Source organism: Streptomyces sp. SN-593, from assembly GCF_016756395.1.
Lineage (GTDB): Bacteria > Actinomycetota > Actinomycetes > Streptomycetales > Streptomycetaceae > Actinacidiphila > Actinacidiphila reveromycinica.
The window spans coordinates 8,451,913-8,567,255 of record NZ_AP018365.1; the positions used below are offsets into that span (position 1 = coordinate 8,451,913).

The 115,343-nt window shown below is 74.9% G+C and carries 15 protein-coding genes and 2 pseudogenes (2 of these 17 only partly in view); 13 read left to right on the forward strand and 4 right to left on the reverse strand.

The window, feature by feature from the left end; translation table 11 throughout:
- Nucleotides 1–381, reverse strand: a pseudogene (locus tag RVR_RS38275) (ABC transporter permease); its annotated part reaches 621 nt to the left of the window's first position; the annotation flags it as partial.
- Between the two features lie 23 nt (nt 382–404).
- Nucleotides 405–1,379: an ABC transporter permease gene (locus tag RVR_RS35635; protein ID WP_202238175.1), complete on the reverse strand. Its 975-nt coding sequence runs from the start codon at nt 1,377–1,379 to the stop codon at nt 405–407.
- 421 nt (nt 1,380–1,800) lie between these two features.
- Between RVR_RS35635 and RVR_RS35640 the strand changes: the two genes are divergently transcribed.
- On the forward strand, nt 1,801–2,745 hold the full coding sequence (locus tag RVR_RS35640) for a zinc-dependent alcohol dehydrogenase (protein ID WP_202238176.1): 945 nt from the start codon (nt 1,801–1,803) through the stop codon (nt 2,743–2,745).
- A gap of 174 nt (nt 2,746–2,919) precedes the next feature.
- On the opposite strand, the gene RVR_RS35645 is transcribed toward RVR_RS35640, so the two are convergent.
- Together RVR_RS35645 and RVR_RS35650 are read right to left on the reverse strand one after the other, a co-directional pair.
- Nucleotides 2,920–3,675, reverse strand: a complete 756-nt coding sequence (locus tag RVR_RS35645; protein WP_202238177.1) for a GntR family transcriptional regulator — start codon at nt 3,673–3,675, stop codon at nt 2,920–2,922.
- A gap of 291 nt (nt 3,676–3,966) precedes the next feature.
- On the reverse strand, nt 3,967–6,120 hold the full coding sequence (locus RVR_RS35650; protein ID WP_202238178.1) for an MMPL family transporter: 2,154 nt from the start codon (nt 6,118–6,120) through the stop codon (nt 3,967–3,969).
- Nucleotides 6,121–6,808: 688 nt separating this feature from the next.
- Here RVR_RS35650 and RVR_RS35655 point away from each other — a divergent pair.
- The 12 genes and pseudogenes from RVR_RS35655 to RVR_RS38800 all read left to right on the forward strand — a co-directional run.
- On the forward strand, nt 6,809–7,186 hold the full coding sequence (locus RVR_RS35655; RefSeq protein WP_202238179.1) for a hypothetical protein: 378 nt from the start codon (nt 6,809–6,811) through the stop codon (nt 7,184–7,186).
- Nucleotides 7,187–7,315: 129 nt separating this feature from the next.
- The gene (locus RVR_RS35660) at nt 7,316–21,592 is read left to right on the forward strand and encodes a type I polyketide synthase (RefSeq protein WP_202238180.1); all 14,277 of its coding nucleotides are present in this window, start codon (nt 7,316–7,318) and stop codon (nt 21,590–21,592) included.
- A gap of 20 nt (nt 21,593–21,612) precedes the next feature.
- A complete protein-coding gene (locus RVR_RS38280; RefSeq protein ID WP_346731512.1) occupies nt 21,613–31,551 on the forward strand; it encodes a type I polyketide synthase in 9,939 nt (3,312 codons plus the stop codon).
- Nucleotides 31,552–31,587: 36 nt separating this feature from the next.
- Entirely contained in the window at nt 31,588–50,538 is an 18,951-nt protein-coding gene (locus RVR_RS35695; protein WP_202238181.1) for a type I polyketide synthase, read from the forward strand.
- Between the two features lie 40 nt (nt 50,539–50,578).
- Nucleotides 50,579–66,589 carry a type I polyketide synthase gene (locus RVR_RS38790; RefSeq protein WP_272933128.1) on the forward strand — a complete coding sequence of 5,337 codons (16,011 nt, stop codon included), beginning with the start codon at nt 50,579–50,581 and terminating at the stop codon, nt 66,587–66,589.
- Nucleotides 66,589–79,386 (forward strand): type I polyketide synthase, encoded by a 12,798-nt coding sequence (locus RVR_RS35765; RefSeq protein ID WP_202238182.1) that lies wholly within the window; start codon nt 66,589–66,591, stop codon nt 79,384–79,386. Before RVR_RS38790 ends, RVR_RS35765 begins: the two co-directional genes overlap by 1 nt.
- 37 nt (nt 79,387–79,423) lie before the next feature.
- Nucleotides 79,424–99,154, forward strand: a complete 19,731-nt coding sequence (locus RVR_RS38795) for an SDR family NAD(P)-dependent oxidoreductase (protein ID WP_430393259.1) — start codon at nt 79,424–79,426, stop codon at nt 99,152–99,154.
- Between the two features lie 8 nt (nt 99,155–99,162).
- The gene (locus RVR_RS35845; protein WP_202238183.1) at nt 99,163–100,026 is read left to right on the forward strand and encodes a 3-hydroxyacyl-CoA dehydrogenase family protein; all 864 of its coding nucleotides are present in this window, start codon (nt 99,163–99,165) and stop codon (nt 100,024–100,026) included.
- Nucleotides 100,023–100,310 carry an acyl carrier protein gene (locus tag RVR_RS35850; protein ID WP_202238184.1) on the forward strand — a complete coding sequence of 96 codons (288 nt, stop codon included), beginning with the start codon at nt 100,023–100,025 and terminating at the stop codon, nt 100,308–100,310. The genes RVR_RS35845 and RVR_RS35850 overlap by 4 nt, the downstream gene beginning before the upstream one ends.
- A complete protein-coding gene (locus RVR_RS35855; protein ID WP_202238185.1) occupies nt 100,303–101,421 on the forward strand; it encodes an acyl-CoA dehydrogenase family protein in 1,119 nt (372 codons plus the stop codon). The genes RVR_RS35850 and RVR_RS35855 overlap by 8 nt, the downstream gene beginning before the upstream one ends.
- A 33-nt stretch (nt 101,422–101,454) precedes the next feature.
- Nucleotides 101,455–102,567, forward strand: a complete 1,113-nt coding sequence (locus RVR_RS35860; protein WP_202238186.1) for an HAD-IIIC family phosphatase — start codon at nt 101,455–101,457, stop codon at nt 102,565–102,567.
- A gap of 14 nt (nt 102,568–102,581) precedes the next feature.
- A pseudogene (locus tag RVR_RS38800) lies at nt 102,582–115,343 on the forward strand (SDR family NAD(P)-dependent oxidoreductase) (its annotated part continues 9,231 nt past the right edge of the window); the annotation flags it as partial.

The window sequence follows — 115,343 nt, forward strand, 5'->3', positions numbered from 1 at the left end:
GCCGGCCGTCACGCCGACGGCCACCGACAGGACCGTGGTGAGCACCGCGGCGCCGATCCCGACCAGCATCGAGGCGCGGGCGCCGTAGAGCATCTGCGACAGGACGTCCTGGCCGTTCTGCGTGGTGCCCAGCCAGTGCGAGGCGGAGGGCCCGACGAGGGTGCTGTCGCTGACGGCGGAGGGGTCGTACGGCGAGATCCACGGCGCGATCACGGCCAGCACCACGAAGGCCAGCACGATCACCAGGCCGCTGAGCGTCAGCGGTGAGCGCAGCAGGCGCAGCCAGACGCGGTGCGGTGCGGCGCCGGAGCCGGCGGTGTCGGGCGCGGCGCCCGCTCCGGCGGGGTCGCCCTCGGGCCCGGCGGCGTCGGACCCGGCCAGGGCGGCGGGTTGCAGGGCCATGATCAGCTCTCCCTTGTCCTCGGGTCGAGGAAGACGTACGCGATGTCCGCGACGAGGTTGGCGACGAGTACCAGCACGGTGATCAGCAGGAAGATCGCCGACATCAGCGGGTAGTCGGCGGCCTGGGCGGCCTTGAAGAGCACCGACCCGATGCCCGGGTAGTTGAAGACGACCTCGGTGACGATCGAGCCGCCGATGACGAAGCCCAGGGACATCGCGAAGCCGGACAGCGACGGCAGCATCGCGTTGCGCGCCGCGTAGGTGTACATCACCCGGCGCCTGGACAGCCCCTTGGCCTCGGCGAGCCGGACGTAGTCCTCGCTGAGCGTGGTGACCATCATGTTGCGCATGCCGATCAGCCAGCCGCCGACCGACGCGACGGTGATGGTCACGGCCGGCAGCACCGCGTAGTTGATCGCGCTGGCGATGAAGCCGCCGTTCAGCCCGATGTGCTGGTCGAGCGCGTAGCCGCCGGACAGCGGGAACCATCGGAAGGTGATCGCGAAGAGGTAGACCATGATGATCGCGAACCAGAAGTACGGGATCGACGACAGGAACGTCGTGATCGGCACCAGGGAGTCCAGCCAGCTCCCGCGCTTCCAGCCGGCCAGCATGCCCAGCACGGTGCCGATGACGAAGCCGAGCACCGTGCACAGGGTGATCAGGATCAGCGTCCAGTACATGCTCTGCCCGAGCACCGTGCTGACCTTCGAGGGGTAGTAGGCGTAGGAGATCCCGAAGTTGCCGGTGAACACGCTGTGCCAGTAACTGACGTACTGCTGCCAGAGGTTCTGGTCCGACTGGCCGAACAGCACCCGCAGCGCGTGTACCGCGGACGGGCTGAGCCTGCCGTGGAACTGGTTGATCAGGTTGTCCGCCGGGTTGCCCGGCATGACGCGCGGGATCAGGAAGTTGAGGCTGATCGCCGCCCAGGCGGTCAGCAGGTAGAACGCGGTCTTCCGTAGCAGCGTGCGCACCGGTCACTCGCCTCCGCGGCCGGGGCGGGGGCGGTCGTCGCCGGCCCCGGCGGGGGCGGTGTGCTCCGCGGTGCGGCCGACCCGGACATGGCGGGGCGGGGATATCTGCATGCGCAGGCTCGATTCAGTAGGTGGAGCGCATTTCACCGGTCGGGCCTCGGGGCCCGCTGCGCGCCCGCCGGACAGGGCGGTGATGGTGTGCCAAACGCATACCACTTGCCGACATCTTAATCCGCGGCGTGGTCCTGTCTAGAGGTCGAACGAGAGGTAACGCGGCGGGATTGCGACGGTCGAACGGCATTGTTCGCCGTATAACGGGACAAATGGTCCGCCCGATCCGGCCAAAGCCGCCGTGCACCAGGGCTTACCACTTAGAACCAGATGGCTACACTGACCCGGACCACCCAGACAGGAGACCCGGATGAAGTTCAGTCAACTGGTCGGCCCCCGCCGCTCCGAGGTCGTCACCGCCGACGATCCGATCCCCGGCGACCACGAGGTCCTGGTGGAGGTGGTGGCCTGCGGCGTGTGCACCTCGGACATCGGGCCCTGGCTCGACCACGACCCGGCCGGGCCGCCGGTCCGGCTCGGCCACGAGATGGTCGGCCGGGTGCTCGCCGCCGGCCGCGACGCGGACCGCTGGCGCGCCGGCGACCTGGTGACGGGCCTGGGCGGCGACGGGTTCGCCACCCACGCGGTGATGGACGCGAACGCGGTGCTGCCGGTCCCGCCCGGCGTCGAACCGGCGCACGCGATCGGTGAACCCGTCGCCGACCTCGAGGAGGCGCTGTCCCGCACGCCGATCGCCCCCGGCGCCCACGTCGCCGTGGTCGGCCTGGGCTTCATGGGGCTCGGCCTGGTACAGCTCGCCCGGCGGCACGCCCCGGGACTGCTCGTCGGCGTGGACCCCGACCCGGCCCGCCGCCGGCGTGCCCTCGCCCTCGGCGCCGACCTCGCCTTCGCACCCGACGAGCTGCCCGAGGAGTACCGCGCCGCGACCACCCGCGCCACCGACGCCCGCCCGGGGATCGTGCTGGAAGCCACCGGCGCCACCGGCGGGTTGCGGACGGCGGGCAGCATGGTCCGGCCGTTCGGCACGCTGTGCGTGGTCGGCTACCACCACACCGGCGACGCGATGATGGACATGGACCTCTGGTACAAGGCCGTCACGGTCGTCAACGGCTTCTGCCCCGACCGCACCCGGCTGGTCGCCGCGATGCGCCGCGCCCTCGACCTGGTCGCCGACCGGCGGTTCAGCTACGCGCCGCTGATCACCCACCGGTTCGGCCTCGACGACGTGGACGAGGCGTTCCGCACCATGCGGGAGGCCGGCCCCGACTTCGTCAAGGGCGTCGTGCTCCTGTGAGACGGCGCCGCGCGGCTGCGCGCGGGTGCGCGGCGACCGCGGGCACCGCCGGTGCCGCGGGCACGGGCGTGCCGACCGCCGGTGCCGCGGGCGCGAACGCCACGGCGACGGACGGCACGGCCAGTGGCGTTACGGCGATCGGTGTCACGGCGACGGGCGTCGAGGCGACCGGTGTCACGACCGCGCGAACGACGTCCGCAGCCGGTACCGGTCGCCCGCGTACTGGATGGTCGAGACGAACAACGGCTCCTGCCGTGCGCTCAGCGCGAGCTGACGCATCACGAGCACCGGATCGCCGGGCGCCAGATCCAGGTGCTCGGCGGCCCGCTCGTCGGCCTTCGTCGCCTCGATGGTGCTGTCCGCGCGCACCGGCTCCACCCCCGCCGCCGACAGCGTCGAGTACAGCGAACGTTCCGTGAAGTCCACGTCCCCGATGTCCGGCACCAGCGCCCGCCGCAGCCAGGTCAGGTCCAGCGCTATCGGCACGCCCTCCAGCAGCCGCACCCGCTCCAGCCGGAACAGCGGCGTGCCCGGCGCGATCCCCAGTTGCTCCGCCTCGTCGATGCTCGCCGGGGTCGTCTCGGCGCGCAGCACCGTCGAGTGCGGAGTCAGGCCCATCCGGCTCGCGGTCTCGCTGAAGGACTCCAGGTTGTTGGGCCACTCCTTCTTCTGCGCGGCCTGGGCGACGTACCAGCCCCGGCCGTGCGACGGGCTCAGCACCCCGGCCTCGACCAGGTCCGCCAGCGCCTTGCGCAGCGTCACCCGGCTGATCCCCAACTGCCGGCACAGCTCCCGCTCGGGCGGCAGCCGGCCCCCGGGCCGCAGCACCCCGCGGTCGATCTCGCCGCGGATCACGTGGACCGCCTGGATCCACAGCGGCTCGGGATACCCGGGCAGCACCGCGCCGGAGACCTCGGGCGAGTCAGTCATACGGTGAAGCCCCCAGCGTGATCTGCTCCGGTGAACAAGCGCGGATTACCTTAGCTTGACCAGCGACTCTCTGGCCAGGAGCCACCACGGGCGGTGGCGAGATCCCAGCGCGTCCACGCGGGCGCCGCCCCCGCACCGGGAACGGCGCCGCCCCCGCACCGGGAACGGCGCGGCCCCCTCCGCCCGGTGTCAGGGCCGGGCGAAGGGGGCGCGCGGATCAGGGGACGCCGCAGGTCGGATGGGTGCGCCCGCGCACGGGCGCGGCACGCGGACCTGCCGCGCAGGGACGTTTCAGCCCGCGCCCTGCCCGAGGTCGGCCGCAGAGGAGGGCGCCGTCCGGTCGGCACCGCGCGCCCGGCCCGCCGAGGTGGACGGCCACCACGAGCGCTCGCCGAGCGCGAGCAGACCCGCGGGCACCAGCACCGTGCGCACCAGCAGGGTGTCGAGCAGCACGCCCACCGCGATGGCACTGCCCACCTGGGCCACCGGCACGTACGGCAGCCGGGACAGCGCCCCGAAGGTGGAGGCCAGGACCACGCCGGCCGCGGTGATCACGCCACCGGTCACGCTCAACCCGCGCAGCATCCCCTCGTGGATGCCCAGCGTCCGCGCCTCCTCGCGCACCCGACCGATCAGGAAGATGTTGTAGTCCACCCCGAGCGCGATGAGGAACACGAAGATGTACAGCGGCAGTTGCGCCTCGATGCCCGGGTAGCCCAGCGCGTGCCACAGCAGGCTCGCGAGCCCGAAGGCCGCCGCGAAGCTCAGCGCCGTGGTGAGCACCAGCACGACCGGCGCGACCAGCGCCCGCACCAGGATCGAGATGATGATCAGCACCACCACCAGGACCAGCGGGATCAGCACCTTCGCGTCCCGGTCGGCCGCCTGCGCGGTGTCGTACTGCACCGCGGGGCCGCCGCCGACCAGCGCGCCGGGCGCCTGGGCGTCCAGCCGGCCGCGCAGGTCCTTCAGCACGTCGTAGCCCTGCGAGCCGTACGGCGGGACCGACAGCGTCACGTCGGTCGCGGAGTAGCGGCCGACCGGGTCGGCGGCCTGGACGGCCGCGACCTGCGGCGTGCCGCTCGCCACCGAGGCCACCTTCGCCGCCTCGTCCGGCGGGCTGAGCACGGTCAGCGGATCGGTGGCGCCGGCCGGGAAGTGCGCGACGACCAGGTGCCGTCCCACCACACTGTCCTTCTGCCCCTTGACGATCGCGACCGGGTCGTTGCTCGTGTGCAGCGAGGCCAGCCCGGTGCAGGCGGCGCCCAGCAGCACCACCGCGCCGATCGCGACCGGCACCGGCCGCCTGGCGACCCACTGCCCGATCGAACGCCACGCCCGCGAGCCCTCCTCGTGGCCCTCCGTCGGTCGCGGGACCAGCGGCCAGAAACCGGGCCGCCCGACCAGGAGCAGCAGCGCGGGCAGCAGGGTGACCTGGCCGACCAGCACCGCCGCGATCGCCACCGCCGCCACCGGGCCCAGCCCCCGCAGCGCCGCGGACTGCGCCGCCAGCAGGCACAGCATCCCGCACACCACCGTCGCCGCGGACGCCGCCACCGACGGCAGCGTCCTCCGCAGCGCGACCGCCATCGCCTCCACGGGCGTCGGCCGCGCTCGCAGTTCCTCCCGGTAGCGGTGCACCAGCAGCAGCGCGTAGTCGGTGGAGGTGCCGAGCACCAGCACCGTCAGGATCGCGGTCGAGATGGAGGTGACCGTGAAGCCCGCCGACGCCAGACCGGAGGTCATCGCCTTCGCCGCGATCAGCGAGGCGATCGTGCCGATCAGCGGGAAGATCCACAGGACCGGACTGCGGTAGACCAGCAGCAGCACCACCACGACGATCGACAGCGAGATCAGCAGCAGCGTGTTCTGGTCGCCGATGCCGCCGTCCGCGCTCAGTGCGGCCGCGCCGGTGACCTTCACCTCCAGGCCGTCGCCCGCCTCCTTCACCGGACCCGCGACCGCCTTGCGGATCGCCTTCACCGCGTCACCGTCGGCGTCCGACTGATCCTTGGTCAGCGCGTTGACGTCCACGCTGAACAGCGCGGCCTTCCCGTCCTTCGACGCGACCACGCCGTCGGGCTTCGCCAGGTGCGGCACCTTGCCGACGAGGTCCGCCACGGCCGCGCGCGCCCGCGTCACCGCGGCGGAGTCGGCGGCGGACAACCCCGCGGCACGCACCAGCACCACGTCCGCCTGGTCCGTCTTCGGTCTGCCCTTGGTGGCCGCGTCCTGGATCTCGGCCACCTTCGTGGAGGCCGCCTTCGCCGGCAGGTTCGCCTGCGCGGTGTCGTTGGTCTTGCCGCCGAGACTGTCGGACAGCGGGTTGAGCACGACGACGAGGGCCAGCCAGATGGCGAGCACCAGCCAGCGCGCCCAGCGCAGGGTGCGCGCCAGACGGTCGGCCGGGCCCGTTGGGGGGGCATCGACGGACGGGGTTTGCAACACGACTCCTAGAACAGCGGGTAGGGCGCCCTGGACCGAGGTCTGCTCGGCAACGGTCGGCGGCCGGCGGAGGCTGAGGACGGGGCGTGTACCCGTCGCCGGGCCGGGCGAAAACGACTCGTGCCGTGGACGGAAGGGGGTCCACGGCACGAGCGGCCGAGCGGGCGGTGGAAGAGGAGGAGCCGGGCAGCACCGAGGTGACACGCCGTCGCCATCGGTGGCATCCTCATCGCCTTGTGTGACCTTGCCGGGGGGTTCGTGGGCCTGCGCGGCGGCCCCGCCCCGCCGCGCCGAACCAGGCGAAGGCGCGATGATGCTGCGGAATCGGGCGACTACCAGTTATTCACCGTAGCAGCGCGGCCCGTCGAATTACCAGCGTTCAACTGGAACAGGCGCGCAGTCGAACAGTCGGCGACGCCCCCGTACAACTGCCCACGGCACTCGGCGCGTTGCGGCGAGCGGCTCCGGACGCCGCCGGAATTCGCGTTCCGGCGTTCTCCCCGTTGTGCGCAACTGCCACCCCGCAGTTGAACGGCGAACGCAGTCGAACATGTGCCTGGACAGCTCTGGGGCCGCCGGTTAGTCTCCTCGACGGCGGATGATCAGACAGCGGCGCTGTATATGTGCGTCCTCGCAAGTGATGAAGACATCGGCTCGGATGGACATTGCAACCTGAGAGGTGCTGACTGTGGGATTCAAGTTCACGCTCATTCTCAACAGAGAGATAACGGAGCAGGAAACGGCCGACCTTCGTGACGCCGGTTGCGCGCAGGCCGAATTCAGCACCGACACGCTGCCCACCGACGCCTCCGTCACCGTGGCGCGGCTCGACTTCGACGACACCGAGTCCACCAGCCTCGCCGAAGCCATCGAGGCCGGCCTCGAAGCCGTCAAGAAGGTCCCGGAACTCAGCGTTCCCGGCCTCAATGTCCCTGCTCAGCCTGCCCACTTGGAGTCGGACGAGGAGCAGGCCGCACAATCCGGCCAGGCCGCCGACACCGACCAGGCCGCGACCGCCGACCAGGCCAGGGACGCCGACCTGGTCGAGGCCGCCGCCTCGGAGTAGCCGGCACCCGGAACGCGAGGGAAGCGCCGGCACCCGCCGGCGAGCTGGTGCGCGGCGCTGCGCCCCCCTGGTTCGACCACCCGACTGCCTCTTGTGCCTTCAGCCGAATTCAGGGAACTGCGTCGACACATGGCTACCGAAGCAAAACTCCGTGATTACCTCAGACTCGTCACGGCAAATCTCCAGAAGGCGCGCCAGCGGATCCGCGAGATGGAGCAGCGGAACCAGGAACCCATAGCCATCGTGGGAATGGGCTGCCGGTATCCCGGCGGCGTCCGCGGGCCGGAGGACCTCTGGCGGCTGGTCGAACAGGAAACCGACGCCGTCGGGGGATTTCCCACCGACCGCGGCTGGGACGCCGAATCGCTCTACCACCCCGATCCGGACCATCCCGGCACCACCTACAGCCGCCACGGCGGATTCATCGAGGGCGCCGCCGATTTCGATTCCGGCTTCTTCGGGATCAGCCCGCGCGAGGCGCTGGCTATGGACCCGCAGCAGCGGCTGCTGCTCGAAGTCGCCTGGGAAGCACTCGAACGGGCCGGGATCGAGCCGACCTCGCTGCGCGGCACGCGCGCCGGGGTCTTCGCCGGCGCCTTCTCCTCCGGCTACGGCTCCGGCCTCCCCGAGCAGGACGCGAGCACCGAGGGCCACCTCATCACCGGCACCGCGACCAGCGTGCTGTCCGGCCGGGTGGCCTTCACCCTCGGCTTCGAGGGCCCCGCCGTCACCGTGGACACCGCCTGCTCGTCCGCGCTGGTCTCGCTCCACCTCGCCTGCCGGTCGCTGCGCGCCGGCGAGTGCTCACTCGCGCTGGCCGGCGGCGTGTCGATCATGGTCAAGCCCACGGTGTTCGTCGGCTTCTCCCGCCAGCGCGGCATGTCCGTGGACGGCCGCTGCAAGTCCTTCGGCGCGGACGCCGACGGCTCCGGCTGGGCCGAGGGCGCCGGCATGATCGTCCTCGAACGCCTGTCGGACGCACGGCACAACGGCCACCGGGTGCTGGCCGTGGTCGAGGGCAGCGCGGTCAACCAGGACGGCGCGTCCAACGGTCTGACGGCGCCGAACGGCCCCTCCCAGCAGCGTGTCATCCGGGCGGCGCTGCGGAACGCGGGAATCGGTCCGGCCGATGTGGACGTGGTGGAGGCGCACGGTTCGGGGACGTCGCTGGGCGACCCCATCGAGGCGCAGGCACTCCTGGAGACCTACGGTCAGCAGCGCACCGGGGACCGGCCGTTGTGGCTCGGCTCGGTGAAGTCGAACATCGGACACGCCCAAGCGGCGTCCGGCGCCGCGGGCATCATCAAGATGGTGCAGGCGCTGCGGCACGGCATGCTGCCGAAGACGCTGCACGCCGGGACACCCACTCCGCACGTCGACTGGTCCATCGGCGACGTGCGCCTGCTGAACGAGGCGGTCGCCTGGCCCGCGGACGTCGAACGCCCGCGCCGGGCCGGCGTGTCGGGGTTCGGGATCAGCGGGACGAACGCGCACGTCATCCTCTCGGATCCGCCCGCCGAGGCACCCGCGGAAGTCGAGCAGGAGGTGGAGGAGGGCGACGCGCCCCAGGCGGAGACGCGGCCGGCGGTGCTCGACCCGGCCCCGGTGCCGTGGGTGGTGTCGGGTCGTTCGGCCGCGGGGTTGCGGGGGCAGGCGGGGCGGTTGCGGGAGGCGTTGGTCGCGCGGCCGGAGTTGGGTGGGTCGGATGGTGCGCGGGATGTGGGGTGGTCGTTGGCGGTGTCGCGTGCGGTGTTCGAGCATCGTGCGGTGGTCTTGGACGGTGGTGTGGACGGTTTTGCGGGGTTGGGTGCGTTGGCTGGGGGTGGCGAACTGATCCCGGCCGCGGGTGTGGTGTCGGGTGTGGTGTCTGCGGTGGGTACCGGTCGTTCGGTGTTTGTGTTTCCGGGTCAGGGTGCGCAGTGGGTGGGGATGGGGCGGGAGTTGTTGGGGTCGTCGCCGGTGTTTGCGGCGCGGTTGGCGGAGTGTGGGGCGGTGTTGGAGCCGTTGGTGGGGTGGTCGTTGGTGGATGTGGTGGCGGGTTCTGGTTCGGGTTCGGGTGGTGGTGTGGAGGGGTTGTCGTTGGGGTCGGCTGAGGTGTTTCAGCCGGTGTTGTGGGGGGTGTTGGTGGCGTTGGCTGCGGTGTGGGAGGCGGTGGGGGTGGTGCCGGATGCGGTGGTGGGTCATTCGCAGGGGGAGGTTGCGGCGGCGGTGGTGGCGGGTGTGTTGTCTCTTGGGGATGCGGCGCGGGTGGTGGTGGCGCGGTCGCGTGCGTTGTCGGGTCTTGGTGTGTCGGGGTCGATGGTGTCGGTGGTGATGCCGGAGTCTCGTGTGCGGGAGTTGATGGTGCCGTGGGGTGAGCGGTTGTCGGTGGCGGCGGTGAATGGTCCGGCGGCGGTGGTGGTGTCGGGTGAGCCGGGGGCGGTGGAGGAGTTTGAGGGGGTGTTGGCGAGGGCGCGGGTGTTGCGGTGGCGGTTGCCGGTGGTGGATTACGTGGCGCATGCGGCGGGTGCGGATGGTTTGGAGGGTGTGCTGCGGGCGGAGTTGGGGGGGATCGTGCCGGCTCCGGCGCGGGTGCCGATGTATTCGTCGACGTTGTCGCGGTGGGTCTCCGGTGAGGAGTTGGATGCGGGTTACTGGTTTGCGAATGTGCGGGAGACGGTGCGGTTCGCGGACGCGGTGGGGGTGTTGCTGGGTGAGGGTTTCCGGTCGTTCGTGGAGGTGTCGGCGCAGCCGGTGTTGACGGGGGCGGTGGCGGAGTGTGCGGACGAGGCCGGCGTGGAACTCGCCCTCGTCACGGGGACGGTGGAGCGTGAGGACGCGGGTGCGCGTCGTTTGGTGGAGTCGTTCGCGCGGGCGTTCGTGGCGGGTCTTCCGGTGGACTGGGCGGCCGTGGTCGGTGGTGGCGAGCTGGTGGAGTTGCCGACGTATGCGTTCCAGCGGCAGCGCTTCTGGCCCGAGGGCACCATCCGCGGCAGCCGTGACGTCACCGGTACCCGGGACGCCGAAGGCTGGCGGTACACCACCACGTGGACCGACCTCCCCGACCTCGCTGCCGGCCCCGCCACCCTCACCGGCACCTGGCTCGTCGTGGCCCCGGCGGCGGGCGGCGACCGTGACCGTACCGACGCGTGCGTGCGTGCGCTGGCCGACGGCGGCGCCGAGGTCCTGACGCTCCGCGTCGAGCACGCGGACCTCGACCGGGCCGCCTTCGCCGCGAGGATCGCGGCGGCCACGGACGGCCCCGGGATCGCAGGCGTCGTCTCGACGCTCGCCTGGGACGACGCGCCGCTGACGGCGCTCCCCGCCGTACCGGCCGGAGTGGCGGCCACGCAGACGCTGGTCCAGGCCCTCGGCGACGCGGAGGTCGACGCGCCGCTGTGGCTGCTGACCTCCGGTGCGGTCGCCACCGGTCCCGACGACGTGCTCGGCAGCCCGCTCCAGGCGCAGGTGTGGGGCATGGGCCGGGTCGTGGCGCTGGAGCACCCGGACCGCTGGGGCGGCCTGGTCGACCTGCCCCCCACCCTCGACGCACCCGCCGCCGGCCGGCTCCGCGCGGTCCTCAACGGAGCCGGCGAGGAGGACCAGCTCGCCGTCCGCGCCGACTCCGTCCTCGCCCGCCGCCTGGCACACGCCGGCCCCCGCGACGCCTCGGCGGCCCCCTGGACCCCGCGCGACACGGTCCTGGTCACCGGCGGCACCGGCGCGATCGCCGGACACGTCGCCGACTGGCTGGCCGAGCACGGTGCCGCCCGCCTCGTCCTGACCAGCCGCTCCGGCCCGTCGGCCACCGACGCCGCCGCCCTTGCCGCCCGCCTCGCCGACGGCGGCGCCGACGTCGAGGTCCTCGCCTGCGACGTCGCGCACCGCGCCGGCCTGGCCGCCGTCCTGGACCGGGTGGACGGTACCGGCCCGCGGCTGAGTGCCGTCCTGCACACCGCCGGCCTCGTGCAAGAGACCGCCGTCGCCGACACCACGCTGGACGAACTGTCCCGCGTCCTGGACGCCAAGGCCCGCGGCGCCGCGCTGCTCGACGAGCTGACCGCCGACCGCGACCTCGACGCGTTCGTGCTCTTCTCCTCCATCGCCGCGACCTGGGGCTCCGGCACCCAGCCCGCCTACGCCGCGGCCAACGCCTACCTGGACGCGCTCGCCGAGAACCGCCGCTCCCGCGGCCTGCCCGCGACCTCCGTGGCCTGGGGCCTGTGGGGCGTCGGCGGCATGGGCTCCGGCGACGGTGAGGACTACGTGCTGCGGCGCGGTGTGCGGAGGATGCCCCCCGGGCCGCTGGTCCGCACCCTCGGGAAGTCCGTCGGCGCCGACGACGTGCAGCTCACCGTCGCCGACGTGGACTGGGCGACCTTCGCGCCCGTGTTCACCCTGCGCCGCCCCAGCCGGCTGCTCGCGGGACTGCCCGAGGTCGTACGGGCGCTCGACGACGGGACCGCCGGACAGGAGGCCGACGGCGGCGCCACGGCGCCCGGCGCCGGGACCGCCCTCGCCCGCCGGCTCGCCGGCCTCCAGCGCGCCGAGCAGGACCTGGCCCTGCTGGACGTGGTGCGCGTCGAGACCGCGGGCGTGCTGCGGATGACCGAGCCGTCCGACGTGGACACCCGCCGCGCCTTCAGCGAGATGGGCTTCGACTCGCTGATGGCGCTGGAGCTGCGCAATCGCGTCGCCGCCGCCACCGGCCTGGCGCTGCCCGCCACGCTGCTCTTCGACCATCCGACGGTGGCGGACGTCGCCGCCCTCCTGCGCGAGAACCTGCTCGGCGCCCTCACGGACCCGGAGGCGCCGGCGCCCGGTACGTCCGCCGCGGGACGGCACGCGGGCGGACCCGGGCCGTACGCCGACGAGCCGATCGCCATCGTCGCGATGGGCTGCCGCCTGCCCGGCGGGGTGCGCGCCCCCGAGGACCTGTGGGACCTGGTGGCGGGCGGCACCGACGCCACCTCCGCGTTCCCCACCGACCGCGGCTGGGACGCGACCGCGCTGTTCGACCCCGACCCGGACCGGATCGGCACGCACTACACGCGCGGTGGCGGATTCGTCCAGCGGGCTGGGGAGTTCGACGCCGACTTCTTCGGGATCAGCCCGCGTGAGGCGCTGGCCATGGACCCCCAGCAGCGGCTGCTGCTGGAGACCTCGTGGGAGGCGTTCGAGCGCGCCGGCATCGACCAGTCCGCGCTGCGCGGCAGCAGGACCGGCGTGTTCGTCGGCGGCACGACGACCAGTTACGGCGCCGCGCTGCCCGACGAGTTGGAGGGGCACCGCTCCACCGGCACCGCGGCGAGCATCCTCACCGGGCGGCTGTCCTACCTGCTCGGCCTCGAAGGCCCCGCGATGACCGTGGACACCGCCTGCTCCTCCTCGCTGGTCGCGCTGCACCTGGCCGCGCAGGCCCTGCGCAGCGGTGAGTGCGACCTCGCCCTGGCCGGCGGCGTGACCGTGATGCCGACGCCGGAGTGGTTCGTCTGGTTCTCCCGGCAGCGCGGCCTCGCCCCTGACGGCCGCAGCAAGGCGTTCTCGGCCGCGGCCGACGGCATGGGCATGGCCGAGGGCGTCGGCGTCCTCCTCGTGGAGCGGCTGTCGGACGCGCGGCGCAACGGGCACCGGGTCCTCGCGCTGGTGCGGGGCAGCGCGGTGAACCAGGACGGTGCGTCGAACGGCCTGACCGCGCCGAACGGTCCGTCCCAACAGCGGGTCATCCGCGCCGCGCTGGCCAGCGCCGAGCTGACGTCCGCCGACGTGGACGCGGTCGAGGCGCACGGCACCGGCACGCCTCTCGGCGACCCGATCGAGGCGCAGGCGCTCATGGCGACCTACGGCCAGGGCCGGCCGGAGGACCGGCCGCTGTGGCTGGGATCGGTCAAGTCGAACATCGGGCACGCGCAGTGGGCGGCGGGCGTGGCCGGCGTGATCAAGATGGTGCTGGCGATGGAGCGGCAGGAGCTGCCGCGGACGCTGCACGCCGACGAGCCGTCGCCGCACATCGACTGGACGGCGGGGAACGTCCGCCTGCTCCAGGAGGCACGGGCATGGCCCGCGACCGGTGGGCGGGTGCGGCGCGCGGGTGTGTCCTCGTTCGGGATCAGCGGGACGAACGCGCACGTGATCCTGGAGGAGGCGCCGGTCGAGGAGGAGGCTTCTCCGGTTGGTGTGACGGTGCCCGGGGTCGTCGGGGGCGTGGTGCCGTGGGTGGTGTCGGGGCGTTCGGAGGGGGCGCTGCGCGGGCAGGCGGCGCGGTTGCGTGAACTGGTGCTGGCGCGCCCGGACATGGACCCGGTGGATGTGGGGTGGTCGTTGGCGTCGTCGCGGTCGGTGTTCGAGCACCGCGCGGTGGTGACGGGCGACCACGTGGAGGGGTTGTCCGCGGTCGCGGAGGGTGCGGCGGTTCCGGGTGTGGTGAGCGGTGTCGCGCGGGGTGGGGCGCGGGTGGGGTTCGTGTTCGCGGGTCAGGGGTCGCAGCGGGCGGGGATGGCGGCGGGGTTGTATGCGGCGTCTCCGGTGTTCGCGGCGGTGTTCGACCGGGTGTGCGGGCTGCTTGGGTCCCACCTTGATGTGCCGTTGCGTGAGGTTGTCCTTGACGGTGTCGAGGGTGATGCCCGGGCGGATTTGACGGTGTTCGCGCAGGCGGGGTTGTTCGCGCTTCAGGTCGGTCTGGTGGAGGTTTTGGCGGCGTGTGGGGTGCGGCCGGCTGTGGTGGCGGGGCATTCCGTGGGTGAGGTGGCGGCTGCGTATGTGGCGGGTGTGCTGTCGCTGGAGGATGCGTGTGCGCTCGTGGCGGGGCGTGGTCGGGTGATGCAGGCGCTGCCGGAGGGCGGCGCGATGGCGTCGATCGCCGTGTCCGAGGCGGACGCGATCGAGGTGATCGGTGAGCGTGCGGATGTCGGGATCGCTGCGGTCAACGGCCCGGCCGCGGTGGTGGTGTCGGGTGAGCAGGACGCCGTGGACGCGGTGGCTGCGGTGTTCGCCGAGCGCGGGGTGCGGGTGCGTTCGTTGCGGGTGAGCCATGCGTTCCATTCGCATCGGATGGACCCGGTGCTGGACGAACTGGCTCGGATCGCGGGCGGGCTGGCGTATGCGCCGGCTGAGGTGCCGTGGGTGAGTACGTCCACGGGTGCGGTCGTGGAGTCCTGTGACGGCTCGTACTGGGCCGAGCAGGCGCGGGGGGCTGTGCGGTACGCCGACGCCGTGACGGCCATGGCCGGCCTCGACGTGGGCGTCTTCCTGGAGATCGGACCCGACGGCACTCTCTCGCTCCTCGGGGCGCCCAACGCGCCCGAGGCCGAGTTCGTGTCGTTGCAGCGGCCGGGGCATGACGCCGCGGGGGCGTTCGTGGACGGGCTGGCGCAGGCGTGGGTGCGGGGGGTGTCCGTGGACTGGGCGGCGCTGATCGGTTCGGGCGAGCGGGTGGACCTGCCGACGTACGCCTTCCAGCACGCGTGGTTCTGGCCGACCGTCGTGACGGGTGTGGCCGGGGGCGATGACGACGGCGCCGCGACGAGTGCGGAGCGCAGGTTCTGGGCGGCGGTCGAGGGCGGCGACCTTTCCACGGTCGCCGAGACGCTCGCCCTGGACGGCGAGGCGGAGGGGTTGAGCGGCCTCGTTCCCGCGCTGGCGGCGTGGCACGGGCGGGAGCGGAACCGCGCGGTCACGGACCGGTGGCGCTACCGGGAGACCTGGACCGGCGTGGCGGAGCCGGCGGCCGGCGCGCGGCCCACGGGATCGTGGCTGCTCGTCACGCCGTCCGGGCCGGACGGCGCGCACGGGCAGGCCGACGCGGTGGCGGCGGTGCTCGGTGCGGGCGGCGGCCGTGTCGTCGTGGTCGAGGGCGGGTGCGACCGCGGGGCGATGGCGACGCGGCTCGGTGAACTGGTCGCGACGCACGGCGGGTTCGCGGGCGTCGTGTCCCTGCTGGCGCTCGACGGTGCCGAGGTGCCCGGCCGGCCCGGCGTGTCGGCGGGGCTGGCCGGCACCTTGAGCCTCCTCCAGGCCCTCGGGGACGCCGGTCTGGACGAGGCCCCGCTGTGGCTCGTCACGCAGGGCGCGGTCGCGACCGGCATCGGCGAGGAGGTGGGCAACCCGGCACAGGCGCAGGTGTGGGGCCTCGGCCGGGTCGCGGCACTGGAGTTCCAGGAGCGCTGGGGCGGCCTGGTCGACCTGCCGCCCGTGCTCGACGAGCGTGCGGGCGTACGGCTCGCCGGGGTGCTGGCGGGCAACGGTGAGAACGAGGTGGCGATCCGCGGTGCGGGCGCCTTCGCCCGGCGGCTTTCGCGGGCGGGGTTGGCTGGTTCGGTGGGGGAGGGGTGGTCGCCGCGGGGTGCGGTGTTGGTGACGGGTGGGAGTGGGGCGATTGCGGGTCGTCTGGCGGGGTGGTTGGTGGGGCGGGGTGCGTCGCGGGTGGTGTTGGCGAGTCGTTCGGGTGCGTCGGCTGCGGGTGTGGCGGGGTTGGCGGCGCGGGTGGCTGGTGGGGGTGCTGCGGTGGATGTGGTGGTGTGTGATGTGGCGGTGCGGGAGCAGGTGGCGGGGTTGGTGGAGTGGGTGGATGGGGGTGGTGTGGGGCTGTCGGCGGTGATGCATACGGCGGGTGTGGTGGATGACGGTCTGCTGGCGGGGATGGGTGTGGGGAGTCTGTCGTCGGTGTTGGGGGCGAAGGCGACGGGTGCGGCGGTGTTGGACGAGGTGACGGCGGGTCGGGAGCTGGACGCGTTCGTGTTGTTCTCGTCGGCCGCGGCGACCCTCGGCGGCGCCGGACAGGGCAACTACGGTGCAGCCAACGCCTACTTGGACGCGCTGGCCCAGGCGCGGCGGGCCCGCGGCCTGGCCGGGCTGTCCGTCGCGTGGGGCCCGTGGGCGGCGGGCGGCATGGCGCAGGCGAGCGAGGCGGTCCGCCGGCGGCTGAGCCGCGGCCCGCTGCCGGAGATGGACCCGGCACTGGCCCTCCAGGCGCTCGGCCAGGCCCTGGTGGAGAACGCGCCCACGCTCGCCGTGATGGACGTCGACTGGTCGCAGTTCGACGCGACGGCCGTGCGCGCGGTGGCCGACCTGCCGGAGGTCGCGGCGTCGGCGCGTACGGCCGCCGCCACCGCCGGTGTCGCGGGCGGACAGTTGGCGCGTACGGTGGCCGGCCTGGGACGGGCCGACCAACTGCGTACGCTCACCGACCTCGTACGGGCGGAGGCGGCCGCGGTCCTCGGCCATCCCACGGCCGACACCGTCGCCGGGGACCGCGCGTTCGGCGATCTCGGCATCGACTCGCTGACCGGTCTCGAACTGCGGCGCCGGCTCGACCGGTTGACCGCGCTGAAGCTCCCGGCCACGCTCGTGTTCGACTACCCGACCCCGGCGGCGATCGGCGCCTTCCTGCGCGCCCGCCTGGTCGGCGACGACACCCCTGCGGGGTCGGACACGGCCCCCGCGGGCCCCGTGCCGCCGCCCGGTCAGGGGGCCGATCAGGACCCGATCGTCATCGTCGGGATGGGCTGCCGCTTCCCCGGCGGCGTCCGCGACCCCGAAGGGCTGTGGAACCTGCTCGCGTCCGGGACGGACGCGATCGCCGGGCTGCCCCAGGACCGCGGCTGGGACCTGGCCAAGCTCGACGGGCCCGAGCCGGAGGCCGGCTACGTCCGCGAGGGCGGGTTCCTCTACGAAGCCACCGACTTCGACCCCGGCTTCTTCGGGATCAGCCCGCGTGAGGCGCTGGCCATGGACCCGCAGCAGCGGGTGCTCCTCGAAGTGGCCTGGGAGAGCCTGGAACGCGCCGGCATCGACCCGCGTTCGCTGCGCGGCTCGCGCACGGGCGTCTTCGTCGGCGGCTACTTCTCCGGCTACGGCACCGGCCTCCAGGACGCGCTCGACGCCGGTGTCGAGGGGCTGGCCGACAAGGGGCTCCAGGGCAACATGGTGAGCGGCAACGCCACCAGCGTGTTGTCCGGTCGGCTTTCCTTCACCTTCGGATTCGAGGGGCCCTCGCTCACCGTCGACACGGCCTGCTCCTCGACGCTGGTCGCGCTGCACACGGCCGGCAAGGCGCTGCGGGACGGCGAGTGCTCGATGGCCCTGGTCGCCGGGGTCTCGGTGTTCGCCAGCCCTGTCTGGTTCGGCTTCACCCGGGAGCGGCAGCAGGGCGAGTCCCCGGACGGCCGCTGCAAGTCCTTCGGCGCGGGCGCCGACGGCATGGGCATGTCCGAGGGCGCAGGTGTGGTCGTGGTCGAGCGGCTCTCGGACGCGCGGCGCAACGGCCACCGGGTGCTGGCCGTGGTCGAGGGCAGCGCGTTGAACCAGGACGGCGCGTCGAACGGTCTGACGGCGCCGAACGGTCCTTCCCAGCAGCGTGTCATCCGGGCGGCGTTGCGGAACGCGGGGATCGGTCCGGCCGATGTGGACGTGGTGGAGGCGCACGGTTCGGGGACGTCGCTGGGCGACCCGATCGAGGCGCAGGCGGTGATCGCGGCCTACGGCCAGGAGCGGCCGGAGGAGCGGCCGTTGTGGCTGGGGTCGGTGAAGTCGAACATCGGCCACCCGCAGGCGGCGGCCGGTGCGGCGGGCCTGATCAAGATGGTGCTGGCGTTGCGGCACGGGGTGTTGCCGAAGACGTTGCACGCGGAGGAGCCGACGCCGCACGTGGACTGGTCGGCGGGGAACGTGCGGGTGCTGAACGAGGCCGTGGCGTGGCCTTCGGGTGACGGGCGGCCGCGCCGGGCGGGTGTGTCGGGGTTCGGGATCAGTGGGACGAACGCGCATGTCATCTTGAGGGAGCCGCCGGTCGAGGAGTTGGCGGGAGAGGCGGCTGGGGAGTCGGGTCTTCCGGGTCTTCCGGTGGTTCCGGTGGTGTCGGGTGTGGTGCCGTGGGTGGTGTCGGGTCGTTCGGACGCTGGGTTGCGGGCGCAGGCGGGGCGGTTGCGTGAACTGGTCCGTGCTAGCTCGGCGTTGGGTGGGCCCGATGGTGTGCGGGGTGTGGGGTGGTCGTTGGCGGTGTCGCGTGCGGTGTTCGAGCATCGTGCGGTGGTGTTGGACGGTGGTGTGGATGGTTTTGCGGGGTTGGGTGCGTTGGCTGGGGGTGGCGAACTGATCCCGGCCGCGGGTGTGGTGTCGGGTGTGGTGTCGGCGTCGGGCACGGGTCGTTCGGTGTTTGTGTTTCCGGGTCAGGGTGCGCAGTGGGTGGGGATGGGGCGGGAGTTGTTGGGGTCGTCGCCGGTGTTTGCGGCGCGGTTGGCGGAGTGTGGTGCGGTGTTGGAGCCGTTGGTGGGGTGGTCGTTGGTGGAGGTGGTGGCGGGTTCGGGTGGTGGTGTGGAGGGGTTGTCGTTGGGGTCGGCTGAGGTGTTTCAGCCGGTGTTGTGGGGGGTGTTGGTGGCGTTGGCTGCGGTGTGGGAGGCGGTGGGGGTGGTGCCGGATGCGGTGGTGGGTCATTCGCAGGGGGAGGTTGCGGCGGCGGTGGTGGCGGGGGTGTTGTCGTTGGGGGATGCGGCGCGGGTGGTGGTGGCGCGGTCGCGTGCGTTGTCAGGGTTGGGTGTTTCGGGGTCGATGGTGTCGGTGGTGATGCCGGAGTCTCGTGTGCGGGAGTTGATGGTGCCGTGGGGTGATCGGCTTGCGGTGGCGGCGGTGAATGGTCCGGCGGCGGTGGTGGTGTCGGGTGAGCCGGGGGCGGTGGAGGAGTTCGAGGGGGCTTTGGCGAAGGCGCGGGTGTTGCGGTGGCGGTTGCCGGTGGTGGATTACGTGGCGCATGCGGCGGGTGCGGATGGTCTGGAGGGTGTGCTGCGGGCGGAGTTGGGCGGGATCGTGCCGGCTCCGGCGCGGGTGCCGATGTATTCGACGGTGCGGGGTGGGTGGGTTGAGGGGCCGGAGTTGGATGCCGGGTATTGGTTTGCGAATGTGCGGGAGACGGTGCGGTTCGCGGATGCGGTCGGGGCTTTGGTGGGTGAGGGGTTCCGGTCGTTTGTGGAGGTGTCGGCGCAGCCGGTGTTGACCGGGCCGGTGGCGGAGTGTGCGGAAGAAGCCGGTGTGGAACTCGCCCTCGTCACGGGGACGGTGGAGCGTGAGGACGCGGGTGCGCGTCGTCTGGTGGAGTCGTTCGCGCGGGCGTTCGTGGCGGGTCTTCCGGTCGACTGGGCGGCCGTCGTCGGCTGGGGCGAGCTGGTGGAGTTGCCGACGTATCCCTTCCAGCGGCAGCGCTTCTGGCCTGACGCCATCGCGACGTCGGGTGCGAAGCCGGCGGGCGGCGGGTCCAGAGCCGCGGCCGCGGACGCGGTCGAGGAGCGGTTCTGGGCGTCGGTGGAGCGCGGGGATGTCGCTGCGTTGGCGCAGTCGCTGTCGATTGAGGACGCGGAGAGTCTGGCGGAGTTGGTGCCGGCTCTGGCGGCGTGGCGCAAGGGTGAGCGGGAGCGTTCGGCGACCGAGAACTGGCGCTACCGGGTGACGTGGGCTCCCGTGGCCGAGCCCGCCGCCGGTTCGTTGACCGGGCGTTGGCTGCTGGTGGCGCCGGAGGGCTGTGACCTCGCCGGTTCGGTGGAGGGTGCGCTGTCCGCCCGCGGTGCCGAGGCGGTCACCGTGGAGGTCGTACCCGGCGAGCTGGAGCGTACGGGCCTGGCGGAACGGCTCATCGTGACGGCGAACGGTGACGTGGCCGGAGTCGTGTCGCTGCTGGCGTGCGACGAGGTGCCGTTGGCGTCGTACCCGGAGGTGGCGTCCGGCCTGGCGGGGACCCAGCTACTGGTGCAGGCGCTGGGCGACGCCGGGGTCGACCGGGCGCCGTTGTGGGTGCTGACGCGGGGCGCGGTGGCCGCGGTGCCCGGTGAGGTGCTGGCGAGCCCGGTGCAGGCGCAGGTGTGGGGGATGGGCCGGGTGGTCGGTCTGGAGCATCCGGAGCGGTGGGGTGGTCTGGTCGATCTGCCGGAGGTGTTCGACGAGCGGGCCGGGGTCCGGCTGTGCGCGGTGTTGTCGGGTGCCACGGGTGACGAGGACCAGCTCGCCATCCGCAGTACGGGGATCGTGGGTCGGCGTCTGACCCGGGCTCCGCGCCCCCGGATGGCGGCGGAAGTGTGGTCGCCGCGGGGTTCGGTGCTGGTGACCGGTGGTACGGGGGCGATCGGCGGGCACGTGGCCGGTTGGCTGGCGGAGCGCGGTGCGCCCCGGGTCGTCCTGACCAGCCGCAGCGGCCCGGCCGCCGTCGGACTGCCGCGACTCGCCGCGGATCTGGCCGCGTGCGGCAGCCAGGTCACCGTGATCTCCGCCGACATCGCCGACCGGGACCAGGCCGCCGGCCTCGTCGCCCGGATCCCCGCCGACGGGCCCGCCCTGACCGCCGTCCTGCACACCGCGGGCATCACCCAGACCACCGCGACCGCGGACACCACCGTGGAGGAGTTGGCCGCGGTCATGCGCGCCAAGACCGCGGGTGCGGCGCTGCTCGACGAGCTGACGGCGGACGCCGGTCTGGACGCGTTCGTGCTGTTCTCCTCGATCGCGGCGACCTGGGGCAGCGGCTGGCAGCCCGCCTACTCCGCGGCCAACACGTATCTCGACGCGCTCGCCGAGGACCGCCGCTCGCGCGGCTTGCCCGCCACCTCCGTGGCCTGGGGCCCCTGGGACGGGGGCGGCATGACGAACGCGGACGCCGCCGAGCAGTTGGAGCGCCGCGGCCTGCGGATGATGGACCCGGCCCTCCTGGTCCGCGCGCTGGCCGAGGTGGTGGAGGGCGACGAGGGCCCGGTCACCGTCGCGGACGTGGACTGGGCGGGGTTCGCCCCCGCGTTCACCGTACGGCGGGACAGCCCGCTGCTGTCGCTGCTGCCGGAGGCCGCCCGTGCCGTCGCGGCAGCCCGGGCCGAGGCCGCGCGCGACGCGCGGGACGCGGCGGCCGGCGGGGCGGGCGAGGACCTGGCCCGGCAGCTCGCGGGCAAGTCCCGCGCCGACCAGGAGCGCTTCCTGACCGGCCTGGTCCGCGGCGAGGCGGCGCCGATCCTCGGCCACGACACGTCCGGGGGTATCGAGGCGGGCCGGGCGTTCAGCGACCTCGGCTTCGACTCGATCGCCGCCGTGAAACTGCGCAACCGGCTGAGCGCGGTCACCGGTCTCAGCCTGCCGACCACGGTCCTCTTCGAACACCCGACCCCCGCCGCCCTCGGGGCGCACCTGCGGGCGGAACTGGAGCGGGAGGCGGCCGCCGCCGCCCCGCCGCACTCCGCGGAGAGCGCCGACGAGGCCATCGACCGTCTGGAGGCCCTGCTCGCGGCATCGGCCGCCGGCACGGAGGACGCCGAGTCCGCCCGGATCGCGGCCCGCCTGGAGTCCGTGACGGCGAAGTGGCAGCAGGCGCGCGGCGCCGCGGACGCGGTCGCCGACCAGCTCGCCGCCTCGACGGATGACGAGGTCTTCCACTTCATCGGCAAGGAGTTCGGCATCTCGTGAAGAACGAAGGAGAGACCTCCGTGAGCGACGAGAAGCTCCGCTACTTCCTGCGGAAGGTGACGGCGACCCTTCACGAGACGCGCCGGCGGCTGCACGACGCCGAGTCCGCGAGCCGGGAGCCGATCGCCATCGTGGCGATGGGCTGCCGCTTCCCGGGCGGGGTGCGCAGCCCCGAGGACCTGTGGCAGCTCGTGAGCGGCGGGGTCGACGCGATCTCGGACTTCCCCGCCGACCGGCAGTGGGACGAGGACCTCTACCACCCCGACCCCGACCACTTCGGCACGTCCTACACCCGTTCGGCGGGCTTCGTGCACGACGTCGGCGACTTCGACCCGGGGTTCTTCGGGATCAGCCCGCGTGAGGCGCTGGCGATGGACCCGCAGCAGCGGCTGCTGCTGGAGACCGCCTGGGAGACCTTCGAGCGGGCCGGGATCGACCCCACCACGCTGCACGGCAGCAGGACGGGCGTCTTCGTGGGCGCCACCCTCACCGGCTACGGCACCGGGCCCGGACTCCCGCTGCTGCCCGACGAGTTCGAGGGGTACCTGTCGACCGGTACGGCCGCGAGCGTCATGTCGGGCCGGATCTCCTACGTGCTGGGCCTCCAGGGGCCCGCGGTCACCGTGGACACCGCGTGCTCGTCCTCGATGGTGGCGCTGCACCAGGCCGTGCAGGCCCTGCGCAACGGGGACTGCTCGCTGGCGCTGGCCGGCGGCACGACGGTGATGACGACGCCGGCGGTGTTCGTCTGGTCCAGCCGGCAGCGCGGGCTGTCCGAGGACGGCCGGTGCAAGGCGTTCGGCGCGGGCGCGGACGGCATGGGCATGGGCGAGGGCGCCGGGGTGCTGCTGCTGGAGCGGTTGTCGGACGCGCGCCGCAACGGCCACGACGTGCTCGCGGTGGTGCGGGCCAGCGCGGTCAACCAGGACGGCGCGTCCAACGGCCTGACCGCCCCGAGCGGCGCCGCCCAGCAGCGGGTGATCCGCGCGGCCCTGTCCGCGGCCGAGCTGACCGGCGACGACGTGGACGTGGTGGAGGCGCACGGCTCCGGCACGAAGCTCGGCGACCCGATCGAGGCCAGGGCGCTGCTGGCGACCTACGGCCAGGAGCGGTCCGAGGACCACCCGCTGTGGCTGGGCTCGGTGAAGTCGAACATCGGCCACACGCAGGCGGCCGCGGGCGTGGCCGGTGTGATCAAGATGGTGATGGCGCTGCGGCACGGGGTGCTGCCGCGCACGCTGCACGCCGAGGAGCCGTCGCCGCACGTGGACTGGTCGGCCGGGAACGTCCGGCTGCTGACGGAGCCGGTGCCCTGGACGGCGGACGCGCGGCCGCGGCGGGCGGGGGTGTCCTCGTTCGGGATGAGCGGCACCAATGTCCACGCGATCCTTGAGGAGGCGCCGGCCGAGACGCCCGAGGAGGTCCCCGCCCGGACGCTTGCCGGTGCGCCCGCCGACGCGCCCGCAGAGTCGCCCGTCGACGCACCTGCCGAGGTCCCGCAGGGAGGGCGGGACGGCGCGTCGGAGGCCGGGTCGGCCGCCGAGCCCGCCGAGCGCGCCGCCCCGCTGGTGACCGGGGTCGTGCCGTGGGTGCTGTCGTCGCGCGCCGCGGACGGACTGGCCGCGCAGGCGGGCCGGCTGCGGGAGTTCGCGGCGGTCCGGCCCGGTCCCGACGTGCGGGACGTGGCGTGGTCGCTGGCGGCGACGCGCGCGGTGTTCGAGTACCGCGCCGTGGTCCTGGGCGGCACGGACGTCGACGCCGTGCTTGACGGGGGCGGCCCCGCCGCCTCGCTGGGCGCGGGTGTCAGTGCCCTGGCGGACGGCGAAGCGGTGCCTTCGGTGCTCACCGGTGTGGTCGGCGACGCGGGCAAGCGGGTGTTCGTCTTCCCCGGTCAGGGTGCGCAGTGGGTGGGCATGGGACGCGAGCTGCTGGGCTGCTCGCCGGTGTTCGCGGCGCGGTTGGCGGAGTGTGCGGCGGCTCTCGCGCCGTTGGTGGAGTGGTCGTTGGTCGATGTGCTCTTGGGCGTGGAGGGCGCGCCGGGGCTGGAGACCGCGGAGGTCGTCCAGCCGGCGCTGTGGGCGGTGATGGTGTCGCTGGCCGCGCTGTGGGAGGCGGCCGGCGTCGCCCCGGACGCGGTGGTGGGCCACTCGCAGGGCGAGGTGGCTGCCGCGACCGTCGCCGGCATCCTGACGCTGGAGCAGGGCGCGCGCGTGGTGGTGGTGCGCTCGCGCGGGTTGTCCGGGCTGGGCGCCCAGGGCGGCATGGTGTCGGTGGTTATGCCGGAGGCGCGGGTGAGGGCGCTGATGGAGCCGTGGGGCGACCGGCTCGCGGTGGCCGCGGTGAATGGTCCGGCGGCGGTGGTGGTGTCGGGTGAGCCGGAGGCGTTGGAGCAGTTCGAGGCGGAACTCGCCAAGGCCCGCGTGATGCGCTGGCGGGTGCCCGGGACGGACTTCGTCGCGCACTCCGCGGGAGTGCAGTCGCTGGGCGCGGTGCTGGCGGCCGAACTGGGCGGGACGACCGGCACGTCCGGGCGGGTGCCGATGTACTCGACGGCCCTGTCGCGCTGGGTGTCCGGCGGGGAGGTGGACGCGGGCTACTGGTTCGCGAACGTGCGGGAGACCGTACGGTTCGCCGACGCGGTGCGGGCGCTCGCGCGGGAGGAGTTCCACACCTTCATCGAGGTCTCCCCGCACCCGACGCTGGAGGCCGCGGTCGCGGACACCTTCGAGGAAACCGGCATCGCGGTGGTGCCGGTGATCAGCGGCACCACCCACCAGGACTCCAGCGGCGCCGTGCAGGTGCTGTCGGTGATGTCCCGGGCCTGGGCCCGCGGCGTGCCCGTGGACTGGGCGAAGGTGGTCGGCGGCGGGACCCGCGTCGACCTTCCCACGTACGCCTTCCAGCGCCGGCGCTTCTGGCCCGCCGCCGGGACGGCGGCCACGGCGGGCCCGGCCCCGGTCGTCGGCGGTGGCGAGGTGGACGCGGAGTTCTGGGCCGCGGTCGACAGCGGAGACCTCAGCGGTCTGGGCGAGGAGGTCGCCGGCGGCGGTTCGCTCGACGAGGTCGTGCCCGCGCTGGCGGCCTGGCGCCGCCGGGAGGTGGAACGCGCGACCACCGACGGATGGCGCTACCGCCTGACATGGGCCGCCGTGGCCGATCCGGAGCCGGCGGCGCTGACGGGCCGGTGGCTGCTCGTCGTCCCGGAGCACGGCACCGGCGCCGGGTACGCCGCGGCGGTCTCGGACGCGCTGGTGTCCGCCGGGGCCCAGGTGGTCCGGGTCGAGGGCACACCGGACCGGGAGCCGACGGCCGTACGGATCGCCGAGGCGGTCGCGGGCGAGGCCGTCGTCGGCGTCGTCTCCCTGCTGGCGCTCGACGAGGACGCCCGGGCGGACCTGCCGAGCGTTCCCACGGGGCTTGCCGCCACGCTGGCCCTGGTCCAGGCGCTGGGCGACACCGCCGTGACCGGGCCGCTGTGGCTGCTGACCCGCGGCGCGGTCGCTGCGGGCGCCGGCGAGGTGCTCGCCCACCCCGCGCAGGCGGCCGTATGGGGCCTGGGCCGGGTGGTGGCGCTCGAACACGGTGAGCGCTGGGGCGGGCTGGCGGACCTGCCGCAGGAGTTGGACGAGCGCTCCGCGCGGCGCCTGTGCGGCGTGCTGGCCGGCGGCCGCGAGGACCAGGTCGCGATCCGCGGCGCCGGCGTGACGGCCCGGCGGCTCGTGCGGGTCGCACGGTCCAAGGGCGCCGCCGAGCGCTGGCAGGCGCGCGGCACCACGCTGGTGACCGGCGGAACCGGCGCGCTGGCGGCCCGTGTCGCGGGATGGCTGGCCGAACGCGGCGCGCCGCGTGTGGTGCTGGCGAGCCGGTCCGGCGCGACGGCCGACGGCGCCGCCCGGTTGGCGGCGCGGCTCGCGGAGCGCGGCACCGAGGTCGACGTCGTCGCCTGCGACGTCGCACGGCGGGAGCAGACCGCGGGGCTCGTCGCGCGGATCGGTGCGGACGGCCCCGGGCTGGCCGCGGTGGTGCACACCGCCGGCATCCTGGACGACGGACTGCTGGAAAGCCTGGACGCGACCCGCCTGGAGTCGGTGCTGTCGGCGAAGGCGGCCGGCGCGCGGCACCTGCACGAGTTGACGGCCGATGCCGCACTGGACGCGTTCGTGCTGTTCTCCTCCTCGGCGGCCGTCTTCGGCGGCGCCGGACAGGGCAACTACGCCGCCGCCAACGCCTACCTGGACGCACTGGCCGAGCACCGCGCCGGACACGGCCTCGCGGCGCTGTCCGTGGCGTGGGGGCCGTGGGCCGGCGGCGGTGTCGCCGAGGCCAACGAAGCGGTCCGCCAGCGGATGCGCCGCGGGCTGCTCCCGGAGATGGACGCGGAACTCGCGACCGGCACGCTCGATCGCGCGCTCGCCGCAACCCGCGCCGGCACGGGCGGTGGCACAGGCATCGGCACGGGCGGTGGCACGAGCGGCGGGAGCGGTGCCGACCCGCTCACCCCACCCCTCGCCGAACCCCTCGGCGGCAGCCTCACCGGCGCCCGGAGCGCCGATGCCGCGGTCGCCGTGATGGACATCGACTGGCCGCGGTTCGTCGCCAACCCCGGGGCCGACCAGCTCTCCATCGTCCGCGACCTGCCCGAGATCACCGAGCACCGGGCCGCGGCCACCGACCCGGCCCCCGCCGGTCCCGTCGTCGCCGAGGGTGAACTCACCGGCAGGCTCGCCGGGTTGTCCGCCGCCGACCAGGACCGGATGATGACCGACCTGGTCCGGGCCGAGACCGCGGCCGTCCTCGGCCACGCCACGCCCGACCTGCTCGACGCCGGACGCGCCTTCAGCGACCTCGGCCTCGACTCGCTGACCACCCTGGAGACCCGCCAGCGCCTCAGCGCGCTCACCGGCCTGAAACTGCCGGCGACGCTGCTGTTCGACTACCCGACACCCGCGGTGCTCGCCGCCCACCTGCGCAGGGAACTGGTCGGCGACACCGCCGCGACCGACGCGGCCCCCGGCCAGGGCACCGCGGCCGCAAGTGGCCTGCCGCAGACGGCCGTCGGGCCGGTCGACACCGCCGAGCCGCTGGCGATCGTGGCGATGAGCTGCCGCTACCCCGGCGACGTCCGGAGCCCTGACGACCTGTGGCACCTGATCGCCTCCGGCGGTGAGGGCATCTCCTCGCTCCCCGCCGACCGCGGCTGGAACGCCGAGGACCTGTACGACCCGGACCCGGACCGCGAGGGCACCTCCTACGTGCGCGAGGGCGGATTCCTCTACGAGGCGGGCGAGTTCGACGCCGGCTTCTTCGGGATCAGCCCGCGCGAGGCGCTGGCCATGGACCCGCAGCAGCGGCTCGTGCTGGAGACCTCCTGGGAGGCCCTGGAGCGCGCCGGCCTCGACCCGGAGTCACTGCGCGGCAGCCGCACCGGCGTGTTCATCGGCGGCTACTCCTCCGGCTACGGCGTACAACTGGCCCTGAACGGCGCGGGTGAGCTGGAAGGCCACCTGATGACGGGCAACGCGACCAGCGTGCTGTCCGGTCGGCTCTCCTACGTCCTCGGGCTGGAGGGCCCCGCCGCCACCGTGGACACCGCGTGCTCGTCCTCGCTGGTCGCCCTCCACTTCGCCGGCCAGGCACTGCGCTCCGGCGAGTGCTCGCTCGCCTTGGTCGGCGGCATCACCATCATGGCCACGCCCGGCGACTTCGTCTCCTTCTCCCGGCAGCGCGGGCTCGCGCCCGACGGCCGCAGCAAGGCGTTCTCGGCCTCCGCCGACGGCATGGGCATGGCCGAGGGCGTCGGCATGCTGGTGGTGGAGCGGCTGTCGGACGCGCGCCGCAACGGTCACCCGGTGCTCGCCGTCGTGCGCGGCAGCGCCATGAACCAGGACGGCGCGTCCAACGGCCTGACCGCTCCCAACGGCCCGTCCCAACAGCGGGTCATCCGCGCCGCGTTGGCTAGCGCGGGACTGACCGCCGCCGACGTGGACGCGGTCGAGGCCCACGGCACCGGCACCGAACTCGGTGACCCGATCGAGGCGCAGGCGCTGATGGCGGCCTACGGCCAGGGGCGTCCCGAGGGCCGTCCGTTGTGGCTGGGCTCGGTGAAGTCGAACATCGGCCACACGCAGGCCGCCGCGGGCGTCGCGGGCGTGATCAAGATGGTGATGGCCCTGCGGCACGGCGAGTTGCCGCGGTCGCTGTACGCGGACGAACCGTCGCCGCACATCGACTGGTCGGCGGGGAGCGTCCGCCTGCTCAGCGAGCCGCGGGAATGGTCCGCGAACGACGGCCGGCTCCGGCGGGCGGGTGTGTCGTCGTTCGGGATCAGTGGCACGAACGCGCATGTGATCATCGAGGAGGCGCCGTCGGAGGCCGGGGTAGAGGTGGCCGAAACCGCTCCCGGGGTGGTGTCGGGTGTGGTGCCGTGGGTGGTGTCGGGGCGTTCCGAGGGGGCGTTGCGCGCGCAGGCGGGGCGGTTGCGTGAACTGATGGTGGCGAAGGCGGAGTTGGCGGCGCGGGATGTGGCGTGGTCGTTGGCGGTGTCGCGGTCGGTGTTCGCGCATCGTGCGGTGGTGGTGGGAGACGGTGGTCTGGCCGGGTTGGGTGCTGTGGTGGCGGGACAGCCGGCGGCGGGAACCGCTGTGGGTGTGGTGCCGGCGGTGGGTGTGGGTCGTTCGGTGTTCGTGTTTCCGGGTCAGGGTGCGCAGTGGGTGGGGATGGGGCGTGAACTGCTCATGTCCTCAGCGGTGTTCGCGGCGCGGTTCGCGGAGTGTGGTGGGGCGTTGGCGCCTTATGTGGAGTGGTCGTTGGAGGAGGTGCTGGGTGATGCGGTGGCGTTGGAGCGGGTGGATGTGGTGCAGCCGGTGTTGTGGGCGGTGATGGTGTCGTTGGCTGCGGTGTGGGAGGCGGCCGGGGTACGGCCGGATGCGGTGGTGGGGCATTCGCAGGGGGAGATTGCTGCGGCGGTGGTGGCGGGGTTGTTGTCGGTGGAGGACGGTGCGCGGGTGGTGGCGTTGCGTTCGTTGGCGTTGCGGGCGCTGGCGGGCAAGGGCGGCATGGTGTCCGTCGCCCGGTCCGCAGGGGAGGTGAAGGAGCGGATCGCGGAGTTCGGAGATCGGTTGTCGGTGGCGGTGGTGAACAGTGCCGAGGCGACCGTGGTGAGCGGTGATCTGGAGGCGCTGGGGGAGCTGGTCGCCGGGTGTGAGGGCGAGGGGGTGCGGGTGCGGCGGCTTCCGGTGGACTACGCCTCGCACAGCGCGCAGGTGGACGGCCTGCGGCAGGAGATCGTCCGGGCACTCGATGAGGTGGCGCCTTTGGTCGACGGGTCGGGGGTGCCGATGTTGTCGGCGATGTCGGGGGAGTGGCTGGGTGCCGCGGATCTGGGTGCGGGCTACTGGTTCGAGAGTCTGCGGGCGCCGGTGGAGTTCGACCGTGCGGTGCGCACGCTCGCCGAGGCGGGCCACGGGGTGTTCGTGGAGATGTCGGCGCACCCGGTGTTGACCGGTGCGGTGACGGCGACGTTGGAGGACGCCGGTGTGGCTGCTCCGGTCGTGGTGGGGTCGTTGCGGCGTGACGAGGGTGGGCCGGAGCGTCTGTTGACGTCGATGGCCGAGGCGTGGGTGCGGGGTGTCGCGGTGGACTGGGCGGCGGTGATCGGCTCGGGCGAGCGGGTGGACCTGCCGACGTACGCCTTCCAGCACCAGCGCTACTGGCCGGAGGGCACCTCGCCCTTCGTGCCCGCCGGCCCGGCGCGCGAGGGTGCGGGCACGGGCGGCGACGGCACCGGCTCGGCCGCCGAGGCGCGGTTCTGGGCCGCCGTCGAAGGCGGCGACGTCGACACGCTCGCGGACACCCTGGCCGTCGAGGACCGGCACGTGCTCGGGGACATGCTGCCCGCCCTCGCCTCCTGGCGGCGGCGCGAGCAGGAGGGCGCCGTCACCGACTCCTGGCGCTACCGCGTCACCTGGAACCCGATGGCCGACCCCGCCGACCCCGGTGTCCCCGGCCGCTCCGGTACCCTCGCCGGCACCTGGCTCGCGGTACTGCCCGCCCAGGGCGGCGCCCCGGTGGAGGCGGTACTCGGCGCGCTGATCGCGCACGGCGCGCAGGTCGTCACGGTGGAGGCCGGCCCGGGCGACCCGGGCCGCGCCGCCCTTGCCGGGCGCATCGGCGAGCTGTCCCGTGACCGGGACGAACCGTTCGCCGGCGTGCTGTCCCTGCTCGCCTACGACGAGACCCCGCTGCCCGGCTACCCCGCGACCGCGGCCGGCCTGGTCGGCACGCAGACCCTCGTCCAGGCACTCGGCGACGCCGCCGTCCCCGCACCGCTGTGGGTGCTGACCGGAGGAGCGGTCGCCGTCACCGGCGAGACCCTCACCAGCCCGGTCCAGGCGCAGGTCTGGGGCATGGGCCGGGCCGTCGCACTGGAGCACCCGGACCGCTGGGGCGGCCTGGTCGACCTGCCCGCGACGCTCGACGCTCGCGCCGCGCACCGGCTGTGCCTGGTGCTGGCCGGCTGCGGCGAGGACCAGGTCGCCGTGCGGCCCGCCGCGATCCACAACCGGCGGCTGCTGCGCGCGTCCCGTCCGCACCCCCGCGGCCAGGCGTGGACGCCGCGCGGCACCGTGCTGATCACCGGCGGCACCGGCGCCATCGGCGGGCACCTGGCCCGCTGGGCGGCGCAGCGGGAAGCGCCGCGGGTCGCCCTGGCCAGCCGTACCGGCGCCGGCGCGGCGGGCGTGGCCCGGCTCGCCGCGGAACTCGCCGGCTCCGGCGCGACGGCCACCGTCGTGGCCTGGGACGCCGCCGACCGCGCCGACACCGAGGAACTCGTCTCGTGGATCGGGCGCAGCGGCCCGCCGCTGAGCGCCGTCCTGCACACCGCGGGAGCCTCGCAGTCCACGGCCGTCGACGCCACCACCACGGCCGAACTCGCCGAGGTGCTGGCCGCCAAGGCGTCCGGCGCCGCGCACCTCGACGCCGTCACCGCGGACCTCGACCTCGACGCGTTCGTGCTGTTCTCCTCGGCCTCGGCGACCTGGGGCAGCGGCTGGCAGCCCGGCTACGCGGCCGCCAACGCCTACCTCGACGCCCTCGCCGAGCACCGCAGGGCCCGCGGACTCGCCGCGACCTCCGTGGCCTGGGGCCTGTGGGGCGGCGGCCAGGGCATGAGCGCCGGCGAGAGCGGCGAGCAGGTCGAGCGCCGCGGTCTGCGCTTCATGGACCCGCGGCTGGCCGTGCACGCCCTGGGCCAGGCGCTCGACGGCGACGAGGGCACGGTGACGGTCGCCGACCTGGACTGGGCGCGCTTCGCCCAGACCTTCACCGTGTGGCGGCCGAGCCCGCTCATCGCCGATCTCCCCGAGGTGCGGCGGGCACTCGCCGCGCAGGAGGCCGGCCCCGTCGCGGCCGGCGAGCAGGGCGCCGCCTCCGTGCTGGCCGGCCGGCTCGCCGGGCTGCCCCGCGCCGAACAGGACCACGCTCTGGTCACCCTCGTCCGCGCGGAGGCCGCCGCGGCACTCGGCTTCCCGATGCCCGACGCCGTCGAGGCCGACCGGCCGTTCCGGGACCTCGGATTCGATTCGCTCATCGCGGTCGAACTGCGGAACCGGCTGAACACGGCGACCGGAATGCGCCTGCCCGCGACCCTCGTGTTCGACTACCCCACCCCCGCGGAACTCGCCGCGTACATATGGGAAGAGGAATTCGCGGGCGCGGACGGGCAACCGCGGCTGCTGGAGGAGATCGACCGGCTCGAGTCGATGCTCACCGGCGGCACCGCGGTCGAGGCCACCACCCGCGACCTGGTCGCCAAGCGGCTCCAGGACCTGCTGGCACGGTGGAACCACGTCGACGACGAACAGCCGGCCGCCGCGGACGAACCCGCGCAGGAACGGCTCCAGCACGCAACGGACGACGAGCTCATCCGATTCATCCACAAAGAACTCGGGCGATCCTGAGTCGGCGGCGAGATTTCCGAAAGGATTGAGGTTCTGGTGGCAACCGAGGACGAGCTCCGCGATTACCTGAAGTGGGCGACGGCCAGCCTGCACGACGCGCGGCAGCAGATGCGCGAGATGGAGGAGCGCAGCCGTGAGCCCATCGCGGTGGTGGCGATGGGCTGCCGGCTGCCGGGCGGAGTACGCACCCCGGACGACCTGTGGGAGCTGGTCGCGTCCGGCACCGACGCGATGGCCGGGTTCCCCACCGACCGCGGCTGGGACGTCGAAGGTCTCGTCGACCCCGAGGCCGGCCGCGCCGGCACCTCCTACGTCGGCGTCGGCGGATTCGTCTACGACGCCGGCGACTTCGACCCGGCGTTCTTCGGGATCAGCCCGCGTGAGGCGCTGGCCATGGACCCGCAGCAGCGGCTCCTGCTCGAAGTCGCCTGGGAAGCGGTCGAGCGCGCCGGCATCGACCCGAAGGCGCTGCGCGGCAGCCGCACCGGCGTGTTCGCCGGCGCCTCGCTCTCCGGCTACGGCGTCGGCCTCGTCGGCCGGGCCGAGGCGGCCGGCGACGTCGCCGGCTACCTGCTGACCGGCATCTCCGGCAGCGTCATCTCCGGCCGGCTCTCCTACGTCCTCGGGCTGGAGGGCCCCGCGGTCACCGTGGACACCGCCTGCTCCTCCGCCCTCGTCGCGCTCCACCTGGCCGCCCAGTCCCTTCGCAGCGGCGAGTGCGACATGGCGCTCGCCGGCGGCGTGATGGTGATGGCCGACCCCTCCGTCTTCACCGAGTTCTCCAAGCAGCAGGGCCTGGCCGCGGACGGCCGCTGCAAGTCCTTCGCCAGCGCCGCCGACGGCACAGGCTGGGCCGAGGGCGCCGGCGTCCTCCTCGTGGAACGCCTCTCGGACGCCCGCCGCAACGGCCACCCCGTGCTCGCGGTCATCCGCGGCAGCGGCGTCAACCAGGACGGCGCCTCCAACGGCCTGACCGCCCCCAACGGCCCCTCGCAGCGCCGCGTGATCCGCGCCGCGCTCGCCAACGCGGGGCTGACCGTCGCCGACGTGGACGCCGTCGAGGGCCACGGCACCGGCACCCGGCTCGGTGACCCGATCGAGGCGCAGGCGCTGTTGGCGACCTACGGCCAGGGCCGTCCTGAGGACCGGCCGCTGTGGCTCGGCTCGCTGAAGTCCAACATCGGGCACGCCCAGGCCGCGGCCGGCGTCGCGGGCGTGATCAAGATGGTCATGGCGCTTCGGCACGGCGAACTTCCGCGCACGCTCCACGTGGACGAGCCGTCGGACCAGGTGAACTGGAGCACCGGCGACGTCCGCCTGCTGACGGAGGCGCGGGCGTGGCCGGCCGACGCGGACCGGCCGCGCCGGGCGGGCGTGTCGGCCTTCGGCGTCGGAGGCACGAACGCGCACGTGATCGTGGAGGAGGCGCCGGCCGAGGAGGAGGTCTCCGCGGCTGGTGCGGCGGTGCCCGGGGTGGTGTCGGGCGCGGGGGTGGTGCCGTGGGTGGTGTCGGGGCGCTCGGAGGGGGCGCTGCGCGGGCAGGCGGCGCGGCTGCGTGAACTGGTCGCATTGCGACCGGAGTTGGCTGCGGGCGAGGCGCTGCGGCACGTGGGGTGGTCGTTGGCGTCGTCGCGGTCGGTGTTCGAGCATCGCGCGGTGGTGTCGGGGACGGATGTGGTGGAGGGGCTGTCCGGCCTTGCGGAGGGTGCGGCGGTTCCGGGTGTGGTGCGTGGGGTCGCGCGGGGTGGGGCGCGGGTGGGGTTCGTGTTCGCGGGTCAGGGGTCGCAGCGGGCGGGGATGGCGGCGGGGTTGTATGCGGCGTCTTCGGTGTTCGCGGCGGCGTTCGACCGGGTGTGCGGGCTGCTTGGGTCCCACCTTGATGTGCCGTTGCGTGAGGTGGTGTTGGAGGGCGCGGAGGGTGATGCCCGGGCGGATTTGACGGTGTTCGCGCAGGCCGGTCTGTTCGCGTTGCAGGTCGGTCTGGTGGAGGTCCTCAAGGCGGCGGGGGTGGCGCCGACGGCTGTCGCTGGCCACTCGGTGGGTGAGGTGGCGGCGGCTTATGTGGCGGGTGTGTTGTCGCTGGAGGATGCGTGTGCGCTCGTGGCGGGGCGTGGTCGGGTGATGCAGGCGCTGCCGGAGGGCGGCGCGATGGCGTCGATCGCCGTGTCCGAGGCGGACGCGATCGAGGTGATCGGTGAGCGTGCGGATGTCGGGATCGCTGCGGTCAACGGTCCGGCCGCGGTGGTGGTGTCGGGTGAGCGGGACGCCGTGGACGCGGTGGCGGGGGTGTTCGCCGGGCGTGGGGTGCGGGTGCGTTCGTTGCGGGTGAGTCATGCGTTCCATTCGCACCGGATGGACCCGGCGCTGGACGAACTGGCGGGGATCGCGGATGGGTTGGCGTATGCGCCGGCTGAGGTTCCGTGGGTGAGTACGTCGACAGGTGCGGTCGTGGAGTCCTGCGACGGCTCGTACTGGGCGGGCCAGGCGCGGGGTGCTGTGCGGTACGCCGACGCCGTGACGGCCATGGCCGGCCTCGACGTGGACGTCTTCCTGGAGATCGGTCCCGACGGCACCCTCTCGCTCCTCGGGGCGCCCAACGCGCCCGAGGCCTCGTTCGTGTCGTTGCAGCGCCCGGGCCACGACGCCGCGGGGGCGTTCGTGGACGGGTTGGCGCAGGCGTGGGTGCGCGGCGTGTCCGTGGACTGGGCGGCGCTGATCGGCTCGGGCGAGCGGGTGGACCTGCCGACGTACGCCTTCCAGCACGAGCACTACTGGCTCCAGCCCTCCCTGCCCGTCGCGGAGTTGGAGGCGACCGACCTCATCGGCTCGCAGGCCGAGGCCCGTTTCTGGGCGGCGGTGGAGAACGGCGACCTCGACGTGCTGACCGGCACGCTGGCGGTCGGTGGAGACGCGCCGTTCGGCGACGTGGTGCCCGAGATGGCGGCCTGGCGGCGACGCGAGCGGGACCGTACGGTGACCGACGGCTGGCGCTACCGGCCGGCCTGGTCCGCGGTCGCGGAGCCGGAGGCCGCCGGACTGTCCGGAACCTGGCTGGTGGTGGCCCCCGCCGGAGGCGTGGCGGACGGGCTCGCCCAGGACGTGGCCGGTGCGCTCGCCGCGCGCGGCGCCCGGACCGAGGTGGTCGAGGGCTCCTCGGACCGTGAGGTGCTGGCCGAGCGGCTCGACCGGGTCGGCGGCGATGTCACCGGAGTGGTGTCGCTGCTCGCGCTGGACGAGTCGACGGTGGCGGGCGTGCCCGCGGGACTGGCCGCGACCCTCGCGCTGGTCCAGGCGCTGGGCGACGTCGACGGCGCCCCGCTGTGGGTCGCGACGCGCGGCGCGGTCGCGACCACGTCCGGTGAGGCGCTCGGCCACCCGGTGCAGGCACACGTGTGGGGTCTCGGCCGGGTCGCGGCGCTGGAGCACCCCGACCGCTGGGGCGGCCTGATCGACCTCCCCGAGGTGTTCGACGAGCGCGCCGCCCGGCGGCTGTGCGGGGTCCTGGCGGGCCTCGGCGAGAACGAGGTCGCCATCCGCAGCGCCGGGACCACCGCCCGCCGCCTGGTGCGCGCACCGCGTTCCGCGGGCGCCCCCGAGTCGTGGACGCCCGGCGGCACCGCCCTCGTCACCGGCGGCACCGGGGCGGTCGCGCGGCACGTGGCGCGGTGGCTGGCCGGGAACGGCGCGCCACGGCTGGTGCTCACCAGCCGCTCCGGCCCCGGCGCGGCGGGTGCCGCCCGGCTGGCGGCGCACCTCGCGGAGACCGGCGCGGAGGTGGACGTGGTCGCCGGCGACGTCGCCGACCGCACCGCGATGGCCGCACTGCTGGAGCGGGTCGGTCCGTTGTCCGCGGTCCTGCACACCGCCGGCGTCGTGGACGACGGCCTGCTCGACGGGATGGACCACGCGCACCTCGCCGCCGCCCTCACCGCGAAGGCGGTCGGCGCGGCCGTGCTCGACGAGCTGACCGCGGACACCGACCTCGACGCGTTCGTGCTCTTCTCCTCCACCGCCGCCGTGTTCGGCGGCCCCGGCCAGGGCAACTACGCCGCCGCGAACGCCTACCTGGACGCCCTGGCCCAGGCACGGCGGGCCCGCGGCCTGGCCGGGCTCTCCGTCGCGTGGGGTCCCTGGGCCGGCGACGGCCTGGCCCGGTCCAGCGACGCCGTACGCCAGCGGGTCCGGCGCAGTGGCATGCCCGCGATGGACCCCCGGCTCGCGGTCAAGGCGCTCGGCCAGGCGCTCGCCGGGCCCGACGCGCTGCTCGCCGTCGCGGACGTCGACTGGACCCGCTTCGGCGCCGGTACCCGCGCCGACCGGGCCCCGCTGCTGCGCGAACTCCCCGAGCTCGACCGCGCCACCACCCCCCGGCACGGCGTCGTCACCTCCGTCGAGGAGCCCGAGGGCGAGCTGGCCCGCCAACTGGCCCGCCTCGCCCCCGCCGACCAGGTCCGCGAGCTGACCGAACTGGTGCGGGCCGCCGCCGCGGAAGTCCTCGGCCACTCCTCCCCGGAAGGGGTCGAACCCGGCCGTGCCTTCAAGGACCTCGGATTCGACTCCCTCACCTCGCTCGAACTGCGCAACCGGCTCGCCGCCGTCAGCGGGCTGAAGCTGCCCGCCACGATCGTCTTCGACTACCCGACGCCCGTGCTGCTCGCCCAGCACCTGCGCACCGCCCTGGTGGCGGGCGCGGCAGCCGAGGCCGCCGCCGAACCGCCGGCCCGCGACACGACGGGCACCGTCGCCGACGACGACCCGATCGTGATCGTCGGCATGGGCTGCCGGTTCCCCGGCGACGTCCGCGACCCGCAGGGCATGTGGGACCTGCTGACCGGCGGCGGGGACGCCATCGGCGACTTCCCGCAGGACCGGGGCTGGAACATCGAGGACATCTACGACCCCGACCCCGACCGCCCCGGCACCTCCTACGTGCGGGCCGGCGGATTCGTCTACGGCGCAACGGAGTTCGACCCGGCGTTCTTCGGGATCAGCCCGCGTGAGGCGCTGGCGATGGACCCGCAGCAGCGGCTGCTGCTGGAGGTCTCCTGGGAGGCGCTGGAGCGCTCGGGCATCGACCCCTCCGCCCTCAAGGGCTCGCAGACCGGCGTCTTCGCCGGCGCCGCCTTCTCCGGCTACGGCATGGACCTTGCCGGCGGCTCCACCGAGGGCTACCTGCTCACCGGCATCTCCACCAGCGTGCTGTCCGGGCGCGTCGCCTACACGCTCGGCCTGGAGGGCCCTGCGGTCACGATCGACACGGCCTGCTCGTCGTCCCTGGTCGCCCTGCACCTCGCCTGCCAGGCGCTGCGCAGCGGCGAGTGCGACCTCGCCCTCGCCGGCGGCGTGTCCGTCACCGTCACGCCCGCGGTCTTCGTCGGCTTCTCCCGCCAGCGCGGCGTCTCGGAGGACGGCCGCTGCAAGTCCTTCGGCGCGGACGCCGACGGCTCCGGCTGGGCCGAGGGCGCCGGCATGCTCGTGGTCGAACGGCTCTCCGACGCGCGGCGCAACGGCCACCGGGTGCTGGCCGTCGTCGAAAGCAGCGCGCTGAACCAGGACGGCGCCTCCAACGGCCTCACCGCGCCCAACGGCCCCTCCCAGCAGCGCGTCATCCGCGCCGCCCTGCGGCGCGCCGGACTGCGCCCCGCCGACGTGGACGTGGTGGAGGCACACGGTTCGGGGACGTCGCTGGGCGACCCGATCGAGGCGCAGGCGGTGATCGCTGCCTACGGCCAGGAGCGGCCGGAGGAGCGGCCGTTGTGGCTGGGCTCGGTGAAGTCCAACATCGGCCACGCCCAGGCCGCCGCCGGTGTCGCCGGGCTCATCAAGATGGTGCTGGCGTTGCGGCACGGGGTGTTGCCGAAGACGTTGCACGCGGAGGAGCCGACGCCGCACGTGGACTGGTCGGCGGGGAACGTGCGGGTGCTGAACGAGGCGGTCGCCTGGCCCGCGGACGCCGAACGCCCGCGGCGGGCGGGTGTGTCGGGGTTCGGGATCAGTGGGACGAACGCGCATGTCATCTTGAGAGAGCCGCCGGTCGAGGAGTTGGCGGGAGAGGCGGCTGGGGAGCCGGGTCTTCCGGTGGTTCCGGTGGTGTCGGCCCCGGTGCCGTGGGTGGTGTCGGGTCGTTCGGACGCGGCGTTGCGGGCGCAGGCGGGGCGGCTGCGTGAACTGGTCCGTGCTCGCCCGGAGTTGGGTGGGCCCGATGGTGCGCGGGATGTGGCGTGGTCGTTGGCGGTGTCGCGTGCGGTGTTCGAGCATCGTGCGGTGGTGTTGGACGGTGGTGTGGACGGTTGTGCGGGGTTGGGTGCGTTGGTTGCGGGGGGTGAGTCGGCGGCCGCTGGTGTGGTGTCGGGTGTGGTGTCGGCGTCGGGTACTGGTCGTTCGGTGTTTGTGTTTCCGGGTCAGGGTGCGCAGTGGGTGGGGATGGGGCGGGAGTTGTTGGGGTCGTCGCCGGTGTTTGCGGCGCGGTTGGCGGAGTGTGGTGCGGTGTTGGAGCCGTTGGTGGGGTGGTCGTTGGTGGATGTGGTGGCGGGTTCTGGTTCGGGGTTGTCGTTGGGGTCGGCTGAGGTGTTTCAGCCGGTGTTGTGGGGGGTGTTGGTGGCGTTGGCTGCGGTGTGGGAGGCGGTGGGGGTGGTGCCGGATGCGGTGGTGGGTCATTCGCAGGGGGAGGTTGCGGCGGCGGTGGTGGCGGGGGTGTTGTCGTTGGGGGATGCGGCGCGGGTGGTGGTGGCGCGGTCGCGTGCGTTGTCGGGTCTTGGTGTGTCGGGGTCGATGGTGTCGGTGGTGATGCCGGAGTCTCGTGTGCGGGAGTTGATGGTGCCGTGGGGTGATCGGCTTGCGGTGGCGGCGGTGAATGGTCCGGCGGCGGTGGTGGTGTCGGGTGAGCCGGGGGCGGTGGAGGAGTTCGAGGGGGCTTTGGCGAAGGCGCGGGTGTTGCGGTGGCGTTTGCCGGTGGTGGATTACGTGGCGCATGCGGCGGGTGCGGATGGTCTGGAGGGTGTGCTGCGGGCGGAGTTGAGGGGGATCGTGCCGGCTCCGGCGCGGGTGCCGATGTTTTCGACGGTGCGGGGTGGGTGGGTTGAGGGGCCGGAGTTGGATGCGGGTTATTGGTTTGCGAATGTGCGGGAGACGGTGCGGTTCGCGGATGCGGTGGGGGCGTTGCTGGTTGAGGGGTTCCGGTCGTTTGTGGAGGTGTCGGCGCAGCCGGTGTTGACGGGGCCGGTGGCGGAGTGTGCGGACGAGGCGGGTGTGGAACTCGCCCTCGTCACGGGGACGGTGGAGCGGGAGGCGGCGGGTGCGCGTCGTCTGGTGGAGTCGTTCGCGCGGGCGTTCGTGGCGGGTCTGCCCGTGGATTGGGCGGCCGTGGTGGGTGGTGGCGAGCTGGTGGAGTTGCCGACGTATGCCTTCCAGCGGCAGCGCTTCTGGCCGGACGCGGCTGTTGCCGTGTCTGCCGCCACGTCGGTCGGTGGTGTGGAGGAGCGGTTCTGGGCGTCGGTGGAGCGCGGGGATGTTGCCGCGTTGGCGCAGTCGCTGTCGATTGAGGATGCGGAGGGTCTGGCGGAGTTGGTGCCGGCTCTGGCGGCGTGGCGTCAGGGTGAGCGGGAGCGTTCGGCGACCGAGAGCTGGCGCTACCGGGTGACGTGGGCTCCGGTGGCCGAGCCGGCCACGGGCACGTTGACCGGGCGTTGGCTGCTGGTGGTGCCGGAGGGCTGTGACCTCGCCGGTTCGGTGGAGGGTGCGCTGTCCGCCCGTGGTGTCGAGGTCGTCACCGTGGAGATCGCCACCGGGGAGCCGGATCGTACGGGCCTGGCGGAACGGCTCGCCGCTGTGACGGACGGCGACGTGGCCGGAGTCGTCTCGCTGCTCGCGCTCGACGAGGCGCCGCTGACCGGCCGACCGGACGTCCCGACCGGGCTGGCCGCGACGCTGGCCCTGCTCCAAGCGCTCGGCGACGCCGGTGTCGACCGGGCGCCGCTGTGGGTGCTGACGTCCGGAGCCGTCGCTGCGGGCGGTGCCGGCGAGACCGTCGCACGCCCGGTGCAGAGCCAGGTGTGGGGCCTCGGCCTGGCCGCCGCGCCCGAACACCCCGACCGCTGGGGCGGCCTGCTCGACCTGCCGCCCGTGCTCGACGAGCGGGGCGCGGCCCGGCTGTGCGCGGTGCTGTCCGGCGCCACCGGTGAGGACCAGGTGGCGATCCGCGACACCGGACTCATGGGTCGGCGGCTTTCGCGGGCGGGGGTGGCTGGTTCGGTGGGGGAGGGGTGGTCGCCGCGGGGTGCGGTGTTGGTGACGGGTGGGAGTGGGGCGATTGCCGGGCGTCTGGCGGGGTGGTTGGTGGGGCGTGGTGCGTCGCGGGTGGTGCTGGCGAGTCGTTCGGGTGTGTCGGCTGCGGGTGTGGCGGGGTTGGCGGCGCGGGTGGCTGGTGGGGGTGCTGCGGTGGATGTGGTGGTGTGTGATGTGGCGGTGCGGGAGCAGGTGGCGGGGTTGGTGGAGTGGGTGGATGGGGGTGGTGTGGGGCTGTCGGCGGTGATGCACACGGCGGGTGTGCTGGATGACGGTCTGCTGGCGGGGATGGATGTGGGGAGTCTGTCGTCGGTGTTGGCGGCGAAGGCGACGGGTGCGGCGGTGTTGGACGAGGTGACGGCGGGTCGGGATCTGGACGCGTTCGTGTTGTTCTCGTCGGCCGCGGCGACCCTCGGCGGCGCCGGACAGGGCAACTACGGTGCAGCCAACGCCTACTTGGACGCGCTGGCCCAGCGGCGCGCGGCGCGTGGGCAGCACGCCCTCGCCGTGGGCTGGGGCCCGTGGGCGGCGGGCGGCATGGCCCAGGCGAGCGAGGCGGTACGGCGCCGCATGAGCCGGGGGCCGCTGCCGCCCATGGACCCCGCCCTCGCGCTCCAGGCGCTCGGCCAGGCACTCGACGCTCGGGACGACGTGCTCGCCGTGATGGACGTCGACTGGTCGCAGGTGGTCGCGGCGCCCGGTGCCGCCCGGCACCCGTTCGTCCGCGACATCCCCGACGTGCGCGCGCTCGCCGAGACCGCGGCCACGAGCGCCGCTCCGGCTGCCCCCGAGCTGCCCGAAGGCGAGCTCGCCCGTCGGCTGGTCGTGCTCTCCCGACCGGAACAGGACCGCGCGCTGGCGGAGTTGGTGCTCGCCGAGGCCCGTGCCGTGCTCGGCCACGACGACGCCACGACGCTCGACCCCGGCCGCCCCTTCAGCGAACTCGGCTTCGACTCGCTGACCTCGCTGGAGATGCGCCAGCAACTGGCCACCGCCACCGGGCTGCGGCTGACCGCCACACTCCTGTTCGACTTCCCCACCCCGTCACTGCTCGCCGAGCACCTGCGCGCCGAACTCCTCGGCGGGATCGACGCGGACGCGGCGGCCCCGGCGGTGACGGTGGTGCAGGCGCCCGCCGACGAGCCGATCGCGATCGTCGGCATGAGCTGCCGTTACCCCGGCGGGGCCGGCAGCCCCGAGAGCATGTGGGAGCTGTTCGCCCAAGGACGCGACGCCATCTCGGAGTTCCCGGCCGACCGCGGCTGGGACCTGGAGTCGCTCTACGACCCGGACCCCGACCACGCGGGCACCTCGTACACCAAGCGCGGCGGATTCGTCTTCGGCGCGGCCGAGTTCGACCCGGCGTTCTTCGGGATCAGCCCGCGTGAGGCGCTGGCGATGGACCCGCAGCAGCGGCTGCTGCTGGAGGTCTCCTGGGAGGCGTTCGAGCACGCCGGCGTCGACCCCGCGTCGGTGCGCGGCACCCGCACCGGTGTCTTCGCCGGCGCGACCACCTCCGGGTACGGCGGCCCGCTCGTCGGCGGCTCCTCCGAGGGATACCTGCTGACCGGCACCGCGACGAGCGTGCTGTCCGGCCGTATCGCCTACACGCTCGGGCTGGAGGGCCCGGCGGTCACGATCGACACGGCCTGCTCGTCGTCGCTGGTCGCGCTGCACCAGGCGTGCCAGGCGCTGCGCAGCGGCGAGTGCGGGATGGCGCTGGCCGGCGGCGTGTCGATCATGGTCACGCCCGCGGTGTTCGTCGGCTTCTCCCGCCAGCGCGGCATGTCCGAGGACGGCCGCTGCAAGTCCTTCGGCGCCGGTGCGGACGGCTCCGGCTGGGCCGAGGGCGCGGGCATGGTCGTCCTGGAACGCCTGTCGGACGCGCGGCGCAACGGGCACCAGGTGCTGGCCGTGGTCGAGGGCAGCGCGCTGAACCAGGACGGTGCGTCCAACGGCCTCACCGCGCCCAACGGGCCCTCCCAGCAGCGCGTCATGCGTGCCGCGTTGCAGAACGCGGGGATCGGTCCGTCGGACGTGGACGTGGTGGAGGCGCACGGTTCGGGGACGTCGCTGGGCGACCCGATCGAGGCGCAGGCGGTGATCGCGACCTACGGCCAGGAGCGGCCGGAGGAGCGGCCGTTGTGGCTGGGCTCGGTGAAGTCGAACATCGGCCACCCGCAGGCGGCGGCCGGTGTCGCGGGGATCATCAAGATGGTGCTCGCCCTGCAACACGGCGAGCTGCCGCGGACGTTGCACGTCGATGAGCCGTCGCCGCTGGTCAACTGGTCGGCGGGGAACGTCAAGCTGCTCAAGGACCCGGTGGCCTGGCCCGCGAACGGCGCGCGGCCGCGGCGGGCGGGCGTCTCCGCCTTCGGCATGAGTGGGACGAACGCGCACATCATCCTGGCGGAACCGCCGGTCGAGGAGCGGGCGGAGGAGGCGGCCGGAGAGCCGCTTCCCGCGGCGCCCTCGGTCGTCTCGGGTGTGGTGCCGTGGGTGGTGTCGGGCCGGACGGACGGCGCGTTGCGGGGCCAGGCGGGGCGGTTGCGGGAGGCGTTGGTTGCGCGGCCGGGGCTGGACGCGCGGGGTGTGGGGTGGTCGTTGGCGGTGTCGCGTGCGGTGTTCGAGCATCGTGCGGTGGTGTTGGACGGTGGTGTGGACGGTTTTGTGGGGTTGGGGGCGTTGGCTGGGGGTGGTGGGCTGATTCCGGCCGCGGGTGTGGTGTCGGGTGTGGTGTCGGCGTCGGGTGTGGGTCGTTCGGTGTTTGTGTTTCCGGGTCAGGGTGCGCAGTGGGTGGGGATGGGGCGGGAGTTGTTGGGGTCGTCGCCGGTGTTTGCGGCGCGGTTGGCGGAGTGTGGGGCGGTGTTGGAGCCGTTGGTGGGGTGGTCGTTGGTGGAGATGTTGGGTGATGAGGGTGGGTTGGGGTCGGCTGAGGTGTTTCAGCCGGTGTTGTGGGGGGTGTTGGTGGCGTTGGCTGCGGTGTGGGAGGCGGTGGGGGTGGTGCCGGATGCGGTGGTGGGTCATTCGCAGGGGGAGGTTGCGGCGGCGACGGTGGCGGGGGTGTTGTCGTTGGGGGATGCGGCGCGGGTGGTGGTGGCGCGGTCGCGTGGGTTGTCGGGTCTTGGTGTGTCGGGGTCGATGGTGTCGGTGGTGATGCCGGAGTCTCGTGTGCGGGAGTTGATGGTGCCGTGGGGTGAGCGGTTGTCGGTGGCGGCGGTGAATGGTCCGGCGGCGGTGGTGGTGTCGGGTGAGCCGGGGGCGGTGGAGGAGTTTGAGGGGGTGTTGGCGCGGGCGCGGGTGTTGCGGTGGCGGTTGCCGGTGGTGGATTACGTGGCGCATGCGGCGGGTGCGGATGGTTTGGAGGGTGTGCTGCGGGCGGAGTTGGGCGGGATCGTGCCGGCTCCGGCGCGGGTGCCGATGTATTCGTCGACGTTGTCGCGGTGGGTCTCCGGTGAGGAGTTGGATGCGGGGTATTGGTTTGCGAATGTGCGGGAGACGGTGCGGTTCGCGGATGCGGTGGGGGTGCTGCTGGGTGAGGGGTTCCGGTCGTTCGTGGAGGTGTCGGCGCAGCCGGTGTTGACGGGGCCGGTGGCGGAGTGCGCGGAGGAGGCCGGTGTGGAACTCGCTCTCGTCACGGGGACGGTGGAGCGTGAGGCGGCGGGTGCGCGTCGTCTGGTGGAGTCGTTCGCGCGGGCGTTCGTGGCGGGTCTGCCGGTGGACTGGGCGGCGGTGGTCGGTGGTGGCGAGCTGGTGGAGTTGCCGACGTATGCGTTCCAGCGTCAGCGCTTCTGGCCGGACGCGGCTGTTGCCGTGTCCGCCGCCACGTCGGTCGGTGGTGTGGAGGAGCGGTTCTGGGCGTCGGTGGAGTCCGGGGATGTTGCCGCGTTGGCGCAGTCGCTGTCGATTGAGGATGCGGAGGGTCTGGCGGAGTTGGTGCCGGCTCTGGCGGCGTGGCGTCAGGGTGAGCGGGAGCGTTCGGCGACCGAGAGCTGGCGCTACCGGGTGACGTGGGCTCCCGTGGCCGAGCCCGCCGCCGGTTCGCTGGCCGGGCGTTGGCTGCTGGTGGTGCCGGAGGGCTGCGACCTCGCCGGTTCGGTGGAGGGCGCGCTGTCCGCCCGCGGTGCCGAGGTCGTCACCGTTGAGGTTGCTCCCGGGGAGCCGGATCGTACGACCCTGGCGGAACGGCTCGCCGCCGTGACGGACACGGACACGGCGGGAGTCGTCTCCCTGTTGGCCTTCGACGAGGTCCCCCTGCCGTCGTACCCGGAGGTCGCGTCCGGCCTGGCGGGGACGCAACTGCTGGTGCAGGCACTCGGCGACGCCGGGGCGGAGTGGGCCCCCTTGTGGGTGCTGACCAGCGGCGCGGTGGCCGCGGTGCCCGGTGAGGTGCTGACGAGCCCGGTGCAGGCGCAGGTGTGGGGGATGGGCCGGGTGGTCGGTCTGGAGCATCCGGAGCGGTGGGGTGGTCTGGTCGATCTGCCGGAGGTGTTCGACGAGCGGGCCGGGGCCCGGCTGTGCGCGGTGCTGTCGGGTGCCACGGGTGACGAGGACCAGCTCGCCATCCGCAGTACGGGGATCATGGGCCGGCGTCTGACGCGGGCTGCTCGTCCTCGTCGGAACGGTGAGGCGTGGTCGCCGCGGGGTGCGGTGCTGGTGACCGGCGGTACGGGGGCGATCAGCGGGCACGTGGCCCGTTGGCTGGCGGAGCGTGGCGCGCCCCGGATTGTCCTGACCAGCCGCAGCGGCCCGGCCGCGTCCGGGGTCGCGGCGACGGCGGCCCGGTTGTCGCAGGCCGGCAGCGGTGTGGGTGTGGTGGCGTGCGACATCGCCGACCGGGACCAGGCCACCGGGCTGGTCGCCCGGATCGCGGCCGACGGTCCCGCGCTGACCGCCGTCCTGCACACGGCGGGCATCGGACAGGGCACCGCCACCGCGGACACCACGGTCGCCGAACTCGCCGCGACGCTGTCGGCGAAGGCGGCCGGCGCGGCGCTGCTCGACGAGCTGACGGCTGACGCCGGCCTGGACGCGTTCGTGCTGTTCTCGTCGATCGCGGCGACCTGGGGCAGCGGCTGGCAGCCGGGTTACTCGGCGGCCAACACGTATCTCGACGCGCTCGCGGAGTCGCGGCGCTCGCGCGGCCTGCCCGCCACCTCCGTGGCCTGGGGCCCGTGGGGCGGGGGCGGCATGACGAACGCGGACGCGGCCGAGCAGTTGGAGCGCCGCGGCCTGCGGATGATGGACCCGGCCCTCCTCGTCGGCGCGCTCGCCGAGGCGCTGGAGGGCGACGAGGGTCCGGTCACCGTGGCCGACATCGACTGGGAGCTGTTCGCCCCGCCGTTCACGCTGCGGCGCCCCAGCCCGCTGATCGCCGACCTCCCCGAGGCACGGCAGGCGCTCTCCGGCGACGGCGCCGGGGCGGCCACGGGCGGCCAGGGCGGCGCGGCCGGGACGGAGGCGACCGCCGCCCTCGAAGACCGGCTGGCCGGGCTGCCCGACGCCGAGCAGGAGCGCTATCTCGTCGACCTCGTCCGCGGCGAGGTCTCGGAGGTGCTCGGCCACGACTCCGCGGAGGCGGTCGAGGCCGGCCGGGCGTTCAGCGAACTCGGCTTCGACTCGCTGACCTCGGTCGAACTGCGGAACCGGGTGAGCTCCGCGACCGGGCTCCGGCTGCCGGCGACGCTGCTGTTCGACTACCCGACGCCGCTCGCGGTCGTGGACTTCGTCCGCGCGCAGCTCCGGGGCGCCCGGCTCGCGGACGCGCCGGCGGCTCCCGCGGCACCCGTCGCGGCCGTCGCGGCCGTCGCCGAGGACCCGGTCGTGATCGTGGCCATGGGCTGCCGCTTCCCCGGCGGGGTGCGCAGCCCGGAGGACCTGTGGGAACTGGTCGCCTCCCGTAGGGACGCGGTCGCCGAGATCCCCGCCGACCGCGGCTGGGACCTGGACAGCCTGTTCGATCCCGACCCGGACCAGCCGCTGACCATGAACGTCCGGCAGGGCTCGTTCGTGGACGCGGCCGGCGACTTCGACCCGGCGTTCTTCGGCATCAACCCGCGTGAGGCGCTGGCCATGGACCCGCAGCAGCGGCTCCTGCTCGAAGTCACCTGGGAGGCGATCGAGCGCGCCGGCATCGACCCGGCCGCGCTGCGCGGCACGCAGACCGGCGTGTTCGTCGGCGCGTCGCCGTCCGGCTACGGCTACGGCCTCCAGGGCGGCCCCGCCGAGGGCTACCTGATGACCGGCACGGCGACCAGCGTCATGTCCGGCCGCGTCGCCTACACCCTGGGCCTGGAGGGCCCCGCGGTGACCGTGGACACCGCGTGCTCCTCGTCGCTGGTCGCGCTGCACCAGGCCGCGCAGGCGCTGCGCAACGGCGAGTGCTCGCTCGCCCTGGTCGGCGGCGCGTGGGTGACGGCCACCCCCGGCGTGTTCCTGGGCTTCGGCCGCCAGCACGGTCTGGCGCTCGACGGACGCTGCAAGGCGTTCGGCGACTCGGCCGACGGCATGGGGGTCGGCGAGGGCGCCGGGATGGTCGTCGTCGAGCGGCTGTCGGACGCGCGGCGCAACGGACACCGGGTACTGGCCGTGGTGCGCGGCAGCGCGGTGAACCAGGACGGCGCGTCGAACGGCCTGACGGCTCCGAACGGACCGTCCCAACAGCGCGTCATCCGGGCCGCGTTGGCGAATGCCGGGCTCACGACGGCGGACGTGGACGTGGTCGAGGCACACGGCACCGGCACCCGGCTGGGCGACCCGATCGAGGCGCAGGCGCTGCTCGCGACCTACGGCCAGGGCCGTCCTGAGGACCGGCCGCTGTGGCTCGGCTCGCTGAAGTCCAACATCGGGCACAGCCAGGCAGCCGCCGGCGTCGCCGGGATCATCAAGATGACGATGGCGCTCCAGCACGACGACCTGCCGCCGACACTGCACGCGGACGTGCCCTCGTCGCACGTGGACTGGTCGGCCGGGAACGTCCGGCTGCTGACGGAGCCGGTCCCGTGGCCGAACGGCGACCGTCCGCGCCGTGCGGGCGTGTCCTCCTTCGGGATGAGCGGGACCAACGTGCACACCATCCTGGAACAGGCACCGGCATTCGTGCCGGAGCCCGCCTCCGGGAGCGGACCGGCGTCGGAACCTGGCGCGGAGGCGGCTTCCGCCCCGACCCGGCAGCCGACGGCACCGGTGGTGTCGGGTGCGGTGCCGTGGGTGGTGTCGGGCCGTACGGACGCGGCGCTGCGGGAGCAGGCGGGACGGCTGCGCGAACTGATCACCGAACGACCTGAGTTGGGCGCCGCCGACGCGGCGCGGGACGTGGCGTGGTCGCTCGCGTCGTCGCGGTCGGTGTTCGAGCACCGCGCGGTGGTGCCCGGGGCGGTCGGGGCGGAGGGGCTGACCTCGGTGGCCGAGGGCCGCTTGGACACGGGTGTGGTGCGTGGGGTCGCGCGGGGTGGGGCGCGGGTGGGGTTCGTGTTTGCGGGTCAGGGGTCGCAGCGGGCGGGGATGGCGGCGGGGTTGTATGCGGCGTCTTCGGTGTTCGCGGTGGCGTTCGACCGGGTGTGTGAGGTGGTGGAGGGGGATCTCGGTCTGCCGGTGCGTGAGGTGGTGTTGGAGGGCGCGGAGGGTGATGCCCGGGCGGATTTGACGGTGTTCGCGCAGGCGGGGTTGTTCGCGTTGCAGGTGGGGTTGGTGGAGGTGTTGGCGGCGTGTGGGGTGCGGCCGGCTGTGGTGGCGGGGCATTCGGTGGGTGAGGTGGCGGCGGCTTATGTGGCGGGTGTGTTGTCGCTGGAGGATGCGTGTGCGCTCGTGGCGGGGCGTGGTCGGGTGATGCAGGCGCTGCCGGAGGGTGGTGCGATGGTGTCGATCGCGGCTGCGGAGGCGGAGGTTCGGGCGGAGATCGGTGAGCGTGCGGATGTCGGGATCGCTGCGGTCAACGGTCCGGCTGCGGTGGTGGTGTCGGGTGAGCGGGATGCGGTGGACGCGGTGGCGGGGGTGTTTGCCGGGCGTGGGGTGCGGGTGCGTTCGTTGCGGGTGAGCCACGCGTTCCACTCGCACCGGATGGACCCGGCGTTGGACGAACTCGCCGGTGTCGCCGACGGGTTGGCCTTCGGAGCGGCGCGCGTCCCGTGGGTGAGTACGTCCACGGGTGCCGTGGTCGAGTCCTGTGACGGCTCGTACTGGGCCGAGCAGGCGCGGGGTGCTGTGCGGTACGCCGATGCCGTGGCGGCCATGGCCGGTCTGGATGTGGACGTCTTCCTGGAGATCGGTCCCGACGGGACGCTGTCCGCGCTGGGCACGGAGACCGCTCCTGACGCGGAGTTCGTGTCGTTGCAACGCCCGGGTCACGACCCGGCTCAGGCGTTCGTCACCGGGCTCGGTCGCGCGTGGGTGCGGGGCGTGTCCGTGGACTGGGCGGCGCTGATCGGTTCGGGCGAGCGGGTGGACCTGCCGACGTACGCCTTCCAGCACCAGCACTACTGGCCCTCCGTCACGCTGAGCCGTGACCTGCTGCTCGGCACCGCCGGTCCCGCGGCCGGCGCGGGCGGGGCGGACGCGGAGATCGACGCCCGCTTCTGGGCCGCGGTCGAGCGCGGGGACCTCGGTTCCGTCGCCGGGCCGCTCGGGGTGGACGGTGAGCGGCCGTTCGGGGACGTACTGGGCGACCTGGCCGCCTGGCGGCGGCGCGAGCGCGACAACGCGCTGACCGACGGCTGGCGCTACCGGCTCGCCTGGTCCCGGCTGGCCACCCCCACGCCGGACGCCGCGCCGAGCGGCACCTGGCTGCTCGTGGCCCCGGCGCGTGCCGGACGCGAGCTGGCCGACGCGACCGCGCGGGCCCTCACCGGCAGCGGCGCCACCGTGCGGACCGTCGACGTCGGGCCGGAGGACACCGGCCGGGACGCCCTCGCCCGCCTGATCGGCGCGGCCGCGGACGGCGGGGGCACGCCGTTCGCCGGCGTCGTCTCGCTGCTCGCGCTCGACGAGGAGCCGCTGCCCGGCCACCCGGGCGTGCCGGCCGGCCTCGCCGGCACCCTGGGCCTGATCCAGGCGCTCGGCGACGCCCGGGTCACGGCACCGATCTGGAGCCTGACCCGGGGCGCGATCGGCGTCGAGGGCGACGGCGGGCAGCCCGCGTCCCCGACCCGCCCGCTCCAGGCGCAGGTCTGGGGCCTCGGCCGGGTCGCGGCGCTGGAGCACCCCGACCGCTGGGGCGGCCTGATCGACCTTCCCGAGGTGTTCGACGCGCGCACGGGTGAGCGCCTGTGCGCGGTGCTGGCGGGCCTCGGCGAGAACGAGGTCGCGATCGGCGCCGACGGCGGCCTGCGCGCCCGCCGGCTGGAGCGGGCCGGCCGCGTCCACGGCGGCGAGCCGTGGAGCACCGGCGGGACCGTCCTCATCACCGGCGGCACCGGGGCGATCGCGGAGCACGTGGCGCGGTGGCTTGCCGAACGCGACGCCCCGCGCCTGGTGTTGACCAGCCGGTCCGGCCCCGACGCCTCGGGCGTCGCCGACCTGGCGGCCCGACTCGCCGAGACCGGTGCGGAGGTGGACGTCGTCGCCGGCGACGTCGCCGACCGCGCCGCGATGGCCGGCCTGCTGGAGCGCGTCGGTCCGCTGTCCGCCGTCATGCACACCGCGGGCGTGCTCGACGACGGCGTCCTGGACGGCCTGGACGGCGCGCGGTTGCGCACCGCCCTCACCGCGAAGGCGGTCGGCGCGGCCGTGCTCGACGAGCTGACCGTGGACGCGGACCTGGACGCGTTCGTGCTGTTCTCGTCCGCCGCGGCGACGTTCGGCGGCCCGGGACAGGGCAACTACGCCGCCGCGAACGCCTACCTGGACGCGCTGGCCCAGGCGCGGCGCGCCCGCGGGCAGGCGGGACTCTCGGTGGCGTGGGGCCCGTGGGCGGGGGAGGGCCTGGCGCGCGCCAACGACGCGGTACGCCAGCGGGTCCGCCGCGGCGGCCTCCCCGCGATGGACCCCCGGCTCGCCGTCAAGGTCCTCGGCCAGGCGCTGGCCGGACCGGACGCGCTGCTCGCCGTCATGGACGTCGACTGGTCGCACTTCGCGCCCTCGCCCGCCGCGTTCCTGCGCGACATGGCCGAGATCCGCGAACACGCCCAGGAGGCCGAGGCGGGCGGCGACGCGGCGGAGGAGGAGAGGCTCGAAGGTGCGCTGGCCCGCCGGCTGGCCGGTGTGCCCGCGCCGATGCGGCTCCAGGCGCTCGTGGACCTGATCCGCACCGCGTCCGCCGCGGTCCTCGGCCACGACTCCGCCGACGCCATCGGCGCCGAACAGGCGTTCAGCGACCTCGGGTTCGACTCGCTGACCTCGCTGGAACTGCGCAACCACCTCGCGACCGCCTCCGGGCTGCCCCTGCCGGCCACGCTGGTCTTCGACTACCCGACGCCGACCGTGCTCGCCGAGTACCTGAAGGCCGAGACCTTCACCGAGGAAGCGGACCACCGGCCGGTGCTGGAGGAACTCGACCGGCTCGAAGCGGTGATGGCGTCCACGGGCCTGCACGACCCGGCGGCGCGCGGCGAGATCCTCGCCCGACTCGACGCGCTCTCCCGGGAGTTGCGCGACGCGGACGGTGAGGGCGGGCAACCGGCGCCGCTCGACCGCGACCTGGAGACCGCGACGAACGACGAGATGTTCGACCTCCTCGAACAAGAGCTCCAGGACCCCGACTTTGACTAACCGACGGCCCACCCGGTCACCACAGGACGGCGAGACGAACATGACGGATGAGGAAAAGCTTCGCGATTACCTGAAGCAGGTGACCGCCAAGCTGCGCCAGACTCGTCAGCGGCTGCGTGAGGAGAAGGAGCGCAGCCGCGAGCCGATCGCGATCGTCGCGATGGGCTGCCGTTACCCGGGCGGGGTGCGCAGCCCCGAGGAGCTGTGGAACCTCCTGGAGTCGGGCGGGGACGCCATCGGCGGCTTCCCGCAGGACCGCGGCTGGGACGTCGAGGGGCTCTTCGACCCCGACCCGGACCACCCGGGCACCTCCTACGCGGTGGCGGGCGGGTTCCTCCAGGGCGTCGGCGAGTTCGACCCGGCGTTCTTCGGGATCAGCCCGCGTGAGGCGCTGGCGATGGACCCGCAGCAGCGGCTGCTGCTGGAGGTCTCCTGGGAGGCGCTGGAGCGCGCGGGCATCGACCCGTCCTCGCTCAAGGGCTCGGCGACCGGCGTCTTCGCGGGCGCCTTCGCCTCCGGCTACGGCGCCGACCTCGCGGGCACCGCCTCCGAGGGCTACCTGATGACCGGCGTGTCCACCAGCGTGCTGTCCGGCCGCGTCTCCTACACCCTGGGTCTGGAGGGCCCGGCGGTCACGATCGACACGGCCTGCTCGTCCTCCCTGGTCGCCCTGCACCTCGCCTGCCAGGCGCTGCGCACGGGCGAGTGCAACCTGGCGCTCGCCGGCGGGACGACGGTGCTGTCCACGCCCGCGGTCTTCATCGGCTTCTCCCGCCAGCGCGGCGTGTCCGCCGACGGCCGCTGCAAGTCATTCGGCGCCGGTGCGGACGGCTCCGGCTGGGCCGAGGGCGCGGGCATGGTCGTCCTGGAACGCCTGTCGGACGCGCGGCGCAACGGCCACCAGGTGCTCGCGATCGTCGCGGGCAGCGCGTTGAACCAGGACGGCGCGTCCAACGGTCTGACGGCGCCGAACGGTCCTTCCCAGCAGCGTGTCATCCGGGCGGCGTTGCAGAACGCGGGGATCGGTCCGTCGGACGTGGACGTGGTGGAGGCGCACGGTTCGGGGACGTCGCTGGGCGACCCGATCGAGGCGCAGGCGGTGATCGCGGCCTACGGCCAAGGGCGCGCCGAGGACCGGCCGTTGTGGCTGGGCTCGGTGAAGTCCAACATCGGGCACTCGCAGTGCGCCGCCGGCGCGGCGGGCATCATCAAGACCGTCATGTCGCTGCGGAACCAGCAGTTGCCGCGGACGTTGCACGTCGACGAGCCGTCGCCGCTGGTCAACTGGTCGGCGGGGAACGTCAAGCTGCTCAAGGACCCGGTGGCCTGGCCCTCGGACGGCGAGCGGGTGCGGCGCGCCGGTGTCTCGGCGTTCGGGATCAGCGGGACGAACGTCCACATCATCCTGGCGGAGCCGCCGGCCGAGGAGCCCGCGACGGGTGGGGAGGACGACGGGACCGACCTCCCGAAGACCGCGGACGGTACGGGCTCGGCGGGCGGGCGTCCGGTGGTTCCGGTGGTGTCGGGTGCGGTGCCGTGGGTGGTGTCGGGTCGTTCGGACGCTGGGTTGCGGGCGCAGGCGGGGCGGTTGCGGGAGGCGTTGGTCGCGCGGCCGGGGCTGGACGCGCGGGATGTGGGGTGGTCGTTGGCGGTGTCGCGTGCGGTGTTCGAGCATCGTGCGGTGGTGTTGGACGGTGGTGCGGACGGTTTTGCGGGGTTGGGGGCGTTGGCTGGGGGTGGCGAACTGATCCCGGCCGCGGGTGTGGTGTCGGGTGTGGTGTCGGCGTCGGGTACCGGTCGTTCGGTGTTTGTGTTTCCGGGTCAGGGTGCGCAGTGGGTGGGGATGGGGCGGGAGTTGTTGGGGTCGTCGCCGGTGTTTGCGGCGCGGTTGGCGGAGTGTGGGGCGGTGTTGGAGCCGTTGGTGGGGTGGTCGTTGGTGGAGGTGGTGGCGGGTTCGGGTTCGGGTGTGGAGGGGTTGGGTTCGGGGTTGTCGTTGGGGTCGGCTGAGGTGTTTCAGCCGGTGTTGTGGGGGGTGTTGGTGGCGTTGGCTGCGGTGTGGGAGTCGGTGGGGGTGGTGCCGGATGCGGTGGTGGGTCATTCGCAGGGGGAGGTTGCGGCGGCGACGGTGGCGGGGGTGTTGTCGTTGGGGGATGCGGCGCGGGTGGTGGTGGCGCGGTCGCGTGCGTTGTCGGGGTTGGGTGTGTCGGGGTCGATGGTGTCGGTGGTGATGCCGGAGTCTCGTGTGCGGGAGTTGATGGCGCCGTGGGGTGAGCGGTTGTCGGTGGCGGCGGTGAATGGTCCGGCGGCGGTGGTGGTGTCGGGTGAGCCGGGGGCGGTGGAGGAGTTCGAGGGGGCTTTGGCGAGGGCGCGGGTGTTGCGGTGGCGGTTGCCGGTGGTGGATTACGTGGCGCATGCGGCGGGTGCGGATGGTCTGGAGGGTGTGCTGCGGGCGGAGTTGGGGGGGATCGTGCCGGGTCCGGCGCGGGTGCCGATGTTTTCGACGGTGCGGGGTGGGTGGGTTGAGGGGCCGGAGTTGGATGCGGGGTATTGGTTTGCGAATGTGCGGGAGACGGTGCGGTTCGCGGATGCGGTGGGGGCGTTGCTGGGTGAGGGGTTCCGGTCGTTCGTGGAGGTGTCGGCGCAACCGGTGTTGACCGGGCCCGTGGCGGAGTGCGCGGAAGAGGCGGGTGTGGAACTCGCTCTCGTCACGGGGACGGTGGAGCGTGAGGACGCGGGTGCGCGTCGTCTGGTGGAGTCGTTCGCGCGGGCGTTCGTGGCGGGTCTGCCTGTGGACTGGGCGGCCGTCGTCGGCGGTGGCGAGCTGGTGGAGCTGCCGACCTATCCCTTCCAGCGGCAGCGCTTCTGGCCCGAGGCGAGCACCGTCGCACCCGCGGCGGTCATGATCGGTGGGGTCGAGGAGCGGTTCTGGGCGTCGGTGGAGTCCGGGGATGTCGCCGCGTTGGCGCAGTCGCTGTCGATTGAGGATGCGGAGGGTCTGGCGGAGTTGGTGCCGGCTCTGGCGGCGTGGCGCAAGGGTGAGCGGGAGCGTTCGGCGACCGAGAACTGGCGCTACCGGGTGACGTGGGCTCCCGTGGCCGAGCCCGCCGCCGGTTCGTTGACCGGGCGTTGGCTGCTGGTGGTGCCGGAGGGCTGTGACCTCGCCGGTTCGGTGGAGGGTGCGCTGTCCGCCCGCGGTGCCGAGGTCGTCACCGTGGAGATCGCCGCCGGCGAGCCGAATCGTACGGGCCTGGCGGAACGGCTCGCCGCCGTGACGGACGGCGACGTGGCCGGAGTCGTCTCGCTGCTCGCGCTCGACGAGGCCGAGGCGACCGGAGTGTCGCAGGTGGCCGCGGGACCGACCGCGACGCTGGCTCTCGTCCAGGCACTGGGCGACGCCGGGGTCGACCGGGCGCCGTTGTGGGTGGTGACGCGGGGCGCGGTGGCGGCGCTGCCCGGTGAAGCCCCCGGGAGCCTGGTGCAGGCGCAGGTGTGGGGGATGGGTCGGGTGGTCGGTCTGGAGCATCCGGAGCGGTGGGGTGGTCTGGTCGATCTGCCGGAGGTGTTCGACGAGCGGGCCGGGGCCCGGCTGTGCGCGGTGCTGTCGGGTGCCACGGGTGACGAGGACCAGCTCGCCATCCGCAGTACGGGGATCGTGGGTCGGCGTCTGACCCGGGCTCCGCGCCCCCGGATGGCGGGGGAGGCGTGGGCGCCGCGGGGTTCGGTGCTGGTGACCGGTGGTACGGGGGCGATCGGCGGGCACGTGGCTGGTTGGCTGGCGGAGCGTGGCGCGCCGCGGATCGTCCTGACCAGCCGCAGCGGCCCGGCCGCGTCCGGGGTCGCGGCGACGGCGGCCCGGTTGGCGCAGGCCGGCAGCGGTGTGGGTGTGGTGGCGTGCGACATCGCCGACCGGGACCAGGCCACCGGGCTCGTGGCCCGGATCGCGGCCGACGGTCCCGCGCTGACCGCCGTCCTGCACACCGCCGGTGTCGTGGCGAACACCGCGGTCGCCGAGACCACGCCGGACGGCCTGCGGACCGTACTCGCCGCGAAGGCGGCCGGCGCGGCGCTGCTCGACGAGCTGACGGCGGACGCCGATCTGGACGCGTTCGTGCTGTTCTCCTCGATCGCGGCGACCTGGGGCTCCGGCCTCCAGCCCGCCTACGCGGCGGCCAACGCCTCCCTCGACGCGCTCGCCGAGGACCGCCGCTCGCGCGGCCTGCCCGCCACCTCCGTGGCCTGGGGCCCCTGGGACGGCGGCGGCATGACCGACGCCGAGGGCGCCCGCTACCTGGAGCGGCGCGGCCTGAAGCTGATGGACCCCGCGGCGCTGCTGCGGGTGCTGGGCGAGGCGCTGGACACCGGCGAGGCGCGGCTGACGGTCGCTGACGTCGACTGGGCGCGCTTCGCCCCGGCGTTCACGATGCGCCGGCCCAGTTCGCTGATCGCCGACCTGCCCGAGGTCGCCGGCGCGGCGGACCCGGACGAGGAGGAGGACGCCTCCGGGCCGGCGGGCGCCGGCGAGCGGACCGAACTCGGCCACCGGCTCGCCGGACTGGCTCCCACGGACCAGGAGCGGCTGCTCGTCGGCCTGGTCCGGGCCGACGCCGCGGCGGTGCTCGGCCACGCGACGGGCGACGAGGTGGAGCCCGGCCGGGCGTTCAGCGACCTCGGCTTCGACTCCGTGATGGCCGTCGAACTGCGTAACCGGCTCGGTGCGGTCTCCGGCCTGCGGCTGCCCGCGACGCTGCTGTTCGACTACCCGACGCCGCTGGCGGTGGGCGCGTACCTGCGCGAACAGCTCGGCGGCGTGCCCGCCGGCGTGTCCGCCGCCGAACTGCCCGCGACCGTGGCGCCCGACGGCGACCCGGTCGCGGTCGTGGCGATGGGCTGCCGCTTCCCCGGCGGGGTGCGCACCCCCGAGGACCTGTGGGAGCTGGTCGCCTCCGGCACCGACGCGGTCTCCGCCTTCCCCACCGACCGCGGCTGGGACATCGACGCGATCTACCACCCGGACCCGGAACACCCCGGCACCTCCTACGTGCGCGCGGGCGGCTTCGGCCAGGCCTTCGGCGACTTCGACCCGGGGTTCTTCGGGATCAGCCCGCGTGAGGCGCTGGCGATGGACCCCCAGCAGCGGCTGCTGCTGGAGACCTCGTGGGAGGCGTTCGAGCGGGCCGGTATCGACCCGACGGCGCTGCGCGGCAGCCAGACCGGTGTGTTCGTCGGAGCCTCGCCCTCCGGCTACAGCGCGAGCCTCGGCGACCTCGACGGCCACATGATCACCGGCAACGCGGCGAGCGTGATGTCGGGCCGCATCTCCTACGTCCTGGGCCTGCAGGGGCCCGCAGTCACCGTGGACACGGCCTGCTCGTCCGCGCTCGTGGCACTGCACCAGGCTGCCCAGGCGCTGCGCAACGGCGAGTGCTCGCTGGCGCTGGCCGGCGGCGCCTGGGTGACGGCGAACCCCGCGGTGTTCGTCGGCTTCAGCCAGACCCAGGGCCTGGCGCCCGACGGCCGCTGCAAGGCGTTCGGCGCCGGCGCGGACGGCATGGGCATCGGCGAGGGCGTGGGCGTCCTGCTGCTGGAGCGGCTGTCGGACGCGCGCCGCAACGGCCACGACGTGCTCGCGGTGGTGCGGGCCAGCGCGGTCAACCAGGACGGCGCGTCCAACGGCCTGACCGCCCCCAACGGCCCCTCCCAGCAGCGGGTCATCCGCGCCGCCCTGGCCGCCGCCGGGCTCACCGGCGACGAGGTGGACGCCGTCGAGGCGCACGGCACCGGCACCGTCCTCGGCGACCCCATCGAGGCCCAGGCCCTGCTGGCCACCTACGGCCAGGAGCGGTCCGAGGACCACCCGCTGTGGCTGGGCTCGGTGAAGTCGAACATCGGCCACACGCAGGCGGCCGCGGGCGTGGCCGGTGTGATCAAGATGGTGATGGCGCTGCGGCACGGCGTGCTGCCGCGCACGCTGCACGCCGAGGAGCCGTCGCCGCACGTGGACTGGTCGGCCGGGAACGTCCGACTGCTGACCGAACCGCTGCCGTGGACGCCCGAGGGACGGCCGCGCCGCGCCGGCGTGTCCGCGTTCGGCATGAGCGGCACCAATGTGCACACCATCCTGGAGCAGGCGCCGGAGCCGCCGGCCGCCGAGCCCGACGGGCCGGCCACCCCGCTGGTCACCGGCGTCGTGCCGTGGCCGCTGACCTCCCGCACCGCCGACGGGCTCGCCGCACAGGCCGGCCGGCTCGCCCGCCTCACCGGTGCGCAGGCGCCGGCCGACGGGGACGTGGCGTGGTCGCTGGCCACCACGCGCTCGGTCTTCGAGCACCGAGCGGTCGTGCTGGGCGGCGAGGGCGTCGACATCTCGGCAGCCGAGGGCGTCCGCGTCCTCGCCGAGGGCGGCGCGGCGCCGTCCGTGATCACGAACGCGGCGGGCGACGTCGGCAAGGCGGTGTTCGTCTTCCCCGGTCAGGGTGCCCAGTGGGTCGGCATGGGACGCGAGCTGTACGCCTCCTCGCCGGTGTTCGCGGCGCGGTTGGCGGAGTGCGCGGCGGCTCTCGCGCCGTTGGTGGAGTGGTCGTTGGTCGATGTGCTCTTGGGCGTGGAGGGCGCGCCGGGGCTGGAGACCGCGGAGGTCGTCCAGCCGGCGCTGTGGGCGGTGATGGTGTCGCTGGCCGCGCTGTGGGAGGCGGCCGGCGTCACCCCGGACGCGGTGGTGGGCCACTCGCAGGGCGAGGTGGCGGCCGCGACCGTCGCCGGAGTGCTGTCCCTGGAGGACGGCGCCCGCGTGGTCGTCGTGCGCTCCCGGGCCCTGTCGGGCCTCGGCGACGGCGGCGGCATGGTGTCGGTGGTCATGCCGGAGGAACGGGTCCTGCCGCTGATGGAGCCGTGGGGCGACCGCCTGTCGGTCGCCGCCGTCAACGCCCCGGCCGCCACGGTGGTGTCCGGCGAGGCGCGGGCACTGGAGGAGTTCGAGGCGGAACTCGCCAAGGCCCGCATCATGCGCTGGCGGGTGCCCGAGACCGACTTCGTGGCGCACTCGGCGCGCGTGGAGGCCCTGGAACCGCTGCTGGCGGCCGAGTTGGCCGGGGTGACGGCCCGCGCGGGCCGCGTCCCGATGTTCTCCACGGCCCTGTCCCGCTGGCTGGCCGGCGAGGAGGCCGACGCGGGCTACTGGTACGCGAACGTCCGTCGGACCGTCCGATTCGCCGACGCCGTACGGGCGTTGGCCGGCGAGGGCTTCCACACCTTCATCGAGGTCTCCCCGCACCCCACTCTTGAAGCCGCGGTCGCCGACACCTTCGACGACACCGGCACCGCCGTCGTCCCGGTGGTCAGCGGAACCACCCACCAGGACTCCAGCGGCGCCGTGCAACTGCTGTCGGTCATGGCCCGGGCCTGGGCGAAGGGCGTGCCCGTGGACTGGGCGAAGGTGGTCGGCGGCGGGACCCGCGTCGACCTGCCCACCTACGCCTTCCAGCGTCGCCGCTACTGGCCGGAGCCCGCCGCCGTCCGCGGTCCCGGCGCGGCGTCCCCCGCGGGAGAGGGCTCTTCCCCCGCGGCCGAGGCGGAGTTCTGGTCCGCCGTCGAGAACGGGGACCTGCGCGCGCTGGGCGACACCCTCGCCCTGGACGGGCGGCGCTCGTTCGACGAGGTCGTCCCGGCGCTCGCCGCCTGGCGCCGCCGCGCACGCGAACGCGCGGTGACCGACAGTTGGCGCTACCGCGTGTCCTGGACGGCCGTCGCCGACCCGGACACGGACCGGCTCACCGGGACCTGGCTGGTCGTCACGCCCCCGCGGGCCGACAGCCCCGCCGAGCCGATCGCCGCGGCCCTGCGCGGCCGCGGCGCCCACGTCGTGGAGATCGAGGGCGACACCGGGCGCGAGGTGCTCGCGCGGCGCCTGGCCGCCGCCGCGGACGACGGCACCGGCCTGTCCGGTGTGGTGTCGCTGCTCGCCCTGGAGGAGGCGGCGCTGCCCGGCCTGCCCGAGGTGCCGGCCGGCCTGGCCGGCACGCTCGCCCTGGTCCAGGCCCTCGGCGACCTCGGCTTCGACGCCCCGCTGTGGGCCCTGACCCGTGGCGCCGTCGCCACCGGCGCCGGCGAGGCCCTGACCAACCCGCTCCAGGCCCAGGTCTGGGGCCTGGGCCGGGTCGTCGCGCTGGAGAGCCGCGACCGCTGGGGCGGCCTGATCGACCTGCCGCCCGTCCTCGACGACCGCGCCGCCGCCAGGCTGTGCGGCGTGCTGGCCGGCTGCGGCGAGGACCAGGTCGCCCTCCGCGGCGCCGGGATCACGGCCCGCCGCCTCGTGCACGCCCCGCGCGCCGAGACCGCCCCGCGCGCCGAGGACACCGCCGACGCCTGGACCGGGCGCGGCACCGCGCTGCTCACCGGCGGGACCGGCGCGCTCGCCGCGCAGGTCGCCGACTGGCTGGCCGCGCGCGGCACCGAACGGGTGGTGCTGACCAGCCGCTCGGGCGCCGGCGCCGCGGGCGCCGCGACCCTCGCCGCCGACCTGGCCGCCCGCGGCACCCGCGTCGAGATCGTCGCCTGCGACGCGGCCGTACGCGGGCAGGTCGCCGGCGTGCTCGCGCGCATCGGCGCCGGCGGCCCGCCGCTGACCGCCGTGGTGCACACCGCCGGCACCCTCGACGACGGGCTGCTCGACGGCCTCGACGCGCACCGCCTGGCGTCCGTCCTCGCGGCCAAGGCGCTCGGCGCCACCCACCTGCACGAGCTGACCGCGGACCTCGACCTCGACGCGTTCGTGCTGTTCTCGTCCGCCGCGGCCACCCTCGGCGGCGCCGGACAGGGCAACTACGCGGCCGCCAACGCCTACCTGGACGCGCTCGCCGAGCACCGCGCCGGGCACGGCCTGACCGGCGTGTCCCTGGCCTGGGGACCGTGGGCCGGCGGCGGCGTCGCCGAGGCCAACGACGCCGTCCGCCAGCGCATGCGCCGCGGCGCGCTGCCCCCCATGGAACCCGACCTCGCCCTCAAGGTCTTCGGGCACGCGCTCACCGGCCCCGACAGCCTGCTCGCCGTCATGGACGTCGACTGGCCGCAGTTCGCCACCGCGCCGGCCCCCTTCATCGCCGACCTGCCCGAAGTCGCCGCGGCCGTGGCGGAGTCGGCCGCCACACCGGCCGACGGCAACGCGCCGGCCGCGCTGGACAAGGCCGAACTCGCCGAGCAGCTCGGCGGCATGCCCCCCGCCGAGCAGGAGCGGGCCCTGATCGAACTGGTCCGCACCGGTGCCTCCGCGGTCCTCGGCCACGGCAGCACCGACACCATCGACGCCGACCGCGCCTTCAGCGACCTCGGCTTCGACTCGCTCACCTCCCTGGAGATGCGCCAGCAGGTCAGCCGCGTCACCGGGCTGCGCCTGCCCGCGACCCTGCTCTTCGACCACCCGACCCCGGCGGTGCTCGCCCGCCACCTGCGCGTCGAGCTCTTCGGCGACGCGGAGGCCGTCCCCGAGGCCCCCGCGGCCCCTGCCGCGCCCACCCCGGCCGCCGCCACCGGCGACGACCCGGTCGTGATCGTGGCGATGGGCTGCCGCTACCCCGGTGACGTGCGCGACCCCGACGGCTTCTGGCGGATGCTCGCCACCGGCACCGACGCCATCGGCGACTTCCCGCGCGACCGCGAGTGGCCGCTCGACCAGCTCTACGACGCCGACTCCAGCCGCGAGGGCACCTCCTACGTGCGCGGCGGCGGCTTCGTCCACGAGGCGCCCGACTTCGACGCGGCGTTCTTCGGGATCAGCCCGCGCGAGGCGCTGGCGATGGACCCGCAGCAGCGGGTGCTCCTGGAGGTGTCCTGGGAGGCGCTGGAGCGGGCCGGGTTCGACCCGCGCGCCCTGCGCGGCACCCGCACCGGCGTCTTCGTCGGCGGCGCCACCTCCAACTACGGCGCCGGACTCCAGACCGCCCTCCAGGGCTCCGGCGGCCTGGAAGGCCACCTGATGACGGGCAACGCGACCAGCGTGCTGTCCGGCCGCGTCTCCTACGCCCTCGGCCTGGAGGGCCCCGCGGTCACCGTGGACACCGCCTGCTCCTCGTCGCTGGTCACCCTGCACCTGGCCGCGCAGGCCCTGCGCAACGGCGAGTGCGACCTCGCGCTCGCCGGCGGCGTCACCATCATGGCCACCCCCGGCGACCTCGTGTCCTTCTCCCGGCAGCGGGGGTTGGCGGCGGACGGGCGGTCGAAGGCGTTCTCGGCGTCGGCCGACGGCATGGGCATGGCCGAGGGGGTCGGCATGCTGGTGGTGGAGCGGCTGTCGGACGCGCGCCGCAACGGGCACCGGGTGCTGGCCGTGGTGCGCGGCAGCGCGGTGAACCAGGACGGCGCGTCGAACGGCCTGACGGCTCCGAACGGCCCGTCCCAACAGCGGGTCATCCGCGCCGCGTTGGCCAGCGCGGGACTGACCGCCGCCGACGTGGACGCGGTCGAGGCCCACGGCACCGGCACCGAACTCGGTGACCCGATCGAGGCACAGGCGCTCATGGCGACCTACGGCCAAGGCCGGGGCGAGCAGCGGCCCTTGTGGCTCGGTTCGGTGAAGTCCAACATCGGCCACACCCAGGCGGCGGCAGGAGCCGCCGGCCTGATGAAGATGGTGCTGGCGCTCCAGCACGCCGAGTTGCCGCGCACGCTGCACGCCGACGAGCCGTCCCCGCACATCGACTGGACGGCGGGCAACGTCCGCCTGCTCACCGAGCCGCGGGAATGGCCGGCGGACGGGGACCGGCCGCGTCGCGCGGGCGTGTCGTCCTTCGGCATCAGCGGGACGAACGCGCACGTGCTGCTGGAGGAGGCGCCCGCGCAGGACGCTTCCGAGCCGGCGCGCGAGCCCGTGCCCGGCGTCCTCCCGGGGACGACGGCGGTGCCCTGGGTGGTGTCGGGCCGTACGGACGCGGCACTGCGGGACCAGGCCGGTCGGCTGCGGGAACTCGTGGTGGCGCGGCCGGAGACCGGCGCGCGGGAGGTCGGGTGGTCCTTGGCGTCGTCGCGGTCGGTGCTGGAGTACCGGGCGGTGGTGGTGGAGGGCCGCGCGGAGGGCCTCGCGGCGGTGGCGACGGGTCAGCCGGCGTCGGGTGTGGTGACGTCGGGTGGTGTGGCCGCCGGTCGTGGCCGGGTGGGGTTCGTGTTCGCGGGTCAGGGGTCGCAGCGGGCGGGGATGGCGGCGGGGTTGTATGCGGCGTCTCCGGTGTTCGCGGTGGCGTTCGACCGGGTGTGCGGGCTGCTTGGGTCCCATCTTGATGTGCCGTTGCGTGAGGTTGTCCTTGACGGTGTCGAGGGTGATGGGCGTGCGGATTTGACGGTGTTCGCGCAGGCGGGGCTGTTCGCGTTGCAGGTCGGTCTGGTGGAGGTCCTCAAGGCGGCGGGGGTGCGGCCGGCCGCGGTGGCGGGGCATTCCGTGGGTGAGGTGGCGGCGGCTTATGTGGCGGGTGTGCTGTCGCTGGAGGATGCGTGTGCGCTCGTGGCGGGGCGTGGTCGGGTGATGCAGGCGCTGCCGGAGGGTGGTGCGATGGCGTCGATCGCCGTGTCCGAGGCGGAGGTTCGGGCGGAGATCGGTGAGCGTGCGGATGTCGGGATCGCTGCGGTCAACGGCCCGGCCGCGGTGGTGGTGTCGGGTGAGCGGGACGCCGTGGACGCGGTGGCGGGGGTGTTCGCCGGGCGCGGGGTGCGGGTGCGTTCGTTGCGGGTGAGCCATGCGTTCCATTCGCACCGGATGGACCCGGCGCTGGACGAACTGGCTCGGATCGCGGGCGGGTTGACGTATGGGCAGGCTGGGGTGCCGTGGGTGAGTACGTCCACGGGTGCCGTGGTCGAGTCCTGTGACGGCTCGTACTGGGCCGAGCAGGCGCGGGGGGCTGTGCGGTACGCCGACGCCGTGACGGCCATGGCCGGCCTCGACGTGGACGTCTTCCTGGAGATCGGACCCGACGGCACCCTGTCCACGCTGGGCACGGAGACCGCTCCTGACGCGGAGTTCGTGTCCCTGCAACGCCCGGGACACGACGCCGCGCAGGCGTTCGTCACCGGGCTCGGCCGCGCGTGGGTGCGGGGGGCGGAGGTCGACTGGGCCGCGCTGATCGGCACCGCGGACCGCGTCGAGCTGCCGACGTACGCCTTCCAGAGCCGGCGGTTCTGGCCGGTGCCGGTGCCGCGGCGGCAGGACGCGGCGTCCGTCGGGCTCGACACCACCGGGCACCCGCTGCTCGCCGCGGCCGTCGGGCTCGCCGCGGGCGGCGGGCTGATCCTGACCGGCGCGCTCTCCCCGGCCGCGCAGCCGTGGCTTCCCGACCACGCGGTCGGCGGGAGCGTGCTGCTGCCCGGGACCGCGTTCGTCGAGATGGCGGTCCGCGCCGGCGACCTCGCCGGCTGCGGCCGCCTGGACGAGCTGACCCTGGAGTCGCCGCTGCCGTTGCCCGGCGGGAGCCGCTCCGTACAGGTCCAGGTGGTGGTGGGCGAACCGGATCGGGACGGCTGTCGCGGGATGGAGATCCACTCGCGGCCCGCTGACGCGGACGGCGCCGCGGAGTGGACCCGGCACGCGACCGGGCGGCTCGCCCCGTCCGGCGCCGCGGACCGCCCGGAGGAACTGGCCGTCTGGCCGCCGCAGGGCGCGACACCGGTGCCCATGGACGGCTTCTACGACCGGCTGGTCGGCGACGGCTACGCGTACGGCCCCACGTTCCGCGGCCTGACCGCGGTCTGGCGCCGCGGCGAGGAGGTGTTCGCCGAGATCGCGCTGCCCGAGCAGGCCGCGGCCGACGCGGCGGCGTACGGGCTGCACCCGGCGCTGCTGGACGCGGCGCTGCACGCCTCGATGCTCGCCGGCCCCGTCGTCAAGGAGGCCGGTCCCGGCGAGATCCTGCTCCCGTTCGCCTGGCAGGGGGTATCCCTGCACGCCTCCGGCGCGGCCGCGCTGCGCGTGCGCCTCACCCGGGACGCCCACGGCGACGGCCTCGCGTTGGACGTCGCCGACGCCGCCGGGGCGCCGGTGCTCACCGTCGCGTCGATGGTGTCCCTGCCGGTGCCCGCGACCCGCCTCGGAGCGGCCGCCGGCCCGGCCACCCCCGAGGGATTGTTCGCCGTGGACTGGACGCCGATCGGCGGCGACGCCCCGGCCGGCCGCGTCGTCCTGGTCGGCCCCGACCCGTACGGCCTCGCCGCCGCGGGCACGGGAGGCACGGGCGGCCTCCCGGGTTCCGGTTCCGGCGCGGAGGCCCCCGCCCCGGGGATCGCCGGCACCCACCCGGACCTGGACGCGCTCGCCGCCGCGGTCGCCGCCGGCGAACCGGTGCCCGACGTCGTGCTCGCCTGCGCCGGCATGCCGCCGGCGGGCGGCGGCGACGTCGCCGCCTCGGCCCGGGCGGCCGCCGGCCAGGCGCTCTCCCTCGTGCAGCGCTGGCTGGCCGCCGACGACCTCGCCGCCGCCCGCCTGGTGCTGGTGACCCGCGGCGCGGTGGCCACCGGCCCCGGCGAGGACGTCACCGACATGGGCGGCGCCGCCCTGTGGGGCCTGGTCCGCTCCGCGCAGTCCGAGAACCCCGAGCGGCTGGTGCTCGCCGACCTGCCCGCCGACGGCACCGGCGGCGCGGACACCCTGCTGGCGGCGCTCGGCGCCGCGGAACCCGAACTCGCCGTCCGCGCCGGCGTGGTGCACGCCCGCCGTCTCGCCCGGCCGGCAGCGGGACTGATCCCGCCGTCCACCGGCGCATGGCGGCTGGAGGCGGTCGCCCGCGGCACCCTCGACGGCCTCGCGCTGGTCGAGCACCCGCCGGCCGAACGGCCGCTCGATCCCGGTGAGATCAGGGTCGCGGTGCGCGCCGCCGGCGTGAACTTCCGCGACGTGATGGCCACCCTCGACCTGCTGCCGCTGGACCGCGACCCCGACGGCGGCCTGCTCGGCAGCGAGGTCGCCGGCGTGGTCACCGAAGTCGGCTCGGACGCGGGCGACGTCGCGGTCGGCGACCGCGTCATGGGCATGCTCACCGGCGGCGCCGGACCCGTCGCCGTACTCGACGCCCGGCTCGCCGCACCCGTCCCCGCCGGCCTGACCTTCGCCCAGGGGGCCGCGATACCCGTCGCGTTCGCCACCGCCTGGTACGGCCTGGTGGACCTCGCCCGGGCCCGGCGCGGCCAGAAGGTGCTGATCCACGCCGCCGCCGGCGGCGTCGGCATGGCCGCCGTGGCCATCGCCCGCCACCTCGGCCTGGAGGTCTACGCCACGGCCAGCCCGGCCAAGTGGGGCGCGCTGACCGCCGCCGGCCTCGACGAGGCACACCTCGCCTCGTCGCGTGACGCGCGCTTCGAGGAGCGCTTCCTCGCCGCGACCGGCGGCGCCGGCGTCGACCTCGTCCTCAACGCCCTGGCCGGAGAGCTGACCGACGCGTCGCTGCGCCTGCTGCGCGCGGGCGGCGAGTTCGTCGAGATGGGCAAGACCGACATCCGCGACGCCGAACAGATCGCCTCCGCGCACCCCGGCGTGCGCTACCGGGCGTTCTCCACCGGCGAGGCGGGCCCGGACCGGCTCGCGGAGATCCTGGCCGAGGTCACGGCGCTGCTTGCCACCGGGCAGCTCGCCGCGCCGCCGGTGCGCTGCTGGGACATCCGACGCGCCCCCGACGCGCTGCGGTTCATGAGCCAGGCCCGGCACGTCGGCAAGATCGTGCTCACCGTGCCGGCCGCGCCGCGCCCGGCCGGCACGGTCCTGCTCACCGGCGGCACCGGCACCCTCGCCGGCCTGGTCGCCCAGCACCTGGCCGACTCCGGCCGGGCCGGCCGGCTGGTGCTGGCCAGCCGGTCCGGACCGGCCGCCGCGGGCGTGCCCGCCCTGGCCGCGCGACTGGCCGGCTCCGGCGCCGGCACCAGCGTGGTGTCGTGCGACTCCGTCGACCGCGCCACGCTCTCCGGTCTGCTGGACGGCCTGCCGTCCGACCGGCCGCTGACCTCCGTCGTGCACCTCGCCGGCGTCCTCGACGACGCCGTGGTCACCTCCCTCACCGGCGACCGGCTGGACGCGGTCATGCGGCCGAAGGCCGACGCGGCCTGGAACCTGCACGAACTCACCGCGGACCTCGACCTGGACGCGTTCGTGCTGTTCTCCTCCGCGGCCGCCACCTTCGGCGGCTCCGGCCAGGGCAACTACGCCGCCGCCAACGCCTTCCTGGACGGCCTCGCCGCGCACCGCAGCGCCGCCGGCCTGGCGGCGACCTCGCTCGACTGGGGCCTGTGGGCCGAGGCCAGCAGCATGACCGGCGAGCTGACCGAGGGCCAGAAGGGCCGGATCGCCCGCAGCGGCATGGCCCCGCTGCCCGCCGACACCGGCCTGGCCCTGCTCGACACCGCGGTTCGCCGGGACGAACCGCACCTGGTGACCGCCCTGCTCGACGTGCCCGCCATGCGGGCGAAGGCCGCCCGCGGCGAGCAGGTGCCCGCCCTGTGGCGCGGCCTGGCCGGCGGCGCGGCCCGCCCGACCGCCGGCGCCGCGCCCGTCGCGGAGGATGTCTCGCTGGTCCGGCAGCTCGGCGGGATGGCCCCCGAGGAGCGCGACCGGATGCTCACCGAACTCGTCCGCGCGCACGCCGCCGACGTCCTGGGCCACTCCTCGCGCGACGCCGTCGAACCCGGACGGGCCTTCAAGGACCTCGGGTTCGACTCGCTCACCTCGGTCGAGCTGCGCAACCGCCTCAACCTCGCGACCGGACTGCGGCTCGCGCCCACCCTCGTCTTCGACCGGCCGACCTCCGCCGCGATCGCCGAACACCTGCGGGACCTGCTCTTCGCCGACGAGCCGGACACCGCGCGGCCGACGGTCTTCGACGAGCTGAGCCGGCTCGAGGCCACCCTCGACGACCTCTCGGCCGACCACGAGACCCGCGCCGACGTCACCCGGCGCATGCGGGCGATCCTGTCGCGCTGGATCGACGGCAAGGGCGCGCCGCAGACCGGTGACGAAGAAGCACCGGTCGACCTCGATCAGGCCACACCCACCGAAGTGTTCGACTTCCTGGACCGAGAGCTTGGTTCCAACTGATGAGAGAACAAGACATGGAGAGCCAGGAGAAGCTCTTCGCCTACCTCAAGCGGACCGCCTCCGAACTCCAGGAAACCCGCAAGCGGCTGCGCCGCATGGAAGCCGCGGAACACGAGCCGATGGCGATCGTCGGCATGGGCTGCCGCTTCCCCGGCGGCGTGCACGGCCCCGACGACCTGTGGCGGCTGCTCGCCGCCGGCGGCGACGCGATCGGTCCCTTCCCGACCGACCGCGGCTGGGACCTCGGCCAGCTCTACGACCCCGACCCCGACCGCGTCGGCACCTCCTACGTGCGCGAGGGCGGCTTCCTCGAAACGGCCGCCGGGTTCGACCCGGCCTTCTTCGGCATCTCCCCGCGCGAGGCGCTGTCCATGGACCCGCAGCAGCGGGTCCTGCTCGAAACCTCGTGGGAGGCGATCGAGCACGCCGGCATCGACCCCGCCACCCTGCGCGGCAGCCGCACCGGCGTCTTCGTGGGCGCCGGCGCCTCCGCCTACGAGGTGCTCGGCGACGAGGGCGCGGGCTACCAGATCACCGGCAACGCCAGCAGCGTCATCTCCGGCCGCGTCGGCTACGCCCTCGCCTTCGAGGGCCCCTCGCTCACGGTGGACACCGCCTGCTCCTCGTCGCTCGTCGCGCTGCACCTGGCGTGCATGGCGCTGCGCAGCGAGGAGTGCTCGCTCGCCCTGGTCGGCGGCGTCACCGTCATGCCGCGCGCGGGCCTGTTCGTGGACTTCTCCCGGCAGCAGGGCCTCGCCGCCGACGGCCGGTGCAAGCCGTACGCGGAGGCGGCCGACGGCACGAGCTGGGCCGAGGGCGTCGGCGTGCTCCTCGTGGAGCGGCTGTCGGACGCGCGGCGCAACGGCCACGACGTGCTCGCCGTGGTCCGCGGCAGCGCGGTCAACGGCGACGGCGCGTCGAACGGCCTCACCGCGCCCAACGGCCCCTCCCAGCAGCGCGTCATCCGCGCCGCGCTGACCAGCGCCGGCCTCACGGCCGCCGACGTGGACGTGATCGAGGGCCACGGCACCGGCACCCGGCTCGGCGACCCGATCGAGGCCGCCGCGCTGATCGCGACCTACGGCCAGGACCGGCCCGAGGGCCGGCCCGTGCGGCTCGGCTCGGTCAAGTCGAACATCGGCCACACGCAGGCCGCCGCGGGCGTGGCCGGCGTGATGAAGATCGTGCTGGCCCTGCGCAACGAACTCCTCCCGCGCACCCTGCACATCGACGAGCCGTCCTCGCAGGTGGACTGGACGGCCGGGGACGTCAGCCTGCTCACCCAGACGGAGGCGTGGCCGGCGGGCGACCGCGCGCGGCGCGCGGCGATCTCCGGGTTCGGGATCAGCGGCACCAACGCGCACGTCATCATCGAGGAGGCACCCGCCGCCGGAAGCGGGAACGGCTCCGACGGCGGCCCGGACGACGGCACCGAGGACGTGTCCGCGACATCGCCGTCCGCCCCGCCGGTGGTGTCGGGTGCGGTGCCGTGGGTGGTGTCGGGCCGCTCGGACGCGGCGTTGCGCGAACAGGCGGAGCGGCTGCGCGCCGCGGTCGAGGCCCGGCCGGAGTCGGCAGAGGGCCGGGCGGCCCGGGACGTGGCGTGGTCGCTGGCGGTGTCCCGGTCGGTGTTCGAGCACCGCGCGGTGGTGCCGGGGCCGGCGTACGCGGAGGGGCTGGCGGCACTGGCCGGCGGTGAGCCGTCCGCCGGCGGGGTGACCGCCGGTCGTGGCCGGGTGGGGTTCGTGTTCGCGGGTCAGGGGTCGCAGCGGGCGGGGATGGCGGCGGGGTTGTATGCGGCGTCGTCGGTGTTCGCGGTGGCGTTCGACCGGGTGTGTGAGGTGGTGGAGCGGGATCTCGGTCTGCCGGTGCGTGAGGTGGTGTTGGAGGGCGCGGAGGGTGATGCGCGTGCGGATTTGACGGTGTTCGCGCAGGCGGGGTTGTTTGCGTTGCAGGTGGGGTTGGTGGAGGTTTTGGCGGCGTGTGGGGTGCGGCCGGTTGCGGTGGCGGGGCATTCGGTGGGTGAGGTGGCGGCGGCTTATGTGGCGGGTGTGTTGTCGCTGGAGGATGCGTGTGCGCTCGTGGCGGGGCGTGGTCGGGTGATGCAGGCGCTGCCGGAGGGTGGTGCGATGGTGTCGATCGCGGCTGCGGAGGCGGAGGTTCGGGCGGAGATCGGTGAGCGTGCGGATGTCGGGATCGCTGCGGTCAACGGTCCGGCTGCGGTGGTGGTGTCGGGTGAGCGGGATGCGGTGGACGCGGTGGCGGGGGTGTTTGCCGGGCGTGGGGTGCGGGTGCGTTCGTTGCGGGTGAGTCATGCGTTCCATTCGCACCGGATGGACCCGGCGCTGGACGAACTCGCCGGTGTCGCCGACGGGTTGGCCTTCGGAGCGGCGCGCGTCCCGTGGGTGAGTACGTCCACGGGTGCGGTCGTGGAGTCCTGTGACGGCTCGTACTGGGCCGAGCAGGCGCGGGGTGCTGTGCGGTACGCCGACGCCGTGGCGGCCATGGCCGGTCTGGATGTGGACGTGTTCGTGGAGATCGGTCCTGACGGGACGCTGTCCGCGCTGGGTGCGGGTGCGGTGCCTGACGCGGAGTTCGTGTCGTTGCAACGCCCTGGACATGACGCGGCGCAGGCGTTTGTCACCGGGCTCGGCCGCGCGTGGGTGCGGGGGGTGTCCGTGGACTGGGCGGCGCTGATCGGTTCGGGCGAGCGGGTGGACCTGCCGACGTACGCCTTCCAGCACCAGCACTACTGGCCGCGCTCGGTCCTCGGGGAGGCCGACCTGGCCTCGGCCGGCGTGGCCGCGATGGGCCACCCGCTGCTGCTGGCGTCGGTGGAACTGGCCGGTGACGGGGGTGTGGTGCTGACCGGCCGGCTGTCGCTGAGCGCGCAGCCGTGGCTGGCCGACCACGCGGTGGGCGGCACCGTGCTGCTGCCCGGCACCGCCTTCGTGGAGATGGCGATCCGGGCCGGCGACGTCGTCGGTTGCGGTCGGCTGGACGAACTCACGCTCGAAGTGCCGCTGGTGCTCGCCGAGGCGGCCGGCACGCAGGTCCAGGTGACGGTCGGCCCGCCCGAGGACGGGCTGCGGCCGGTCGAGGTGCACGCACGGCCGTTCACCGGCGACAGCGACGCACCGTGGACGCGGCACGCCGGCGGCACGCTGATGGCCGCCGAACGCCCGGTGCGCATGGACGAGTTCGCGGTCTGGCCGCCGCGGGGCGCCGACCCGGTCCCGCTCGACGAGTGGTACGAGCGGATGGCCGCCGGCGGCAACGGCTACGGGCCCGCCTTCCAGGGGCTGCACGCGGCCTGGCAGGCGGACGGCGCCGTCTTCGCCGAGGTGCGGCTGCCCGACGTCGTGGCGTCCGAGGCGAGCGGGTTCCGGCTCCACCCGGCGCTGCTCGACGCCGCGTTGCACGTCTCCGGGCTCGTCCTGCCGACCGGACGCAGGGGCGAGGTCCCGCTGCCGTTCGCATGGCGCGGCGTGTCGCTGTACGCCGCCGGCGCCTCGATCCTGCGGGTCCGGCTCGCGCCGGATCCCTCCGGCGGGCTCACACTGGCCGCCGTCGACGGCCGTGGCGCGCCGGTCATCGCGGTGGACTCGCTGGTCATGCGCGCGATCAGCGCCGGGCACGTGAACGACGCGGTGGTGCGCGAGGGGCTGTTCGGCGTGCAGTGGGCGCCCGTGGCGGCGGCCGACGGTGCCGCGCCCGGCCGCGTGGTGGCGCTCGGCGCGGCCCCCGCGGGCCTGGCGGCGGAGGCCGTCTACCGCGATCTCGCCGAACTCGCCGCGGCCGTGGTCGCGGGGGAGCCCGTACCCGACCTCGTGGTCGCGCCGGTGCCGCCCGCCGGGACCGAGGGCGCGGTCGCCGACGCCGCGCACCGGGTCACCGCCGACGTGCTGGCCCTGGTACAGGGCTGGTTGGGCACGGAGGAACTGCCGTCCTCGCGGCTGGCGGTCGTGACGCGCGGCGCGGTCCCGACCGGCCCCGGCGAGGGCGTCACGGACCTGGCGGCCGCCGCGGTGTGGGGCCTGGTGCGCTCCGCGCAGTCGGAGAACCCGGAGCGGTTCGTGCTCGTGGACCTGCCCGCCCCGGCCGCGGGAGGCGCGAGCGGGGCGGCCGACGCGGACACGCTGCTCGCGGCGCTGGCGTCGGGTGAGCCGGAGGTGGCGGTCCGGGGTGACGCGGTGCTGGCGCGGCGCCTGGTGCGTCCTGACGCGGGGTTGCGGCTGCCGGAGGGTGGTGGTGCGTGGCGGGTGGAGGTGGAGCGTCCGGGGACGCTGGAGGGTCTGGGTGTGGCCGGGTACCCGGAGGCCGGGGCGGCACTGGCGCCGGGGGAGGTGCGGGTGGCGGTGCGTGCCGCGGGGGTCAACTTCCGCGACGTGCTGATCACGCTGGGCATGTATCCGGGCGCGGCGTTGCTGGGCAGTGAGGTCGCCGGCGAGGTGACCGACGTCGGTCCGGGTGTCACCGGGCTGGCGGTCGGCGACCGGGTGATGGGCATGGTCACCGGCGGGTTCGCCGACCGGATGGTGGTGGACGCCCGCTCGATGGTCACGGTCCCGGCCGGCTGGTCGTTCGCGCGCGCGGCGGCGGTGCCGATCGTCTTCTGCACCGCCTGGTACGGGTTGGTGGATCTGGCTCGGGCGCGGTCGGGGCAGCGGGTGTTGATCCATGCGGCGACGGGTGGGGTGGGGATGGCGGCGGTGCAGATCGCGCGTCATCTGGGGTTGGAGGTGTTCGCGACGGCGAGTCCGGGGAAGTGGGGCGTGCTGGCGTCGATGGGTATCGACGAGGCGCACATCGCGTCCTCGCGGGACGCGGGGTTCGAGGTGAAGTTCTGCGGTGGCGTGGACATCGTGTTGAACGCGCTGGCGGGGGAGTTGACGGACGCGTCGCTGCGGTTGCTGCGTGGTGGCGGGGTGTTCCTGGAGATGGGCAAGACCGACCGCCGCGAGCCCGAGCAGGTCGCGGCCGCCCACCCCGGCGTCACCTACGTGCCGTTCGAGACCGGCGAGGCGGGCGTCGAGCGCATCGGAGAGATGCTGACCGAGGTCCGCGACCTGCTCGCGGCCGGAACGCTGGGCGCCGCGCCGGTCCGCTGCTGGGATCTGCGGCGCGTCGGCGACGCGCTGCGCTTCATGAGCCAGGCCCGGCACGTCGGCAAGAACGTCCTGACGGTGCCCGCGCCGGAGCGTACCGGCGGCACCGCCCTGATCACCGGCGGCACCGGGACCCTTGCCGCCGTCGTGGCCCGGCACCTGGCCGCGACCGGCCGCGCCGCGCACACGCTGCTGCTCAGCCGCACCGGCCCGGCCGCACCCGGCGTGCCCCGCCTCGCGGCGGAGCTGGCCGCCGCAGGCGCCGGCACCACCGTCGTGTCGTGCGACGCGGCGGACCGGGACGCGCTGGCGGGCGTGCTCGACGCGCTGCCCGCGGACCGCCCGCTGACCACCGTGGTGCACGCGGCCGGCGTCCTCGACGACGGCGTGATCACCTCCCTCACCCCCGAGCGGCTGGCGACCTCGCTGCGGCCCAAGGCGCACGCCGCCTGGAACCTGCACGAACTGACCGTCGAACGCGGCCTGGACCTCGACGCGTTCGTCCTCTACTCCTCGACCGCCGCCACGTTCGGGGGCGCCGGCCAGGGCAACTACGCCGCCGCCAACGCCTTCCTCGACGGCCTCGCCGCGCACCGCCACGCCGCCGGACTGCCCGCGACCTCGCTGAACTGGGGCCTGTGGGCCGAGGCCAGCACCATGACCGGCTCCCTCGACGACAGCCAGCGGTCCCGGATCGCCCGCGGCATGACCGCCCTGTCCGCCACCGACGGACTCGCGCTCTTCGACGCCGCCACCGTCCGCGACGAGTCGCTGCTCGTCACCGCGGTCCTCGACGTCGCGGGCGTCCGGGCGGCGGCCGCCCGCGGCGAGGCGGTCCCGGCGATCTGGCGCGCCCTCGCCGGCGGCCCGGCCCGTCCGACCGCCGCCGGGGCCGCGCTCGGCTCGGGCACCCTGAAGGAGCAGTTGGCCGCACTGCCGGCCGCCGAGCAGCCCAGAGCCCTGGTCGGCATGGTGCAGGCGAGCGCCGCCGCCGTGCTCGGCCACGCCTCGGCCGACGCGGTGAGCCCGCAACGCGCCTTCAAGGACCTCGGGTTCGACTCGCTCACCTCCGTGGACCTGCGCAACCGCATCAACTCCGCGACAGGGCTGCGCCTGCCCTCGACGCTCATCTTCGACTACCCCACCCCGGCGGCCCTCGCCGAGCACCTGCGCGCCGAACTCCTCGGTGACGCCCAGCCGGTGGCGCCACCCGCCGCCCCGGTGGCGGTGGCCGCCGCCGACGGGCGCGAGCCGATCGCGATCGTCGGCATGGGCTGCCGCTTCCCCGGCGGCGTGCAGAACCCCGAGGACTTCTGGGCGATGCTCGCCGAAGGCCGGGACGGTGTCGGCGACTTCCCGCCCGACCGCGGCTGGGACGTCGAGGCGCTCTACGACCCGGACGCCACGCAGGCCGGCACCTCGTACGTGCGCGAGGGCGGTTTCCTGCGCGACGCGGGCGAGTTCGACGCCGCGTTCTTCGGCATCGGCCGGCGCGAGGCGCTGGCGATGGACCCGCAGCAGCGGCTCGTGCTGGAGACCTCCTGGGAGGCGCTGGAGCGCTCCGGCATCGACCCGGACACCCTGCGCGGCACGCCGACCGGCGTCTTCACCGGCGGCGCCACCTCCGGCTACGGCCTCGGCCTCGACATGGACGAGGCCGAGGGGTACCTGATGACCGGCACCATCGGCAGCGTCATCTCCGGCCGGGTGGCCTACACCCTCGGCCTGGAGGGCCCGGCGCTGACCGTCGAGACGGCCTGCTCCTCCTCGCTGGTCGCCCTGCACCTGGCCACCCAGGCGCTGCGCAACGGCGAGTGCTCGCTCGCCCTCGCCGGCGGCGTCACCATCATGGCCACGCCCGGCACCTTCGTCGACTTCTCCCGCCAGCAGGGCCTGGCCCGCGACGGCCGCTGCAAGGCGTACGCGCAGTCCGCCGACGGAACCGGCTGGGGCGAGGGCGTCGGCATGGTCGTGCTGGAACGCCTGTCGGACGCCCGACGCAACGGCCACCGGGTGCTGGCCGTGGTACGCGGCAGCGCGGTCAACCAGGACGGCGCGTCCAACGGCCTGACCGCCCCGAACGGCCCCTCCCAGCAGCGCGTCATCACCGCCGCGCTGGCCGGCGCGGGACTGACCGCCGCCGACGTGGACGCCGTCGAGGGCCACGGCACCGGCACCACCCTGGGCGACCCGATCGAGGCCCAGGGACTGCTGGCCACCTACGGTCAGGAGCGCCCCGACGACCGTCCGTTGTGGCTCGGTTCGGTCAAGTCGAACATCGGGCACACCCAATGGGCCGCGGGCGTTGCGGGCGTGATCAAGATGGTGTTGGCTTTGCAGCACGGCGTGCTGCCTCGCACGCTGTACGCGGAGGAGCCCTCGCGCCGTATCGACTGGTCGGCGGGAGGCGTGCGGCTGCTGGACGAGGCGGTGGAGTGGCCCGCGAACGGTGAGCGGGTGCGGCGGGCGGGTGTGTCGTCGTTCGGCATCAGTGGCACGAACGCGCACGTGGTGCTGGAGGAGGCGCCGGCGGAGGCCGGGGCAGAGGTGGCCGCCGGGACCGCTCCCGGGATGTTCTCGGGTGTGGTGCCGTGGGTGGTGTCGGGTCGCTCCGATGCCGCGCTGCGCGGCCAGGCGGGGCGGTTGCGTGAACTGATGGTGGCACAGCCGGAGTTGGCGGCGCGGGATGTGGCGTGGTCGTTGGCGGTGTCGCGGTCGGTGTTCGCGCACCGCGCGGTCGTGGTGGGAGACGGTGGTCTGGCCGGGCTGGGCGCCGTGGTGGCGGGACAGCCGGCGGCGGGAACCGCCGTGGGTGTGGCGCCGGCGACGGGGGTGGGCCGGTCGGTGTTCGTGTTCCCGGGCCAGGGTGCGCAGTGGGTCGGGATGGGCCGTGAACTGCTCACGTCCTCACCGGTGTTCGCGGCGCGGTTCGCGGAGTGCGGTGCCGTGCTGGCGCCGTTCGTCGGATGGTCCCTGGAAGCGGCGCTCACCGACGCGGAGGCCCTGGAGCGGGTGGACGTCGTCCAGCCCGTGCTGTGGGCGGTGATGGTGTCGCTGGCGGCGGTGTGGGAGGCGGCCGGAGTACGGCCGGACGCCGTGGTCGGCCACTCGCAGGGCGAGATCGCGGCCGCCGTCGTGGCCGGCCTGCTGTCCGTCGAGGACGGCGCGCGCGTGGTGGCCCTGCGCTCGCAGGCCCTGCGGGCGCTGGCCGGCAAGGGCGGCATGGTGTCCGTCGCCCAGTCCGCGGAGGAGGTGAAGGAGCGGATCGCGCAGTTCGGAGATCGGTTGTCGATCGCGGTGGTCAACAGTGTGGAGGCAACGGTGGTGAGCGGACAGGTCGACGCACTCGACGCGTTGGTCGCCGGCTGCGAGGCCGACGGGGTCCGGGTGCGGCGGCTTCCGGTGGACTACGCCTCGCACAGCGCGCAGGTGGACGGGCTGCGGCAGGAGATCCTCGACACCCTGGCCCCGGTGACGCCTCTGGTCGACGGGTCGGCGGTGCCGATGCTGTCGGCGATGTCGGGGGAGTGGCTGGATGCCGCGGATCTGGGTGCCGGGTACTGGTTCGAGAGCCTGCGGGCGCCGGTGGAGTTCGACCGTGCGGTGCGCACGCTGGCCGACGCCGGCCACGGGGTCTTCGTGGAGATGTCCGCCCACCCGGTCCTGGTCGCCCCCGTGACGGCGACACTGGAGGACGCGGGCCAGGCCGCTCCGGTGGTCGTCGGGTCGCTGCGGCGTGACGAGGGCGGACCGCAGCGCCTGCTGACGTCCATGGCCGAAGCCTGGGTGCAGGGCGTCGAAGTGGACTGGGCGGCCGTGATCGGCTCGGGCGAGCGCGTGGACCTGCCGACGTACGCCTTCCAGCACCAGCACTACTGGCCGAAGGCGAACGTGGGCGCCGGCGACATCGCCTCCGCCGGACTGAGCGTCCTCGGCCACCCCTTCCTCCTCGCCTCGGTGGAGCTGGTCGGAGACGGCGGCACGGCGATGACCGGCCGGCTGTCGCTGAGCGCGCAGCCGTGGCTGGCCGACCACGCGGTCGGCGGCACCGTCCTGCTGCCCGGCACCGCCTTCGTGGAGATGGCGATCCGGGCCGGCGACGTCGTCGGCTGCGGACACCTGGACGAACTCACACTCGAAGCACCGCTGCTGCTCTCCGACACGCCCGTCCAGGTCCAGGTGGTGGTGGGCCCGGACGACGGCGGTGTGCGCACCGTGGCGGTCCACGCCCGCCAGGGCGGCGACGGCGACGGCGCGCCGTGGGTGCGCCACGCGACCGGCACGGTCTCCGCGGCCGGGCCGGCCCCGACCCCCGGCGACCTGGTGGTGTGGCCGCCGCGCGACGCGGCCCCCCTCGCGGTGAGCGACTGGTACCCCCGCATGGCCGCCGACGGCTACGACTACGGCCCGTCCTTCCAGGGCCTGCGGGCCGGATGGCGGCGCGGCGACGAGGTGTTCGCCGAGGTCGCCCTGCCCGAGCAGGCGGCCGGCGAGGCGGGTTCCTTCGGCTTGCACCCCGCGCTGCTGGACGCCGCGCTGCACCTGTCGGGGCTGGTCCAGGAGCCGGGCCGGCCCGGTGAGGTCCGGCTGCCGTTCGCGTGGACGGGCGTGGGCCTGCACGCGTCGGGCGCGAGCGTGCTGCGGGTGAGACTGTCCCCGGACGGCGCGGGCGGCCTGTCGCTCACGGCCGTCGACGAGGCCGGCGCGCCGGTGGTCTCGGTGGCCTCCCTGGTGCTGCGGCCCGTCGGCAGCGGCGGTTCGGGCGCTGTTGCCCCGGCGGTGCGGGACGGACTGCTCGGCGTGGCCTGGACCCCGGTAGCGGCCTCCTCCACGGCCCCGGCGACGACGACCGCGCTGCTCGGTCCGGACACCCGCCGCCTCACCGGCCTGCACGCTCCGGCCTACGCGGACGTCGCCGCACTGGCGGCCGCGGTGGCAGCGGGCGAGCAGGTGCCCGACGTGCTGGTCTGCGCACCGCCCCCCGGCACGTCCGCAGCGTCCGCCGCCGACGGCACGGCGGCCGGCACCGCGCGCCGCGCGACCGCCAGGACGCTGCACCTGGTCCAGGAGTGGCTGGCCGCCGAGGGGCTGACGGCGTCACGACTGGCGCTGGTCACGCGCGGCGCGGTGTCCACCGCTCCCGACGAGGGCGTCGCGGACCTCGCGGGCGCCGCCGTGTCGGGACTGGTGCGCACCGCCCAGTCGGAGCACCCCGACCGCTTCGTCCTCGTCGACCTCCCCGCCGCGCCCGAACCGGACGAGAGCACGACCCGGGCGCTGGCGGCCGCCCTCGCGTCCGGCGAGCCAGAGACCGCCGTGCGCGCGGGCGGCGTGCTGGCACGGCGCCTGACCCGCCCGACCGCCGGCCTGCCCGTGCCCACCGGCGCCGACCGCGTGCCGTGGCGGGTGGAGGCGGAACGCCCGGGAACCCTGGAGGGCCTGGGCGTCGTGCCCTACCCGGCCACCGCGGGCGACCTCGCACCCGGCGAGGTGCGCTTCGCGGTGCGCGCCGCCGGAGTGAACTTCCGCGACGTGCTCATCACCCTGGGCATGTACCCCGACGCGGCGCTGCTCGGCAGCGAAGCGGCCGGCGTGGTGACCGAAGTCGGTCCCGACGTCCACGCGTTGGCGGTCGGCGACCGGGTGATGGGCATGGTCACCGGCGGCTTCGCCGACCGGGTGGTGGTCGACGCCCGCAAACTCGCGGTGATACCCGACGGTTGGACGTACGCGCAGGCGGCCGCCGTGCCGCTCGCGTACTGCACGGCCTGGTACGCGCTGGCCGACCTGGCGCGGGCGCGGCCCGGGCAGCGGGTGCTGGTCCACGCCGCGACCGGCGGCGTCGGCTCGGCCGCCGTCGAGGTGGCACGCCACCTCGGCCTGGAGGTGTTCGCCACGGCGAGCCCGGCCAAGTGGGGCGCGCTGGCGTCCACGGGCATCGACGACGACCACATCGCGTCCTCGCGGGACGCCGGCTTCGAGGAGAAGTTCGCCGGCGGCGTGGACATCGTCCTCAACGCCCTGTCCGGTGAACTCACCGACGCCTCCCTGCGGTTGCTGCGCGGCGGCGGGGTCTTCCTGGAGATGGGCAAGACCGATCGCCGTGCACCCGAGCAGGTCGCGGCCGCCCACCCCGGCGTCACCTACGTCTCCTTCGAGACCGGCGAGGCCGGCCCGCAGCGCCTCGGAGAGATCCTGGCCGAGGCGAACGCCCTGCTCGTGAGCGGTGCCATGAGCCCTGCTCCGGTGCGGTGTTGGGATGTGCGGCGGGCGGTGGACGCGTTGCGGTTCATGAGCCAGGCGCGGCATGTCGGGAAGATCGTGTTGACGGTTCCGGCGCCGGTCCGCGCTTCCGGGACGGCGTTGATCACCGGTGGGACGGGGATGATCGGTGGCCGGGTGGCGCGTCATCTGGTCGAGTCGGGGCGTGCCGGTCGGGCGGTGTTGGTGAGTCGTTCGGGTCCGTCGGCCGCCGGGGTTCCGCAGTTGGTGGCGGGGTTGGCGTCGGCGGGTGCGGACAGTCGGGTCGTCGCCTGTGACGCGGCGGATCGTACGGCGTTGGCGGGGTTGGTGGCCGCGCTGCCCGCTGACCGTCCGGTGACGTCGGTGTTCCACTCGGTGGGGGTGTTGGACGACGGGGTGATCACGTCGCTCGACGCGGGTCGGGTGGACGCGGTGATGCGTCCGAAGGCGGACGCGGCGTGGAACCTGCACGAGCTGACGGCTGAACTCGACCTCGATCTGGACGCGTTCGTGCTGTTCTCGTCCGCCGCCGCCACCTTCGGCGGTCCCGGTCAGGGCAACTACGCGGCCGCCAACGCCTACCTGGACGGCCTCGCCGCCCGGCGCCGCGCGGACGGCCTGCCCGCCGTCTCGCTCACCTGGGGCCTGTGGGCCGAGGCCAGCGCGATGACCGGCCACCTCGACGCCGGCGACAAGGGCCGCGTCGGCCGCGACGGCGCCACCGGACTGAGCACCGACGACGGCCTCGCCCTGCTGGACGCCGCCCTCGGCCGCGACGAACCCCTCCTCGTCCCCGCCGCGTCGGACCTCGCGGGCATACGTGCCGCGGCGGCACGCGGCGAGCAGGTCCCGGCGGTCTGGCACGGCCTCGCCACCCCGGCCCGGCGCGTCTCCGGCGGCGCGGGCGGCCCCGGGGGCGACGCCCACCGCACCCTCCCGCAGCAACTCGCCGCCCTCACACCCGAGGAGCGCGGCCGCGCGCTGACCGACCTCGTCGGCGCGCACACGGCAGCCGTCCTGGGACACGCGTCCGCCGCCGCGGTCGAGGCCGACCGCACCTTCAAGGACCTCGGCTTCGACTCGCTGGCCGCGGTCGAGTTCCGCAACCGGCTCAACGCCGCGACCGGCCTGCGGCTCCCGTCCACCCTGGTCTTCGACTACCCGGCGCCCAGCGTGCTGGTCGCCCACCTCGCCGAACTCCTCCGCCCCGGCACGGAGCGGACCGACGACGGCGCCGAGTCCCGGCTGCGCGCCGTCCTCGCGTCGATCCCGATCGCCCGCCTGCGCGACGCCGGCCTCGTGGACGTCCTGCTGCGACTCGCCGACGACCGGGCGGGCGCCCAGGAGGCCGCGGCCGCGCCGGAGGACCACGGCGACCTCATCGACTCGCTCGACGCCGAGGACCTGGTGCGCATCGCCCTCCAGGCGGAAGGAACCGATTTCTGATGTCGACGCCGATCACCACGTGGAGCGCACGATGAGCATGCCCAACGAGAAGGTCCTCGAGGCGCTGCGGGTGTCGCTGAAGGAGACCGAGCGGCTGCGGCAGCACAACCGGCAGCTCGTCTCGGCCTCCCGCGAGCCGATCGCGATCGTCGGCATGAGCTGCCGGTTCGCCGGCGGCATCAGCACGCCCGAGGAGCTCTGGACGGTCCTCGCGGACGGCGTCGACGCGGTGACCGGCCTCCCCGAGGACCGCGGGTGGGCGCTCGACGAGCTGTACGACCCGGACCCCGACAACCCCGGCACCTCCTACGCGCGCGGCGGCGGGTTCCTGTACGGCGCGGGCGAGTTCGACGCGGGCTTCTTCGGCATCAACCCGCGCGAGGCGCTGGCGATGGACCCGCAGCAGCGCCTCGTGCTGGAGACCGCGTGGGAGGCGTGCGAACGCGTCGGCATCGACCCCGTCTCCCTGCGCGGCTCGCAGACCGGCGTGTTCGTCGGCGCCACCTCCTCCGGCTACGACGCCGACGGCGCCGGGGGCGCGGAGGGCTACCAGCTCACCGGCACCACCACGAGCGTCATCTCCGGCCGCGTCGCCTACGTGCTCGGCGTCGAGGGCCCGACCGTCACGGTGGACACCGCCTGCTCCTCCTCCCTGGTCAGCCTCCACCTCGCCGTCCAGGCCCTGCGCAACGGCGAGTGCTCGCTCGCCCTGGCCGGCGGCGCCACGATCATGGCGCTGCCCGGGGCGATGGGCGAGTTCTCCCGGCAGCGGGGGTTGGCGGCGGATGGGCGGTCGAAGGCGTTCGCGGCGTCGGCCGACGGCATGGGCATGGCCGAGGGGGTCGGCATGCTGGTGGTGGAGCGGCTGTCGGACGCGCGGCGCAACGGGCACCGGGTGCTGGCGGTGGTGCGGGGCAGCGCGGTGAACCAGGACGGCGCGTCGAACGGTCTGACCGCGCCCAACGGTCCGTCCCAGCAGCGGGTCATCCGCGCCGCGTTGGCGAACGCGCGGATGTCCGCGGACCAGGTGGACGTGGTGGAGGCCCACGGGACCGGGACGAAGCTCGGCGACCCGATCGAGGCGCAGGCGCTGATGGCGACCTACGGCCAGGAGCGCCCGGAGGAGCGCCCGTTGTGGCTCGGTTCGGTGAAGTCGAACATCGGCCACTCCCAGTGCGCGGCCGGCGTGGCCGGCGTGATGAAGATGGTGCTGGCGCTCCAGCACGCCCGGTTGCCGCGGACGCTGCACGTGGACGAGCCGTCGCCGCACATCGACTGGACGGCCGGGAACGTCCGCCTGCTGACCGAGCCGCGGGACTGGCCGGAGACGGCCGAGCGGGTGCGCCGGGCCGGCGTCTCGTCGTTCGGCATCAGCGGGACGAACGCGCACGTGCTGCTGGAGGAGGCACCCGCGGCGCAGGAGCCGGAGACGAAGGCGGCGGGTGACGCGCCGGCCGTGCCCGTGGTGTCGGGTGCGGTGCCGTGGGTGGCGTCGGGCCGCACGGAGGCCGCGCTGCGGGAACAGGCGGGGCGGTTGCGTGAACTGGTGCTGGCGCGGCCGGGGTTGGGCCCGGTGGATGTGGGGTGGTCGTTGGCGTCGTCGCGGTCGGTGTTCGAGCACCGCGCGGTGGTGTCGGGCGGCGGGTATACGGAAGGTCTCGCGGCGGTGGCGACGGGTCAGCCGGCGTCGGGTGTGGTGACGTCGGGTGGTGTGGCCGCCGGTCGTGGCCGGGTGGGGTTCGTGTTCGCGGGTCAGGGGTCGCAGCGGGCGGGGATGGCGGCGGGGTTGTATGCGGCGTCTCCGGTGTTCGCGGCGGCGTTCGACCGGGTGTGCGGGCTGCTTGGGTCCCACCTTGATGTGCCGTTGCGTGAGGTGGTGTTGGAGGGCGCGGAGGGTGATGCCCGGGCGGATTCGACGGTGTTCGCGCAGGCCGGGCTGTTCGCGTTGCAGGTCGGTCTGGTGGAGGTCCTCAAGGCGGCGGGGGTGACGCCGACGGCTGTCGCCGGCCACTCGGTGGGTGAGGTGGCGGCCGCGTGTGCGGCGGGTGTGCTGTCCCTGGAGGACGCGTGTGCGCTCGTGGCGGGGCGTGGTCGGGTGATGCAGGCGCTGCCCGAGGGCGGCGCGATGGCGTCGATCGCCGTGTCCGAGGCGGACGCGATCGAGGTGATCGGCGAGCGTGCCGATGTCGGGATCGCTGCGGTCAACGGCCCGGCCGCGGTGGTGGTGTCGGGTGAGCGGGACGCGGTGGACGCGGTGGCGGGGGTGTTCGCGGGGCGTGGGGTGCGGGTGCGTTCCTTGCGGGTGAGTCATGCGTTCCATTCGCACCGGATGGACCCGGCGCTGGACGAACTGGCGGAGATCGCGGGTGGGTTGGCGTATGTGCCGGCTGAGGTTCCGTGGGTGAGTACGTCCACGGGTGCCGTGGTCGAGTCGTGTGACGGCTCGTACTGGGCGGGCCAGGCGCGGGGGGCTGTGCGGTACGCCGACGCCGTGACGGCCATGGCCGGCCTCGACGTGGACGTCTTCCTGGAGATCGGACCCGACGGGACGCTGTCCACGCTAGGTGCGGGTGCGGTGCCGGACGCGGAGTTCGTGTCGTTGCAGCGGCCTGGCCACGACGCCGCGGGGGCGTTCGTGGACGGGCTGGCGCAGGCGTGGGTGCACGGCGTGTCCGTGGACTGGGCCGCGCTGATCGGCCCGGGCGAGCGGGTGGACCTGCCGACGTACGCCTTCCAGCGGCAGTACTACTGGCCGCAGCCGGTGCTGGACGTGTCCGACATGGAGGCCGCCGGCCTGGGCGCGATGGGCCACCCGCTGCTGCTGGCGCTGGTCGAACTCGCCGCCGACGGCGGCATGGTCCTCAACGGCCGCCTGTCGCTGCGTGCCCAGCCCTGGCTGGCCGAGCACGCCGTCGGCGGCACCGTGCTGCTGCCCGGCACCGCGTTCGTGGAGATGACCGTGCGCGCGGGCGACGTCGCCGGATTCGGCCACGTGGACGAACTGACGCTCGAAGCACCGCTGGTGCTGTCCGACACCCCGGTCCAGGTGCAGGTCGTGGTGGGCCCGGAGACCGGCGGCCTGCGGTCCGTCGAGGTGTACGCGCGGGGCGCGTCCTCGCCCGACGAGCCGGGCGCCTGGACCCGTCACGCCAGCGGCACCCTGGCGCCCGCCGCGGGCGGGCGGCCGTCGGCCGACCTGACCGTGTGGCCGCCGCGCGACGCGACGGCGTTCCCCGTGGACGACTGGTACCCGCGCATGGCCGCGGAGGGCTACGACTACGGTCCGCTCTTCCGCGGTCTGCGGGCGGGCTGGCGGCGTGGTGACGACGTCTTCGTCGAGGTCGCCCTCCCGGAGGAGGCCGCCTCGGACGCACGCGACTACGTCCTCCACCCCGCCCTGCTGGACGCGGCGCTGCACGCGTCGGGTCTCGTCCTCCCGGAGGGGCGCGCCGGCGAGGTGCGGTTGCCGTTCGCGTGGACGGGGGTGGGCCTGCACGCGTCGGGCGCGAGCGTGTTGCGGGTGAAGCTGTCCCCCGACGGCGCGGGCGGGGTGTCGCTGACCGGCGTCGACCCGGCCGGCTCGCCCGTGGTGTCGGTGGACTCGCTCGCCCTGCGGCCGGTCACCGCCGACCAGGCGGGCGCGCAGGTGCGCGACGACCTGTTCGCGGTGGAGTGGGTGCCCGCCCCGGCGCCCGGCCGGACCGCCGCGGAGGCGGTCGTCGCCGTACTGGGAGGCGGCCTCGGCGCGCTGCACGGCGTGACGCGGTACCCGGATGTGCACGCGTTGGCCGACGCGGTCGCGGCGGGGGAACCGGCACCCGACCTGGTCCTGGCGGCTTCCGATCAGCACGCGCCGGGCTCCGCGGACACGGCCGGTTCGGCTCGTGGGGTGACGGCGGGTGTGCTGGGCCTGGTGCAGGGGTGGTTGGGTGCGGTGGGGTTGTCGTCGTCGCGGTTGGTGGTGGTGACGCGGGGTGCGGTGTCGACGGGTCCGGGTGAGGGTGTGGTGGATCTGGCGGGTGCCGCGGTGTGGGGTCTGGTGCGTTCCGCGCAGTCGGAGGAGCCGGATCGTTTCGTGCTGGTGGACCTGCCGGACGGGGACGCGCTCGGCGTGGAGCCGCTGGTGGCCGCCGTGGCGTCGGGCGAGCCCGAGATCGCCGTCCGTGGCGAACTGGTGCTCGCGCGGCGCCTGGTGCGCCCGTCGGGCGGCCTCGCCCTTCCGGCCGGTGAGGGCGCGTGGCGGCTGGAGGTGCGGCAGGCCGGCACGCTGGAGGGTGTGGAGGCGGTCGCGTACCCGCCCGCCACGGCCGAACTCGCTCCGGGACAGGTACGGGTGGCGGTGCGCGCCGCGGGCATGAACTTCCGCGACGTGATGATCACCCTGGGCATGTACCCGGGTGCCGCGCTGCTCGGCAGTGAGGTCGCCGGTGTGGTCGCCGACGTCGCACCGGATGTCACCGGGTGGGCGGTCGGCGACCGGGTGATGGGCATCGCCGGTGGCGGCTTCGCCGACCGGATGGTCGTGGACGCCCGGGCGTTGGCGGCGGTTCCGGCGGGGTGGTCGTTCGCGCGGGCGGCGGGTGTGCCGGTGGGGTTCTCGACGGCGTGGTACGGGTTGGTGGATCTGGCTCGGGCGCGGTCGGGGCAGCGGGTGCTGATCCATGCGGCGACGGGTGGGGTGGGGATGGCGGCGGTGCAGATCGCGCGTCATCTGGGGTTGGAGGTGTTCGCGACGGCGAGCCCGGGGAAGTGGGGCGTGCTGGCGTCCATGGGCATCGACGACGACCACATCGCCTCCTCGCGGGACGCGGGGTTCGAGGAGAAGTTCTCCGGTGGCGTGGACATCGTGTTGAACGCGCTGGCGGGGGAGTTGACGGACGCCTCCCTGCGGTTGCTGCGTGGCGGCGGGGTGTTCCTGGAGATGGGCAAGACCGATCTACGGGACGCCGAGGACATCGCCACGCGGTACGAGGGAGTGCGCTACTGCCCGTTCGAGACCACCGAGGCGGGTGTCGAACGGCTCGGCCTGATCCTCGGTGAGATCGGTGCCTTGCTGTCGACGGGTGTCCTGGAGCCTGCTCCGGTGCGGTGTTGGGATGTGCGGCGGGCGGTGGACGCGTTGCGGTTCATGAGCCAGGCGCGGCATGTCGGGAAGATCGTGTTGACGGTTCCGGCGCCGGTTCGCGCTTCCGGGACGGCGTTGATCACCGGTGGGACGGGGATGATCGGTGGCCGGGTGGCGCGTCATCTGGTCGAGTCGGGGCGTGCCGGTCGGGCGGTGTTGGTGAGTCGTTCGGGTCCGTCGGCCGCCGGGGTTCCGGAGTTGGTGGCGGGGTTGGCGTCGGCGGGTGCGGACAGTCGGGTCGTCGCCTGTGACGCGGCGGACCGTACGGCGTTGGCGGGTCTGCTCGGGGGGCTGTCCGGGGATCGTCCGGTGACGTCGGTGTTCCATTCGGTGGGGGTGTTGGACGACGGGGTGATCACGTCGCTCGACGCGGGTCGGGTGGACGCGGTGATGCGTCCGAAGGCGGACGCGGCGTGGAACCTGCACGAGTTGACGGCTGAACTCGACCTGGACCTGGACGCGTTCGTGCTGTTCTCGTCCGCCGCCGCCACCTTCGGCGGCGCCGGTCAGGCCAACTACGCCGCCGCCAACGCGTTCCTCGACGGACTCGCGGCCGCCCGCCGGACCGCCGGCCTTCCGGCGCTGTCGCTCGACTGGGGCATGTGGGCGGAGTCGGGCGGGATGGCCGGCACCCTGGAGGCCGGGGACAAGGACCGGATCACCCGCAGCGGTGTCGCCGGGCTGGGTACGGACGACGGTCTGGCCCTGCTGGACGCGGCCCTCGGCCGCGACGAGTCGCTGCTCGTCCCGGCCGTGCTGGACGTCTCGGGCGTGCGCGCCGCCGCGGTCCGCGGCGAGCAGGTCCCCGCCGTCTGGCGGAGCCTGGCCGGTGGACGGTCCGGTCCGGGCGGCCGGCCCGCGTCGGCCGCGACGGGCGCGGGCGGTTCCTCGTCGCTGCGCGACCGCCTGGCCGGGATGTCGCCCGCGGAGCGCGACCGCGCGCTGGTGGACCTGGTGCGCGCCCACACGGCGGCCGTGCTCGGCCACGCTTCGGCCGAGGCCGTGCCGGGGGAGCGGGCGTTCAAGGAACTGGGCTTCGACTCGTTGACCGCGGTCGAGTTGCGGAACCGGTTGAACGCGGCCGCGGGTCTGCGGTTGCCGTCCACGTTGGTCTTCGACTATCCGACGCCGGTGCTGCTCGCGGGGTTCCTGCGGGTGTCGCTGGTGGGGGACACGGTCGACACAGCCGCTGTGGGCGCGGACCTGGCGGTGTCGGGCGGCGGGTTGCGGAACGCGTCCGGTGGCGCGGAGCCGGTGGCGATCGTGGGCCTGGGGTGCCGGCTGCCGGGTGGCGTGGGCGGTCCGGAGGACTTCTGGGCGGTGCTGTCGGAGGGGCGCGACGTGGTGGGCGCCTTCCCGCAGGACCGGGGCTGGGATGTCGAGGGGTTGTACGACGAGGATCCGGATCGGGTGGGTCGGTCGTATGTGCGGGAGGGTGGGTTCGTCGAGGACGCGGGGGGTTTTGACGCGGGGTTCTTCGGGATCAGTCCGCGTGAGGCGTTGGCGATGGATCCGCAGCAGCGGGTGTTGTTGGAGGTGGCGTGGGAGGCGTTGGAGCGGTCGGGTATTGATCCGGGTGCTCTGCGGGGTTCGCGGACGGGTGTGTTCGTGGGCGGGGCGGCGTCGGGCTACGGTGCGGATCTGCCGGAGGACGCGGCCGCCGAGGGGTACCTGATGACCGGCACCGCGGCCAGCGTGATCTCGGGTCGCGTCGCCTACACGCTCGGCCTCGAAGGCCCCGCCGTGACGGTCGAGACCGCCTGCTCGTCGTCGCTGGTGGCCCTGCACCTGGCCGCCCAGGCGCTGAACTCCGGTGAGTGCTCGCTCGCCCTCGCCGGCGGCGTCACCGTCATGGTGAACCCCACCGCCTTCGTGTCCTTCTCCCGGCAGCGCGGCATGGCGGCCGACGGGCGCTGCAAGGCGTTCTCCGACGCGGCCGACGGGGTCGGCTGGGGCGAGGGCGTCGGCATGGTCGTACTGGAACGCCTGTCGGACGCCCGGCGCAACGGCCACCGGGTGCTCGCCGTCGTGCGGGGCAGCGCGGTGAACCAGGACGGCGCGTCGAACGGCCTGACGGCCCCGAACGGTCCCTCCCAGCAGCGCGTCATCCGCGCCGCGCTGGCGAGCGCGGGCCTGTCCACGGACGACGTGGACGCGGTCGAGGGCCACGGCACCGGTACGGAACTCGGTGACCCGATCGAGGCGCAGGCGCTGATGGCGACCTACGGCCGGGCGCGCGACGAGGACCGCCCCCTGTGGCTGGGTTCGGTGAAGTCGAACATCGGGCACACCCAGTGGGCCGCGGGCGTGGCCGGTGTCGTGAAGATGGTGCTGGCGCTCCAGCACCAGGAGCTGCCGCGGTCCCTCTACGCCGGCGAGCCGTCACGCCACATCGACTGGACGGCGGGGAACGTCCGGCTGCTGAGCGAGCCCGTGGCCTGGCCGGAGACGGCCGCGCGGGTGCGGCGCGCGGGTGTGTCGTCGTTCGGGATCAGCGGGACGAACGCCCACGTGATCATTGAGGAGGCGCCGGCGGAGGCCGGAGCCCCGGTGGAGGGCACGGAGGACGCGGGGCCGGGCCCGCGGGGCGCGCGGCCGGAGCCGCCCGCGGTGTCGGGTGTGGTGCCGTGGGTGGTGTCGGGGCGTTCCGATGCGGCGTTGCGCGCGCAGGCGGGGCGGTTGCGTGAACTGACGGTGGCGAAGCCGGAGTTGGCGGCGCGGGATGTGGCCTGGTCGTTGGCGGTGTCGCGTGCGGTGTTCGCGCACCGCGCGGTGGTGGTGGACGGCGGCGCGTCCGGAGCGCCTGCTTTGGGGTCGGTGGTGTCGGGCGTGCCGGGTGCGGGCGTGGTGTCGGGTGTGGTGCCGGCGGTGGGTGTGGGTCGTTCGGTGTTCGTGTTCCCGGGTCAGGGTGCGCAGTGGGTGGGGATGGGGCGTGAACTGCTCACGTCCTCACCGGTGTTCGCGGCGCGGTTCGCGGAGTGTGGTGGGGCGTTGGCGCCTTATGTGGAGTGGTCGTTGGAGGAGGTGCTGGGTGATGCGGTGGCGTTGGAGCGGGTGGATGTGGTGCAGCCGGTGTTGTGGGCGGTGATGGTGTCGTTGGCTGCGGTGTGGGAGGCGGCCGGAGTACGGCCGGATGCGGTGGTGGGGCATTCGCAGGGGGAGATCGCTGCGGCGGTGGTGGCGGGGTTGTTGTCGGTGGAGGACGGTGCGCGGGTGGTGGCGTTGCGCTCGCTGGCGTTGCGGGCGCTGGCGGGCGGGGGCGGGATGGTGTCGGTGGCGGAGTCCGCCGACGCCGTGCGCGCGCGGATCGCGGGCTTTGGCGAGCGGTTGTCGGTGGCGGTGGTGAACAGTGCCGAGGCGACCGTGGTGAGCGGTGATCCCGAGGCGCTGGAGGAGTTGGTCGTCGGGTGTGAGGGTGACGGGGTGCGGGTGCGGCGGCTTCCGGTGGACTACGCCTCGCACAGCGCGCAGGTGGACGGCCTGCGGCGGGAGATCCTGGAGGCGCTCGCGCCCCTCGCTCCGCTGACGGGCGCGGGTACGGCCGCGGGTGCCGGCGCGGACACGGCAGCCGCCACGGTGCCGATGCTGTCCGCGATGTCGGGGGAGTGGCTGGATGCCGCGGATCTCGGTGCGGGCTACTGGTTCGACAGTCTGCGGGCGCCGGTGGAGTTCGACCGGGCGGTGCGTACCCTCGCCGAGGCGGGCCACGGGGTGTTCGTGGAGATGTCCGCCCACCCGGTCCTGGTCGCCCCTGTGACGGCGACGCTGGAGGACGCCGGTGTGGCCGCTCCGGTCGTGGTGGGGTCGTTGCGGCGGGACGAGGGCGGGCCGCAGCGCCTGTTGACGTCCATGGCCGAGGCGTGGGTGCGGGGCGTCGCGGTGGACTGGGCGGCGGTGGTCGGCTCGGGCGACCGGGTGGACCTGCCGACGTACGCCTTCCAGCACGAGCGCTACTGGCCGAAGGCGACCGCGGCCGCGGTGGGCAGCGGGTTGGGGCATCCGCTGCTGTCGGCGTCGATGGAGTTGGCGTCGGGTGCGGGGCTGGTGGTGGCGGGTGTGGTGTCGTTGCGTGCGCAGCCGTGGCTGGGTGATCACGCGGTGGGCGGCACCGTGCTGCTGCCCGGCACCGGGTTCGTGGAGATGGCGATCCGGGCCGGTGACGTGGTGGGGTGCGGCCGGCTGGAGGAGCTGACGCTGGAGGCGCCGCTGCTGCTGGCGGACGCGGCGGTCGAGGTGCAGGTGGTGGTCGGCGCGGAGGAGGCCGGCGTGCGCGGGGTGGAGGTGCACAGTCGTCCGTCGGGTGAGCAGGGCGACGCGCCGTGGACCCGGCATGCCAGCGGTACGGTCTCGGCGGCGGTCCCGGCCGGCGGGATCGGCGCGGACCTGGTGGTGTGGCCGCCGCGCGACGCGACGCCGCTCGCCGTGGACGGCTGGTACGACGACCTGGAGGCGGCGGGTTACGGCTACGGGCCGGTGTTCCAGGGCCTGCGGGCAGCCTGGCGGCGTGGCGAGGAGGTGTTCGCCGAGGTCGCGCTGCCGGAGGCGGCGGCCGCGGACGCGGGCGGGTTCGGGGTGCATCCGGCGCTGCTGGACGCGGCGCTGCACCTGTCGGGCCTGGTGCTGCCGGAGGGCCGGGCGGGCGAGGTGCGGCTGCCGTTCGCCTGGACGGGCGTGGACCTGCACGCGTCCGGCGCGAGCGTGCTGCGGGTGAAGCTGTCCTCCGACGGCGCCGGGGGTCTGGCGCTGGTGGCGGTCGACGGCGCCGGCTCGCCGGCGGTCTCGGTGGACTCCCTGGTGCTGCGCCCGGTCGGGGGCGGCGCGGGTGCGTCGGGCGGAGTCGCCCCGGCGGTGCGGGACGCGCTGTTCGGCGTGGCGTGGACGCCGGTTCCCGCCCCGGCGGGCGGGACGGCCGAGACGGACGCCGTGGTGGTCGGCGTCGGCCTGGAGGACGTGGCCGACCTGGCGGGCCGGGCGCGCTACGGCGGCCTCGCGGAGCTGACCGCCGCGATCGGCCGGGGCGAGGCCGCGGTACCCGCGCTGGTGGTCGCCGGTGTCCCGGCGGGCGGGGCCCGACAGGCGACCGCGGACGTGCTCGGCATGGTGCAGGCGTGGTTGGGCGCGGAGGAACTGGGCGGGTCGCGCCTTGCCGTGGTGACGCGCGGCGCGGTCTCGACCGGTGTCGGCGAAGGTGTGGCGGACCTGGCGGGCGCCGCGGTGTGGGGGCTGGTGCGCTCCGCGCAGTCGGAGAACCCGGACCGGTTCGTGCTCGTGGACCTCCCCGCTTCCGGGGCGGGAGCCGACGAGCCACTGCTCGCCGCCGTGACCTGCGGCGAGCCCGAGGTGGCGGTGCGCGGGGGCGCGGCGCTGGCCCGGCGGCTGGTGCGCCCGACGGCCGGGCTGACGCTGCCGGGGGGCGGCGAGTCGTGGCGGGTGGAGGTCGGGCGCCCGGGCACGCTGGAGGGTCTGGCCGTCGTGCCGCGTCCGGTCATGGGTGAACTGGCGCCGGGCCAGGTGCGGGTGGCGGTGCGCGCGGCGGGCGTGGGCGCGCGGGACGTCGACCTCGTGCTCGGCGAGGACCGCCCCGGTGCGGCCCTCGGGACCGGGATCGCCGGTGTCGTCACCGATGTCGGCCCCGATGTCGAGGAGTTGGCCGCCGGCGACCGCGTGATGGGCCTCGTGGACGGCGGGCTCGCCGACCAGGTGGTGGCCGACGCTCGGTCCCTGGTCGCGCTGCCCGGGGGATGGACGTTCGCGCGGGCGGCCGCGGCCCCGGAGGTGTACGCCACCGCCTGGTACGGCCTCGCCGACGTGGCCGGGGCGACGCCCGGCCAGCGGGTGCTGGTCCATGACGCCGCCGGTGCGGCCGGTGCCGCGGCGGTGCGGGTCGCCCGCCGGCTCGGGCTGGAGGTGTTCGCGACCGCCGGCTCCGACCGGCGCGGCGTGCTCGCCGCCCTGGGGCTCGACGACGACCACGCGGCGCCTGACGACGTGGCCGCGTTCGCGGCGAAGTTCGCCGGCGGCGTGGACATCGTCCTCAACGCCGCGCCCGGCGAGCAGACGGACGCCTCGCTGCGGTTGCTGCGCGACGGCGGAGTGCTCCTGGCGGCCGACGCGGCCGGTCCGGGGGAATCCGGCGGGGCCGCGGCCGGGCGCCCCGATGTCCGGTGTGCCGCCTTCGCGCTGGCCGAGGCGGCCCCGGACCGGCTCGCCGCCGTCCTCGCCGAGGTCCGTACGCTCCTCACCGCGACCGGCGGCGAAGACGCGGCCGAAGAAGAGGTCGAGAGCGCGCACGAGCATGCGGCCGAGGGTGCGGCCGAGGGCTCGGAGGTCGGGGAGACCGCCGTCGTGCCCGTCCGCTGCTGGGACGTCCGCCGCGCGGCCGACGCCCTGCGCCACGTCAGGGAGCAGGGCCACGCCGGCAGGGCCGTCCTGACCGTGCCCGCGGCGCCGCGCCGTTCCGGCACCGTTCTGATCACCGGCGGCACCGGCATGATCGGCGCCCGGGTCGCCCGGCACCTCGCCGGGACCGGCCGCGCCGACCGCGCGGTGCTGCTCAGCCGTACCGGTCCGGCCGCGCCCGGGGTGCCGGAGCTGGCGGCGCGGCTGGCGGACGCCGGGACCGGCAGCACCGTGGTCTCCTGCGACGCGGCGGATCGTACGGCGCTGGCGGGTGTGCTCGGGGGGCTGCCCGGGGATCGTCCGGTGACGTCGGTGTTCCACTCGGTGGGGGTGTTGGACGACGGGGTGATCACGTCGCTCGACGCGGGTCGGGTGGACGCGGTGATGCGTCCGAAGGCGGACGCTGCGTGGAACCTGCACGAGCTGACGGCCCAACTCGACCTCGATCTGGACGCGTTCGTGCTGTTCTCGTCCGCCGCCGCCACCTTCGGCGGTCCCGGTCAGGGCAACTACGCGGCCGCCAACGCCTACCTGGACGGCCTCGCCGCCCGGCGCCGCGCGGACGGCCTGCCCGCCGTCTCGCTCACCTGGGGCCTGTGGGCCGACGGCAGCGGCATGACCGGGCACCTCGACGCCGGCGACAAGGGCCGGATCGGCCGCGACGGGGTCACGGCGCTGAGCACCGACGACGGCCTCGCCCTGCTGGACGCCGCCCTCGGCCGCGACGAGGCGCTCCTCGTCCCCGCCCGTCTGGACGTCGCGGGCACCCGCGCGCGGGCCGGCCGCGGCGAGCAGGTCCCCGCGGTGTGGCACGGCCTCGCGGCCCCCGCCCGCCGCGTCGCCGAGGCCGGCGGCACCGGCGGCGGGGAGCAGGCGCTCGCGCGCCGGCTCGCCCCGCTCACCCCCGCCGAGCAGGACGAGGTGCTGCTGAACCTGGTCGTCGTGCACGCCGCCGCCGTCCTCGGCCACGCCACGTCCGACGCCGTCGAGCCGGAGCGGGCGTTCAAGGACATCGGCTTCGACTCGCTGACCGCCGTCGAACTGCGCAACCGGCTGACCGCCGCGACCGGCCTGCGGGTGTCGTCGACCCTGGTCTTCGACTACCCGACCCCGATCGCGCTCGCCGCCCACCTGCGGACCCGCCTGCTCGGCGACAGCGCCGCGGTGCAGGGCTCCCCGGCCGTGCCCGGCGCCGCCGGCGCGGCCACGAGCGACGAGCCGATCGCGATCGTCGCGATGGGCACCCGCTTCCCCGGTGACACGCGCGGCCCCGAGGACCTGTGGCGGCTGCTCGCCGAGGGCCGGGACGCGATCACCACCTTCCCCCAGGACCGGGCCTGGCCGATCGAGGACCTCTACGAGCGGGACGCCGACGACCCGTCGGTCATCCACGCCCGGCAGGGCGGCTTCCTCACCGGCGTCGGCGACTTCGACGCCGCCTTCTTCGGGGTCAGCCCGCGCGAGGCCCTGGGCATGGACCCGCAGCAGCGCATCCTGCTGGAGGTGTCCTGGGAGGCGATGGAGCGCGCCGGGATCGTGCCCGCCACGCTGCGCGGCTCGCAGACCGGGGTGTTCGTCGGCGGCTGGTCCCAGAACTACGGCCAGGCGCTCAGCGAGGACACCACCGCCATGCAGGGCTTCATGCCCACCAGCGACGGCGGCAGCGTCATGTCGGGCCGTCTGGCGTACACCTTCGGCTTCGAGGGCCCGGCGGTCACGGTCGACACGGCCTGCTCGTCCTCGCTGACGGCCGTCCACCTGGCCGGCCAGGCGCTGCGCTCGGGCGAGTGCTCGCTCGCGCTCGCCGGCGGCGTGACGGTGATGGCCAGTCCCGGGGCGTTCGGCTTCGGCAAGGCCCTCGGGCTGTCCGTCGAGGGGCGCTGCAAGGCGTTCTCGGCCGAAGCCGACGGCATGGGCATGTCCGAGGGCGCCGCGATCGTGGTGCTGGAGCGGCTGTCGGACGCGCGGCGCAACGGCCACCAGGTGCTCGCGCTGGTCCGCGGCACCGCCAGCAACCAGGACGGCGCGTCCAACGGCCTGACCGCGCCCAACGGCCCCTCCCAGCAGCGCGTGATCCGCGCCGCGCTCGCCAACGCCGGCCTGACCACCGCCGACGTGGACGCCGTCGAGGCGCACGGCACCGGTACCACCCTCGGCGACCCCATCGAGGGCCAGGCGCTGCTGGCCACCTACGGGCAGGACCGCCCCGGGGACCGGCCGCTGTGGCTGGGCTCGGTGAAGTCGAACATCGGCCACACCCAGGGCGCGGCCGGCGTCGCGGGCCTGATCAAGATGGTGCTGGCCCTGCGGCACGCCGAGTTGCCGCGCACGCTGTACTCCCAGGAGCCGACCTCGCACATCGACTGGTCGGCGGGGAACGTCCGGCTGCTCAGCGAGCCCGTCCCCTGGCCCGCGGGCACCGGCCGGGTACGGCGCGCCGGCATCTCGTCGTTCGGGATCAGCGGCACCAACGTGCACGCCATCGTGGAGGAGGCGCCGGAGGACACCGCAGGACCGGACGCCGCAGACACCGCCCGACCCGCATCCGCCGCCGGAGCGACCGCCGACCGCGCCACCGACGACCGTGGGGCCGGGCGGCCGCTGCCCCTGCTGGCCGGCTCGCCCGCCACCGCGTGGACGCTGTCCGGGCGCACCCCCGAAGGGCTGCGCGCCCAGGCGGAGCGGCTGCGCGCGTTCGTCGCGGGCGAGGACGCCGAGTCCGACCCGCGCGCCCGGGACGCCGACGTCGCGCTGTCGCTCGCCGAGACCCGCGCGCTGTTCGGCAACCGCGCCGTGGTCACCGGCACCGGTCGCGACGAGCTGCTCGCCGGTCTCGCCGCCGTGGCCGCCGGCCGCCCGCGCGCGGGCGTCGCCACCGGCCACGTCCGAGCCGGCGGGCCCGGCCGCCTGGTGTTCGTCTTCTCCGGCCACGGGGCGCAGTGGCCCGGCATGGGCGTCGAACTGGCCGAGCGGTCCCCGGTGTTCGCCGCCCGGCTCGCGGAGTGCGAGCAGGCGCTCGCGCCGTACACGGACTGGTCGTTGCGGGACGTGCTGGCCGGCGCACCGGGCGCCCCGGCGCTGGAGTCGGCCGCCGTGGTGCAGCCCGCGCAGTGGGCGGTGATGACGGCGCTGGCCGCCCTGTGGGAGGCGGCGGGCATCGTTCCCGACGCGGTGGTGGGGCACTCGCAGGGCGAGATCGCCGCCGCGTGCGCCGCCGGCATCCTCTCGCTCGACGACGCGGCGAAGGTGGTGGCGCTGCGCAGCCGGGCGCTGACCGAACTGGCCGGGCGCGGCGGCATGGTGTCCGTGGTGCTGGACGCCCCGGCCGTCGCGGACCTGCTGGCCCCCTGGACCGGTCGGCTGTCCATCGCCGCGGTCAACGGCCCGGCGGCCACGGTGGTGTCCGGCGAACTCGACGCGCTGGCGGAGTTCGAGGCGCTGCTCGCCGCCCGCCGCGTCATGCGCTGGCGGGTGCCGGAGCAGGACTTCATCGCGCACTCCGCGCAGGTCGACGTGCTGGCCGAGCCGCTGCGCGAACGCCTCGCGGACGTCGTGCCGTCGGCGGGGACGATCCCGTTCCTGTCCACCGTCACCGGCGAGTGGACCGACGGCAGGGAACTGGACGCCGGCTACTGGTTCGCCAACGTCCGCCGCACCGTCCGCTTCGCCGACGCGGTCGCCGTGCTGGCCGCCTCCGGGCACCGGGTGTTCGTCGAGGTCTCCCCGCACCCGGTGCTGGGCACCGCGATCGAGGACATCGTCACCCAGGCCGACCCGACCGCCACCCCGGTCGTCACCGGGACCCTGGCCCGCGACGACGGCGGTGCCGACCGGGTGTTGCACGCCCTCGGGACCGTGCACGCGCACGGCGGCCGGGTGGACTGGTCCGCGGTGCTCGCCGGGTCCGGCGCCCGCCGGACCGCGCTGCCCACGTACGCCTTCCAGCGGCAGTGGTTCTGGCCGAAGCCGTCCCCCTCCCGCGGCGGCGACGTGACCTCGGCCGGACTGGACTCCGCGCACCACGCGCTGCTCGGCGCCGCCGTCGAGGTCGCCCAGGACGGCGGCCTGCTGTGCACCGGGCGGATCTCGCCGGTGCTCCAGCCGTGGCTGGCCGACCACGCGGTCGCCGGTGTGGTGATCCTGCCCGGCACGGCCTACGTCGAACTGGCCGCGCACGCCGGCCGCCAGGCCGGCTGCGCCCGCGTCGAGGACCTGACGCTCCAGGCCCCGCTGGTGCTCGCCGCCCCGGACCCGGTCCGCATCCAGGTGACGGTCGGCGCCCCGGACGGCGCCGGGGGCCGCGAGGTCGCGATCTGGTCCCGTCCGGAGTCCGCCACGGACGTGCCGTGGACCCGGCACGCCAGCGGCATGCTGGCACCCGACCACGGCCCGGAGGCCGACGCGGCGGACGCCGCGCCCGACTGGCTGGGCGCGTTCGACACCTGGCCGCCGGCCGGCGCCGTCCCGATCGCCCTCGACGACGCGTACGACCGGCTGTCCGCCGGCGGCCACGGCTACGGCCCCTCCTTCCGGGGACTCCAGGCCGCCTGGCACCTGGGCGACGACCTCTACGCGGAGGTCCGGCTGCCCGGCGACCTCGCCGACCAGGCCGACCGGTTCGACCTGCACCCCGCGCTGCTCGACGCGAGCCTGCACCCGATCGCCCTGGACTCCGTCCTGCGCGACGCCGGCGCCGGCGCCGGCGCCGCCCGCGCCGAGCAGGGCGACGGCGAGGAGGACGGGCAGACCGTCCGCGTGCCGTTCGGCTGGACCGGCGTCACCGTGCACGCGACCGGCGCCCAGACCGTACGGGTCCGGCTGGTGCGCGGCGCCGACGGCTCGATCGCGGTGCACCTCGCCGACCCGGCCGGCGGGCCCGTGGCGTCCGTCGACTCCGTGTCGGTGCGTCCGATCGCGGCTGGTGCCCTGGACCTGATCCGGGGCGGCGCGCACACCGTCCACCCGCTGTACGCGATGCAGTGGGTGGAACTGCCGGTGCCGGCGACGGTCCCCTCGGGCCGCGCCGCGCTGGTCGGGGAGGTGCCGCCGGGGCTGGCCGAGGGGCTCGCCTCCGAAGGCGCCGACCTGCACGCGCACCCCGACCTGGCGGGTCTGTCGGCCGCGTTGGAGGCCGGCGAGCCGGTGCCGCAGGTCGTGTTCGCCTGCGTCGGGACGACCGCACCGGGCGGCGCCGAGGACGGCGCCACCGACCCCGGTGCCTCCGCCCAGGCGGCCGCCGAGTCCGCGCTCGCGCTCGCCCGCGGCTGGCTGGCCATGAGCCTCGCCGAGTCCGCGACGCTCGTGGTGGTCACCCGCGGCGCCGTCCCCGCGCTGGCCACGGACGCGCCCGCCGACCCCGACGGGATGGCGGTCTGGGGCCTGCTGCGCGCCACGAAGGCGGAGAACCTCGCCAAGCTCAAGCTCCTCGACCTGCCCGCAGCCGACGGCGTCCCCGACGGCCGTGCCCCCTACGGTGGCTCCCCCGACACACCGAACCTGGCGCGGCTGGTGCTGGCCGGCCTCGCCGTGGACGAGGCGGAGATCGTGGTGCGCGGCGAACGCCTCTACGCGCTGCGGCTCGCCCCGCCCGCCGACGGCCTCTCCCGCCCCGCCGAGGACGGCCCGTGGCGGCTCGCCCCGGCGTCCGCCGGCACCGCCCGCACGCTCGCACTCGCCCCGTACCCCGAGGCGAACGCGCCGCTGACGGAGGGCCAGGTCAGGGTCGCGGTGCGGGCAGCCGCGCTCGACGGCCGCGCCCTGGCCGCCACCGGCGCACAGGGCGCGCTCGGCGCGCTGTCCGGCGTCGTCGTGGAGACCGGACCCGCGGCGGCCGGACCCGCGGCGGCCGGACTCGGGCTCGGCGCCCGGGTGTTCGGCTTCGCGCCGGACGCCTGCGGACCGCTGGCGGTGGCCGACGCGCGGCTGCTCGCCCCGATCCCGGCGGACCGGACCTTCGCCGAGGCGGCCGCCCTCGCGGACGCGGCCCGAGCCGACCACATCGCCGCAAGGAACCCCGGCACGAACCCGGACACGGACCCCGGCACGAACCCGGACCCGGACACGGACCCGTGCACCACCGCGTCCGACGCCCTCGCCGCGGCCCTGGCCCACCGCGCCGCCGCGGTCACCGCCGGCACCGCACCGCTGCCCGCCTTCCGCGCCTGGGACGTCCGCCGCGCCGAGGACGCGCTGAAGCACCTCCGGGACGACCGCCTTCCCGAGCGCGTGGTGCTCAGCATCCCGCCGGACCCGGCCGCCCCCCGCACCGCGGGCACCGCACTGGTCGTCGGCGGCACCGGCACCCTCGGCGGACTCGTCTCCCGGCACCTCGCCGACACCGGCCGCGCCCGCGCCCTGGTGCTCACCAGCCGGTCCGGCCCGGCCGCCGACGGCACCGCGGCGCTGGCCGCCGCGATCGCCGCCGAAGCGGGCGTCCCCGTCCGGGTGCTGGCCTGCGACGCGGCCGACCGCGGCGCCCTCGCCGCCGTCCTCGCCGCCATCCCGGCCGAGCGGCCGCTGACCTCCGTCGTGCACACCGCCGGCCTGGTCGACGACGCCGTCACCACCCAGCTCACCGCCGCCCAGGTGGAGAAGGTGATGCGGCCCAAGTCCGGTGCCGCCTGGCACCTGCACGAGCTGACCCGGACCGCCGACCTGACCGACTTCGTGATGTACTCCTCGATCGCGGCGGCCGTCGGCAGCCCCGGCCAGGGCGGCTACGGCGCGGCCAACGCGTTCCTCGACGCGCTGGCCGTCCGGCGCCGCGCGGCCGGCCTGCCCGCCTCGGCCCTCGCCTGGGGCCTGTGGGCCAAGGCCAGCAAGATCACCGGCGCGATGTCCAAGCAGGACCTGGTCCGCGCCGGCCGCAGCGGCATCGCCCCGATGAGCACCGAGGTCGCCCTCGGCCTGTTCGACGCGGCCCTCGCCCGCGACGAGGCCATGCTCATCACGGCCGAGTTCAACGTCGCGGCCCTGCGCGCGGCCGCCGAGGCCGGCGTGCTGCGCCCGCTGATGCAGAGCCTGGTCGGCAGCGCCGGACCGCGCCGCGCGGCCGCCGTCCCCGCCGACGCCGGAGCCGAACTGCGCGCCCGGCTCGCCCGCGCCGGCCTGGCCGACCGCCCGCGCATCCTCGCCGAGGTGGTACGCGCCGAGGTCGCGGCGGTGCTCGGCCACGAGTCGCCCGCCGCGGTGGACACCGACCTGACCCTGCTCGCCCAGGGCCTGGACTCGCTGACCGCCGTCGAACTGCGCAACCGGCTGCACGCCCTGACCGGCCTGCGGCTGCGCGGCTCCGTCGCCTTCGACCACCCGACCGTCACCGAACTCGCCGCGCACCTGCACGCCGAGTTGGGCGCGGCCGGCCTGACCGGCGCCGACACTGCGGCCCGCCCCGCCCCCGCGGCCGAGTCCGCGTACACGATCAGCCGGCTGTACCGGCAGGCCGTGCGGGACGGACGGTCGGACGAGATGATCGCCCTGATCCGCGGACTGGCCGCGTTCCGGCCGAAGTTCACCGACCCGGGCGAACTGGCCGGGCGGGTCCGTCCGGTCGCCGTCAGCCAGGGCGAGGGCACCGCGCCGGTGTTCTGCTTCCCGGCCCTGGTCGGCAAGGGCGCCGTGCACGACTACGTCCCCTTCTCCGGTGCCTTCCGCGGGGACCGCACGGTGGCCGTACTGCCCTCGCCCGGGTTCGTCACCGGCGAGCCGCTCGCCGCCGACATGGACACCCTGATCGAGCTGCACGCCACCGTGGTGCGCGAGGCGGCGTCCGGAGGGCCCTTCGTGCTCGCCGGCCACTCCTCCGGCGGCCAGCTCGCGCACGCCGTCGCCACCCGGCTGGTGGCCATGGGCACCGCCCCCGCGGCGGTCGTGCTGCTCGACACGTACACCCCCCGGCTGGGCGGCGCGGTCTCCGCCGAGTTCTGGTCGTCGGTGCCCAACGAGCTGTTCGGCACCGACGCGTCGGACGCCGACCCGGCCGCCGAGGACGCCTGGCTCACCGCCATCGGCCACTACATCTCGCTCGACTGGGCCGACCCGGCCGCCACCTCGGTGCCGACCCTGCTGGTCCGGGCCGCCGAGCAGATGCCCGGATCGTTCAAGGAAGGCAGGCAGGAACGGCTGACCTGGGAGTTCTCCGACCGCGTCACGGTCGTGGACGTGCCCGGAAGCCACTTCACGATGATGTCCGACCACGCGTACACGACGGCCACGGCCGTCAAGGAATGGCTCGCCGAACTGTGAGGAGCACCATGGGAACCGACTACACCGCGCACCGTCTCGCCGTCATCGGCGCCGGGGTGATGGGGACGAACATCTCCACGCTCGCCCTCGGCCACGGCGTCCCGGTCACGCTCGTCGACCTCGACGACGCCGTGCTCGCCCAGGCGCGCACGACGATCAGGCAGAAGCTGCGGCACGCCGCGCTCGTCGGCGCGCTGCCCGACCGGCCGCAGGCCGAGCTGACCACCACCACGTCCCTCGCCGACATCGCCGACGCCACCAGCGTCGTCGAGGCGGTCGTGGAGATCGCCGAGACCAAGTACAAGGTGCTGGCCGAGGCGTCCTCGCTGGTCCGCCCCGGCACGACGCTGATCTCCAACACCTCCTGCATCTCGATCGACGAGATGGCCGCCCACGTGGCGCGCCCGGAGGAACTGGTCGGCACGCACTTCATGAACCCCTCGTACATGATCAAGATGGTCGAGGTGATCCGCGGCAGCGCCACCAGCGACGCCGTGCTCGCGGGCGTGGGCGACCTGCTCACGGTGCTCGGCCGCCAGTCGCTGGTCATCAACGACTCGACCGGCTTCGTGATCAACCGCCTGCTGCACCCCCTGATCAACACCGCCGCCATGCTCGTCCAGGAGGGCGTCGCCTCGGTGGAGGTCGTCGACGGCCTGCTCGAAGGCTGCCTCGGCCACGCGACCGGCCCGCTGCGCACCGGCGACCTCATCGGCCTGGACAACCTCGTCGACTCCCTCCAGGTGCTCTACGAGCGCCGCGGCGACGAGAGCTGCAAGCCCTGCGACCTCCTGCTGGAGAAGGTCCGCGAGGGCCACCACGGCCGGAAGACCGGCCGCGGCTTCTACGACTACGGAAAGGTGGCGTCGTGACCGCCGACCAGACCCTCTCCCCGCCGACCGCCGAGCAGATCCGGGAGGCCCTCGGCGGCTTCCTCCGGGAACGCGTGCAGAGCGAGGTGGCCCCCGACCAGGACCTGTTCAAGTCCGGTCTGGTCTCCTCGATGTTCGCCATGCAACTCGTGGTGCACCTGGAGGAGCAGTACGACATCGCGATCGTCGGCCCCGACCTCAAGCTCGACAGCTTCCGCACCATCGACGCGATGACCGAGCTGGTGCTGCGGCTGACCGCCGCGAAGGAGGCCGGCGGTGTCTGACCTGCTCGCCACCGAACTGGCGGAACTGCGCGCGCTCGTCGGCGACCAGCCCGAGGCGTGGGACCTGGCCGGCGAGCTGCCCGTCGCGCTGCTGCGCAAGGCCGGCGAGCGGGGCCTGCTGTGCGCCGAGGTGCCCGCCTCCTACGGCGGCCTCGGTGCCTCCAGCGCCGACAACGGCGAGTTCACCGCGTCCGTCGGTGCCCTGTGCAGCTCGCTGCGCAGCATCATGACCTCGCAGGGCATCGCCGCCTGGACCATCCAGCGGATCGGCGACCGCGAGCAGCGCCGCCGCTTCCTCGCGGAGCTGACCGGCGGCAAGCTCGCCGCCGTCGCCTTCAGCGAACCCGGCGCCGGCAGCGACCTGTCCGCCATGCGGGCCCGTATCACCCCCGAGGGCGACACGGTCGTCCTGGACGGGCAGAAGAAGTGGATCACCGGCGCGAAGTACGCCGACGTGATCCTCGTCCTCGCCCGGCAGGGCGACGACGCCGCGTTCGCCGTCGTGCCGGCCGACGCCCCCGGCGTGACCATCGAGCCGGTGCCCGCACCCATGGGCTGCCGCGCGGCCGGGCACAGCGACGTGCGCTTCGACCAGGTGCGCCTGCCCGCCTCCGCGGTCCTCGCCGGCGGCGGCCAGTCGCTGCCGCTGCTCTTCACCACCGCGCTGTCCTACGGCCGGATGTCCGTCGCGTGGGGCTGCCTCGGCATCGTCCGGGCCTGCCTGCACGCCGCCACCGCGCACGCCCGCAGCCGCGAGCAGGGCGGCAAGCGGCTCGCCGACCACCAGCTCGTCGCCCGTCACCTGGCCTCGCTCGTGGTCGCCGAGCAGATCAGCGCCCGCGCCTGCGAGCACGCCAGCCGCCGATGGGACGCCAACTCCGCGGACCTGGTGGTCTCCGCCGTCACCGCCAAGCACGTCGCCGCCGGCCAGGCCGCCCGGGCCGCCGCCACCGCGGTGCAGGTGCTCGCGTCCGCCGGCGCGACGGACGGCCACACCGTGGCCAGGGCGTACCGCGACGCCAAGCTCATGGAGATCATCGAGGGCAGCAACGAGATCTGCGAGCTGATCCTCGCCGAGCACGCCCTCACCGCAGTACCCGACACCGAGTGAACGTACGACACCCGAGTTACTGAGGAGACCCTCGTGGCCGACAAGCCGGCTCTCGTCAAGTGCCTTGTCTGGGACCTGGACAACACACTGTGGCAGGGCACCATCCTGGAGGACGGTGAGGTGGTCCTCCCCGACGGGATCAAGGACCTGATCACCACCCTGGACTCCCGCGGGGTGCTCCAGTCGATCGCCAGCAAGAACGACTTCGACCTCGCCTGGGGCCGCCTGGAGAGCCTCGGCCTGGCCGAGTACTTCGTGCACCCCGCCATCGGCTGGGGCCGCAAGTCCGACTCGGTCAGGGACATCGCGGAGAAGCTCAACTTCGCGCTGCCGACCATCGCGTTCATCGACGACCAGCCCACCGAGCGCGCCGAGGTCAGCTACACGCTGCCCGACGTCCGCTGCTACCCCGCGGAGGACGCGCTGAGCCTGGCCGACCTGCCGGAGTTCAGCCCGGAGGTCGTCACCGTCGACGCGCGCCGCCGCCGGGAGATGTACCAGGCGGGCTTCCGCCGCAACGCCGAGCAGGAGGCGTTCAACGGCCCCGACGAGGACTTCCTGCGCTCGCTCGACCTGGTGATGGACATCAAGCGCGCCGACCAGGAGGACCTGTCCCGGGTCGAGGAACTGACCCTGCGCACCAGCCAGATGAACGCCACCGGCGTGCACTACTCCGACGAGGTGCTGCGCAGCCTGCTGACCGACCAGGACAACGAGGTCATCACGGTGACCCTCACCGACCGGTTCGGTCCGCACGGAGCCGTCGGCGTCATGCTGATCGGGTACCACCCCGGGGCCTGGCACCTGAAGCTGCTCGCCACCTCCTGCCGGGTCGTCACCTTCGGTGCCGGCGCGGTCCTGCTGAACTGGCTCGTCGACCAGGCGGCGCGCGCGGGCGTGCACCTGGTGGCCGACTTCCGGCCCACCGACCGCAACCGCATGATGGACATCGCCTACCGGTTCGCCGGCTTCGCGGAGCAGCCCTGCGACTGCCTCGCCGACCTTCCGCAGCTCGCCGACGAGGACGCCGACATCCAGCGTCTGCACCTCGTCGCGGAACGCCGCGGCGAGTCGACCACGATGACGGTCACCGCACCCGCGCTGGCCGACGACCGCGCGGCGGAAGGTGTGGGGTCCGCAATATGACCGAGCAGGGCTGGGCGGAGCCGCTGGCGATCATCGGCATGAGCTGCCGGTACCCCGGGAGCATCGACTCCCCGGAGGACCTGTGGCGGGTGCTCGCCGACGGCCGGGACGTCTTCTCCGACTTCCCGACCGACCGCGGCTGGAACCCGACCGACGGGCGGTCCGCCGTCGACCGGGGCGGGTTCCTCGCCGACGCCGCCGGGTTCGACCCGGCCTTCTTCGGCATCTCCCCGCGCGAGGCACTCGCGATGGACCCGCAGCAGCGCCAACTGCTGGAGGCCACCTGGGAGCTGTTCGAACAGGCCGGCATCGACCCCGCCGCGGTCCGCGGCTCGCGCACCGGCGTGTTCGTCGGCGCCGAACCGCGCGCGTACGGCCCCCGCCTGCACCAGGCCCCCGAGGGGCTCGCCGGCCATCTGCTCACCGGAACCACCACCAGCGTGGCCTCCGGACGGATCGCCTACGCGTTCGGCCTCAACGGCCCGGTGCTCACGGTCGACACCTCGGCGTCGAGTTCGCTCGTCGCCGTGCACCTCGCCGCCCAGGCCCTGCACACCGACCAGTGCACCGTCGCCGTCGCCGGCGGCGTCAGCGTCCTGACCGGACCCGGCACCTTCACCGCCTTCAGCACGATGCGCGGCCTCGCCCCGGACGGCCGCTGCAAGCCGTTCGCCGACACCGCCGACGGCACCGCCTGGTCCGAGGGCGTCGGCCTCGTCGCGCTGGAACGGCTCTCCGACGCACGGCGCAACGGGCACCAGGTGCTCGCCGTCCTGCGGGGATCGGCCGTCAACTCCGACGGCGCCGGCGACGGCCTGACCGTCCCGAACGGCGACGCCCAGCAGGCCGTCATCCGCGCCGCCCTGGCGAACGCCGGCCTCAGCGCCGGCGACGTGGACGCCGTCGAGGCGCACGGCACCGGCACCCGGCTCGGCGACCCGATCGAGGCCGCCGCGCTGATCGCCACCTACGGCCGGGAGCACACCGAGGACCACCCCCTGTGGCTGGGCTCGGTGAAGTCGAACATCGGCCACACCCAGGCCGCGGCCGGCGTCGCCGGCCTGATCAAGATGGTGCTGGCCCTGCGCCACGCCGAGCTGCCGCGCACGCTGCACGCCGACGTCCCGTCCACCCGCGTCGACTGGTCGGCCGGCGGTGTCCGGCTGCTGGCGCGGCCCGTTGCCTGGCCCGCGGCGGCCGACCGGGTGCGGCGGGCAGGTGTGTCCTCGTTCGGGCTCAGCGGGACGAACGCCCACGTGCTCGTCGAGGAGCCGCCGGCCCCGGAGCCGTCGGAGAACCCGTCCTCGGCAGGGCCCCTGCCCGCGGTCCTCGGGGGCGTGGTGCCGTGGGTGGTGTCGGGCCGCACGGACGCGGCACTGCGCGGGCAGGCGGCGCGGTTGCGTGAACTGGTGGTGGCGCGGCCGGGGTTGGGCCCGGTGGATGTGGGGTGGTCGTTGGCGTCGTCGCGGTCGGTGTTCGAGCACCGAGCGGTGGTGGCGGGCGGCGGGTACGCGGAGGGTCTCGCTGCCGTGGTGGAGGGGCAGCCGAGGGCGGGTGTGGTGAGCGGGGCCGCGCGGGGTGGGGCGCGGGTGGGGTTCGTGTTTGCGGGTCAGGGGTCGCAGCGGGCGGGGATGGCGGCGGGGTTGTATGCGGCGTCGTCGGTGTTCGCGGTGGCGTTCGACCGGGTGTGTGAGGTGGTGGAGCGGGATCTCGGTCTGCCGGTGCGTGAGGTGGTGTTGGAGGGCGCGGAGGGTGATGCCCGGGCGGATTTGACGGTGTTCGCGCAGGCGGGGTTGTTCGCGTTGCAGGTGGGGTTGGTGGAGGTCCTCAAGGCGGCGGGGGTGCGGCCGGCTGTGGTGGCGGGGCATTCGGTGGGTGAGGTGGCGGCGGCGTATGTGGCGGGTGTGTTGTCGCTGGAGGATGCGTGTGCGCTCGTGGCGGGGCGTGGTCGGGTGATGCAGGCGCTGCCGGAGGGCGGTGCGATGGTGTCGATCGCCGTGTCGGAGGCGGAGGTTCGGGCGGAGATCGGTGAGCGTGCGGGTGTCGGGATCGCTGCGGTCAACGGTCCGGCCGCGGTGGTGGTGTCGGGTGAGCGGGACGCCGTGGACGCGGTGGCGGGGGTGTTTGCCGAGCGTGGGGTGCGGGTGCGTTCGTTGCGGGTGAGCCACGCGTTCCATTCGCACCGGATGGACCCGGCGCTGGACGAACTGGCGGAGATCGCGAATGGGTTGGCGTACGGGTCGGCCGAGGTGCCGTGGGTGAGTACGTCCACGGGTGCCGTGGTCGAGTCGTGTGACGGCTCGTACTGGGCGGGCCAGGCGCGGGGCGCCGTGCGCTATGCCGATGCCGTCACGGCCATGGCCGGCCTCGACGTGGACGTGTTCATCGAGATCGGTCCCGACGGCACCCTCTCGACTCTCGGGGCGCCCAACGCGCCCGAGGCGGCCTTCGTGTCGTTGCAGCGGCCTGGCCACGACGCCGCGGGGGCGTTCGTGGACGGGCTGGCGCAGGCGTGGGTGCGCGGCGTGTCCGTGGACTGGGCCGCGCTGATCGGCCCGGGCGAGCGGGTGGACCTGCCGACGTATGCCTTCCAGCACGAGCGGTACTGGCTCGCTCCGGACGACACGTCGGTCGAGGCCGTGTGGCTGCGGGAACCCGAGCCGTACGCGGGCGCGCCTGCGGTGGAGGACGCGCGCCCGGGCGGCGGCCTCGCGGGCGACCCGCTGGACCTGGTCCGCGGGCACGCGGCGGCCGTGCTCGGACACGCCGGCGCCGACGCGGTCGATCCCGAACGGACCTTCAAGGAGCTGGGCTTCGACTCCGTGACCGGGGTGGAGCTGCGCAACCGGCTGGCGGCCGCGACGGCGCTCCCGCTGCCGCACACCCTCGTCTTCGACCAGCCGACGCCGACCCGCGCGGCCGCGTACCTGCGCTCCCTGAGCGCCGGTACCGCCGGTACCGCCGGGCAGGAGCCGGAGCACGCGGTCAGGGCCGCGGACCACGGCGAGCCGATCGCGATCGTCTCGCTGAGCTGCCGCTACCCCGGGGGCGTCGACACGCCGGAGGAGTTCTGGCGGCTGCTCGCCGAGGGCGGCGACGCGGTGGGCGCGTTCCCCGGCGACCGCGGCTGGGAACTGCCCGAGACGCCGCACGCCCACGCCGGCGGCTTCCTGCGGAACGTGGACGAGTTCGACCCCGCGTTCTTCGACATCTCCCCGCGCGAGGCGCTGGCGATGGACCCGCAGCAGCGGCTGCTGCTGGAGACGTCGTGGGAGGCCCTGGAGCGGGCCGTCGGCGACCCGACGTCGCTGCGCGGCTCGGCGACCGGCGTGTTCGTGGGCGCGACCGTCTCCGGCTACGGCACGGACGCGGAACCGGGCGCCCACGACGGCCACCTGATCACCGGGACCGCCGCCAGCGTCATGTCCGGCCGGGTCGCCTACGCCTTCGGGCTCGAAGGGCCCGCCGTCACCGTGGACACCGCGTGCTCCTCGTCGCTGGTCGCGCTGCACCTGGCCTGCCAGGCGCTGCGGTCGGACGAGTGCACGCTCGCCCTCGTGGGCGGTGTGTCGGTGATGACCACCCCCGAGTGGTTCGTGTGGTTCTCCCGGCAGGACGGGCTCGCCGCCGACGGCCGCAGCAAGGCGTTCTCCGCCTCCGCCGACGGCATGGGCATGGCCGAGGGCGCGGGCATGATCGTCGCCGAACGGCTCTCGGACGCTCGGCGCCACGGACACCGGGTGCTCGCCGTCGTGCGCGGCAGCGCGGTCAACCAGGACGGCGCGTCGAACGGCCTCACCGCCCCGAACGGCCCCTCCCAGCAGCGCGTCATCCGCGCCGCGCTGGCCGCGGCGAGGCTCACGGCGCCCGACGTGGACGCCGTGGAGGCCCACGGCACCGGCACCGAACTCGGCGACCCCATCGAGGCGCAGGCGCTGCTGGCCACCTACGGCCAGGGGCGTCCCGAGGACCGCCCGCTCCTGCTCGGATCGGTCAAGTCGAACATCGGGCACACCCAGTGGGCCGCGGGCATCGCGGGCGTGATGAAGATGGTGCTGGCGATGCAGCACCAGGAGCTGCCGTCCACCCTCCACGCGGACCAGCCGACCGATCGCGTCGACTGGAGCACGGGCTCCGTGCGGCTGCTCCACCGGCCCGCGCCGTGGCCGGCGGGCGGGCGGCGCCGCCGCGCCGGCGTGTCCTCGTTCGGCATCAGCGGGACCAACGCGCACGTGATCCTCGAAGAGGCCCCCGACCCCGCCACTGCCTCTGCTCCCGCCCCGCTTCCTTCCCCCGTCCTCGTCCCCGTGCCGGCGCCACCGCCGAGCGGCGAGCCCCACCCCGGTGCAGCCGACCCCGGTCCGGACCCCGACGCGTCCGCCGGCCGGCCTGCCGCCCCGCTGCCGTGGACCGTCTCCGCGCGCACCCCCGAAGCCCTCGCCGCGCAGGCCGCGAAGCTGGGCGCGCACCTGGCCGCCGACCGCGCCGAGCCGCCGGCCGCGGCCGACGTCGCCTGGTCGCTGGCGGCCACCCGTACCGCGTTCGCGCACCGAGCCGTGGTGCTCGGCATCGGCCGTGGCGAACTCCTCGACGCCTTGGGCGCGTTGGCGGCCGGCGCGCAGCATCCGGACCTGGTCACGGGCGTCACCGGAACCGCGGGCCTGCTCGCGTTCGTGTTCACCGGGCAGGGTGCCCAGCGCACGGCCATGGGCCGCGGGCTGTACGCCGAACACCCCGTGTTCGCGGCCGCGTTCGACGAGGTCTGCGCCGTACTCGACCCGCTGCTGGGCGGGTCGGTCGCCGCCGTGGTCGACGACGGGCCGATCCACGACACCATGTGGACGCAAGCCGGGCTCTTCGCCCTCGAAGTCGCGCTGCACCGGCTGCTCGCCTCGTGGGGGCTGCGGCCCGACCTGGTGGCGGGCCACTCCATCGGCGAGATCGCCGCGGCCCACGTCGCGGGCCTGTGGTCGTTGCCCGACGCGTGCGCGGTGGTCGCCGCCCGCGGCCGGCTGATGCAGGAGCTGCCACCCGGCGGTGCCATGGTCGCGGTCGCCGCCGCCGAGACGCGGGTGCGCGAGGTCCTGGAGCGCCATCCCGGCGCCGCGGTCGCCGCGGTCAACGGGCCGCGCGCCGTCGTGGTGTCGGGCACCGAGGACGCGGTGCTCGCCGCCGCCGGGGAACTCGCCGAGGACGGTGCCCGCACCCGGCGCCTGACGGTCTCGCACGCCTTCCACTCGCCGCTCATGGAGCCCATGCTCGACGCGTTCGCCGAGGTGCTCGGCGCCGTCACGTACCGGCGCCCGCGGCTGCGGCTGGTCTCCGCGCTGACCGGCGCCGAGGTCACCGACGAGGTGACCGACCCCGCGTACTGGGTGCGGCACGTCCGCGACACGGTCCGCTTCGGCGACGCCGTCGCCACCCTGCGTGCCGCCGGCGCCCGGACGTTCGTGGAGATCGGCCCGGACGGGGCGCTGACCGCGATGGGCGCGCAGAGCGGGGCGGAGGGCTCCGGAGAGGCATGGCTCGCCGCGCTGCGCCGGGACCGCGACGAGGCGCGCACGCTGCTCGGCACCGTCGCGGCGGCGTACACCCGCGGTGCCGCCGTGGACTGGACCGCGGTGCTCGCCCGGACCGGCGGCACGCCGGTGGAGCTGCCGACGTACGCCTTCCAGCGGCAGAAGTACTGGCTCACCCTGCGCACCGCCGCCACCGACGCGGCGGGCCTGGGCCAGACCACGTCCGGGCACCCGCTGGTCGGCGCGGCCATCGACCTGCCGGCCACCGGGGGACTGGTGCTGACCGGGCGGCTGTCGACGCGCACCCAGCCGTGGCTGGCGGACCACACCGTCGCCGGGCGCGTGGTCGTGCCCGGGACGGCCTTCGTGGACATGGCGGTGCGCGCGGGCGACGAGGCGGGCTGCGGCCTGGTCGAGGAACTGCTCGTGGAGGCGCCGCTGGCGCTGCCCGCGCGCGGAGGCGTCCAGGTCCGGGTGACCGTGGCGGAGCCCGACGCGACGGGACGGCGGGACCTGGCCGTCCACGCCCGCGCCGAGGACACCGGCCCGGACGGGGCATGGACCCGGCACGCCACCGGTGTGCTCGCCGCGGACCCGACCGACACCGGCACGGAGCCGCCGGCGCCCGCGCCATGGCCGCCGGCCGGCGCGGAACCGGCCGGACTCGACGACCTCTACCCCGCGTTGGCGCGCGGCGGCCTCGGCTACGGCCCGGCCTTCCGCGGCGTGAGCGCCATGTGGCGCAAGGGCGTGGAGACCTTCGCCGAGGTCGAGCTGCCCGAGGGCCTGGCCACCACCGGCTTCGGCGTGCACCCCGCGCTTCTCGACGCCGCCCTGCACGCCATCGACCTGGACGGCGGCCTCACCGGCGGCCCTACCGGGGGCCTCACCGGCGGCGGCCAGGGCACGGACGGCCCCCGTCTGCCCTTCGCCTGGACCGGGGTCCGGCTGCGCGCGACGGACGCCACCGCGCTGCGGGTCACGATCACCCCGGCCCGCGAGACGGGCACCTACGCGCTGGCCCTCGCCGACCGGACCGGCGCGCCCGTCGCCGACATCGACGCGCTCACCCTGCGCGCGCTGCCGGCCGAGGGGACCCGCGCCGACGGCCTGTTCCGGACGGACTGGGTGCCGGCCGACACCTCCTCCGCCGAGGAGCGGCCGCCGCGCGTGGCCCTGCTCGCCCCGGACGCGGTCGGGCCCGACGGTTCCGACTGCTCCGACGGCAGGCGTCCCGACGGCCCCGACCCGCTGTCCGGTCCCTCGGGCCCGCCCGCGCTGTCCGGCGCCGTCCGCCACGCGGCCCTCACCGACCTGACCGCGGCGGCCGCCGCCGGGGACCTGCCCGACGCCGTGATCGCCCGGTGCGCCTCGCCCGAGCCCGACCCGGTGCGGGCCGCGCACGACGTCGCGCACCGCGCCCTCGACCTGGTCCGGCGCTGGCTGGACACGGACCTCCCGCAGAGCACCCGGCTGGTGCTGGTGACCCGCGGCGCGGTCGCGCCCGGCACCGCGGGCCCCGACCCCGCGGCCGCGGCCGCCTGGGGACTGGTGCGGGTGGCCCAGACCGAGAACCCGGGCCGGCTGGTCCTCGCGGACCTCGACGGCGAACCGGCTCCCGCCGACGACGCCGAAGGCCGCGCGCTGCTCGCCGGCATCGCCCTCGGTGCGCCGGAGTTCGCCGTCCGCGCCGGCCACGTCCTCCTGCCGCGGCTGGTCCGTGCCACCGACGCCCTCGCGGCCCCCGCCGGTGCGAACTGGCGGCTCGCCGTCCAGGAACGCGGCACCCTCGATCAACTGCGCCTGGTCCCCGACCCGGATCTGGTCCGCCCCCTCGCCCCCGGCGAGGTGCGCGTCGGCCTGCGCGCGTCCGGCGTCAACTTCCGGGACGTGCTCAACACCCTCGGCATGTACCCCGGTGAGGCCGGGCCGCTCGGCATCGAGGGCGCCGGCGTCGTCCTGGATACCGGTCCCGACACGGCGGGCGGGCTCGCCGTCGGCGACCGCGTCATGGGCCTGTTCCCCGGCTCGTTCGCGCCGACCTCGGTGACCGACGCCCGGCTGCTGGCCCCGATCCCGGTCGGCTGGTCCTTCGCCGAGGCCGCCGGCGCGCCCGTGGTGTACCTGACGGCGTACCACGCCCTGGTGGAGCTGGCCGGCCTGCACGCCGGCGAGTCCGTCCTCGTGCACGCCGCGGCCGGCGGCGTCGGCATGGCCGCCGTCCAGCTCGCCCGGCACCTCGGCGCCGAGGTGTACGGCACGGCCGGCCCCGGCAAGTGGCCGGCCCTGCGCCCGCTCGGCCTCGACGACGCCCACCTCGCCTCCTCGCGCACCCTCGCCTTCGAGGACGCCTTCCGCGCCGCCACCGGCGGCCGCGGTGTCGACGTCGTCCTCGACTCCCTGGCCGGCGAGTTCGTCGACGCGTCCCTGCGGCTGACCGCCCCCGGCGGGCGGTTCGTCGAGATGGGCAAGACCGACGTCCGCGACGCGGACGAGGTGCGCGACACCCACGGGGTGGCCTACCAGGCGTTCGACCTGCTCCAGTTGCCGCCTGACCACGTGGCCGCCATGCTCGGCGCCCTCGCGGGCCTCTTCGCCGACGGCACCCTCGCCCCGCTGCCCCTGACCTGCTGGGACATCCGCCGGGCCCCCGACGCCTTCCGCCACCTGAGCCAGGCCCGGCACACCGGCAAGGTCGTCCTCACCACGGGCGCGTCCACGCTGCCCGCACCCCGCGGAGCCGGCGACGGGACCGCAGCGCCCGGCGAACCCGCCCCGCCCTCGGACCCGTGGACGTCCGGCTCCCACCCGGCGCGCACGGACACTTCGGCGACGGCGGCCCGAACGGCGTACGCCCCGCCGTACACCCCCACGCCGAACATCCCGCCGGCCGCCGCACTCGCCGGGACCACCCTGGTGACCGGCGCCTCCGGCGGGCTCGGAGCGCTCGTCGCGCGGCACCTGGCGGACCAGGGCAGGGCCGCCCGCCTGCTGCTCACCTCCCGTCGCGGCCCCGGCGCGCCCGGTGCCGCCGCGCTCGCCGCGGACATCGCCGGGGCCGGGGTGGACGCCTCGCTCGCGGCCTGCGACGCCGCCGACCGGGACGCCCTCGCCGCACTGCTCGACCGCGTCCCCGCCGACTTCCCGCTGCGCGACGTCGTGCACGCCGCCGGCGTCCTGGACGACGGCGTCATCGGCGCGCTCACCCCGGAGCGGCTGGACCGGGCGATGCGGCCGAAGGCCGACGCCGCCTGGCACCTGCACGAACTGACCGCCGGCCTCGACCTGCGCAGCTTCGTGCTGTTCTCGTCCGTCGCCGGGACCTGGGGATTCGCCGGGCAGGGCAACTACGCCGCCGCCAACGCGTTCCTCGACGCCCTCGCGGCCCACCGCCGCACCGCGCTCGGCCTGCCCGCCACCGCTCTGGCCTGGGGGCCGTGGGCGCAGGCCGGCGGCATGGCCGGGCGGCTCGCCGAGGCCGACCTCAAGCGGATGGCCCGCGACGGCTTCCGGCCGCTCACCGACGCCGACGGCCTGGCTCTGCTCGACGCCGCACCCGGCACCGGCCAGGCGGCGGTGATCGCCGCCGACCTCGACACCGCCGCCCTGCGCGCGCGGGACGAGGAGGAACTGCGCCCGTTCGTGCGCGGGCTGGTCCACGGCACGGGACGCGAAGGCGCCCCCCACGGCCGCGCCGCCCGCATCCGCCGCGCCTCCGCCTCCGGCCCCGGCGCCGCCGCGAGCGGCGCCCTCGCCGCCCGGATCGCCGCGCTCCCGCCGGCCGAGCGCGCCCCCGAACTGCTTCGCACGGTGCTCGCCCAGGCGGCGTTCGTCCTCGGCATGCCCGGACTCGAACCCGCCGCCGCGGCGCGGTCGTTCCGTGAACTCGGCCTGGACTCCCTGACCTCCGTCGAACTGCGCAACCGCCTGACCGCCGCCACCGACACCCGGCTGAACGCGACCGTCGTCTTCGACTACCCGACCCCGAACGCGCTCACCGACCACCTGCTCGGCCGCCTGCTCGGCGACGCCGCCGGCGCGGACACCGCCGGAAGCCCGGCCCCGGCCGCGCCCGCCCCCGCCCACGGCGACGACCCCCTCGTCATCGTCGGGCTGGGCTGCCGCTTCCCGGGCGGCGCCGACTCGCCGGAGAAGCTCTGGGACCTCGTCGCCCGCGGCGCCGACGCCATCGGCCCCTTCCCCGACGACCGGTCCTGGGACCCGGACGTCTACGACCCGGACCCCGCCGCCGTCGGCAAGAGCTACTCCCGCACCGGCGGGTTCCTCTACGACGCGGGCGGCTTCGACGCCGAGTTCTTCGGCATCCACGCCCGCGAGGCGCTGGCGATGGACCCGCAGCAGCGGCTGCTGCTGGAGGTCTCCTGGGAGGCCCTGGAGCGGGCCGGCATCGACCCGGCCGCCCTGCACGGCACCGCGACCGGCGTGTTCACCGGGCTCATCTACCACGACTACGGCCAGGGCACCATGATCGTCCAGGACGCCGACGGCTACCTCGCCACCGGCGGCTCCGGCGGCGTCGCCTCCGGCCGGCTGTCGTACGTCCTCGGCCTCGAAGGGCCCGCGGTCACCATCGACACCGCCTGCTCCTCGTCGCTCGTCGCGCTCCACCTCGCCGCGCAGGCGCTGCGCTCCGGCGAGTGCGACCTCGCCCTCGTCGGCGGCGTGACGGTCATGGCGACCCCCGGCACCTTCGTGGACTTCTCCCGCCAGCAGGGCCTGGCCGCCGACGGCCGCTGCAAGGCGTACGCGGGCGGGGCCGACGGCACGAGCTGGGGAGAGGGCGTCGGCGTCGCCGTCGTCGAACGGCTCTCCGACGCGCGGCGCAACGGCCACCAGGTGCTGGCCGTGGTGCGCGGCAGCGCGATCAACCAGGACGGCGCGTCCAACGGCCTGACCGCGCCCAACGGCCCCTCCCAGCAGCGCGTCATCCGCGCCGCCCTGGCCAACGCCGGACTGACCACCGCCGACGTGGACGCCGTCGAGGGCCACGGCACCGGCACCACCCTCGGCGACCCCATCGAGGCCCAGGCCCTGCTGGCCACCTACGGCCAGGACCGCCCCGAGGACCGCCCGCTGTGGCTCGGCTCGGTCAAGTCCAACATCGGGCACAGCCAGGCCGCCGCCGGCATGGCCGGCATCATCAAGATGGTCGCCGCCATGCACCACGGCACCCTGCCGCGCACGCTCCACGTGGACGCGCCCTCCCACCACATCGACTGGACCGCCGGGAACGTGCGGCTGCTCACCGAGCCGGTGCCCTGGCCGGCCCGCGACGAGCGGGCGCGGCGGGCGGGCGTCTCCTCGTTCGGCTTCAGCGGCACCAACGCCCACGTGATCCTGGAGGAGCCGCCGGCCCAGGACGGCCCCGCGGCGCCCGCCCCCACGCCCGGAGTGCTCACGGGCGCCACCCCCTGGGCGCTGTCCGGGCGCACGGACGCCGCGCTGCGCGGCCAGGCGGAGCGGCTGCGCGCGTTCGCCTCGGCGCGCCCCGACCTGCCCGCCGCCGACGTGGCGTGGTCGCTGGCCACCTCGCGCACCGCCTTCGAGCACCGCGCGGTCGCGATCGACGGCGCCCCGGCCGCCCTCGGCGCCCTCGCGGCGGGCCGGCCCGAGGCCGGCGTGGCCACCGGTACGGCCTCCGCGTCGGGCACCGGGCGGACGGTCTTCGTCTTCCCCGGCCAGGGCGCGCAGTGGGTCGGCATGGGGCGGGAACTGCTCGCCTGCTCGCCGGTGTTCGCCGAGCGGATGGCGCAGTGCGCGGCCGCCCTGGAACCGTTCGTGGACTGGTCGCTGCATGAGGTGCTGGACGACGCCGGCGCGCTGGAGTCGGTGGACGTCGTCCAGCCCGTGCTGTGGGCGGTGATGGTCTCGCTGGCCGCCGTCTGGCAGGCCGCGGGCGTGGCGCCGGACACGGTCCTGGGCCACTCGCAGGGAGAGATCGCGGCCGCGACGGTGGCGGGCCTGCTGCCGCTCGCCGACGGCGCGCGGGTCGTGGCCCTGCGCTCCCGCGTCCTGCGCGCCCTGTCCGGCGCGGGCGGGATGGTGTCCGTGGCCCAGTCCGCCGACGCCGTGCGCGAGCGGATCGCCGGCTTCGGCGAGCGCCTGTCGGTCGCGGTCGTCAACAGCGCGGAGGCGACCGTGGTCAGCGGCACGCCCGACGCGCTCGACGAGCTCGTCGCCGGATGCGAGGCCGACGGGGTGCGGGTGCGGCGGCTGCCGATGGACTACGCCTCGCACAGCGCGCAGATGGAGCAGCTCCGCGACGAGTTGCTCGACCTCCTGCCGGCCACCCACTCCATGGACGACGGGGTCACGGCGGTGCCGATGATGTCGGCCATGTCCGTCGCGTTCCTCGACAGCTCGGACCTCGGCGCCCGGCACTGGTACGAGAGCCTGCGCGCACCCGTCGAGTTCGAACGGTCGGTGCGATCCCTGGCCGGCTCCGGCCACGGGGTGTTCGTGGAGATGTCCCCGCACCCGGTGCTGACCGCGCACGCCGCGGCGACGTTGGAGGACGCCGGTGTGGCCGCGCCTGTCGTGGTGGGGTCGTTGCGGCGGGACGAGGGCGGGCCGGAGCGCCTGTTGACGTCCATGGCCGAGGCGTGGGTGCGGGGTGTCGCGGTGGACTGGGCGGCGGTGGTCGGTTCGGGCGAGCGGGTGGAATTGCCGACGTACGCCTTCCAGCACGAGCGGTACTGGCCGCGCCCGCTGACGGCGCGCCCGGACGGCGGGTTGGGGCATCCGCTGCTGTCGGCGTCGGTGGAGTTGGCGTCGGGTGCGGGGCTGGTGGTGGCGGGTGCGGTGTCGTTGCGTGCGCAGCCGTGGCTGGGTGATCACGCGGTGGGCGGCGCGGTGTTGTTGCCGGGGACGGCCTTCGTGGAGATGGCGGTCCGGGCCGGTGACGTGGTGGGGTGCGGCCGGCTGGAGGAGCTGATGCTGGAGGCGCCTCTGCTGCTGGGGGACGCGGCGGTCGAGGTGCAGGTGGTGGTCGGCGCGGAGGAGGCCGGCGTGCGCGGGGTGGAGGTGCACAGTCGTCCGTCGGGTGAGCAGGGCGACGCGCCGTGGACCCGGCACGCCGGCGGAAGCCTGTCCGCCACCGCGTCCGCCCCGGCCTCCGGCGATCTGGTAGTGTGGCCGCCGCGTGACGCGACGCCGCTCGCCGTGGACGACTGGTACGCCCACATGGCGACCCAGGGCTACGCGTACGGGCCGGTGTTCCAGGGCCTGCGGGCGGCC

Coding starts and splice junctions, on each gene's coding strand:
- RVR_RS38795 (WP_430393259.1), top strand. CDS start 79,424: ATGCCCAACGAGAAGGTCCTCGAGGCGCTGCGGGTGTCGCTGAAGGAG.
- RVR_RS35765 (WP_202238182.1), top strand. CDS start 66,589: ATGAGAGAACAAGACATGGAGAGCCAGGAGAAGCTCTTCGCCTACCTC.
- RVR_RS35645 (WP_202238177.1), bottom strand. CDS start 3,675: ATGACTGACTCGCCCGAGGTCTCCGGCGCGGTGCTGCCCGGGTATCCC.
- RVR_RS35845 (WP_202238183.1), top strand. CDS start 99,163: ATGGGAACCGACTACACCGCGCACCGTCTCGCCGTCATCGGCGCCGGG.
- RVR_RS35640 (WP_202238176.1), top strand. CDS start 1,801: ATGAAGTTCAGTCAACTGGTCGGCCCCCGCCGCTCCGAGGTCGTCACC.
- RVR_RS35660 (WP_202238180.1), top strand. CDS start 7,316: ATGGCTACCGAAGCAAAACTCCGTGATTACCTCAGACTCGTCACGGCA.
- RVR_RS38790 (WP_272933128.1), top strand. CDS start 50,579: ATGACGGATGAGGAAAAGCTTCGCGATTACCTGAAGCAGGTGACCGCC.